Source organism: Vibrio rhodolitus (assembly GCF_003350325.1).
GTDB classification, from domain to species: domain Bacteria; phylum Pseudomonadota; class Gammaproteobacteria; order Enterobacterales; family Vibrionaceae; genus Vibrio; species Vibrio rhodolitus.
This window is the reverse complement of sequence record NZ_QLYZ01000005.1, coordinates 115,344-230,186: the sequence shown is the minus strand read 5'-3', so window position 1 is coordinate 230,186 and position 114,843 is coordinate 115,344. Positions and strand designations below refer to the sequence as shown.

Genomic DNA, 114,843 nt, shown 5'->3' with positions numbered 1-114,843 from the left:
TGCTGATTAAACTGAGAAATATCGAGACGATATTGGGCGATTTGGTCACTGCCAAGCCCCATATCAACCATGTTACCTTTGACGGTCTCAGCAATATTTGTGTCCGTACCATCGGTCAGGTTGGCTTCATTCACTGTCACGCTAGGGACTTGAGCGATATCGGGATCATCACCATCCACAATGGTTACAGTTGCTGCGATTGGAGAGCGAATCGCGTTACCACCGCTGTCAGTACCTGTAATGTCGAAAGAGACGACGATCTGATCATTAATCAGAGCAACGTTACCACCGCCAACACTTGGCACGTGGTCAATAGGCTGATTTAGTGTGGTGGTTAAGGAGAGTTCGACATTTTTACCCAGATTACTGGTATCTATATCGATTTTGAGCACTTCATCGGCACCGACAGTACCAACAATAGCATTTTGGCTAGCATCGTAAGTGAAAAGGACGTCTTGTCCTGAGGCAGTAATGTCTGTATTAAGTTCGTTGAGTAGTGCAGTTAGAGAGTTTGCTTCAGGGACAAAACTGTCCGCGTCGAGCGGTAAGTCACCCGCTTCAATCAAAACCTTGTTGGTTATCGAGGTTGGGTAGCCATCAATGGCATCTAGGTCTCCCTCGATCAGCAGTTCGGATATTGACTCACCACCAGCGGCAAACACTAAACCTCTACCATCGTCTTCGGGGTCGTCTATTTGGTCTCGCGCTATCCCTGAGGTTTCAAAAAATGTTTGAGCTAACACTTCCGGGTTGTTGAATTCTACTGTGATAAAACCTGCGTTTGCTGAGCCAAGCACACCACCGGCAGCAGTAGCTTCTAAAATTTCAGTCGGGTCTTCCCCTGCTAAAATTGCCGCTTGAATTGCTTCGATGTCATCAACGTTGAAGTCACCATTTTGCCCGAGGTCGAATGAGATTGAGCCATCAACAAGAGCCGTGTTAAGGGTACCTTGCTCATCACCACAAGCAACGCAGTTCTCTGGGATATCAACCACCTCAACCTGCTCGGTCAACTCAACACTAGAGTTTTTGGCGGTCACAATCAGTTCGTTAGCTTTGAGCACATCACCGACGGCCAGAACTCGTGCCTTTCCATGGCTGTCTATCGCGATCACTTCACCCACGACTTTGACGACTTTTGTTCCCTCGATAAGAACTTGCTCGTCCATACTATCCCCCGAAATCTTGAACTTAATAAGTTGTTATTTTATTGATGTTTTTATCAGCTCTAATGTAACAAATTTTTTCTGGTTTGGGTTACATTTCACAAATTAAAGTGACATGTTTTGCATTATGTTAAGTATAGTCTTGGAAACGAGATAAATGGGGAAGTTCGTCTGTATAAATACGACTTTAGAGCTTTAATATTACTAGGGTTTGGATTATCTTCTCCCCCGTTAACAAACGACTCTCGTTTTTTAAGTATTTAGAACGAAATATGAGGTCAAAAAGACACCAATCTTTTACTGTTAACTGCACACTGAATATTCATCTAGAGTAATAAAATCGGCTTTCAATGAGATCACCAAACACGACTGGGACGAACGCGACAAGCTTAGGAAAAAGCACATTTAGCCATTTGCCAAACTTAATGCCAGTGGTCGTTATTTTTTTGCTCGCGTTTGCCTTCTCGCTACTGGGTAACTACTACTACACACAAAAAGCCATCAAGCACGATGGGCAAGAGATCGTTAATTTACTCGATAACTACATTGATAAAGTGGCACATGAACTGGTCGCTTTAAATGGTACCGTCAGTGCAAACTGTTCTCCTCAAGACAAACTACGCTTACGCGAATACGCATTTAACTCACGATTTATCAAGGAAGTTGGCATCTACCGTGATGGTTATGTTGTCTGCACCAGCAATGAAGGTCCACGCAGCATTAAGTTATCAAACCTTATTTTAGATCGTATTAGTGACTCAAAAAACCAAGTCACTATTTCCATTGGCAACTCTAAAAGTGGCATATCCACTTTCTTCATTTACGCCTCCGTAGACAACTCCCTCGGTCTCAATGCACTGCTGCCACCCGAGCGCTTTTCCAATCTGATTGCGCAATACCTAAAAGCACGTGAGTACCAGTATCGCCTGACTATACTCAACTATGAACTTACTCAGGGCAGTAGCGCGCAATCTGACTATACAGAAAGCTTGACCTTTGACTCTCAGCATTACCCATTTAAGATTGAGCTAAAGCCAACCTTAGGCACTTATCAATACCACTATTTCGCCCATTTATGGCAAGCGATTCTGGTTGCATCCATCTGTTCGCTACTCTATTTAATTGTTGGTTATCAATTGCTTGCTAAACGCTCAATGGAATACACCTTGCTTAGTGCGATTCGCAACAATGAGATTGAACTGTATCTACAGCCGATTGTTGATATTGACAATAATCAGGTGGTGGGAAGTGAAGCGTTGGTGCGTTGGAATCATCCCACGCAGGGCAGAATTTCACCTGAGGTGTTTATTCCCTTGGCGGAAAATCTAGGGGTAATAGATTCACTCACAGAAAAAATGCTGTTTATGGTGGCAGATTTTCTCCATGCTAACCCAAGTTATCAAGAGTCTAAATACGTCAGCGTCAATGTTAGTCGTATCTCTCTGATCGATGGTCACTTCTTAGATAGCTTGACCCAATTCGCCGAGCAATACCCTCACTTTGTTGACAGTATTTTGCTGGAAGTGACGGAAAGTATCGATCTCGATAAGCAACAACTTAACAGTGCGTTAAACAACCTAACTTGTATACGTGCGCTTGGATTTAAGCTGGCAATTGATGATTTTGGTACCGGGTATTCTGGGCTTAATTTCATTCGCTTACACTCATTCCAAGTTATGAAGATCGACCAAGTGTTCATCAAGAGCTTGTACTCTGAGTCAAATATTACGCCAGTCCTTGTCTCTATGATCCAGCTAGCGAAAGAACTTAATATGAAAGTAATCGCCGAGGGTGTAGAAACTGAGCAGCAGATAGAAATCTTACGTGGGCTTGGTGTGAGTTATATCCAAGGCTATTACTACTCTTATCCAGTAAGACCAGAAGCACTGCTGAAAATAAGTGAGCAGGATAACTATACGCCAGCGGCAGAAACCGCGGCGTAAAAAAGCCAGCGCAAAGGCTGGCTCATATCAATAAAGAATACGCTTAGCTCGCTCTCTATGGCACACCGTGCCCTTTAGAGGCAACCCAAACTCGGTACCATTGCTCACGCGTCAACTCAATACTCAAGGCATTGATAGCTGTTTCAACACGCTCAATTTTGCCTGACCCAATGATTGGTAGCGGTTTTGATGGCAACTTACGCACCCACGCATAAATCACTTCATCAATTGAGTTAGCGCCAACCTCAACACGGATTAGTTCTAACTCTTCACGCACTCGTTTCGCTTGCGCTGTTTCACCACTAAAAATGGCACCGCCACCTAAACATGACCACGCCATAGGACGAATGCGCGCTTTTTGCAGTTGATCAAGCGTACCGTCATGGGCGACATCAAAGTTAAGTGGGTTAATCTCTACCTGGTTAGTAACTAATGGTTTGTGTACTCTGTCCTGTAGCAAGTCAAACTGAGCAGGAGAAAAGTTTGACACACCGAAGTGCTTCACCTTACCGACTTTGTGTAGCTCAGCAAAAGCCTCTGCCACTTCATCGGCATCCATCAAAACATCAGGACGATGAATGAGCAATAGATCAATTTGCTCGATATTTAAGCGGCTTAGTGAGTTGTTTACCGATTCGTAAATATGAGCGGCACTGGTATCGTAGTGATTAACCTTGCGCTCTGGGAACTTATCGCTACACAGTTTAATATCGCATTTGGTCACAATTTCAATCTGATTGCGAACCGAAGGATCGAGCTTTAGCGCTTCGCCAAACAGCTGCTCACACTCGTAATTACCGTAAATATCAGCATGGTCGACTGTAGTAATACCCAAATCGATGTGCTGCTTCAAAAATGTTAGGCGCTGCTGAGGTGTCATCCCCCATTCTGCTAGGCGCCAATAGCCTTGCACTAGTTCTGATAAATCTGGTCCTTGCGGACCAACCGTCACTTTAGACACCATGTCTTACCCTCCTAAAAAACTGAACTTAGGCTATGCCGGAATCTTCCCTTACTCAATATGCAAATCAGTACATTAAGTGATGAACTTCTCATTTTGCGCCGTCACGCACAATAACACAGGTTGCAATAGCGAACCTTAAGTGAACGTGCTAGCCCATCATTGCACTTTTTACTAAACCAGCATTAATAAGTTTAGAAGCTCTATTTTTGGATAACTGAAAACAAAAAAGGCTCCTATGATAAGGAGCCTTGCAAACGAAAAGAGAGAATTACTTCAGGGCGCGACGCGCTTTAACCGCTTCAGCAAGTTGCTTGAGCGTTTTCTCCGTATCTTCCCAGCCAATACAGGCATCAGTAATTGATTGACCGTAAGTCGACGCTTTACCGTCAATCAAGTCTTGGCGACCTTCAACTAAGTGAGACTCAATCATCACACCAAAAATAGCGTCTTCACCACCAGCAATTTGTTGGGATACATCTTCACAAACATTGATTTGACGCTGGTACTGCTTAGAGCTGTTGGCATGACTGAAGTCGATCATCACTTTTTGCGGCAAACCTGATGCTTCTAGCTCTTGCTTAATTGCCCCCACATGTTCGGCGCTGTAGTTTGGCTCTTTACCACCGCGCAAAATGATATGGCAGTCAGGGTTTCCGCTGGTTTCAATAATCGCAGAGTGTCCAAACTTAGTAACCGAAAGGAAGTGGTGAGAAGCGCTTGCTGAGCGGATAGCATCAGAGGCAATCTTGATGTTGCCATCGGTACCGTTTTTAAAACCAACCGGGCATGAAAGACCTGATGATAGCTCGCGGTGAACTTGAGATTCAGTTGTACGAGCACCAATTGCCCCCCAACTGATCAAATCAGCGACATATTGCGGCGTGATCATATCCAAGAATTCACTTGCCGTTGGCATTCCCATGTCTGTCAAATCTAGCAGCAGTTTACGACCGATACGTAAACCATCATTGATTTTGAAGGTGTCATTAAGGTACGGGTCGTTAATTAGACCTTTCCAACCAACGGTTGTGCGTGGTTTTTCGAAGTAAACTCGCATCACCACTTCAAGTTCTTCACCTAACTCATCGCGAAGCACCTTGAGCTTCTTACCATATTCCAATGCCGCTTGCGGATCATGAATTGAACACGGTCCAACAATCACGAGTACACGGTCATCTTTGCCCTGCAAAATATCAGAAATTGCCTTGCGAGAACGAAAAGTGGTTGAAGAAGCGGTTTCTGTCGCCGGAAACTTCTCTAAAACGGCAATCGGTGGGAGTAATTCTTTTACTTTATTAATACGTACATCATCGGTTTGAAACATCGCTACTTCTTCCTGTTTTTACGATAGACCCATATGCAACTGAAAGTTTGCTGTCATTTGTCTATCTTATTTATCCTGTCCCTTGTAACTTATCTGCCTAAAACAACACTTGCAACCACTTTTTAAATCAAAAGGCAATAATTTGGCATTTTTTACAAAAAGCAAAATATGTAAATTTAAACATACACACAATTAATGGACATTCGGACTAGAGCAAACAGAAACATTAACGTCTTAATATCATTACGTTAGCGATACATCGCACGCCATGCCATTTGTAGTTGAAGAGGGAAATAGCGCGACTGTTTTACTAGGACGTAAAACTTTTACTCATGAAGCGTAAAGAAAAGTGTGCGCTGGGCACGTATAGATATCACACAACCGCCTGTTATTTAGGCAATACAGGACGAAAATGTAACCCTGCATTGCCTGTAATCATCGGCTTATTCAAAGACGATTAGAATAATCAAACCGCACCCCAGTAGTGATCACCTAATAGCAATAAGAAGAGTAGCATCAAATGATAGATAGAAAATTTAAATGTCTCTATCGCGGTTTTTTCCTCCGGATTGAATTTAAGCTTCCATGCATAACCGATAAAGCCCGCACTTAAGAGAGTGGAGCCGATCCAATAAACTGCACCGGACATGCCAACTAATGCTGGCAATAAGCAGATGATGGCTAACAGCACGGTGTAGAGCAGGATCGAGGTTTTGGTATACTCCTCGCCATGGGTGACCGGCAACATCGGGATGTCCGCTTTGGCGTAATCGGCTTTGCGATGGATCGCTAGCGCCCAGAAATGAGGTGGTGTCCAGATAAAAATAATCATCACTAACAACCAAGCGTGACCATGCAACTCACCCGTTACAGCCGTCCAGCCAAGCAGCGGTGGCATTGCTCCCGCAATTCCTGCAATAACTATATTTTGCGGCGTTGCGCGCTTTAAATACATGGTATAAACCACTGCATAACCGAGCAAACTGGCAAAGGTTAGCCAAGCCGTTAGCTGGTTCACTCCTGCAAATAGAATTACAAACCCGAGTAAACCTATCGAAGTCGCAAACAACATCACGCGGCTTGGCGCAAGCTCACCACATGGCAGTGGTCGACGATGAGTGCGAAACATGATTGCGTCAATTCTTCGATCAATTAGGTGATTAAACGCAGCAGCGGAACCCGCCATCAAACCAATACCAACCATACCCAACAGGCTTTGTTGTAGAGGTAACGCCCCCGGTACGGCTAAACACATGCCAACCAAAGCAGTCAGTAGCATCAGTGCGACCACTTTGGGTTTAGTTAAGGTTAAGTAGCTGCGCCAAATTGAGCGTTCTTGGCGAATATCCGCAGTGATTGTTTTACTCATAGAAGGCCTCCTTGCCTAAGCTCTGCGAGTGAGAACAGGCGTTAAAACTTCCTGCGCGAAGAAACAAATAATTGATATACAAGGTATTGATCAGTAGCAGTGCCGCAACAAGGTTATGAGCAACGGCGATTGCTAGCGGTAAGCCAAAAGAGACATTGCTGATGCCTAAGCTAATCTGTACAAATAACAACATGCTGAGGCTAATGGCTTGCAGACGATATTGAGTGATGTTTTGACGCCAGAGACCAACAATTAGCGCCAGCAGCACAAGCGTTATGATCATCGCGCCGATGCGATGCGAGACATGAATCGTCATTCTCGCACCATAGTCTAACGTGCCAAACTCATAGCTCTCTTGCACCGGCTGAATCAAGCGAAACGCGTTCTCAAAGTCTAAATATCGCGACCACTCTCCCTGACAAATCGGCAATTCAGTACACATCAGTGCGGCGTAATTTGACGATGTCCAGCCACCAAGGGCAATTTGTGTAATTAAAACAACTACCGCCAACAAGGCTACAACGCGAAGACCCCGACCAATATTTTGACTCTGTAATAACTTGCGCTCAGTAACGCGCCAATAGGTTAAAGCAAGCAGACAAAATAACGTGAAACCGCCCAGTAAATGTCCCATCACCACCACTGGCATCAGTTTCATTGTGACTGTCCACATACCAAGCAGTGCTTGAAACAGTACTACCAGCGAAATTGATAGCGGTAATACAACCCCTAGTTGTTTTTGCTTTAAGGCAACCACCGTGATGGCAAATACCAGCAGACCTAAACTCCCCGCAAAATAGCGGTGGATCATCTCAAGCCATGCTTTGTCAGCCTCCACCACTAAATCAGGATAGAGAACCTGAGCTTGGTTTAGTTCACTCTCGGTGGTTGGCACATCAAGTTGACCATAACACCCTGGCCAATCTGGGCAGCCTAACCCGGCATCGGCAAGTCGCGTATACGCCCCTAGCAAGATCACACAAAACGTCATCACTAAGCTGATTTGAATCAATCGTTTAAGCATAATTGCTCTCCCTATCCAACACGCGATAATTTAAGCAATTTGCGTAAGTCAGCTAGTAAACCTTTGCTTTGCGGAATGAGTTCATCTTCTGACTTAACCTGCGGATAGCGCATCACCAATTGACCGAGCGGGTCAACAATTACATACTCAAATTGACTAACGATTTGGCTAAACGAGCCATTCACTGCCACCATATCAAGCTCAAGATCCGCCAGCGCTTGAATATCACTGTTTTTGTCCACCAATACCAATGGAACAACGCGCTGTTGATACTTACCCAATGCAATGTGGCTTTGTTGTAAGTAGTGTATTTGCTTAAGACAAAAAGCATCGCACTGCGCGGGGACAAGATAACCTAGCTGCCACTTTTCTCCTTGATAAGGGTTGTCTAAACCCAAACTCTTAAACGTTTGAGCAGGCTCAATCAGCTCCCCTTTATTGGTGACACCAGAGTTATACCACTGCTGAGTAAGAACTAATTTTGCCAGTATCGCCGGCAATGCGAATACCGTAATTAAGGCTAATAGCTTAAACCGACTGCGGGTAATTGATTGGCTCATAGACTCTCCTTAGTCGTACTCTTTAGGGCTTTCCTCAACCAGATTATGGCGATAATCGCTAAGGCGAATGCCATCGAAAACCATTGAAACGCATAACCTTGATGCTTATCAGCGCTCATTGGGAGCGGATTCCATGGTTGTGGATAATGCCATTGTGCTTGCCTTGGCTGAAAAATGTAGCTCTCAATCGGCAATTGCCAATACTCGCCAAGTTGGTCGGTGTTCAAATTTTGGATTCGCGCTGGCTCGGTTGGCTCTAACATCAAGTTACTGCTTAGCGGGTTAGTGGAGCGAGTATATAAACGCCCTTCCCGATTATAATTTTGGCTCAGCCATGCCACGTCGGGTAAATCAGAACGAGAGGATTTTGCAGCGACAAATCCAAGCTCAAGCAACACATTCCTTCCGTCTATTGCGCGAACCAGTTGTAAGGCAAGATAGCCAACCTCACCATTATAAGTTTGGTTATCAAGCAGCACGTAATAGCCTGCCAAAGGGGACAAATTTGCCGTAACTTTTACACCATAAAAATCTTGCTTGTCTTGAGGGTCAAAGTCGGTCAAGCGAATTGCAGTTTGTTGCTCATTACTGGTTAACATATTTTGCAACTCAAGCTTTTGCTCCGCGCGATTTAATTGCCACATTCCTAGGTTGACCAATATCGAAATAGCAACCAAGGTTAATACTAACGCAAGCCAAAAAAGTGGCTGTTTCAATAACCTAACAAAGGATGACGATATGGTTTTCATTTTCAAATCAGTGCTGGTTTTATTGCTACTTTTTATCATTGCTAACCTCGCCAAAGCCCTGATTGAGATGGTAAAAGGTCCTGATGAATCCGAAGATGAACAGGATGACCAACCACCAATGAGTCATTACCTCGGACGTCGAGTTGTCCTCTCTGCCCTTGCTGTTGTATTGATGCTTGTCGCTCTCCTTAGTGGATTTATTGAGCCTAATTCTCGACCTTTTTAATTGTGATTCGACTTGTTAAAGCACATAAACGAACACAAACAAGCACAACCACACCACATCGACAAAATGCCAGTACCAACTCCCTGCTTGGAAGGCAAAATGGTCTTTAGGGGTAAAGTGATCTTTGGCGATCCGACCCAATAAGACGATTAGAAAAATTGAGCCTAACAACACATGCAGACCGTGGAAGCCAGTCAACATAAAGAAAGTATTGCCATAAACGCCGGACTGTAAGGTAAGGTCGAGATCTTGATAAGCATGGATGTATTCAACACCTTGGTAATATAAAAAGAATGCCGCCAAGACGATGGTGATTTCAAGCCACACAATCAGCGCCATGCGTTTGTTTTGCTCAAGGCTAATGTGCGCCATATGCAAGGTAATTGAAGAAAGCAGCAGAATAATGGTGTTGTTAAGCGGAATGCCTTGCCAGCTCATAGCAGTAGTGGTTTGCCCATCTGGTGTTGTGGTTAATGGCCAGATTGCCTCAAAAGCTGGCCACAATACCTCGTGGGTCATCACATTGTTATCTGCGCCGCCCAGCCAAGGCACTGAAATCATTCTGGCGTAAAAAAGCGCACCAAAGAAAGCACCAAAAAACATCACCTCAGAGAAAATAAACCAACTCATCCCTTGGCGAAATGAGCGCGCGATTTGCTCCGAGTAAAGCCCACTCATCGACTCGCTGACCACGTTCGAAAGCCACCCTGCCAGCATATACAATAAGAATAAAAAACCTAACCCCAGCACAATTTTTGAAAACACACTGGCACTGCCGCCTTCCGCCATGGTTTGTACCGTCAGCCCTGCGCCTACCGCGACTAAAAATAGAGCGATAGCGCCAACAATGGGCCAACTGCTCTGTGCCGGTACGTAATAGGATTGATGCTTAGAACTCATGGTGTTACTCCTTTCTGCTGGGCGGATTTAGCAGGCGTCACTTTTGCTGTTGTAGTCGACTTCGCAACAGTATCGGTAATGTCATACAGGGTGTAAGAGAGTGTCAGTGTATGGATAGATTCAGGAACATCCTTTTCGATGTAGAAAATCAACGGCATTTCTGCGCGGCTTTGAGCATCCAAAGGCTGCTTATTGAAACAAAAACATTCGACTTTATTAAAGTAGCTCGCCCCTAGCCCGGGAGAAACAGAAGGGACTGCTTGACCTACAATGGTGTAATTAGCGCGATTAAAAGCGATGTAAGCCGTTTGGATCACCTCGCCAGGATGGACTTCCATCGAGGTGACTTCGGGTTTGAAATCCCACTGCATATTGGGATTGGGATGAGCGATAAACTCCACTTTAATCGTGCGCGATCTATCTGGCGAAAGCGCGGTAGGCTGCTCGACCGCTTCAGAGTTGGTCTTGCCATTGATTCCCAGCGCATCACACATAATGTCGTACAAAGGAACCAGCGCAAAACCAAAACCAAACATTGCGACCGTTGCACCAAGCAACTTAATCGTTAGCTTTCGGTTCGCAGCACGCTTATCGCTTGTGTTGGGCTCTTGCATACATCACCACCTTTAGTCCACTTTTGGCGGCGTCGAAAATGTGTGGTGCGGTGCGGGGCTTGGGACTGTCCACTCTAACCCTTCGGCACGATCCCAAGGTTTCGCCTCGGCTTTTTCGCCACCCTTGATACACTTAATCACTAACCATAGGAAAATCAATTGGGATAAACCAAAGGCAAAGCCGCCAATAGATACAATCTGATTGATATCTGCAAACTGAATGGCGTAGTCGGGAATACGTCTTGGCATTCCGGCTAAGCCGAGGAAATGCATTGGGAAGAACAGGACATTGACTGAGATAATTGAGCACCAGAAATGCCATAAGCTCAGTTTGTGGTCATACATATGCCCCGTCCATTTTGGCAACCAGTAATAGGCTGCCGCCATGATGGAGAAAACCGCTCCGGAAACAAGCACGTAGTGGAAATGCGCGACCACAAAATAGGTATCGTGATATTGGAAATCAGCGGGCACTATCGCTAACATCAGCCCCGAGAAACCACCAATCGTAAAGAGTACAATAAAGGCGATCGCAAACAACATCGGCGTCTCAAACGTCATCGCCCCTCGCCACATTGTCGCCACCCAGTTGAACACCTTCACCCCAGTTGGCACCGCAATAAGCATGGTGCAATACATAAAGAACAGCTCGGCAAAAACGGGCATCCCGGTGGTAAACATATGGTGGGCCCAAACTAAAAACGACAACAGCGCGATACTGCACGTTGCATACACCATGGAATGATAGCCAAAGAGTTTCTTGCCGCTAAATGCTGGAATAATCGCCGATATAATACCGAAAGAAGGCAATATCATGATGTACACTTCAGGGTGACCAAAGAACCAGAATATATGCTGGAACATTACCGGATCACCGCCCCCAGCCGCATCAAAGAACGAAGTGCCAAAATACTTATCGGTTAAGACCATTGTCACCGCTCCGGCGAGCACTGGCATCACCGCGATAAGTAGAAACGCCGTGATTAACCAAGTCCAAACAAACAACGGCATTTTGAACCATGTCATACCTGGCGCACGCATGTTCACAATCGTCACGATAACGTTGATCGCGCCCATGATTGAACTGATACCCATGATATGTACCGAGAAAACAAACAGTGCGGTACTGTCAGGTCCATAAGTTGTAGAAAGAGGCGCATAGAAGGTCCAGCCAAAGTCAGGTCCTCCCCCTTCGGTAAACAGAGAGGCAAGCAAAATCGCAAACGCGAATGGCAAGATCCAAAAACTCAAGTTGTTCATGCGCGGCAATGCCATATCCGGTGCACCAATCATCATAGGTATCATCCAATTGGCAAGCCCGGTGAAGGCTGGCATCACAGCACCAAACACCATAATTAAGCCATGGACTGTAGTCATTTGATTGAAAAACTGCGGATCAACCAGTTGCAACCCTGGCTGAAAAAGTTCCGCGCGGATGATCATTGCCATCGCGCCGCCAGTGAGGAACATAATGAAACTAAACCACAAATAGAGCGTGCCGATATCTTTATGATTTGTTGAATAAATCCAACGCGCTAAACCTCTGGGTGCATGATGCTCTTCATGTTCCAGTGCAATGGTAGAATTGGCTCGGCTTAACTCAGCATCAGCCACGGGTGATGACTTTTCATTGTGAGGAGTTGAAGGCTTCATAGTTCCTCCTTGTTACCTTGCTCTTGCATGGTAAAGGTATTAATGTCTGATGCTTGCACTACATCCCCTGTATCGTTACCAAAAGCGTTTCGCTGGTAGGTGATTACAGCGGCAATTTCTTGCTCAGTGAGTTGGTTAGCAAAAGCCTGCATGGCGGTACCCGCTCGCCCATTAACAATGATATCGATATGCTCACCAGTTTCACCGGTAGCAATACTACTGCCTTTGATCGCAGGGAAAGCACCTGGTATCCCTTCACCATTTGCCTGATGACAAACCGCACAGCGGTCAACGTAGACCTGCTCGCCGCTTTGCATTAATTCTTCCAAACTAAGCTCGGCAGTTAACGCCGCTGCAGCCGCTTGTTTGGCTTGCGCAATCTCAGCTTTTTTCTCGGCAAGCCATTTGTCGTAGTCTGCTTCGGTCATCGCGTGTACCACAATCGGCATAAAGCCATGAGCACGACCACACAACTCGGCGCATTGACCTCGATACACCCCGGGCTGGTCAATTTTAGTCCAAGCCTCATTAATAAAGCCGGGAATGGTGTCTTTCTTCACCGCAAAATCAGGCACCCACCAAGAGTGAATCACATCATCGGAAGTCATAAGAAACCTAACTTTTCGGTTGATTGGCAGCACTAGCGGGTTATCTACCTCTAGCAGGTAATTGGCACCTTTTTCTTCAATACCATCAATTTGATTTTGTGATGTCGCCAATAAGCTGAAAAATTCCACATCTTGCCCGAAGTAGCTGTAGTGCCACTTCCACTGTGAGCCGGTAATTTTGACTGTGAGATCAGATTGAGAGGTGTCTTCCATCGCAACCAGTGTTTTAGTAGCCGGAATTGCCATGGCGATAAGAATGATAATCGGGATAACGGTCCAAATGACTTCGACTTTGGTACTTTCATGGAAATGTGCGGCGACCGCACCCTTCGATTTTCGGTGCTTGTAAATCGAGTAAAACATCGCCCCAAACACAACAAAAGCAATTGCACAGCAGATATAGAATATCAGCATGTGGAGGTGATATACCTCAGAGCTGATCTGAGTCACCCCTTGCGTCATATTTAAAGCGCTTTCTTCTGCGAGCGTGTGAGTTGACCAAGTAACGGCGATAACTTCCAATGTCAGCCAAACCGTGAATGGTATTCTTTTCAAAAGACCTCTCCTCTTTGCCTCTGCACTGACAACCAGTGCGAAAAACCAAAGGTTCAATCACTTTTACGCAGAACACCCGATACCCAATCACATCCATACTGATATCGTGCCATCCATGCGCTTAGTATCCGGATTTATCAAGTCGATTAGGAAGAAACGACTTGTTTGGGCTAACCTAAAACCAACGCAAAATGTTATATTTATGTTAATTAAGGCTAGTTAGCGATTCAAAAATGTGCAAGCTGAGGTACAACAAATTAGTTTAGCGATTGCGCTCTCGTAAATGATAACTACTAACATTTAGTATTTTGATATACAGCCTCAAGGCTACGCCAGATATAAGGGAAAAAAGATGAATGAACACATTGCTCAATGGTTAGCTATCGACCCAGATCCGCGAACTCGTGAAGAGCTTCAGCGTCTGGTGGATGAGAAGCAAACTCAAGAATTAGACGATCGCTTTCGCTGCCGCCTAGAGTTTGGTACTGCCGGTCTACGAGGTAAAGTTGGTGCAGGTCCTAACCGTATGAATCGCCTAGTTATTCAACAAACCGCTACAGGGCTTGGTCAATACCTTCTGCACCAATTTGACGATGCGAAGCAGCGTGGTGTAGTGATTGGTTACGATGGTCGCCCTGATTCAAAGCAGTTTGCCCACGATACTGCTGCCGTTCTTACTGCGCTTGGCATTAAAGTCTACTTAACTCATGATGTTGCCGCGACACCGATTGTCGCTTTTGGTGTTAAGCATTTAAATACGGTTGCTGCCGTCGTGGTGACAGCAAGCCACAATCCACCAGAATACAATGGTTTTAAGGTTTACTGGGAGAATGGCGCGCAAATTATCCCTCCGCACGATTCCGGCATCGCTCATCATATTGATGTCGCTGCAGAGTCACCTCTAGAACTATTGTGTGTCGAAGAAGCTGTAGCGCTAGACCGATTAGTCTGGCTTGACGATTCGTACTATCAAGCATATCGCGATGCGATGAATGCCAACCCACTACTGGCTAATCATACTCAACCAGATAGCATTGGTGTCGCTTATACCGCGATGCATGGTGTCGGTGCTCGAATGGCGGAAACCTTACTTGCCGATGCAGGTTTCAATCAGGTTTACAGCGTTAAAGAGCAGCGCGAACCTGATGGAACGTTTCCTACCGTTAATTTCCCTAACCCAGAAGAAGCTGGGGCTATGGATATGGTAGTAGCATTAGCGAGCAAACATGGCGCTGATATTGCATGTGCCAACGACCCTGATGCAGACCGCTTTGCCGTTGCGGTGCGTAAACCTGATGGCGAGTATCAAATGCTTACGGGGGATCAAGTTGGTGCACTATTTGGTCACTACCTGCTCTCGCAAACGGAAGCGAGCAAACAGTTAGTCGGTAACACCATTGTGTCTTCGACCCTGCTCGATAAAATTGCCAAATCTCACGGAGCGACCTATTACCAAACCTTAACTGGTTTTAAATGGCTAACCAATGTCGCGATGCAAAAACAGACCGACGATAGTCAGTTCTTGTTTGCTTATGAAGAGGCGCTGGGTTACACCGTAGGTAATCAAGTTTGGGATAAAGATGGTCTATCGGCATTAGTGGCTTTTGCCCAACTGACTGCCGAGCTAAAAAGCCAAGGAAAAACCATTTGGGATCAGTTAGAGAGCCTCTATCGTCAGCATGGGATGTACGTGAATGCACAGCGTAGTATTGCACTTGCCCCTAACACGCCACCGGTTGGTGAGAAACTTAGAGCAAATCAACCGAAGGCGATTGCAGGGCGCGCAGTTGAAAGCATTGAAGATCTCAAAACACTGCGAAAAACCTACGCTGATGGTACGAGCGAGCTTATCGACTTACCGCCAAGTGATGTACTTATCTATCACTTAGCTGGTGGTGCACGCGTGATCGTACGTCCATCAGGTACAGAGCCTAAGCTAAAATGCTATTACGAAGTCGTTGAACCTTTTGCTACAGAAGAGGACTTCCAAGTCGCCCAAGATAAAGCGCAATTAGCCATGGATATGCTCATTGCTGAACATCAACATATGATTTAGACGCTCAAAAGAAAAAGCGGGCATGATGCCCGCTTTGTTATGCGATGCCATGTTTGCGAATCTTATTGACGTTGATGTTCATTAGATGTCGCAGTACATAACGGAACATAAACTTTTTAAAACCATTTAGGTTACTGCCTCTCACTTGATAGAAGGCGTCTGGGCGGTCGAATAAGCCATAATCATCCGCAAGCCCCTCTTTTTGGATATAGGTATCTTCACCCTTCCAGTCAATCTCTGGATCTTGCAGACAAGTCACTGCAACCCCATAACCTGAGAAATCTTTACAACCAAAACTAAAGCGCTTTTGAACCTGCGCTAAGTACGGTTTATCTATGATGTAGCCTTCTAAGTTGATCCATTTGCCATTGAAATAAACCTCAACCCAACTATGAATGATTTTCTCTGGAGCGATGGCGAAAATGTACTTCGGAATCGCCCCAAGTTGTAGATCGTTATAGATGGTAAACCCGTGAAAGCGAGTCGGAATGCTAACAGCACGTAGTAACGCCATCAGCAAAGTACCTTTGGTATTACATTGACCGTAACCATCACGCAATACTTTACTAGCAGGGATTGTGTCATCAAAGTTGTAGCCAAATTTGATTTCGTCACGCACAAAGCTATAAATTTCGCCAATTGCATCGTATTCGTCGAGAGTATGCCAACTACGTGATTTGACCAGTTTCTGAATTGATGAATGCTGAAAATCTAACATTGCGGTTTGTTGTAAATATCGTTTCATACTGCTCTCCTTAGTGGTTGAGTGCAGAATAAACCGTCTAGGCAACGAAAAATTGAATAAACTTGCTATGCTCTAATAAAGTTGTACTTCAAAAACAATTATATGGGATGAAAGATATGACAGGGATCAAGCCAATTTTCGCACTCTTCTCACTCACTCTAACCGCCAACGTTTATGCCTACGGTAAGGTCGAAAATATTGAAAATTGCGCCAAGCTGTTACCTGATGGGCATCAATATCGCGTCTCTATCCAACTAAACGTTGATAAAACCCAAGAACCCAATGTGTTTGATGGTGATTTCGCCGTAGGTGGTGATATCGAAGAAGAGCAACGCGGTGAGATCCAACCCTTTGTTGAGTGCGTTGGACCTTTAATTAAGGTTCAAGTTGAACCCGTTAGCGAAGAACAGAAGCTAGAAGATCTCAAACCTCTGTTCCAAGGCATTGTTTATTAAGCTGTCTAATCTTGTTTAAAAAACATAGCTTTCGATTCGCGAATTGAGACCCCAAATATTGATTTGAACGTGCGGCTTAAGTGGGCACTATCCGAAAATCCCGCTCTATGGGCAGCCTCAGTGGCTGACTCTCCCTCTCGGATCAACTTAACCGCGCAGATTAGCCGACGCCACAGCAAATAAGGTCGCCATGCGATGCCCATTTGTTGTTTAAAGAGATGCAAAAACCGGCTCTCTGACAAAGCTAGTTGTTCCGCTATCTGTTCGGCGCGCCAGTTATCTGGCTTTAAACACTCGCTGGCAAAGCATTGATTAAGCTGAGTTAGTAAACGTTCGATACGCGGATCATTTGACGTCACTTCGCCAAGCATCTGTTGCCAATCTACTGTCGCAGAAAGCTGCTGCAAGATAGCGATGACTTGTGGAAGAGGAAAGTGATTCTCGCTCGGTAAAAGCAATTCATGACTAAAGGCAAATTCTTGATATTGGTTATCAACTAGCAACTGCTGTAAACATCGCCCAACCTCAGACTGAGGCTCAACCAAGATCACCCATCCTTTTTTCATTTGCAGACGATGAGCAACATTGCTTGCCAATAACGAGCTAGAAAGTAACTGACCGTCAATCAACAGCGAACCACTGTCTTCAAACACCGTCAATTGTAACAGGGCGTGAGCATGTTGAGCGGTATCGACCATCTCACCATAGCTGACTAACATGCCGGGAATAACCCAAACTCTTGGCGCTGCGCTCATCATTTAGCCAACGTGTTTTTGCAAAAAGATTTTGTCCACGCCCGGCATTGGGAAGCCGGTAAAACGTCCCACTTCTTTAAAGCCCATTTTGAGGTAGAATTCGCGCGCTTGGAAAGTGAACGTATCAAGGCATATTGTGGCTACGCCAAGTTTCTTTACTTCAGACTCGACACGTTCAAATACTTGCCTGCCCAGCCCTGATTTACGTTGATTCTCATCAATCCAAAAATATTCGACAAATAGAGTGTTTGTATAGACTTCACCAAATAGTCCACCAACAAAGTGACCTTGTTGATCTTTCACAACACAGGCGACCGTTTGGCTATCATCATGGGGGAAAAACTGAACGTTATAACTACGTAGCCCAGCTAATATATCACTTTTTACCGACTCATCTGGGTTCAGTACAAACTCTATTTGCATCATACAACTCCCTTACATGCATATTCACATCGTCACTCACGAGCTAGCTCGTCTAACGAATACAAAAAAGCCAGCTCTACGCTGGCTTTCTCAATTATAACGCGAGTTACGCAGTAAAAAACGAACTCAGCATCCAAATTGCCAAAATTAGGAAGATAGCTCCCATAAATTTATGCTGGTAGTTTCTAAACTTAGCGTTTTCTAGCAGACCTTTGCCCAAGGTTCCAACCAATGCAACCAAAACTAGGTTAAACAGAAGACCAAGAACATTAAGCAGTAAACCCAGTGCTAGCATCTGTTCGCCAGAACTTGCCGTGATGTTACTCGAGACAAACTGCGGCAAAAACATAACGAAGAAAACCAGTGCTTTTGGATTAAGCAGATTACTGATCAAAGCACGTTGATAAAAGGTGGTCGCCATCTTATTTTGCTGATCAAGCTCAGGGGCATCAGCGGCTTGCGAGCGAACACAATCCCAGCCCATCTTTAGCAAGTATGCACCACCTAATAGGTGTAAGGCTTTCAGGGCTAAAGGACTCATTGCGATTAACGCTGATACACCCAGCGCCGCAAGAAGAGTAAGAATAATTCCAGAGGTTGCATTGCCAAGGCTAGCGAACACGCCAACACGTCGCCCATAGCTCATACTTGAGCTGGCGATCAGCAACATATCTGGACCTGGCAGCAACAAAAGCGCCACCACTGCCGTCAAATAAAGCGGCAGAATAGACATATCGATCATGATTATAAATTACTAAGAACAGGACGAGGCGCATTTTATATTGCACTGAATGACATATCCAGCCCATTAGGCTAATTTTCACCGTAATAACAGCCAATATGACACACGTAGCATTTTGTTCTTAGACTTTGCGGGTAGAGGTTCGCTACTTAATTTGTGTTATGTTGCAAAGAGCAATTTTGTACAAAAACTCTCAACAAGTTTGAATTACTCTATGCCAAGGGTGCTAGGAGTTGGATAAATGGGTAAAAAGGACATTACCGAAGGGGCAACATTTCAAACTGCCAAAGAATTAGGCGGTCTCGAATTTATTGAAGCCAAATATAAGAATCATAACTTTTCTCGTCATAGTCATGAAGGCTACACCATTGGCGTGATTGAAAAAGGTGCCCAACGTTTTTTCCGAACAGGCGGAAACCATATTGCTCCTCAAGACAGCATTATTCTGGTCAATGCTGATCAAGTGCATAATGGTCAAAGTGCCACGGAAGATGGTTGGGAATACAAAGCGATGTATCCACTTCCAGAGCAGTTTGCCATACTCACTGACGGTCTGAGTACAGAATCAGTTATTCCCTACTTTCCTGAACCAGTAGTGTATGATCCTGAGATGGCGCAACAGCTCAGGCTTGTTTTTGACACGTTAGAAAACTCAGACAACCGGCTACTGCGTGAAACTTTGGTTTACGGCACACTAGTCAAACTCATGAGTCGACATGGGAAAAAACGCCGTGAATATGAGCCCAGCACTCGTAGCCAAAAGCAGTTAATGATCGCCAAAGAGTTTCTTGATGATTTTCCTCAAGCTGATGTTTCACTGGAGGAGTTAGCAAAGCTCGCTAATCTCAGCCCCTATCATTTCGCGCGCTCGTTTCAAAAGGAGTTTGGCTTCCCGCCTCATGCCTATCAAGTGCAGTCACGCTTACGTTACGCAATCCGTTTGATGAAACAAGGTCACTCTCTTTCTGATATTGCCCAAGAGTCAGGATTTCATGATCAAAGCCACTTGCACCGCCATTTCAAACGGGCGATGGGAGTGACACCGAAACAATACATCCAATCTCTCACCTAGGCTAAAAAGAGCTAAATTCGCGCAAGTTTGTACAATTTCTTCGCCTCCTTACATGGCGAAATAGCGGCTGAAAATACTAATAACAGCAAACGCGTCCAAGTGAGGAGATTAAATGAATACAGAAGTTCACGTTATGCCAAATAGATACTCACTGTTTATGCAAGGGACAGTAGCGATGATACCGCTTAGTGTCGCCGTAATTCCTTGGGGATTACTCGCCGGCTCTTATGCGATTGAATCGGGGCTTAACCCAATCGAGAGCCAAGCGCTATCTGCCATTTTGTTTGCAGGCTCAGCACAACTGGTCGCCACGGGGATGCTTAAAGCCGGCGTAGGACTGACAACCATGCTGCTGACTACACTGTTTATTACCTCACGACACTTTTTATATAGCGTCTCCATGCGAGATAAAGTAGGCAAATTACCACTGCGCTGGCGTCTAGCCTTAGGCTACCTGCTCACTGATGAACTCTTTGCCATTTGCGGTAATCAATCGGAACAACGTTTTGAGCCTTGGTACGCGCTCGGTGCTGGCCTTAGTTTCTATATTTGCTGGAACCTCGCCACTTTGGTTGGCATCGTTGCTGGCAGTTATATACCGGCACTTAACGAACTCGGGCTTGAGTTCGCAGTTGCTGCCACCTTTATTGCTCTGGTGATCCCTAATATTAAAAACTCACCCACTTTGGTTGCGGTTTTGACGGCTCTGGTGCTATCGGTGGTACTTAACCTTCTCCAATTTGAAGGAGCTCTGATGGTAGCGAGCTTAGGTGGGATGTTAGCTGGTTATTTTGTTGAAACACTTACGAGGAAGCCGCAATGATTATGTTATCAATTTTAGCGATGGCGGCTTTGGTCTTCTTTAGTCGTTATGTGTTTTTAGAGCCAAGATTACCCCTAAGACTTGCACCACAAATTCAGAGTATGTTGAGTTATTCAGGTCCAGCAGTATTGACCGCCATCTTAGCGCCAATCGTATTTGCCCCTGAGGGCGAGCTGTGGCTAGCGGCGAATAATCCATATTTGCTCTGTGCCATTCTTGCTTGTTACCTCATCTATAAAACGGGCAACGTTCTACTGACCACGGTGTTGAGTATGGTAGTGTTTCTGGTGCTCAATAATATGGTTTTGCAATAACTTTGCTTTGAGTGGGTCAAACGAAAACGCCAGCATTATGCTGGCGCTTGAGTCTATTTTACTACTTTAATTTGCAAGCCACTCAATTTCAATCAAGGTCTTTCCGGCGTGAACTAAACGCCCTAAGAAAATATCCCCTGGCTGAACTTCTCCCACCCCTTGCGGTGTACCCGTCATGATCACGTCCCCATCACATAAGGTCGTGTAACTCTTGAGTTCGCTTAAAATGATGTGTGGTGGGTATATCATCTGTTTAACGCCGCCGCGCTGGACACGAACGCAGTTAATAAACAGTTCTATTTCAAGCTCTTCGATATTTAGCCCTTGAAGAGAAATAAAACGGCTAAAGACAGCGGAACCATCAAAGGCTTTGGCACGCTCCCACGGTAGACCTTTCTCTTTAAGTTTGGCTTGCAGCTCTCTCTTGGTGAGATCAAGCCCAATACCAACCGAAGCTAGCTGCCCGTTTTTCACTACAAAGCAAATCTCACCTTCGTAATGTAGGGTCTCTTGATGAAACGCGATAAGTTGATTGGTGATAGCAGTCGATGGTTTGTTGAATACCACCATTTGCTCGGGAACGGCATTGTTTAACTCTGCTATATGATCGAGATAATTGCGCCCAACACACAGCACCTTGCTTGGTTGGATCGGATTGTCTTCAACAATAATAGAGTGCATGCCATCGTCCCTGAGGTAAAATTAAGAAGGCACATTCTAGCCAAAGTTTGTTTCAGGCAAACAATATTCGCTATTTAAAGTAAAAAACTCAGAGCTTGCGCTCAAAAGCAAACTCTGAGAATAAAGGCAGAACTTAAAGGGGATTAGAAGAAGTAACGTGCACCTACAGTGTATTGATCTTCATCTGCGGCCGGAATTGTATTTGCGACGTCATCATACAAATCATTACCTAAATCAAACTGGTAACCAGCGAAAGCCACTAAACCTGATGTAATCGTGTACTCGACTTGCACTGCACTTTGGCTGAATACCGTTTTATTGTTTTTGTCATCTTCAACAGTTTCGTAGTTAACACTGATGTTGATACCATTATCTAGACCAAACGCAATCAAGCCTTCAAACTGTTCCGTTTCTTCCATAACATCATAAAAATAGTCATTCTGACCATAGACAATGGCAGCATAAAGCCCTTTACCGTACGTCCCGTACTTTAAAGACACCATTTGAGATTTTGCATCTTCAGAGCCACCTGCATCTGAAATATCACCACCGCTATACACGTAACCTAAACCAAAACCCATAAAGTCAGCGGTAACGGCTACCTGTACTCGATCATCCAAGTCAAAGTCTCCAGACGACGTCTTAGCAATGTTATCGTTACGAACTTTCAAAGAAGATCCCGCAGCTTCGCCTTGCCAACCAAGCCCAATGCCAAAACTTAGTTCATTGTTTATTTCAAATTTATTGCGGTAACTCACCATTTTTTCAGCACGAGCAGAACCCAATTGATTGTGGTTCTCGTAAATAAAATCACTCGCAAAAGCAATAGGTTGGTCTGTTACTTTCACCACATCGTAGTAAGGAGCCCACTGAGTACCAACAACTAGACGACCTGCTTGCTCATGCGTTACACCAATGTAACCCAAACGAGTTGTAAATGAGGTATCACCCGCGTCGAGGTATTTAATCGCCCATTCACCTTTGGCATCAACGGTAACACCGTTACCAATTTCTTTTTTACCCTCAACGTTTAAGCGAGGTGATATTTGGTGCACTTGAAAGTCCGCGTCCGAATAGATCGCACCATCTCTTTCACCAACACCCACGTCAACATAACCGCCAATAGCTAAAGAAGTACCATCACCACTATACACTTGCGCTGCAAATGCACTGGTTGAAGCTAGAAATGTGGTTGCCACTGCCATGGCTAGATTCGTCATTTTCATCGTTATATTTCCATATTGTATTTAATAGCAAGCCGAACTAACGGAACTACCTTCAGCCGTAGCTCTAATACAAAACTAGTAACATAACTGTAACTTTCAAATTCAAAATGAAATAAATTTCCGAGAATAATGACTAATTACATACCAATTTATATTTTTAATTATTTAAGCGACTAATAATTCGAACTTAATTATTCAAAAGAGATATCATGCGATATTTTGCGATCGACATCACGCCGTTGCAAAATTACCAAATTTGTGATCAATGCACTCACTTGCTCCTCATTTTTCCTAAATGTCTATTCAGTTTATCTTGACTGATGGGTTTATTTTTAGGCTAAAGAAACAAATGAACTGAATAGAACGAGCCAGAAAGCACACAACTGTGGCTAAAGACGAGCAAATGTGGGAGGCAAATTAGTGACCACCGGATTGATTCACACTGGTTAATATGCGTGCTAACTCATATTTTAATTGAAAGCTCATAGACGTCATTTGAGGCTTATTTGATAATTATAAATCATTGAACTACATAAATTTATGTCTCTATTTCGCTGTAAGAAGACTATGATAAATTACCCATTAAAGCGCGCAGCAACGCGCGGATTTACCTTAATTGAAATGGTATGCACCATTGTGGTGTTATCGATTCTTGCAGTTACGGCTGCAAGCGCTTATGTATCCTTCCGCAAAGATGCCAAAATCGCGGCGCTTATGGGAGCAAAAGATGCGTTTGCTACTATCTCTATTCAGGTTTATACCAAAGCGTTATTGCAAGGTGAAACTGAGGTAATTGCCTCACAGCGCGCCAATATCGACTTAGATAACGACGGGACAAACGATATACAAGGCTATTATGGTCTGATCCGAACTGTCGGCTCCGCTAACGAATGGGGCGGATTGGATGAAGGGTTTAACGTAAGGACATGGTATGGTGCATCAAGCCCAACCGAGCCTTACTTCTTAATTGGCTATGGTGATGAGACATTAAGCCAACATAACTTGTGTTACGTTGAAATATACTACCCTAATGACTCATCAGGCGAAATTAACTATAACTTAGTCAGTGAAGATTGCTAAATAGAAAAATAGTTACTCGGAATCCCAACGCCCCATATATGCCGATGAATAGTCCGGCTCATCAATGCCTATAGCCAAAGTCGCACTTGGCTTTAATGGACCAATTTTCGTTTTATAGGGGATAAAGCCCGCCCACACAGGAATATCTAAATCAGCTTGATCGTCATTCACCTCGCCACAACTCACCTTCACTGACGCTTCAGTTAAAGGAATGCTCAATAGCATCGTCGCATCGAGCTCTTTATCGCTACTTAAACGAATATCTTCACATCGTCCAGGCGCAATCTGCTCAATGAAATGATTGAGCAAGCGATCTTTCTCCCCACGATCGACCACCGAGGTAAAACTGCCGAAAACCACCGCTGAGCGATAGTGAGCACTGTGATGAAACGCAGAACGCGCCAGAACCCAACCATCAAACAAAGTGAAGGTTAAACAAGTTTGATGACCTTTAGCGAGATTACGCATTAGGCGACTGTTATTGGCGCCATGGATATAAACTTTGTCTTCAACCCGCCATGCCAACATTGGGATCACCACCGGGCCTGATGCTTCATTTATCGCAATGTGCGCAATCAAAGAGTGATCAATCACTTGGTACAAAATATCGACATTATCTTGTGCTTTATGCGCAGCTTTTTTGACTTTACTACGTGGTGTATTGGATAACATAAACTTCCCTAATAAACATTGCTTTAGAGTCAATATAAACGCAAACTGGCATTGTATAGAGAGCCACTTTAAATCAATCTATAGATCCAGTTTAAGAGAGTCACGATGCCGCATATTGATATTGGAGATCTAAAACTTCCTGCTCAGTACAACACGCTACAGCAAGGGTTGTTTGACGAAATTAGAGCAAAAATTGTTCATGGTTTATGGGCAACAGCAAGTAAACTACCTTCAACACGGAAACTCGCCGACGAGTTGCAGGTAAGCCGTAATACTGTCTCTGCGGTTTACGAGCAATTGGTATTTGAAGGCTATATTGAAAGCCGCAAAGGCAGTGGTTTTTATGTGTCGCTTGAACTACCTGATCACTATCTGCCAGACAATGACTGCAAAACATCAATCGCTGTCAGCCCGATTCAACAAATTAAAAATCACTCTTTTGCTCCGGGTGTACCCGATCTTAGTGAGCTACCGCTTAAGAAATGGCAGCGTTATTTACAGATCCATGCTTCACGCACTGCGATTTTAGGCAGCCACGATGTACAAGGCTGTTATGAGCTGCGCCAAGCCATTAGTGACTATCTATCTGCCAGTCGCTCAGTAATCTGCAATGCTAATCGAATTATTATTACCAGCGGTGCGCAGCAAGCACTTTCTATCAGCATCATGGCAACCATGAATGCCACTGACACTTTGCTGCTAGAGTATCCAGGGTATGTGCAAATGGATAAAGTGGCGAAGCTATTCAATATCGATAAACAACATGTCGATGTTAATCCATTTACTGGTCTGAACATCGAACAATTGTTAGCAAGTAAAGCTAAGGCTCTCTACGTCACCCCGAGTAATCAATACCCTATGGGTACCACGATAAATACCGAGCAGCGGCTTAAGATCATTGAGTGGGCGCAGCGTAATAACAGCTGGATCATCGAAGACGATTATGACAGTGAATTTCAGTTTGCCCATCGTCCATATACCAGCATGCAGGGTTTAGCAGGTCAGCTCAACTTAGACAAGCATGTCATCTATGTTGGCTCACTGAGTAAAGTGATGTTTAACGGCTTACGTCTTGGCTATATGGTGGTGCCTGAACATCTAGTTGCAAGATGTAATGAAATCAAAGATGCGCTCAGTGGTGACTCTCCGGCGCACATGCAATACGCCTTGGCAGACTTTATCGCCGATGGTGAGCTACTGCGCCACATCCGTAAAATGCGCCGTTTGTACAAACAAAAACATCAATTGATGACCCAAGCCATAGAGCAACATTTTGGATCTAATGTAGAGATCATTAGCCAAGCCGGCGGACTTCATATCACTCTACGTTGGCTCGGTGGACTGGATGAGGAAACGCTGCGCATCAAAGCCTTAAAGCACGGCATTACGGTGCGAAGTCTTAGTTACTACGAACCTGATGGCAATAAAGGACGCACATGGCGTGGTATCGTTCTGGGTTATGGCAATACCCCACTTGACTCGATTGATGTCAAAATCGCGCAGCTGGCTGATTGCTTTTTTAGCTAGACAATAGCGAGGATATAAACTCATCCTCGCAACATTACACTCTTTATAATGGAGACTAGAATGCATAACTGAATGCATTCTGATTAATGCCAAGTTAAGCCGTTATTAAAGCACGAACTCGTTCTAGCGTTTTATGGGGATCTTGATAGTCAATCGCCAGCTCAACCACTTGTCCTTCGCGCTCAAAAAACAGTGAAGGGAAACTGTTGCCACCTATCGAGCGAGCGAAGGCTATTTCACGCAGCATTGCTTGGTTAAGACTTTCACTGTGCAGATCTTGGCTAAACTTTTCACAATCGAGTTGAAGCTCTGCTGCCAGCTGTTCTAAAACAGGTGTATCGCTTGGATTTAGAGCACGCAAGTAATACGCTTTTTGAATCGCGTTCACCATCGCACGCTCTGCCCCTTGTTCTCTCGCGGCGAGCACAGCGCGACAAGCAGGATAAGTGGAACGACGCGGCGTGTTCTCTGTCCAAAATTGATGGTTAAACTCGGTGCCAAGATAATCCGATATTCTGTGCCAATAAGAAGCGATCTGACGCTGCATTTCTTCTGGCATTGGCTCATCACTGTCTGGAGCTAACCCGCCAACCAAATAATGAATATCCAAACTAGTGGCAAAATCATGAGCCAGAGCCTGTTCAATTTGCTTCCACGTTGGTTGATAACCCCAACACCATGAGCACATTGGATCATGCACATAATAGAGTTTCGCTTTACTCATCTCACCTTCCTTGCTCTCTCAATTCTTCTGTCTTTGCTATCGACTCTAAACTCTTTGGTCTAGACTCTAAATTCTCAGATCTAAACTCTCGCCTCTCAGCACTCAACTCTCGTCTTACAAACAAAAATGGCAGTTTTGATCATCGAGTCCATGGGTACCATTGCGACTAGCAATATGTTGCTGACCAGCATCTAAACCCATTTGATAACCTTGATCTAGCGTTGCTCTGTTCATCGTCAAGCGCTTCACGGCAAACTCATCTGGCGGCGCAATAACACGAATGGTCGCATCACTTGGCGGATTACGGATAAACTCTAATGATTGATTATAGTTATCCGCTCTGACCAACATTGATTCTGCCACACTTGGGTAACGCGCCAGCAAACGCTTCATTAACCAAGGTGCGCGTGCTGGTCGCATTTGGTAATTCAATGGTTGTGATAGCACCACGGTAATATCGCGTGCTCCACGACGATACGCCTCTTTCACCGGAATGGAATCGGCAACGCCACCATCGGTATAGCAACCACCCGAAAAACACGGTGTTGTACGATACGCGATCGGCAATGCTGTAGTAGCTTCCAAGACATTTTCTAGGTTACATGGTTTAAGTTGAAAATAGTCCGCATTGCCAGTTTCAATGTTAGTCACTGCTGCATACATAGGGATTTGATACAACGCATCTTCGTTGAGTGGAAAGCGCAGATTGGATTCTTCAATTAACCAACGAACATCGACCAAGTCACCACCTCGAGCAAATCGGGTACGGTTGAAAAAGCGTTTGTCAGTCGCCAGCTCAGTAATCACTTGATAGCTACGACGGGGAGCATCAGACAAATAGCCGAGCAGATTAGATGCCCCAGCAGAAACACCAATAACAAAGTTATACGGCTTAAAATTCTGCTCCATAAAAGCATCCAACACACCACTGGCAAAAATGCCACGCATGGCGCCACCTTCGACTACTAAGGCTCTACTTGTCATCACTAACTCTAAATAATCATTACTAAATTGAATGTAAGAAGATTAGCGAAACACGTGCCACAACTCTAATTGCTTAAAGTTATCGGATTAATCAGCAATTTCTATTAACGCGTCATTGCAGCGCTCTGTTAGCCCAGTAATTTGTAAAAGTAAATGGTGCCATCAAGCGTACCATTTGAACTAAGTGCGAACTGAGGGATCTCACCCGCTTGCTGATAACCGATGCTTTGATAAAGTGAAGAAGCGACATCCCCTTTGCGGGTATCGAGCACCAGCAGTGATACACCCTGCTCTTTCGCTGCATGCTCCATCATGCTCATTAATTGCTTACTGATCCCTTTACCGCGTTGCTGAGTTTTCACCATCAACTTTTCAACTTCACCACGGTGTTGTCCATTTGCCTTTGAACACAAACTTAATTGTACCGCTCCCACCACATGCTGTTGTTCGATGGCAACGTAAAGTCTTCGCTCACCTTCTCTTAAATCCGCTTCAACACTTAACCAATAGTCATCAACTTCAGCACTGTCAATCGGCAAAACAAATCCAATCGAAGCACCATCTTCAACGCTATCAATTAGCAGTTCACGCAAATCAATCTCATAACCAGCAATGCTTGATATTTCCTTATATTCCACGTTCTACTCCTTAAATAGTGGTTAATTTCCACCAGCAATATCAATAAACGATCCGGTGACAAACGAGGCTTCATCACTGAGTAGCCACGCTATCGCACTAGCGACTTCTTCGACTTTTCCTCCCCGTTGTAACGGTATCTTACTTGCTAAACGGTCAACTCTATTCGGCTCCCCACCATAAGCATGCATCTCCGTATAAATGCAGCCCGGTCGAACGCCATTGACCCGAATATTACGTGGTGCTAATTCCAGTGAAAGCCCTTTGGTTATTGAATCCATCGCACCTTTGGATGCGGCATAGTCGATATATTCAAACGGCGCACCAGTTCTCGATGCCGCCGAAGAAACATTGACGATGGAACCGTCGCTTGGGAGCTGTTTTATGAACTCTTTACTACAAAGAAAACAACTCATTACGTTGGTATCTAGAATAGTGCGAAAACGCTCTGAACTGATGTTTTCCAGGGTGGATTGTAAGGAGAGAATACCGGCATTATTAACCAAGTGAGTGACGCGACCATATCGACTGGTCACTGCTTTGAACATCGCTTTCACTTGCTTTTCATCTGCGACATCCGCTTGAAATGCAAAAGCTTCACCACCGTGCTGTTTTATTGCCGTGACCACGCTTTCTGAGGACTCAACATCATTAATGTAATTCACACATACCCAATAGCCTTGACTCGCCAGTAGTTTGCACGTTGCTGCACCAATTCCTCGACCACCACCAGTGACAATCACTACTTTTGCCATCCCGTCTCCTAACCATTTGGCTTCCTTACAACTCTCGAACTAGTGTTCAACATCAATGGTTAAGTTTCAACCAATTGGATACCTTCTTTTACAATTACTTGTTTTATATTGATAAGCTTCTCAAATACAAAAAAGCCCGCACAAGGCGGGCTCAAGACTGGTTCTGTCGAACTTAGCAGATTTGACCTGCGGTAATCGCAATATCTTGTTTGTTATCGATAGTTGCCTGAGCAACCAAACGTAAACCTTCAACAATCACATCCAAAGACATGGTTGCTTGGTTACCGGTGGTATCTTGCTCTGGTAGCAGTGGGATATGCACAAAACCATGAGCGATATTCTTACCACTTAAGTAATGCTGTACGCCATAGAATAAGTGGTTACACACAAAGGTACCCGCCGTGTTCGATACTTGGCATGGAATGCCGTTTTCTTGTAACGTGCGAGTAATTGCTTTGATTGGCAACGTCGTGAAGTAAGCATCAGGACCGTCAACGACTACTGGCTCATCAACAGGCTGATTGCCACCATTGTCAGGAATGCGGAAATCATCCACGTTAATCGCGACACGTTCAGGCGTAATACCAGCACGACCTGCCGCTTGACCAACCGTGATAACAAAATCTGGTTGATGTTGTTCAATTGCTGCGATAACCGTATCTACCGACTCATAACGAGTGACTGGCACTTCACATACGACAATCTCACCACCATCAAGCTTTGCTTGAGCCAGTTTATTCACCGCTTCTAGCGCAGGGTTAATTGACGCGCCACCAAATGGTTCAAAACCAGTAATTAGTACTTTTTTCATCATTATTCTCAAAACGCAAAGCTATACATAAGGAAGATATTAAACGTTAGGATCGCCAAACCTGGGATCACCTGCATCATAATAACGTGGTGCTTATTCTTAAGCTCTAACAGCGCCGCCGGCACAACGTTAAAGTTAGCCGCCATTGGCGTCATCAGTGTACCGCAGTAGCCAGACAACATACCCAGCACACCAATAATTGCCGCGTTACCGCTATGGTCTAGGATAAGTAGTGGAATACCGATACCGGTGGTGATAACAGCAAACGCCGCGAACGCGTTACCCATAACGATAGTAAATAGCGTCATGCCAACACAGTAAGCAATCACTTTTACCAGCAGCATATTTTCTGGGATCATTAGCTTCACAATTGAAGCTACGGTATCGCCCACTCCCGCTTGGTTAAACAAATAACCCAATGCGGCAAGGAATTGGGACAGAATCGCAGCCCAACCTATCGAGTCAATCAAACGACGACCTTCATTAAGACTGTGCATTGGCTGACTCTTAGTGATCACCAAAGCTACGATAATCGCCGCAATAGAGCTAATGCCTAGACCAACCAGTGCACCTAGAGAAGTTAGCTGGCTGATCAATACCGTACCAGCAGGAACGACAATCGCTGGAATAAATAGCTTATTCTTTAGAACGGAAGCACTTTGCTTACGCTCTTGATCATTGGTTGTGCCGTAGTTGCCTGTGCCCATAAAGCCACCAGCCGCTAAAGCCGTCAGCGCTAAAACCATCACGCCGGTTACCCAGTGATGGATCATCGCACCAAAAATAAAGGTAATGCCATAGATTAGCCAAAATAGACCACTACCAATACGTTTAGGGTTCTGTTTATCTAGGAAACTTTGCAGTGAAAAAGCCAGTAGCAGTAAGCCGGTAGCTTGGTATACATATTCAAGCATGGATTATTGCTCCTGTTGCGACGCGTTGGTCGTTACTGTAGTTGTCGCTTTATTTAAACGCGCACTGATGTACTTAGTGTAAATCCCGAAGACCACAAACGATGCGATCGCCGTTGGTAGCGCCCAAAGTGCCATTGTTTCCAATTTCACATCAAGTTGGTTATCGCCCATTACGCCTTTAATCAGTAGTAGACCACCAGTACCAATGAACAGCAATTGGCTAAAGAAGTTACCAAAGTTCTCACTTGCCGCAGACAACGCGCGAATCGTTTGACGTTTCTCATCAGCGAGATTTGGTGATGCTTTCTCAGCTGCCGCTTCTGACATAGGAGCAATCAGCGGACGAATCATAGACGGGTGACCACCGATGTTTAATCCCATACCATTGGTGATCTTACGCAGCAGTAAGTAAGTCATTAAAATCTTACCCACTGAGGCTTTTTTCATTGAACCAATCAGATCTTCTGCACGTTGACGCAAACCGTAACGCTCAAGAATACCAATCATTGGCAGTACTAAAATAAACAGCGACATGTAACGGTTCTGGGTAAAAGATTGACCAAGAGCAGATAGAATATCCATCACCGCAATGTCTGCCACCAAACCAGTAGCAACACCAGCAATTAAAATTACCAATAGAGTATTTTGCTTTAGAGCCAACCCTACAGTGATTATCACAATGCCAATTAATGGCCATAAATCGATCATAGGTTTTCCCTAAACTTCCCGTAATTATTATTTTCAATCAATACGTTAGAAATTCGTATTGATGCCTCGAGTATAAGGAACAAAAAACACGTGCTTCAATCGGGATTTTTTGTGATATCCAGCAGGTTATTTTGTCGAAATACACCATGAGATCGGATCTGTTTCACACAAAACGCTGGTATAGCAAACGTTTTTCTACGCGTATTAGCACGATAAAACCCTTACTCACGTTAAAAGAGCTGTGCTAAAGTGCGCGCCTGCTCAATAATGCCCTAACGCTGCACATTAAAAGGTAAACTCATTATGTCATTTTCATCTCTTTCACTTGATGCTGAAATCATCTCCGCACTACCAAATGACATAAAGTCGCCAACTGAGATTCAAACACGAACCATCCCTGAACTGATTGCAGGCAAAGATCTACTTGCTCTTGCCAACACTGGCAGTGGTAAAACTCTCGCGTATGCTTTACCGCTTATTCAGCAATTAATTAAGACGAAAAATGACAGTCTATCTTTAGTGCTTGTACCAACTCGCGAACTTGCAACTCAAGTCGGTAGTGCGATTGATACTGTTGCTAGCAAACTCAACCTTCACACTGTTTGCCTAACAGGTGGGAGCGATAAAGAAGCTCAAAAACAGGCGCTAGCAAATAACCCACACATTATCGTCGCCACAACCGGACGAATGCTCGACCTTTTGGCAGACAATGCACTTGATGCCAAACGTATTACCACCTTGATCTTGGATGAAGCTGACCGCCTACTTGATATGGGCTTTTGGCATGATGTGCAAAGTATCGCTGAGCAAATTTCTGCCAAGCGTCAAACCGCGATGTTTTCTGCAACCTTCTCAGCAGAGCTAAAACAAAAAGCCGCATTACTAATGCATAAGCCAAGCGAAATTTCTGCGCACCCAGAAAACAGCACCAACCAAGACATCGAAGAAACGCTCTATTTGGTCAACAAAGGCAGCAAGACCAAAGCACTGATCCACCTACTTGCACAAAACCCGTGGCAGCAAGTTTTGGTTTTCATTGGCGCCAAAGAGAATGCTGATAGCCTCAGCAAAAAGTTAACCAAAGCAGGCATTCAAACTACGTGCTTACATGGCAACAAAACGCAGCAAGAGCGTGAAGATGCTTTGGCGGAGTTCAAATCTGGCAAAGCACGCGTACTGATCGCCACCGATTTATTGGCGCGTGGTATTCATATTGATGATTTACCAGCGGTCATTAACTTTGAGCTACCAAGTTATGCCGAAGTCTATGTTCACCGTGTCGGTCGTACTGCTCGTGCCGGTAAACAAGGTGTGGCAATTTCTTTAGTGTGTCACGGTGAAACCGCGGCGCTCAATGCGATCAGAGAGTTAACCCAGCGCGCTTTGCCACTGGTGGAGATGGCAGAATTTCCGGTGACCGATAAACCGTCAAGTGGCGAAAGCAAACGCGCACCTCGCGATAAAAAAGCTAACCGTCGCACCAATAATAAAAAGAGTATTAAGCAGTTTCAGGCAAAGAAACCAAGAAAAGCATAAATGCATTAAACGCAAGCCCATATAAGTATCTTGCTTACATGGGCTTGTTTCTTAACTCGCTTTAACCTCGAAAAAGTGACAGACAACCATTCACAATCAGCTCTCCACCCTCGTTGATTTCTGATTTCGAATCAAACGAGCAATGGTAAACAAATTGACCGATATCGCACTTAATTCCAGTAAAGTGCCGCCTATCGAACCCAACAGAATATTGTTGACTAGCCAGCAACCAGCACCTGCCAAAAACGCTAAGCGCATCTTGATGCCGTGCAGCATAAACACCGCATAAGAACCAATCGCTGTGCCGAATATTGGCCATAAGTCTTGCAGAGAATCAGCCACAACCAGACCAAATGCAGTACTGGCAAAAATGAATGATATTGCCGCTCGTTTGGGTGATAAATAATGTGGAACAAAGTAAACCGCCGTGGCGGTTCTAAAGGCAGAAAGAAGTGAGCTAAGTGCTGAAACCAACGACCCCATCAACAAGTAATGAATCAGATGGTTTAGGTTTAAGGTGAGCATAACGATCTTCAAGCGACGATCGTCTTTTTGGTAAAAAGTGGATAGCCCCAAAGCAAAGCTGATCAAGCCAAATAATTGGGCTATTGAAATCGCCTCAGAGAACATATCCACTCAAAAATTCTTAACTACTGTGATTCGACTAACGAGATAACCAGCCGCCATCAACAGCGATAGTATAACCATTGATATAATCAGCAGCGTTAGATGCTAGGAATACACAAGGTCCCGCCAAATCAGAAGGCTCACCCCAACGACCTGCCGGAATGCGATCAAGAATTTCTTTGTTACGCGTTTCATCAGCGCGCAGTGCAGCGGTGTTATTGGTTGCCATATAACCCGGCGCAATCGCGTTAACATTGATGTTATGTTTTGCCCATTCATTCGCCATTAGACGAGTGACACCCATTACGCCGCTCTTCGATGTTGTGTATGAAGGAACGCGAATACCACCTTGGAAAGACAACATTGACGCGATATTAATGATCTTACCGCCTTGCCCCTGAGCAATAAACTGTTTCGCGACCGCTTGAGATAGGAAGAATACCGATTTCACGTTAATGTTCATTACGTCATCCCAGTCTTGCTCAGAGAAATCTATCGCGTCATTGCGGCGAATGATGCCCGCGTTGTTCACCAGAATATCGATACGACCCAACTCAGTTACTGCGCGATCAACAATTGCAGGAATATCATCTAGCTTCATCAAGTTAGCGCGCACATCAATAAACTTGCGCCCTGTTTGCTCGACCAAAGCAATCGTTTCTGTCGGCTCAACAATATTTACACCAACAATATCACAACCAGCGTTAGCCAAGCCTAGCGCCATACCTTGACCTAACCCAGTATCACAACCCGTTACGATAGCCACTTTACCTTGAAGATTGAACGAATTAAGAATCATCTCTATTCCTTAAAAACTGCATCAAATGCTGAAAAACGTTCAGCACACATTTCACTCTATTCCAGCAAAATATCAACAAGATGAAATGGCGTATAGTTATTTTTAAAACGACGTTTCAAAAATAACTATACGCTTCACAAAACAACCAAAAAAAATCAAACCGACGTTTCAATATTCTTAATGTCACTATGTAAATCGCTAGCCGACTCATGTACGAAATGTATAATGAAGCCCATTCAACATGTCCCAACATGCACAAGGTAAATCAATGGAAAAGGCAACGCAGCCGGAAGCCGTGTCGTCGGTACTGAAGGTATTTAGCATTCTTCAAGCTCTTGGCGAGCAAAAAGACATCGGGGTATCGGAGCTTTCTCAACGCTTAATGATGTCTAAAGCAACCACATACCGCTTTCTGCAAACAATGAAAATGCTCGGCTATGTGGCTCAAGAAGGTGAAGCGGACAAATATAGCCTGACACTGAAATTGTTCGAGCTTGGTGCGAAATCACTGGAATACGTTGATCTCATTGCTATTGCCGATAAACAGATGCGTATTATCGCTGAGCAAACCAATGAAGCACTTCACCTTGGTGCGTTGGATGAAGACGGTATTATCTATATCCATAAGATCGATTCCGGTTATAACCTCAGCATGCAATCTCGTATTGGACGTCGTAATCCGCTCTATAGTACCGCTATTGGTAAAGTCCTACTGGCAGAGCGCGAAGTCGAGTTTGTACAGCAAACACTGGCAGACGTCACTTTTGTTAAACACACCGATAAAACACTCGAGAATGTAGAGCAATTGCTTGAAGAGCTTAATCTGGTAAAACAGCAAGGATACGGGCAGGACAATGAAGAACAAGAGCCGGGCTTACGCTGCATTGCAGCCCCTGTTTATGACCGCTTTGGACAGGTGATCGCTGGTCTCTCGATCTCTTTTCCAACCATTCGCTTTGATGAAGCACGCCTCAGCTATTACGTAGAATTGTTGCAAACCGCCGCATCTCGCACCTCTGAACAACTCGGCTACCAAATCACAGCCAAATAGAGTGGCGGGTAAAGTTAGCAACTAGGTATCCAGACATATAAATAACCTAGTTGCTTTTAATGCCATCTTGCCTTGAATTAGAAAAAGTGAAATAGCTTAGAGCTGTAGCTTGTTACACCCTTACGCAATAAGTTGTTTTTCGGGCGTTCTGCTCGCCCAGTCAATCGCTCCTGCCATTTTTTAACCCTTGATTGTGATGCTAACTTTCTCGACAGAGGCGACTGTTGCTGGGTGTAGTCATGCTGAAAAATAACACTCACTTCTTGCGTTTCTTGAATGCCAACCACCAACATATTGGGTCCATTTAAAGAGAACATAAAACTCTCCTTTTCAATTTCCAAAGGCTGCTCCTCCGTTTCCCACAAGCCAACCCTATCACCACAGTACAAGGCAATATTTAATCCTCTTAAAGACCAAAAACTACTCGCAGGTCCGCTGTAGTTATCGGTCAAGCGTATATCATCAGCAAACAAGCCTTGCGTCGGACGTCCTTTTTCTAGTGCCCCATTGGAGATAAAGTAGCTGAGGTTGGTTTTGAATGCGCGTTTAAACTGCCCGAGATATTCGTTGGGTAAATTGGCGCCACACACATCAAGAGTGGCTATTAAAGGGGCGGTAGCAGATAAACGATAACACGCACTGCGCCCAAATAGAGGGAAGCCTTGTGAGGTAAAAAAGTAGCGATACTTGTCGCTAAAATCTTTCAGACCCTGGCGAATAAAATCGGGGTCAAACGCTGGGTCAATTTGATCTAACCAATAAAGCGAGTAGTGAAATCCCCAGGCATTATAGTAATCGTAGTTCCCCTTTGCCCCATCTCTAAACCAACCATCACCAACCAGAAACTCTTTCACGCGCGCATAGCGGGAGTGCTCTATATGGTCCTCGCCAGTTAAATCTTTTAGTACCAGTTGAACGGCTAAGGGAAAAAGATGCCAATTGTTATCGACAGTTTCAACATGATTAACTTGAGTAAACCAAGCAACAATCTGCTGCTTTTGCTTCAAAGACAGTATTTGCCATACCTGTTCTTTGCTTAGCCAGAGTGCCAATGCCAAATCTGCGCTTTCACATATCCGTTGGTCATAGTCTTCAATGTCGCCCCAGTAACCCTGGTGATTAGGATCCGTTCCTGCAAGAAACGCTTGTTTGATCCAATCGGCAACATCGAGTCGCTCATATTCCAATGAATAAAGTCCAGATCCGGTCGCTTGATTGGCATGCAACCATGCTGCCAGTGTCGGGAGCACTCGGCTACACCCTTCCATTGCATCAAGCCTTGCGGTTTGTTGGCTCGATACTCCAGGGTAGTAAGCATGGCTATAATCCCATACAGCATAGTGATTAAAGGCTTCTGCAACATAAGAAACGAGTGCCTCACATTGCGACTTGAGATCTGCTTTGTCTTGGAAAATAGCTCTTATCTGCTCATCTCGCTTTACAAAGTCACTTCGTTGCATTTTTCGACGAATCAGGTTTTGCTTAAATAGCGCTAAGTACGCCTTCAAATCAGGATGCTCACACGGGATATGAGGGCGCTCTGATGCTTGAATGAACTTTGTCATTTCGTCTCCTCGAGACTACGCGTTTAGGTCGTGCGTTCAGATCATGCTTACAAACCACGTGTTCAGATAAAAACGCACTGAATAAAAACACAAAGACCAATCAAACTGATTGGTCTTTTATATACAAATTACAGCAACTGATTAGTTAAGAAGTTCACGAACGAAATCCGAAATTTCATCGACTTGGCTGTTTTCAAACAGACATTTTTGGAAACGCTCACCGAGGCACGCTACACGTACGAGCTCAGCATCCATCGCTTTTAAACCTTCAAGATAATCTTTAGCAACAGCTCGCTTAACATCATTCAAAATAGCCGCGTTTTGCTGTTGCGGTAGCGCGCGCTCAACAGGGTAGCCTTGACCACGCTCACAACCAGACATCATCACTTTTTCAAAAATGCCACGCACATTTAGCTCAGCCGCCCAACCAAAGTTTTTCGCAAAAGCTAATGACAACGCGTTGCCGTTGTTAATCTGAGTAAACAAAAACGCATCAGAAGGCTCAAGAGCATAACCACATACAACGTTTGCATGTGCGTTACTGGCCATCAACGCGCCTTGACCGGTACCACAACCTGTAAAGACAAAATCAACCGCTTTAGCCGCTAAAAGAATCGAAGCTTGAATACCTAAATGAATGTAAGTGAGATGATGATCGTCTGCATCACACATACCCACGTTAAATACTTCGTCGCCACTTTGTGCCGCTACATATTGAAGCTCTTTTAAGATAATTTCGTTTTTAGCCGCTTGGCTATTTTCCATCGTCAATGCAATTTTCATTTTAGTTCTCGAATAATTAGTTTAATGATACTGAGCCGTTTAATATTTATTTAAGCCTTTCAAAAGCGGTATCAATTGACCATCTGCGTATTAGGTGAAACCATCACGAACCAATTTGTATGTCGTTCGTGTTTATCGTTATGTTATTCTGTGAGTTCTAACATCGCGGTTGCGGCAAGCAAAAACGCACCCGCGCCGTAATCGATATTATGGTCATACTTAACATCACGAGGATTAAATGCAGGCAGTTGAACCCAGCCAATCATGCCATTGTCGTGAATACATCCTTCAAGTGCTGCCCACGCTTTTTTGACTACCGGTAGATAAATCTCACGGTCTAGGTGACCTTGTTCAATACCCCATGCAAGACCGTAGCAAAATAGTGAAGTAGCACTACTTTCCGGAGCAGGGAAACTTTGCGGGTCAAGCAAACTGGTACGCCAAAACCCATCCGCTTGCTGATACTTAATCACTTCAGCAGCCAGTGCAGTGTACATTTCAATGTAACGCGAGCGTGTCGGGTAATCGGCTGGCATATGAGCCAGAATGCGGGGTACCGCTGCCAGCACCCAACCAATACCCCGACTCCAGAAGACTTTTTCTCCATTCGCTTCACGTAATTCAGTGCCTTGTGCATTGGGAATATAGCGTTTGTCGCGGTAATACAGATTAGTTTCATCATCAAATAGATTATCAACTGCATCCCACCATGCTTTGTCCATATAGTTGAGGTATTTGTCATCACCTGTGGCAACTGTTAGTCCGGCAAAAACGGGCGGGGCCATAAACAGAGAGTCGCACCACCACCAATCTTCACGTCCCGGCTTTGGCTCATTGACCATAATGTCCAGTGCTTTAGTCGCATATTCAACGGTCTCTGGCATGTCAAATAACGGGTAAAGAGGTAAATACGCTTGCATGCATACATGATCATCAGCGAAACGCGGTAGAGGTCCTGGACGAAACCCCGTGTTCAAGGTGAAGTCTAACAACCCTTCAAGATATTCATCATCTTGAGTTATTTGCCATGCCTGCGCAACAGATGCCCAAAATACACCTCGTTCCCAGTCAGTCGCTTTTAAAAAACGTTTTTTGCCTGTACTGCGAGTAACAAAGCGCGTGCGATGATCTCGCTGCCAACGATATACGCCCTTCATTTGCTCTAGAATTTGAACATTATTCATATTGAACCTTATTCAATCTAATCACATAAAGATAATTAGATATTAAAATAATTATGCAAAAATAGATTTTCAGATAAAAAAGGCACTACTAATCTGACTAAACAAATCCAATAAAGGGGGAGTTATATTGAATTAAATTTAGTAGTGCCGTTAATCTAAATTAAGAGTTGTGTATTGTTTATAATTCGTCTTCGAATGAATCAGAATTATTATTCTCTAACCTGGCTATTTCTTTCGCCATATCTTTCATCGATTGTAAACCAATCTCACAAACTACTTCTGCTAACTCTTCGAGCGAAATACCATCGCGTTCAAAACAAGCATTGGTAATCATAGGCAGATTACAACCTGCTAGAACTTTAACATCACTACGATTGAGCATAATAGATACACCACGATTACACGGAGAACCGCCAGGTACATCAGTAAGAATTAAAACGCCTGAACCATCATTCATCTTCTCAATTGAAGAAAGCATTTGCTCTTCCAACTGCTCAGTTGTCATTGAAGGTACAAAATCAATAAATTCTAACGACTCTTGCTCTCCTACTATCGCTTCTACCGCTGATTGCATACCAGTTGCAAAATTAATATGCCCGGAAACAATAATACCAATCATAATTAACCTTTATTAGAAAATACCGACTAAGTGACCACTAACACCCACAAACAGAGTACCGAAAATAAGCGCAGTTGGTGATTTACCTTTTTTCACTAGATAGTACATCAACCATACTAATGCCATTGGCAATAAGTTTGGCATTAGCTTATCTAACATACCGGTTTGCAAGCTAATATCAGCAGCGCCCGCCTCTAGCTCAATTACCGTTGATACTTTAACGTATTTAGCAACCATCGAACCGATAACGCCAAGACCGACAATGTTTGCTGCTCGGCCTAGTTTTTCAGCTTGATCGGATAACTTTTCAAGGGCAGACACACCTGCGTTATAGCCAAGGAACAGCAACCAAAAGTACATAGGGATACGGTACGATTGATAAAGGATAAAGAACACTAAAACGCCTAATGGGTTGCCCTGCAAAGCAATCGAACTACCAATAGCAAGCGTTAGTGGCAACATCACAGAGTGGTCTAGTGCATCACCCACCCCCGATACAGAGCCCATTGTCGCCGCTTTTACCGACGCAATTGTTGATGGTTTTTCTTTGCTCTCTTCCATCGCAATTGCCAAGCCAAGCGGCAAGGTGAACATCTTAGGGTTTGCATTGTAGAACTGTAAGTTGTTCTTTAACGCCTTCTTAAGGTCTTCTGGATTTTGGTGGATTTTCTTTAGTGCTGGGCTAATCGAATAACAGAAACCACCTGCCTGCATACGGTTGAAGTTAAAGTTACCTTCCATTAATAGCCCACGGAAGCCAATTTTCCACAAGTCTTGTTTGGTAATTACTTTCTTAACTGACTGATCACTATAGCTATCTGTATTACTGATTACTGCACTTACCGCATCTTCATGGTAATGATCAGGGTTCATTGTCATTTCTGCATTAGAGTTCATCGTCAAATACCTGCGTTTGAGTCGTTGCTTGAGGAGTGTCAGACTTTTTGTTGTTCATGTAATCCAAGATAGCCACACAAGTAAACACAAGTGCTGTACCTAGAATTGGCATATTAAAGTAAGTTGAGCATACGAAACCTAAAAAGAAGTAAGGTAGAATAGCCACGTTAAACATTGTACGAAGTAACATTGCAAAACCGACTGCTGGCATCATGCCGCCCGCGATTGCCATGCCTTTCACAATGCTTTGTGGTAGGTATTCTTGAATGAACTCAGCACCAGTGGCACCAAAGTAGATTGCGCAGAAGCCCACCACGCCGTAAAGCAAGGCACGAGCACTAAGACCAATGTAAATTAGCTTATCAATACCTTTTAGGTTGAGGCTCTCTGCATATTGATCCGCTTTTTGCATCATAGGTGCACAAGAAGTGAATAGGAAAAGAACACATGTTTGCATTGCTAACGCGAACGGAATCGCCATACCAATTGCAGCCTCAGGTGTCATGTCGAGTTTAATCGCGAACATAGTACCTACGATCGCACCAACTGTTGTATCCGGTGGCTGAACGCCAGCGTTTGCGACAAGACCAAGCCAAGCGAGTTCAAAAGTTGCACCCGCTATCAGACCCATTTGTAGATCACCGAGAATTAAACCCACAACCGTACCTGTTACCAGAGGTCGGTGGATACCTGTAAATACATCGAATTTATCGATGCCACATAGTGCCGCCCAAACAGCGACTAATATAGCTTCCATTAACATTTTGGTTCACCTTGGATATTAGAGTTGTAAATCTTTAGTCATTTCAAAAATACATTCTTTATCACTTTCAGGCATATGCTGAATTGTGCTTACACTTCCATGGTCACGTAAAACACCAAACGCAGCCATATCATGTTTGTCGACGTTAATATATTTATTAACCGCTACTCTTCCTTCATGGAAATGCATATTACCAATATTTATTTCTGGTAATTGGATTCCACCTTGAACAATTTTCGCAAAATCAGTTGGATTCTTACATAGCAATAATATCTTACGGTCCATACCGGCTTTAGGTAGATTCGCGATCGTTTGATCAATCGTACGGAAAAGAACCGCAAAATCACTACCAGCAGAGGCTTTAAAAGGCGCTTGAAGTGGCTCCATCTGTGCAATTTCATCATTTGCTACCAGAATTGTATTTGCACCGGAATGCTTGCCCCACTGTAGACGAATTTGACCGTGAATTAGACGTTCATCAATACGTGCTAAAACGATATTAGCCATGCATGTATCCTTTATTTATTTGTTAATATTTAGTTTTAATATTCTTACATTATTCAATTCCAATGATTTTTTAGTTTCATCATCCAAATTGTAATCTGTGATGACAGTATCTATTTTATTTGGCTCGCAGGTCCAAAATGAATCGTTATTATTAAAAGCTGATGATTCAACAACTATGGTCAATTTTTCAGATAAATCGCAAAGTAATCTAATCATATCGGCATCAAATTCACTTTTTGAAAACACACCTAACTTAGTGTTGAAACTTTCTACGTGAATAAATGCATTATTAAAACGATACTGCCTTAAACTATTAATCATGTGTGAACCTGTCATTTTCATAAACTCAGTATTCACACGCCCGCCTGTAACGAAAAACTTGCAATCCGTTATGTGAGGGACTTTTTGAATCAAATTGAGATCTCTCGTCACCACTGTGGCGCCCTTAAGATCTTTTAAACACTGCAACGATTTTCGGATTAGTGGACTGCTGTCGACAAAAACCGTGCTCTTTTCTTCAATTGCTTCATAAAAAGCATGCGCTACGTATTCATGAAACTCTGTACCACCGTTCTGGCTTTTTGACGTTGCAGACATCGCCAACTTAGCAAGAACATCGCGATTCACTAGCGCAAAACCATGCGAACGGACGATATAACCGTTTTCATCAAGAAAACGTAAATCTGCACGAATCGTCGCCCCGGTAACATTAAAGTACTCAGCCAACTCATCGACATGCATCTTGCCACGCACACCTACCATATTGGCTATTTCAAGTCTTCGTTCTATGGCTGTTTTCATTCGTGCGCCTCCACTTTCTTTTTCGACGCTTCGACAAAAACATTTTCATTTGTTTTCATTTGACTCAATTCTCTTTCAAGTTTTTTTATTGAGCAATCACTTTTTACTGCAAGCATGATTAAACTCACAAATTTCAGCGATTGAAGTATCCGCATTATAACGCATGCAAAAAACCATGCCATATCATGCGCCGAAACCATATATTGAAGCACTTGGAAATAACTCAATAATGCGAATAAAATCATAAGGTTATAGTTAATTCAATAATGTAATCATGCTTATAGATAGCGATAAAAATGTTATTCGGGTCACACATTAATGTGACTGTAACCGAAATAATTGTGACTCAACTTTCAATTTCACAGATAGAGAAAATCAAGCAGTTGCCAGCTAGATTGATGTTATAGATAATCGCTTTAAGAACAAAAATGAAAGCAAATGAAAATTGAAAAGTGAAAATTTAAAGCTATAGGAGGAAATGATGCGAAGTACCAAGTGGACCTAGGCTATCGAAAACACTGTGACACGATCAGTGCTAGATAGCAGATATGGCATCAGCGATTATCGATGATATATTTTATAGGTGGTATCTTTATAAGTGATAAGTAACGAAGGATGTTGACCAGCGCGCCCACCTAGGCTTATCCAATGCTTTATCGGAGTAACTAGCCTAGTGAGCGTTGAAAAGTAGCAGTGTCAATACGAAAGCACGCATGATAAATGTGATATTAACCTATCATACCTTTCATCACGGGAAGATAAGCCGCACCCAACACGCCGCTTGAATCGCCATGCAGTGCTTGTTTGACTGGAGTTGTGACATTTTTACTAAAGCTGTAGTGTTTCAGCTTTTGCTCAATCAATGGATAGATTGCAGATTGGTTAGAAACGCCGCCCCCTAATACGATCACTTCAGGATCAATTACGTTGACGATGCAACCTAAAACCCTTGCGAGACAATCTGCATAATATTCAACGTGTTCAACGGCATCTTTGTCGCCATCAGCGTATCGATTAAAGATTGCTTTTGCTGACAATTTGTCATGTTTTTGTGCCCAAGTACGCTCAAAGCCTGTACCAGAAACAAACAGCTCATTGCAGTTGTTAGAACCACAGTAACACTGAGTCGCCGGACCATCCTTGTCAGGATCATAACCCGGTAAAGGGTTATGCCCTATCTCACCGCCCAAGCCATGTTGACCATCCACAATGTTGCCATGAATAACGATTCCGCCACCACAACCAGTGCCAATGATCACTGCCAAACATGAATTTGAAGCATCTTTTGCGGCACCGGTTTCAAACTCAGAGATAGCTAAACAGTTAGCATCATTGGTTAAGGCGACCGGGAGGTAATAATGAACTTGCAGATCCCCAAGAAAATCTTCTCCGTTGAGATAAAGAATATTGGCACCTTGCATCTTACCTGTTGCACGATTGATTGAGCCACAACAACCAACACCGATAGACTGCACCTCGGTTGTCTCCATCAAGCTATCAATGACTGACTTTACCGCCACAAGGAAATCATCGTAACCCGATTGTGGCGTTGCCACGCGCAAGCGCTCAACCACATCTCCGCTAACACGCGAAACCACCACGCCTTCGATTTTAGTACCACCGATGTCGAGTCCAATTAGCATAACCTTAATTCCTTTCTTCTCAGAACTACTTTGCTTAGCTTAACTTGTTTGGAAAACTGGTTGTGAGCGCCAAGCTAAAAATCACTCAAGAGCCCTATATTTAATTGGCATCAGTTACACCTTTCTAGGCTCACTTCACCCTTGCCAACAGCGCAGCAACAATTAGTTTAATTGCTCTACAAAGCCACAAAAAATCTTGCGCATTTTTTTTATTAATTCGTCGCTTACATAATTTGAGCTCGATTGTAATATGTAAATTATTGTTGCACGAAAGCGTGAATTGTAAATTATATTAAGCTAGTATCATCGCATTACATTGCACATCATATAGCTAGTTATAAAGGAGTATTAAATGAACGACACTATCAAACAGGCTCGTCTACAAAATAAAATGAAGAACCCTGTTGTCGCGCTAGTCCTAGGTTTTGTAATCCCAGGCGCCGGTCAAATGTACGCAGGAAGCGTTATGTGGGGAGTAATTAACTTGCTGCTCATTATCGTGTGTGCAATCACTGTTATCGCTTCACCCGTTGCTTTCATCTTGTACCTAGTATCACTATTCTTTGGTTACAAAGGTTGTGTTAAGTACAACGAAAAACTGCTAGACGCAGAAGAAGCAAAAGAAGCAACTGCGTAATCATTTATAAGACCCGAGCACTCGCTCGGGTTTTCTCTTCATATTAAGCCCTTACCAAACTTGCTGGCTAGTTTCATAATCTTGGTGCCGACGAATAATCAGCCCGATTATGTTCTTATCAGTTCAGATATAATGCTTTTAGAAAAGTTGGTCATTTCTCCAAGTCAGTTAGCCGAAGAGTGATAAATATCAACAAACACCATCCTCCCACGTTCACTTAACTGCTGTTAATTGCTCAGCGCTATCAGATTAATAGCTAGGACAAATTAGCGCTCAACCCTGTGCAGGCGTACATTCCACTCATCAAAATGATTGGAACCTTTTATGAGCACTGTTACGCCAACTTCAAACACCATCACCTATGCCAGTTCTGCGCCGAGCAGTGCGCTTAAAGGTTCAAGCAAGCGTCTTATTGGACCCGCATTTATCGCCGCGATTGGCTATATCGACCCAGGTAACTTTGCCACCAATATCGAATCCGGTTCAGCATATGGCTACCAATTGCTTTGGGTTGTGCTTTGGGCAAACCTAATGGCGATGCTTATCCAATACCTTTCAGCAAAGCTTGGAATTGTCACCGGCAAAAACCTTGCTGAACACCTACGCGATACTTTGCCAAAATGGGCTGTTGTGCCCTACTGGATTCAAGCTGAGATAATCGCAATGGCAACCGATCTTGCCGAATTTATTGGTGCTGCGGTCGGGTTTCAACTATTGCTCGGAGTCAGCCTGTTCGAAGGCGCGGCAATCACTGCCGTACTCAGCCTCGCGATTTTAACCTTAGGACGCCGTAGCCAAAAACCACTCGAGTTTTTGATAGGAGCGCTACTAGTGTTTGTCGCCGCTATTTATGTAGTGGAACTAATATTTGCCAAGCCAGATGTTAAACCTATGGTGACAGGGCTATTGCTACCAACACTCACCGATCCTAAGCAAGTCTATTTAGCTGCGGCGATCTTAGGCGCGACAGTAATGCCCCATGTGGTTTACTTACACTCTGCACTGTTTAGCGGAAAAAGCACACACAGCACCAAGCAACGCTTAAAAATGACCCGCGTCGATGTATTGATTGCAATGACAATCGCAGGCTTTGTAAACATTGCCATTATCGCAATGGCAGCCGCTGTTTTTCACCATACCGGGCACAGTGATATCGCCAGTATCGAAACCGCTTATCAGACTCTCACACCCTTGTTGGGTAACGGGGCGGCGCTATTGTTTGGTTTATCCTTGATCGCTTCGGGGCTATCTTCCACTGTGGTTGGTACTCTTGCCGGACAAGTCGTAATGCAAGGCTTTGTCCATGTATCCATCCCGCTTTGGCTGCGTAGAAGCATCACCATGTTGCCTGCTTTTGGTTTTATTTCGATGGGGGTGAGCACAACCGATATTTTAGTCGCCAGTCAGGTGGTATTGAGCTTTGGTGTCGCACTAGCAATTATTCCGCTGCTGATACTGACCAGTCGTCGCAGCATCATGGGACATTTTAGCAATCATCGTCTTGTTTCCGCTGTTGGCGGTGTGATTGTTAGTCTCGTTCTTGCACTAAACGCTTACCTGCTTTGGAGCTTAGTTATTTAGTGGCTGATGCTAGCTTGTGTTAACTAACATCTAATCTATCGATTTCAATCAGGCATCCGAACCTTCTTCCGGATGCCAATCTTACATTACGAGATTTTTTACGACTCAGTGATCACCGTTAAATGCACATCTTCTGAGCTCACCTGCAACTCGCCTCCTGAGCCTCGAATTAAACTACCATCAGGGTAAGTTTTACCTTGATACTCAATCGAACCATTCACCACATAACAGAGAAATTCCTGTGGTAGCTGCCATGTTTGCTCTTTTACTAAACGGGCAACATAGATCTTGGTCGCTGAACTGGCTGTATTACCATCAGCAGAGTCACCATAGATTTGGGTGATTTTGCCAAGTTCAATATCATACACTTGATAATCTGCCGGTCCCTCACTGTGCTCAGGTAAAGTCCAAACTTGCAATAAACGGCAGCGGAACTCTTCTGGATTGACTTCATTGTGGCTAAAACCCTCTCCACCCGAGCGCTGCACCTGAACTTGATTTGCAGTTAAAGCTTGCCCATGCTCCAGCGACCCTTCGTGATGCAGGTTACCTTCAAGCATGACCGTAATGACATTAATATGATGATGGCTGTGCATTCTACTTTCACCAAATGGCAGGTAACGCGCATCCGCTAAATAGACAAACTTGCCGAGTCCATCCCATGTCTGTGCATTACCACCAATACGCTTATCGTGCACCATACGCGTTTCTTTAATGCCCGCAAAGCCACCGCGATGCAGTGTATCCCTGTGTAACTCTTGCATTTTTGCTTTCCTATTTTTACTACAAATACAATTGTTAGTTTTCACATCTAATTTACAAAATCACCTGTACGTTCGGACACTAGTATCCTTTTTGCAGCAATTTAGTATGAGTTCTACCCACAAGGCACGCTGCCAACTTGGGAAATTTCAGACTAGAAAATCATCAGGGAGAGTGAACCGTGAAAACCATTTTAACCATCTCAGCCAGTAACCGCGCCGAGTCAATCAATGCCGAGCTACTCAACTATGCCGTCAAGCATATCAGCGGTGTCGAGATCTCTGCCTTAAGCATGCAAGATGTGAAACTGCCATTCTATAATCAAGACCTTGAAGCAAGCGATGGTATTCCCGCACAATTTGAATCGATTAAACCGCTACTCGATTCTGCTGACGGATACCTAATTGCTTGTCCAGAACATAATGGTCTTATGCCGGCAGAATTTAAGAACTTCCTTGATTGGCTATCGCGAGTTTATAGCAGTGAAAAACCAGCGTTTGGTGGTAAACCAATGTTACTCATCAGCACGTCTCCAGGTGAGAATGGCGGTTCAACTAACCTCGCAACACTGGCGCGCTTACTCCCTTGGCAAGGGGCAAACATTGTCGCCAACTATAGCCTAGGTAGCTTTTATCAAACCTTTCAACAAGGTAAGCTCTCCGAGCAAGAGCACGCTGCACTTTCAAACGCAATCAACAATCTAACCACAGCGGTCAACGCAGGTTAACCTCAGATGCAGCAAATCAAACTGATTTCAGAAATTGTCAATCCAAGCTATCTATGCGAATACCAAACTTGGCTTAAGTCGATGAATCAAAGTGTTCGCGCTTATCCGGGCTTTATTTCTCTTGATATCATCGAGCCTCGCAACCAACAGCAACTTGAGTTTCTCATTCTGGTTCGCTTTGACAGTGAGCAAAGCCTAGTGAATTGGGAATCTGAACAATCAACCCGCTCAATGCTGAAACTGTCGCAAAAGTGGCTCAACCGCAGTGAAAATACGCAGGAAAAAATCGCCCCAGAGCTTTGGTTTGGCGTATCAAACTTGCCATCACGACCTGCGTTTTACAAACAAGTAATATTAGGTGTTCTCGCCGTATATCCTTTGGTCACAAGTCTTGGTTTCCTTGTCGGTCCTCATCTAGAAGGACTTGATAAGAATCTCAGCACTTTAATTCTTGTCTCGTTAGTTTCGGTATTTATGACTTACCCTGTGATGCCGATGTTAACGCGATTTTTGAGACCTTGGCTGAATCGTTAGGCAAAAAAAGCATATAAATTGACAAATGTGTTACTTTCACGTTTAAGTAACACATTCATTACATTTGGTAAGATGGCAACTGACACCCAAACCTTGCAACGTCTATTGGATTTAGCCAATCAATGCGTGCAAGCAACAAGTACTCAGACTGATGCACAAAATATTTTGACGCAGTTAAGAGAGCTTATTCCTTACTCATCCGCTTTATTAGCCCTTGACCACAACTCTGATTTTTCATTCCAAACCGAACGACAGATGGTCGTAAAAGATCAACCCCAAGGCTGGATTGATCACTATTTTAAGCAAGAGTACTGGAAAGTAGACCATATTTTGGCACGTATTCAGATCAATGACGGATCTATCTCTTGGCGAGAAAATGAATCCCATATTATCTGCCCCGACTTCGCGGCAGACTACCAGCAAAAACTCGGTCGTGAAGGTTTGTCGATACTGGTGAAAAACGACACCGGCAGTACCATCATCTCGCTCAGTACCGATAACCGCCCTATTAAGGCTGAATATCAATCCAATTTAGATTACATCGCTCCGCATATTCATGAAGTGTTTATGCGTAAAGGAGAATACAACCGATTTGCGCTCGGCTTCCCGCAATTGAAAGCGCGTGAGCTGGAAGTACTTAAGTGGGCAAAGGAAGGCAAAAGTAACTGGGAGATTGCTCAAATCCTCAACTTATCTGAACGCACGATTAAGTTTCACTTTACCAATATTTTCCAAAAGCTAAATGTGGTCAACCGTTCGCAAGCCGTCGCTCGTGCAGTCCATGCCAAGCTGATTGAGTTGTAGCATTCAGTTGTTAGACCGTCTATAGAATAAAAAATGCCGCTCATATCAGTGAGCGGCATTTAGATGAATAACTTAGTGTTATTGCCTGTTAAGTATTTGCTGTTTAGAGCAATACCAAGTTAAGCGATAAACTGAGCCAAGATGATAACTACACCACAAAGTGTTGCTGCTGCCATTGCGATTGGACCACCTTTAACACGGTATAGGTGCGCTTCTTTGTGCACTTTACGAGAAGCGATAGTCATAGCAACTGGTAGGAAGATAGCAATAACAACTAGCGCGATTGCTGCATAACCTAGAGCCATGATAAAGCCTTGTGGGTAGAACAAAGCAAACGCTAGTGGTGGAAGGAACGTAATCAGAGCAACAGAAACACGGTTACCTTTCAGCTTGTCTTTAGTTGTATCACGTAGGTAATCGAATAGACCTAAGGAAACACCCAAGAAAGACGTCACAAGTGCCAAGTCAGCAAATAGACCGATCATCACAGCAATATTCGAGCTACCTAAAGTTTCACCCAGAATTGCAATCATTGCACCTAGTTCACCGTTCTCCATAAGAACGTCTTGTTGAACAACGCCAAGCGTACATGCCAACCAGAATAGGTAAACCACTAGTGGGATACATGAACCGATAAGCATTGCGGTACGTAAGCTCTTCGTCTCACCATCGAAGTAAGTAACGATTGATGGAATAGAACCGTGGAAGCCGAATGAAGTAAAGATTACAGGTAGTGCTGCGAAGAACAGACCCCAGCCTTTTGGTGAAGCAGCAAGCAACGTGCCTGAAATGTTAGGGCTCAAGAAAACTAGAACAGCAGCCATTGCTACCATCATAGCACCGAACAAAACACGGTTTACTTTATCCACTACTGCAGTACCAGCTGCAACAAGCGCCGCTACGATAGTAACGAAGATCAGAGAGCTCATCCATGCAGGGATTTGGATACCCGTTAGCTGGTCTAAACGTGTAGCCATGTTGCTACCGCCACCAGCAACGTATGCCGCACATAGCGCATACAGAAGCATAAACGTCGCGATTGTCGCTGCAACTTTACCAGGGTTACCTAAAAATTTAGTAGAGAGAGTGTGTAGGGTCGCTGAACTGTCAGCATGTTGGTGAACTTCTAGCATCAACATAGAGGTGTATGTCATTAATGCCCAGAAACCAAAAAGTAGTAGAACAGACACGCCAAAACCTAAACCTGCTGACATCAGCGGGATAGAAAGCATACCAGCACCGATAGATGTGCCAGCGATGATTAAACCGCCGCCAATCACCTTCGAGGTGCTGTTTGTCGATGTTGTTGTGGTTATTTCCATATGTTGCCTTTTTATTATTAACAGTAGGTACTGGCACTTATTAAATAGAGCATTTCGATACTAGAAAAGAGTATGACGAATAAACGCAATTGGATTACTTGTATATAATAAACAACAGAAAAATTAATTAAAAAGTGAGAGATCACATCTCTTTTATTTAAAAAACTAAGAGGTCAATATCTAGCATTGAGTGACGAAATTTGCATCAACACTGATAAATGGGAGGTCACAAACACTTTTACCACGTACACTCTTTGTACGAACCATGTACATTTTAATGTACATGAGCATGTATTAGGCTGTTTATGTATATTTAATCAGACAAATTGATAATTGAGGGTATATTTTATTTATCAAAATATTAATTAGACAACATAGTACTTAATGCAAATTTTACATTTATTTAATCTTATCAGTTAACCAATTTAAAATAATAATCATCAAATCGATTAGTTTTCTTTCTAGCACTCTATTTTAAATCGATAATTCAACTCTTCATGCTTTATTTTATAAAACACCTGCTAACTTATATTTATCTGCAACAGAAAATATGCGCTTCTATCGCCTTGGATGCTTAAAGGTTAGGTGATCAAACTCACGCCACTAGCCAAATGAGTAAAAATCATTACAATACGCCGGTTTTGATTTTCTAAGTAGGTACGAAGTGAAACTGGGCAAGCGATTAGCGCAAATAGAACAAATGGTCACGGCTGGCTATACACATATTTGGGACTGCTGCTGCGATCATGGCTTGCTTGGCACTGCGCTACTCAACAAACACACCAATTCCAACGTGCACTTCGTTGATATTGTGCCCGAATTGATCACCGGCGTGACAGGTAAACTGCAGCATTTTTATCCTAGTGAGCAAAAGCGCTGGCATACGCACTGTATCGATGTTGCAACGCTGCCGCTTAAGCAATTTGCAGGCAGCCATCTAATCATCATTGCTGGCATAGGCGGCGACTTAATGATTGATTTCGTCTCGGCTATCGTCGAGCAGCATCGTGGCGAGCAGATCGACTTTCTACTCTGCCCTGTCCATCATCAATTTAAACTTAGACAAAGCTTACAGCTGCATCAGCTCAGTGTGATTGACGAATGCTTGATGAAAGAAAATCAACGTTTTTATGAAATCATGCTGGTGTCTACTACCGCAAGCAAAGGCAATGTAATCAATTTGGTTGGCGATAAAATGTGGCAAGCGGTGAGCCAAGAACAAGCTCATATCGGGCGAGAATATTTAGATAAGACATTGCGTCATTATCAACGCATACAACAAGGCAAGAAAAAAGATGTGGCTCAAATTGTAAAAAGCTATCAAGCAGTCACACTTTAAGCAAGGTGGTTCTCCCTCACCTTGCTAGCATTGGCTATTTTAGCCGTGGCGAAAGTCATATTTCAGCGGCTTAACTACGCTATCAAGCCCTTCAATTTTGAGTGCTAGGCACAACTTGAGCAAATCACCTAACTCACCCTGCGGCCATCCCTTCTTATCAAACCAAAGTAAGTACTCTTCCGGTAGGTCGATCAACACTCGACCTGCGTACTTACCAAATGGCATTTGCATACGCGCCAATTTCAGTAGATTCTCTTTCTCTAACATCACTATGCTCTGTCACTCGTCGTCGGCGCAGCATAGCACTGTTCACTGCGCTGACAAAGCCTCGTTTTGGCAACTCTTAAGTCAGCCTGAATACAAAGCTTGCTAAGGACGCTGCCAACCATCCAGTGTGATCGCCAAGCGATCAACCCAATAGTTGATGGCATCTTTAGCATCATCAAGAGAATCAATCATAGTGGAGAGATCTTTATTACCTGCTTGACGGTCAATCGCGGCAAAAAGCGCTTGACCACTCGACGCATCGCTAACCAAAAGCTCGATGCTCGCGCTGCCAACGTTGGTGTGCTCACCGGTTGTCACTTTAGATATGGTTGATAGCGCCAATCCGAACGGTAACACGCTACTTGTCACAGCTAAAATAGGATTTGGTGTTTCAACATTACTCAAGGCAATACTTAGCCTTAGGGTACGCGGACTAGCTACTTCAACGACGCTTTTGTACGGATCGATCGCTTGTTTAATTCTTGCAATCAGATGATTGGACAGCTCTTCAATCTCTGCAGACGATAGCGTTTCTTCCCCAGCAACCACGATCACCTGATCGATAATTACCGAATCATATTGCGCTAACTTGGCATGCAAGCGTTCCGGATCGCGCAGTCCAAGTTTTGCCCATACTAAGTCGACGCCCCCATCAGGACCGGGCTGAAAATCTTCGTAAGATGTAAATTTGGTCGCCTTAGCAATCGGACCCGATGAACAACCAACCACAACTATGGATAGCAATCCCAACGCAAACGCTCTCATTCTCATCGACTACTCACCTTAATCTAAAAAGCCACAATTAAGGAATGATATACCATATAAGAGTGGATATCAGTGCAAGCGATTAAAAATCAAGCAGTTCATGATTTTATACTGCCTGAGGGCGCCTTAGCGTCTCTTAGCGATATTTTTAGTGGGTTACGCGATGTAAGTACTCAACAACAACTTGGTTGCCATCGATATACGCACGCTTAATCTCACCATCAACCGTCATTCGACTTTCAAGATAAACTTCTTTTACTTCTGGTTGCGAACGCAATGAAGGAACAACACGGTCAGATTCTAGATTGAGTAGATGACAAAAACGCGAAATAAACGCCATAGAGAGCGGGCGCTCACCACGCAAGATGCTGGAAAACTCGAGCTGACTAATACCAAGCTTTTTGGCAAATTCCATTTGCGTCAGGCGCATTTTAGATTTTTGAGACATCCAAACGTGATACAAAGCTTCGCTGTCTTTAGCGGTAAATTCCATAGTGGGTTCCTATTTCTACACTGCGCAGTTAACACTAACCGCAATTTCCTAACTCGCCTTATAGTGGCGTAGGTGATTAATTATTTGCGCGCATTGTGGCGAAATAGCCAAATGAAATGTCAATGTTTGGTAAGCGCCAGATAAGAGTTATGGCAATTAAACCACTGACGTGAGGCTGATCGACAAAGGGCTAAATCGCTTAGCTCTAGGTACAAAAAAAGCGGGCTGTAACACCCGCTAAGTTATCTAACTGAAATCACTGAATATTAAAGCCAACTCGCAATAAGCATTTTAAACCAATCAATAATACGCTTGAAAATGCTTCCTTCGTCGACGCTTTCTAATGCCGTCAACTCAGCTTTGGCGACTTCGTCACCACCCACAGTGTAAACAACCTCACCGACCACTTGACCAGCTTGGATTGGAGCGACTAAATCACCGTTATAAACCAGTTCAGCTTCCACTTTATTGACGTCGGATTTTGGCAAAGTCAGGTAAATATTTTCTGCACTGCCTACTTTCAAGCTATCCGACTCACCCATCCATAGGCGCGCTTCACTAAGAGGTTTCCCCTCCGAACTGGCTAACACAGTGTCATAAAATCGGAAGCCATAACTAAGTAACTGCTTACTTTCTGACTCACGGCTTTTAGTGCTGCTTGAACCCATCACCACCGAAATCAAACGCATGTCGCCACTGGTTGCAGACGTCGCCAAACTGTAGCCTGCTCCACTGGTATAACCGGTTTTCATACCATCGACATTCAAGCTTCTATCACGTAGTAGCCCGTTACGGTTGTATTGCGTTATACCGTTATAGGCGTACGAGGTTTCACTATACAGTGGATAGATATCAGGCAAGTCGCGGATGATCGCCTGGCTTAACAAAGCGATATCGTAAGGCGTTGAGTATAAACCCTCGCTGTCTAAGCCATGCGGATTAGTATAAGCGGTATTATTGAGCCCCAGACGTTTAGCCCAGCTATTCATTAAGCCAACAAACGCACCTTCACTGCCAGCAACGTGCTCAGCAATCGCTACACTGGCATCATTGCCAGATTGAACAATCAGACCGCGATAAAGATCCATCAGCGATACCGACGTACCCACCTCGATAAACATCTTTGAAGAGTCAGGAAAATTCTTTGCCCACGCATTTTGGCTAATGGTCACGTTATCTTGCAAAGTCACATTGCCCGCGTTGACCTCTTGCCCAGCTACATAGGCAGTCATCAGCTTGGTTAAACTGGCTGGATTTAGAGGATCATGTGCATTTTTCTCTACAAGCACTTGTCCAGTATTGAAATCCATTAGAATGTAGCCTTTTGCACCAATCACCGGCGGATCGGGAGTAATAGAAGGCGCAGCTAACACAGCTGAAGAACTAAAGGCACTGACTAACAAAGCAGATTGTATTAAACGTTTTGTTTCCATGGCTCTCTACCAATTAAAAGACTTGTTTCAGTATATTGAAAGCGTAGGCGCTTTCAGCAGCTCTGTTACGCTTGGTTACTGTTATACAAGATTTGTGGCAAAGAAATGTGAACTCGCTTATGCAACTGTTTTAAAAGACACAAAAAAGCCAGCTCATTGAGCTGGCTCTAATGCAATAGATTATTTCTGCTTATGCAGCTTGTGGCACTTTCGTGATTGAGTCTCGGTAGCTAAACCACAAGTAAGTGACAACAATCGAGAAGAATAGGTAAGACAAGGCAAACACTAACGGTGAAGTGATCAACGCTTGTGAAATACCAAACGCTACGCCCGCAACCGTGATGGTTAGCTTAGCAAACAAACCGCAGATTAAGAGAAATAACGCAAACTGTGGAAAACGAGAGGTTCTAAATGCAAACCAGTAACAGCTACCTACTGCGAGTGCCGCTACGCACAAACCTAACATAAATGAATGGAAATGATCCGCTGATGCTGCGCCAGCTGATAGTGATGCCATTAGAATCAGAACTAGTTTCATAGTGCTTACCTTTAAAAATCGTTAAAGCATCCTTTCATAAATGAAAACTCATTTTTCGCACATTTTCTCACCAAATCCGTAAAGTTCAAGCGCTAATTTCTATGCTGTCGAAGCAAAAAAACTAATAACACCACCATTTCCACATTTTATTAACATGCTAAAAGCTCATTCTTCTTTTAAAACTGAAAGTTGCACTAAAACCTATAGAAAAAACCGCTATGTTAACATTTAATTAACATGCGAATTCCAGCGAAATGAACATAGAAAAATGTGACATAAATGGCATGACGTCATAGTAAGCTGCAAAAGAGCACGCTTATTTGACATTGATTGTTAGCAGAGCTCTAGTCGCAAGGATACGCTTGAAAACAGTTGGGCACACAACAGCACTTGATGAACATATTACTTATATTGCTTTGTCATAAAACAGGTACAGCGCAACGATATATGTTATGCACATCACGCTTAGAATGTAATATTGTTATGCAGTTCTTATTCCAAGAAACATAGAATTATGACAAATGTAAGTAAGTCAGTATTAAATTCCAGTCATAATTTACGCGGACGATATTTAGTTCAAATTATTAGTTTAATTTCACTGGAATTATATTGACTTAGATTGGTTAAACCTTAGACTGGTTGTTAGCTAGAAAACGGTTCTTGTCTAGAACGCCGTTTCGTTGGAACTCGAGTATTTCTGTCGTAACGTCGTGCGCAATAGCAATCTCCTTTTCCACGCTATCCGTGCCGCTTGAGGCGTAACAGAGAAATACATAGGAAAGACAGATGTCAGATACAGTGACTGGTACAGTAAAATGGTTCAACGAAACTAAAGGTTTTGGCTTCATCAAGCAAGAAAACGGTCCAGACGTTTTTGCACACTTCAGCGCAATTACTGGTGACGGTTTCCGCACTCTGGCTGAAGGCCAAGCTGTTGAATTCAGCATTACTCAAGGTCAAAAAGGTCCACAAGCTGAGAACATCAAAGTTCTTTAATTTGTCGACAAAATCGATTCTAATAGCCAGCTAATTTAGCTGGCTATTTTCATTTTTGTGGCAAATAAATATGGCACTCAAACCAACAATATATAAATTCCGTATCGCTTTATCAGATACCAACCGTGATTATTATGACTCGTTGTCATGCACTATTGCTTTGCATCCATCAGAGACCGTGACCCGCATGATGGCGCGAGTGATGGCATTTTGTTTAAATGCTTCACCAGAATTAGTCTTCACCAAAGGCTTATCAACCATTGAGGAGCCGGATCTTTGGCATAAAAACCTCGACGACACCATTGAAGAGTGGATTGAAGTTGGCGAACCTGCGGTTGATCGCGTTAAAAAAGCCACTCGCCTGGCGAAAAAAGTTCAAATCTATGCATTTAACAGCAAATCAGATGTTTGGTGGAATCAATCTAAGTCGAAGTTAGCGTCACTAAGTGCAACAATTCACCAATTTGATGCCAATAGCATTGAAACACTAGCTCAAACCGTTCAACGCGGCATGGATCTCTCAGTGATGATCACAGGTAACAGCTTATTTGTAGACAGCAGTGAAGGCTCTCACGAAGTGACTTGGGAAACCCTACAGCGCCATGATTGAATTAGAACAAGCCATTTGTGATATTCAGGCTGATAAACTTTCTGTGGTGGATTTTACCAGCCCACAATGGCAATCCTTTTCCACTGCTAACGCCATGCTATTTCGTAAGGTGCAGCTAGCCAAACCAGAGAATCACCTTACGCATCACCTATTGGGCTTGTTAACTAAGGCACATATCGAAACATTAAGCCGAGTCACCGCGCATAAAGACTCGGTGGATGCGATGCAGCAAGCATTCGATGAAAACCTCGGTGAGGATCATGCTGCCCGCTTCCAATACCAAGATGGTCTGCAACTCGTGCTTGTCACCCATTTGTGGCTCTACTTACAAGGCTATTTAGGAATGGATTTTAGTCTCGCCAACGATCATGCCGAGCAGACAGCCTCCACCCTTGTCACAACAACGGGTAAAGATGTTCACCAACTTCGTAGTGAGTTTATGGCAAGTTATTATCAAGCTCGGCAGTTGACTGAAAATAAAGCCGACAGTGGTGGTTTACTCAGTTGGTTAAAAGGCTTGTTTCAGCGTTAACTGACTATTACCAATTCATCTTTGCGCTTTAGCTATGATGGCTTCTAACATCAATGAAGCCATCTGTTCTCTCACTCAATCCCTCGCTTAGTATTGCTTTCTTATGCGATTATTAGTTGTTGGTCGCTCAAAAACACCTCTTCGCTCAACGCAAAATCAACACATAAATCTTGCGCCAAAAATACCTATCAGGTATTAAGCATTTATGCTTGTTGTGAATGTGTTAACTATGAAAATAAAAGAGCATTACAACCTAATCTTCTTCCTAATTTTGAGTTACTTACTAACAATTATTGGGGTAGAAACCAGAAAAGCCTTAATCGAAACTGACGTCGCGATGCTGTTTCTATTGATCAATCTTGTCAGTGGCTTATTTCTCAAGCCTCGTGATGCTTACCTAATTTTCGTTATTAACATTTGCGCCTTTCACTACTTCATCTTACCCGAGTTCAACTCGTTTAAATTTCAAAGCGCGCATTACCTAGTCACCTATGTTGCCCTCGCATTGAGTGGGATTTTTGTCGTCCAACTGTCACAATCACAACGCAAAGAGCTACACAAAAATCACCAACTCACCCACGAGCTTGAAACTCGTAACACCTTAGCCCAGCACTTTCTTGCGCAAACGACATCAGAGCAAATTGCCAATGCGGCAGTCACGTTTTTAGCCAAGCAATACCAAATACAATCAGCAATATTTACAATCCAACCTCATTGGCACTGCCTGGCGAAAACCGACCAATTTGATAACGCTTGGCTTAACGACTGTCAGCAAACACAGCCACCCGCATCGCTAAGCTATTTATGGTTTAGTCATGATAATAAAGCGCTTGGCGCACTGGTTATCGAACAGTATCAAGAGAAAAAAATCGATGCTTGGTTTTTATCCCTCGTATCTCTCTCACTTGCTAGAACCAATGCTATATTGGCTCAATCTCAAGCGGAAACCAATCATCAAGTCGAGCAAGTTCGTTCAACCTTGCTCGCTTCTGTGTCACACGATTTAAAAACACCCCTTGGCGCCATTATTGGTTCAGCTACCACCTTATGCGATGACAAGCTGCAACTGAAAGAAGAGCTCAAACAAGAGTTACTCCACTCTATCGCCGCTCAAAGTGAGCGCTTAAATCAAAGCCTAACTAAATTATTAGACATCACCCGTTATACAGCGACAGATCTGGTTCTCAACCGAGAATGGCTAGAGCCAGAAGAGTTGCTGGGAAGCGCAAGACAAGAGTTACATACTCTACTCAGCTCGCATCAGGTACACATCTCAGGTCCGCCAATGCTGGTAGAACTTGATGCGCTTTTGATGGAGCAAGTGTTGTGTAATCTGTTGGAAAACGCAGCGAAATACAGCCCAGCCAAGAGTGATATTCATATTACCTATCAACACAACGATGGTCACTTTGTCTTAACCATAGCGAACCCTTGCACTGCCCTCGCCGAGGAGGAGCTTGAGAAAATCTTCAGCCGTTTTTATCGCATCGACAACAAGCATGTCGAAGGAACCGGGCTTGGTTTGGCGATCTGTAAAGTGATTGTCGAAGCTCATGATGGCAGCATCCACGCCGACAACCTTACTGACTATGGCATTCAATTTACCCTTAGCATTCCTTGCGGGCTATTTGACCTACAGAAGTACAATAACGATGAACAGTGAAACAAAAATACTCATTATTGAAGATGAGCAACCAATTAGCCGCTTTTTGAGTATCCTGATCGGTGGTCACGATTACTCAGTTAAAACAGCAGACTCGGCCAAACTCGGTCTTCAGATAGCGGCGAACTGGTCTCCTCACCTTATCTTGCTTGATCTTGGATTGCCTGACTTAGATGGTTTGAAACTTATAGATCAAATAAGAGCGTGGTCCAACACCCCAATCATAGTGATATCGGCAAGAAACCAAGAGCAAGACAAAGTCGCCACGCTGGATGCCGGAGCGAACGACTATCTAACCAAACCCTTTGGCAGTGAAGAGCTACTTGCCAGAGTTCGCGTCGCATTAAGGTTTGCCCATCAAGAAAACATCGCCACTCCAACTCGTTTTCAAATGTCGGATATCAGCATCGATTTGGGATTACAAAAAGTGATGCAGGATGGGCAAACCATAAAACTGACCAAGACCGAATACAACATCTTAAAGTACTTATGTAAAAATGCGGGCAAGGTGCTCACTCACCGACAAATATTGAAAGAAGTCTGGGGAAACAACTACATCGAGCATTCGCATTATGTGCGCATTCACATCGCACAATTGCGCCGCAAACTGGAGCTAGACCCTGCTCAGCCGTTACACATCATTACCGAAACTGGCGTTGGTTATCGCTTAATCAATACAGTCGCCTGTGAATAACCGACTATTTTTATAAAAAATTTATATCGCTGAGCAAAACCATACAACAAGTTTACTTAATAGTATTTAGTATTACTCGTACCTGATAAGGCATAGCAATGCCTCCGGTTAGTTTGTTCTAACTATGGAAGGTGTCACTATTATTTACTTATGTATTTATTCCCGATGCACTGCATCACGTTCCACCAGTAGTTGTAGCCAGCTACTGGTTTTTTTTCGCTTCTGTTTCTATTGGCATAAACCCATCACATGTTGAATGACGCAATTAATTGTCATGATTAATAATTCTATTAAATGCTGAATCTTTATATTTTCTTTATACCCTAAGCCAATTCTTTATATAAACCTTAGCCCTCTCATTTTTAATTTATTGTTAAATACAAACCAATCCACAACATATTGTTAACCATTGCCGTTGTCGGATGCTCTGTCCTGCTCTTTGGGCAAGACACGTGAAGTAACCCTATAAAAATAAAGCAATATCGTCAGCTCAATTAGAAGCCTAAAAAGGAAACAATAATGAATAAGAACGATAGCGTACCTCTACCCACCAATACCCGGGAATGGCTAATCAATCGCAACAGCTTGATCATCATTGCCGACATCCTGATCTTCGCCTTGATGTATCTCACTCTACCGTTTGAACCAAACGTAGTGCTTGGATTAAGTATTCTGGTTTTCATCGCCATTTTGTGGCTAACCGAAGCGCTGCACGTCACCGTTACGGCGATTCTCGTTCCGGTACTTGCAATTATTTTTGGCGTATTCAGCACTCAAGCAGCCTTAAATAGTTTCGCTAACTCCATCATCTTCCTTTTCCTTGGCGGCTTTGCTCTTGCTGCAGCGATGCACCGACAAGGTCTTGATCAGGTTATCGCCGACAAAGTGCTCATCATCGCCAAAGGACAACTTAGCGTTGCGGTATTTATGCTGTTTGGCGTAACCGCCATCTTATCAATGTGGATCAGTAATACCGCCACCACGGCAATGATGCTGCCTTTGGCATTAGGGATCTTAAATAAGGTCAATGAAAAGAGCGGTCACAGCACACATGTATTCGTACTGCTGGGGATTGCCTACAGTGCCAGTATTGGTGGGATGGGAACGATCGTTGGTAGTCCACCCAATGCCATCGCTGCAGCTGAAGTTGGGCTGACGTTTACGCAATGGATGAGCTTTGGTTTACCGATTGCCGCCGTGTTATTGCCTGTGTCGATTGTCGTACTGTATTTCTTACTTAAACCGGATCTTAAAGGTGACTTTGAATTAAATACAGCAGCGATCGATTGGGATAAAGGCAAAGTGGTTACCCTTGGTATCTTTTTGACCACAGTTACTTTTTGGATTTTCAGTACCCCTATCAATGCCATGATTGGCGGAATCAAGAGCTTCGATACCGTCATCGCTTTAGGTGCAATTTTAGCAGTGAGTTTTTGTCGCGTGGTGCATTGGAAAGACATTGAGAAAACCACTGACTGGGGCGTGTTGTTGCTGTTTGGCGGCGGTATCTGCTTAAGTAATATTTTAAAAGCAACCGAAACCAGTGCATTTTTAGCCACCGCGCTCAGTCAAATTGTTGCCGATTTAGGTATTGTGCTTGTTGTCGCCATGATTGCTACCTTTGTGGTGTTTTTAACCGAGTTTGTTAGTAATACAGCCCTGTCTGCATTGTTTATTCCGTTGTTTGCTAGCGTGGCTGAAGCATTTGGCATGTCACCAATTATGCTGTCAGTACTAATTGCGGTTGCGGCTTCTTGCGCCTTTATGATGCCGGTCGCAACACCGCCAAATGCCATCGTGTTTGGTACTGGCAAAATTGCGCAAAGTGAAATGATGCGTGTTGGCTTTATTCTCAACGTCGTGTGTATTGCCATCCTGACCATTATCGCCGTTACTTTCTGGTAACATCTCTCTTTCAAAAGGAAAAAACAAAGCTCCCGTTTGGGAGCTTTGCTTCATAAGTAACAAGCTTTACAAGTAAGCGTGAGGACCAAACACTTCATAGTGAATACGCTCCCGTGCAACGCCCATCGCATCAAGTTGTTTAACGGCAAATTCCATAAAGGCAACTGGACCACATAAATAAAACTCACCATCATCGATTGGTAATGATGCCAGTTGAGTCAGATCCATCATGCCATCTTGATCGCGATACCATACTTGGTGTTGCCAACCATTTTCTCCGATCAATGCTTCTGTCTCATGTGCGAAAGTATGTTGTTGCTGAGATTCACAGGCATAGTAATAGCTGACATTGTTTTTACCTTCTGCCGCCAATGTTTGCGCCATTGCTTGAATCGGTGTTGCCCCTACTCCAGCCGCGATTAGCACCACTGGCTTATCAGTCACTTGGTAGAAAAACTCACCCGCAGGTGGATAAACCATCACCGAGTCACCCGCTTGCAGTTCATTATGCAGGTAATGCGACACTAACCCTTGGTAGGAGTCTTCACTGTCATGTATTCCTTCGCGCTTAACCGAAATACGGTAGCTGCTGCCATTCGCCGCTTGAGACAGAGAATATTGACGAATTTCGACATGCTCACTTTGAGTTGGTTTAACTTCAATACCTAGATACTGCCCTGGTTGAAAATCGGCAATTGCCTCACCATCAGCAGGACGAAGCTCAAAGCTGGTAACCAACGCCGACTCTGGCGTTTTCTTGTAAATCACGAACTCACGTGCACCGCGCCAACCGCCATGAGTCGCAGCATTACTTTGATAGATTTCTTCTTCACGATTAATAAATACTTGGGCTAAAAATAGGTACGCAGCCGTCCATGCTTCTTCTACTTCTTGGGTAAAGGCTTGTGGCGCAAGCTCACGTAGCGTCTCAATCAAGTGGTGACCGACGATTTGGTAGTGCTCGGCTTGAATGTTAAAACTGGTATGTTTGTGCGCAATACGTTCAACCGCTTGAGTTAAGGCAGACAAATTCTCAATGTTCTTCGCATACGCCGCAATCGCTTCAAACAGGGCAACGCTCTGACGTCCCGTTTTTTGATGCGTCATGTTAAAAATATCTTTTAGCTCCGGATTGTGGCTAAACATGCGTTGGTAAAAGTGCTGGGTTAACGCAGGACCCGCGCCCTCTAGTAAAGGAATGGTGCTTTTCACTACAGTGATATGGTTTTCGTTGAGCATAAGAGTGTTTCTCCTGATTTTTTATACCCCAGCGACGACAATTTGCTCGGGCATAGTTCTCTATTATTGAGAACTTACACTGTAAGAGCAGGAATGATGCCAAGTTTATAAACCCTTAATTTGCTATCTTTTCAGCGATTTAGTCTTTGCATTTGAGTCATTTTGACAGCTTTATTTTGAGTCAAAATGACACTAAAATAGTAAATGCACTCATTAAAGGTTAGCTCATGCAAGATATTTCGATTTCAACCTTGCTGGATATGACAGCAGGATTAGCCAGTGGTCATAACGATCAAGACCGATTCAACAAATTACTCGATGCCATTCGCAAGGCTGTGCAATGTGATTGCGTCGCCTTACTTGGCTTACAAGGTGATACGCTGGTACCTCTTGCGATACAGGGGGTCACGCGCGATACACTAGGTCGCCGTTTCAAAGTCAGCGACCACCCGCGCTTTGAGCAAATCTGCCAAGCTGAAGGTGTGGTGCGTTTTGATGCCGACTGCCAATTGCCTGACCCATTTGATGGTCTACTACTCGATTACGACGGTGAGCTGCCAATGCACGCATGTATGGGCTTGCCACTGATTTACGCTGAACAACTGCTGGGCGTCTTAACCTTTGATAGTCTCACTCCTAACGTGTTTGATCGTATTCCAGAGCGCAGTTTAGATGCGCTATCGGCGATCGTCGCTTCACACCTTAAGGTGGCGTTAACTGTTTCTCAGCTTGAGCAAAAAGCCAAACAAACCCAGCAAAAGTTGGAAGAGTTAAATCAAGAAGTGTGGGAGCGTGACGGCGGGGAAATCATTGGTAATAGCGCCGCAATGCAAAATCTTAAAGATGATATTGCCGTTGTCGCCTCTTCAGATTTCACCATTTTGATCCACGGTGAAACTGGTGTCGGTAAAGAACTGGTCGCTCGTAGCTTGCACCACCAGTCAACTCGTAGCCACCAGCCACTCATCTACGTTAACTGCGCGGCAATTGCGGAATCATTAATAGAGAGTGAACTGTTTGGTCACGTCAAAGGCGCGTTTACCGGTGCCGATAAATCACGTTTGGGTAAGTTCGCACTAGCAGATGGCGGCACACTGTTTCTTGATGAGATTGGCGAGTTAAGCTTAACTGCGCAGAGTAAACTATTGCGCGCATTGCAAAACAACGAGATTCAGCCCGTGGGGCAAGACTCAGTGCAAAGCATTAATGTACGTGTCTTGGCGGCTACTAACCGCGATTTAAAACAAGAAGTCGAGCAAGGACACTTTCGCGCCGACCTTTATCATCGTCTTAGTGTCTATCCTTTAGCTGTGCCGCCACTGCGTGAGCGAGAGGAAGATGCGGTATTACTCGCTGGTTACTTCCTCGAACAGGCACGTAAAAAGCTTGGTATCGTCCAATTGAAGTTCAGCCGCGACGCACTGCTGCAACTCCCTCGTTATGATTGGCCCGGGAACGTGCGCGAATTAGAACATGTGATAAACCGCGCGGCACTGCGAGCCCGAGCAAAGAGCAACCATGTAGCGACTATTTCTGTTAGCGCCGTCGATCTTGCGTTAACCAACAATGAAGTGACGCCAGCTCAGCCCGAGCCGCTATCAAACAAATCAGCGGCACACCTTACGCAGGTGAAAGATCTGCGCCAAGCCACCGACGAGTACCAAGCTAAATTGATTATCACCGCTTTAGAACAAGCCAAGTTTAACTGGGCGCAAGCGGCAAGGCAGCTTAACCTAGATCGAGCGAACTTAGTCCGCTTAGCCAAACGACTCGGCATACAGGTCACCAAGCAGCACAAGGTTGATTATCGCTAATTCAAAAACCAGCGTTACTTGTATAAACAATATTGTTGTTTATGCAATGTAGCTTAGTTGTTACAATGCAGCGCATAATTATATGAACGAAAAAGGAATGTTATGAAAGTCATCCGTTGGATCTTAGGTCGTATTATTTTGGTCTTGGACTTTGTTTTCTCTCCCCGCGGTGTCAAACGTTCACCTGAAGCTCAGCAAGTAGTCGATCAAAAGGCGGCGCAACTCGCTCTGTATCAATTTGAAGCTTGCCCGTTTTGCGTCAAAGTGCGCCGAGCGATGAAACGCCAATCGGTAAAATTCGACTTAAGAGACGCAAAAAATAATCCGCAGCACCGCTCTGAACTTGAAGCGGGTGGTGGTCGAGTGAAAGTTCCTTGTCTGAGAATTGAAACGGAACAAGGCGTAGAATGGATGTATGAATCTTCGGATATCGTCGCTTATTTAGAAAAAGAATTTGCCTAAACACATCCACGGCAACTATCTTAAAATCATAGAGATATCCCCTTTCTTATCAATTTTTGGATTGGGGAATCTAATCCCAGACACCGCTCTGTCATTGGTTACGAGTAAGACAATTAGTAACTAGGCAGTAAAAGGACACTGTTTAAGGAGTGCGACTGGGTTAATTGAGCCAACCTACCGACAAACTATGCGGGCATAGGCTCTATGTGAGAGATAAGGAGCGTGATTTTATGGATAAATTCACCGTGGTACCGTTTGAGCCTCAACGCATCAAAGCGATTGTTTTCGACCTTGATAACACGCTGGTCAGTTCTGACATGGACTTTTTTTGGTTACGCGATGAACTTGGTTGCCCGGCCGACAGAGACTTACTCACCTTTACCGAAGAGATTCGCTGTCCTGAGCAACGTGCAAATGCTGAGCAGAGGATCCTTGACCATGAGCTTGAAGACGCACGCAGCTCCTACCCGATGCCGGGTTGTGTCACCATCTTAAGATACATTGAGCGCAAAGCACTACACACAGCGATCATCACCCGCAACTGTCTGCAAGCGGCTACCACCAAGGTAAAGCACAACAACCTCAGCATAGAACGCATCATCAGCCGTGAACATTTTGCACCCAAACCCTCTCCCGATGCGCTAAATTCCCTTGCTGATGAATGGCAACTCGCGCCACCAGAAGTGCTGTATGTCGGCGACTACCTGTATGATTTACAAGCGGCGAACAACGCAAACATGCCTTCTTGTCTGGTTGATCACGGTATTAAAAAACCATTTGAGCACCAAGCTTCGGTTGTAGTAAATCATTTAAATGACTTAACTCAGTTGCTAACCTTAACCAATACAGGTAACAATAGGTAACAATTTCAATAATATCAGTCTCAATTGCTCTGGAGGCTCTTACCATCGATGCCTCTGGGGATTCGTTGTGACTGCTATACACTGGTAGGAAGCCAACAATGTCTAAAAACAAAGTGCTGGTTTTATATGCTCACCCGTCGCAGCATCGCTCAGAAGTAAACCAGCCGCTCTTTGATGCGGCGAAAACTATTGAAGGTGTCACCACTGTCGACCTTTACTTCGAATATCCAAGCTACAACATCAATATTGATCGCGAGCAAAAACGCTTGGTCGAGCACGACATCATCATTTTCCAGTTCCCACTATACTGGTATTCCACCCCTGCCATGCTTAAAGAGTGGCAAGATCTGGTATTGGAATATGGCTTTGCCTACGGCAGTCAAGGTACTGCGCTAAAAGGTAAGCGCTTTATGTGTGCTTTATCGGCAGGTGGTCGAGCAGACGCCTATCAAACCGAAGGCTACAACCATTTCACCATTCGTGAGCTGCTTTACCCAATGGAACAAATGGCTGCGCTAACAGGCATGAAATATATGGCTCCACTGGCGCTTTTCGGGGCGCGAACAGCCAAAGAAGAAGGCCGTATTACCCAACATGTTGAGCGCTGGAAAAAGCTACTTACCGCCCTTGTGAGCGATCAATTCGACTATAAACGCGCTTACGAGGTTGAAAAGCTCAACCCATACCTTAAGCAACTGATCTTAGGAGATAAGTAATGACTGGTTATTTTCTGCAGGCATTTATCTATTTGGTTGCTGCGGTTATTGCCGTACCGATTGCTAAACGCCTTGGCTTAGGCTCGGTACTTGGCTATTTGATTGCCGGGGTGATCATTGGTCCGATTATCGGCTTGGTCGGTGAAGAAACCACAACTATTCAACACTTTGCCGAGTTTGGTGTGGTGATGATGCTGTTCCTAGTCGGCTTAGAACTTGAGCCAAAAATGCTGTGGAACATGCGTAATCGGCTACTCGGTCTTGGCGGTCTGCAAGTGGGCGCAACAACCGCAGCGGTGATGGGCATTGCAATGGTATTTAATCAGCCTTGGACCATCGCTTTAGCGATTGGTCTGATTTTTGCGCTCTCTTCAACCGCTATCGTTTTGCAGACCTTCAATGAGAAAGGTCTCACTCGTACCGAAGGCGGACAAAATGCCTTCTCTGTGCTGTTGTTCCAAGATATTGCCGTTATCCCGATGCTGGCATTTATTCCTTTGCTAGCACTGCCTGAGTTAGTCGAAAAAGCCCAAGCAGCGGCTTCTTCAGCGGCAGAGCATCATGAAGAGCTAAGCTTAGTTGCAGGCTTACCGGGTTGGGGCTATGCGTTAGTGATTATTGTCTCTATCGCAGGGTTAGTGGTTGGAGGACACTACTTAAGCCGTCCACTATTTCGCTTTGTCGCAAGCTCAGGTTTGCGCGAGATTTTCACCGCAACTGCATTGATGTTGGTGGTCGGTATTGCTGCCCTGATGAGCCTCGTTGGTCTCTCTCCTGCACTTGGTACTTTCCTTGCTGGCGTTGTGTTGGCAAACAGTGAGTTCCGCCATGAACTTGAGTCAAACATCGACCCATTTAAAGGGCTGCTACTTGGGCTATTCTTTATCACTGTGGGCGCAGGGATCAACTTCGGTATCCTCTTCGATGACTTCTTCCTTATCATTGGCTTAACCCTTGGTGTAATGCTGCTAAAAGCGCTGATCCTGTATGTTCTCGCCTTTTGCTTCCGTATCCGCAAAAGTAACCGCTGGTTATTTACCCTAAGCTTGGCGCAAGCAGGGGAATTTGGTTTTGTGCTACTAAGCTTTACCACGCAAAATCACGTCATCCCACTTGATGTGGCTCAAACGCTCTCTTTGGTCGTGGCGCTTTCTATGTTCCTCACTCCGGGGCTATTTATCTTGTTTGATAAAGTAATTTTGCCTCGCTACCAACAAGCATCAAACGAAGGGGAAGCAGACCAAATCGATGAAAAAGGCACAGTGATCATCGCGGGTATTGGACGTTTTGGTCAAATCATCAACCGCTTGTTGGTTGCGAACGGTATCAAAACTGTAGTGCTTGATCATCAAGCCGACCAAGTTGATATGGTACGACAAATCAATACCAAAGCTTATTTTGGCGATGCGACTCGACCGGATTTATTGCACACCGCAGGAATTGAAGAAGCTGCCATGGTGGTGGTTGCCATGGATAACCGCGACGCTTCACTTGAGCTAGTCAAATACATCAAGCATACCTACCCGAAGGTTAAGATCCTTGCCCGTGCTTTTGACCGTGGTGACAGCTATTTACTGCGTCAGGCCGGTGCCGACATCATCGAATCTGAAACTTATCATTCAGCGCTAGAACTAGGCGCTCATGCGCTAAGAGAGCTTGGTCAACATCCATTCCATGTCGAGCAGCAAAAAGCCAGCTACAAACGCGTGGAAGATAAAAAGTCAGATATGCTTTACCAAGCGTGGCTGGACGATGCCTCTGGCGAGCGATTTGATAACAACTACCGTCAGTTGTTCATTCACCTCGAAGAGCAAATCAAGCTTGCGCTGGCAACCGACAGAGCGGATAAGCATAACAACGATGAGCGCGGTTGGACACCGCCACCGAAAGGGTATGCGGAGGATTTTAAAGATAATCTTTAAAGTGTTTTAACCACTCGCTACTCGATTTGCTCTAGTAATCAAGTAGACTAATATAATATCCCTAAGCCGAGGTTTCCTCGGCTTATCTATAACTAGCGCGCAATCATAATATGACCAACACTCAAGAACTCTCTCTCGCTCGCCAACTTTTCAAGATGACATGGCCAATGCTGTTTGGCGTACTGTCTTTAATGAGCTTTCAGTTGGTAGACAGTGCCTTTATTGGTCAGCTCGGCATTTTACCACTTGCCGCACAAGGCTTTACTCTACCAATCCAGATGATCATTATTGGCATTCAGGTGGGTCTTGGTATCGCTACCACCGCAGTTATCGCCAAAGCGATTGGCGCCAATCAAGCTCGCTATGCGCAGCAGTTAGGCGGGCTCGTCATCGTGATGGGCTCGGTCGGTGTCGCGCTATTTGGCGTACTGATTTATCTGTTGCGTGAACCGCTGCTGTTGATGCTGAGCGCACCAGAAAGTGTCTTTCCCATCATAGATAGTTACTGGATTTATTGGCTAATCAGCTCTTGGACTGGTGCTCTGCTCTATTTTTTCTACAGCGTATGCCGAGCGAATGGCAATACCATGCTCCCGGGAACGCTGATGATGGTGACCAGTCTGATTAACCTTGCGCTTGACCCGCTGTTTATCTTTACCTTTGGCTTGGGCATCAATGGTGCAGCGCTGGCGACCGTGGTCGCATTTGGTATTGGCATTCTTGTTATTGCGCCGAAAGTTACGCGTAAGCAGTGGGTCTGCTTTGACTGGCATGATCTTGACTTACCGGGTAGCTTAAAATCGATTGGTAACATCATGGGACCGGCGATGATAAGTCAATTGCTGCCGCCGCTCTCTTCGATGCTAGCGACTAAGCTGCTGGCGGGTTATGGCACGGCAGCCGTTGCCGCATGGGCTCTGGGTTCACGCTATGAGTTTTTTGCAATTGTTTCAGTGCTCGCTCTGACCATGTCGATGCCACCAATGGTGGGACGCTTATTAGGCGCTAATAAAATCGCAGAAATTCGCCAACTGGTAATCATCGCTTGCAAGTATGTACTTACTTCTCAGCTATTTATTGCTTTACTGACATTGGTCAGCAGTGGCTTCTTGGCTCGCCTGATGACCAGTGATATCAAAGTGGAACAAATTCTAGATTGGCACCTAATGATCGTCCCGTTTAGTTTGGGACCTTTGGGGATTTGTATGCTGATGGTTTCTATCAATAACGCGTTGGGGAAATCCTACACCGCATTAACCATCTCCGCGCTGCGCCTGTTTGCCTTTTTCCTACCTTGCTTATGGTTGGGTTCTTATCTCGGTTGTATTGAGGGTATTTTTTGGGGTGCGTTTATCGGCAACATCGCAGCAGGATTATGTGCTTGGTTTATGTATCAAAATGCGGTGTCTAAAGTTGAGCAACTGGTTGAAGGAAAATAAGTTGCATTAATTTTAACCAACCGTTAACCTGATGAAACATAACAAAGGAATTATTCAATGAAATTTATGTTTACTTACCTGTGGCTCCTTCTCCTTAATGCCTGTAGCCGGTAGGTAAACCTGTGCCTGGCTACGAGTTTGTAGCCAGCTTGCATTGACTCGTAGCCTTTTTTCAAACATCAAGGAACGAGTCAATGACAACACAACCGCAACGCTTATCGTCCTCACTATTTTCCTCCCAACATCAAATTGGATTGCTATGCGCATTCATTGGTTGCCTGCTGTTCTCGCTTAAACCGATTTTAGTCAAACTCGCCTATCAAGCTGGAGGTGACGCTGCGTCAATTATGGCGTTACGTGCCATGAGCTCACTGCCGCTGTATCTGTTCACGTTAATGTATATCTGTAGAAAAGCGAGTGCTCGCAGTAAAGTTCGACAATCAGGGTTAGCCGCAGCAGGTGTTGGAATTTTGGGCTACTACCTTGCCAGCTATTTAGATATCACCGCACTGGAGTTTATCTCGGCTCAACTTGAACGATTATTGATTTTCTTGTTTCCATCCTTCGTGGTGTTGATCAGTTGGGTGGTTTACAAACAAGTACCAAGTAAAACCGTTATTGGTGCAACCATTTTAGGTTATGCCGGTACCGCGCTAATCCTGGCTCATGATTTCCAAACACTTGGTTCATCCGTGACGCTTGGCGCAGCATTGGCCGTCGCCTCTGCATTCGTGTTTGCAATTTACTTAGTCGCCAGCAAACCACTAATCGGCAAGCTAGGTAGTTCGCTATTTACCAGCATTGGGATGGGCAGCGCGGGGGTAACCATTCTTATCCATTTATTGATGAGCGACACCATCATTGCTAATTGGTCTATTGAGTTAATTGTGATTGGGGTTGTGCTTGGTATAGTTTGCACTGTATTGCCATCTTACTTTGTGGCTGCCGGTATGGCGAGGCTGTCACCGACACAACTTAGCTTAACCAACAATGCCGGCCCTGCCATCACTGCCACTTTTGCTGTGCTTATTTTAGGTGAGCTATTCACCGTGTGGCACGCAGTCGGCATGATCTTGGTTATATTCTCAGTTGTTTTGATAAATCGTTCAAAAAACTGAGGTAACCGGAGCAATTAAGTCGTATGATCCGCCAACCTTTTTCGAGTTTCAGTTTATATGAGCAGTAATCATCACCCTATTAAAGGCGCAAGCTGGATGCTGACCGCAGGTCTAGCATTCGCTATTGTTAACAGTTTGGCGCAAGTTGCCAGTATCAACTTCGGGCTATCTTCAACCACGGTCGCTTTGGTTCAATATGCTATCGCGCTTGTGGTGATTTTGCCTTACCTGAAAACGCTGGGCATTCGTCAATCGCTTAGAACCGAGAAGTTAGGCTGGCACATTTTCCGAGTCTTTCTATCGGTTATTGGCATCCAGCTTTGGCTGTGGGCATTGGCTTACCCCGTTCCTATTTGGCAAGGTATTGCGCTGCTAATGACTTCACCTCTGTTTGCCACAATCGGCTCAGGGCTATTTCTTAAAGAAAAAGTGGGCGCTGCACGTTGGGGCGCAACACTGACCGGTTTTATTGGTGCGATGATCATCTTAGAGCCTTGGTCTGATGACTTTAGCTGGGCAACACTGCTTCCGGTTGGCGCCGCTTTTTTCTGGGCATGCTACTCATTGATGGTGAAAAAGCTCTCTTCCGACGACTCGCCATCGACTATGGTGGTTTATCTACTGATCCTTATTACACCATTTAATATCTTGCTCGCGCTGCCTGAATGGCAGACACCATCGGGCTTGAATGTTTGGTTAATCTTACTGGCAGCTGGCGCTGCAACAGCGTTAGCCCAGTGGGCGATCGTTAAAGCTTATTCAGTGGCGGACGCATCATTTGTTCAGCCATTTGATCACGCCAAGTTGCCACTTAATGTGCTGGCTGGCTGGGTTGTCTTTGGCTGGGTACCACCTGGTAGGCTTTGGCTAGGCGCCGCGATTATCATTGCTTCGGTAGCCTTTATTACCCAATGGGAAAGCAGAAAAACACGAATAACCAAAGCTTGATGAAAGAAAAGCTCTCGTCAGTCGTTCTACTTAAATAACTGCTGTTTAGACAAGTTACTGTTTTGATAATTCTGAACTAAATTTTGTTTAAACAGTAAAAAGAAGAACGACAATTTGGCTAAGGCGAGTGTTCTTAAAGCGCCTTGCAAAAGACCTTTAGGGAGATCAGCATGACAACACCAATTAAGATTACACTCTATCGCTGGGCAGGCAGTTGGGGACCATTTAAGGTCAATATTCCTTGTGGCGAATGCACGCTGACCAAAGATATTCTGCAAGATACTTTTGACAATGAGTTGGCGGGGATCCCAATTGAGCTTGAGGTGAAAGATTGGTTATCTCATTGGTGGGAGCCACTGAAGCTCGGCGCTTGGCATGCACCTATCTTGGTCGTTGAAGGTAAAGTGATTAGCCAAGGTGAAGCGTTAAACCGTGGCGTGCTGGTTCAGTCCGTGATTCAAAACTGGACCAAACAAGATACGCTTAAAGGCAATATCGTTTACGGCAAAGCCACCTGCCCTTTCTGCGTAAAAGCGAAGAAGATGCTCGACGATGCGGGAATCGAGTATCAATACCACGACGTAGTTAAAGATAGCGCCGCACTGTATCGTATGATCCCGGAAGTTAAAGCCATCATCGGTATGAAAACACCTGTGACCGTGCCGCAAATCTGGCTCGATGGTCAGTACATTGGCGGGGCTGATAACCTTGAGGCATGGATTGAAAAAAAGGGACTAAATAAAATGCCTGATAATGTCGTCAACCTAGAAGCCAGCCAAGGCTAAGAAGTTAAAACAAATAACCCCAGCAATAGGCTGGGGTTATTTTTAAGCTCTAAGGCAAAGTCAGCAATGCTTAGCTGCGCTTTGGCTGCTGGTAAGTCTTACCTGCCGCTTGGTAAGTCTCTTTGCGCTTTACTTCAAACATCGCATCGAAGAACCACGCAACGAAACGTATAACATCATCACCTTCGTTCATTACGTGCTCAACGTACTCTTGCTCTTCGCCCTGCTCATTTTCATGAGTGGTGACATGGTAAATGCGTTTTTCACCATCAACTTCGGCTAAAGCAAATTGACCTGCTAGCGATTCCGCTGCCTCAGCAACTTCTTGGTCTTCACTCGCTTTTAATAGCGCTAATGCTTGCGGTAGGCTTTCTTGTTGGCTCGCTTCTTTTACTAAAGCTTCAAATTGTTTGTGTTCCATAACGTCACCTAAAGGCAATAAATATTCAGATCGGCGGCATTGTATACCTAAGCAATGGCGAGATGCTAGCATCAGCGTAATTCCCTGCTTTTTCTGTTGCTTGTCAAATCCGAGCAAAACTCCCCAATCCACTCTCGACTTTTACTTGAATTTCATTACTGTGTGCGTAAATTCAAAAGTGGTGCCAAAGCGGTTTAACAAGGAAATAAAATGGATTGGTTGCAAAGTGCTAAAAGCTATATTTTAGTCGTGGATGAAGGCAGTTTTAATGGTGCCGCAAGGAGAATGAACACCACCAGCTCCGCTATCAGCAAGCGTATCCATTGGTTAGAAGAGCGTATTGGCGTGCAATTGCTTAAGCGCACCACGCGCACCGTCACTCAAACAGAAGCCGGCGCTCTGTTCTATCAACGAGCCAAAGTGCAACTCGATGGCTGGCAATCCATTGTCGATGAGACTCGCTCTATTGACCAATCACCTGCGGGGCTTTTAAAAATTGGCGCCACTTTAGCGGTCGGCTCAAAGTTTCTGGTGCAATACCTCGATGACTTTCTCGCCCTGTATCCCGATATTTCTATTCAGCTAACCACCACCACACCAGGGCAACTTCCCGCACTGAGTTTAGATCTGTTTATCAGTCGTGAAATTGAGCAGCTCAATTCACTCAGCTTTAAAGCCACTCGCCTATTTGAGCACAAGGCGGGCTTTTACGCCTCGCCACGATATTTAGAGCAATATGGTGAGCCAGTCGATGTCGAAGATCTTGAGCAACATAACATGCTCAATTGGGGTGAAAGCCCACAGCGAGAAGTGAAATTATCTAAAGGGCAGCGTATTTTACTTACCGGAAATTTCGCCACGACTAATCCAGAAGCACTGTTTTACGCGGCAAAAGCTGGTATGGGTATTTTGCTAACCAATGACGTGATGATTAAAGAAGAGCTTAAAATTGGCACGCTCAAACGCATCTTACCAAATATCAGTGCGGATGAAGCAACTGTCTATGCTTACTACCCAAAGCTGGATTATCAGAACACACGTACTCAACTGTTTTTGGATTACTTAAAAGCTCGATTAGGATAAAAAACTCGACTCAGTTTGAAAAAATATGCCACTTGTACCATATTTAGTGCAACAGACATGCACAGCAAGGTGACAAAGATCACTTTTAATAAGGAGATGTCAGGTGGCCCAAAAGACTACATCCACGCTCTCAATTGATGTTGATACCATAGATAAGATCGTTGCTCTTGATGGTCAGGAGCTTCTGCATCAAGTCACCATGGTCCTGCATCAAAAGTTTGGCAGCCAATGCACCTGTATAGTTGAACTCGACAAACTGAACTTCTTCGCTCAGACCTTATCCTTTGCTTGTCAAAAACAGATCCAGACGCCATTTTGCTACTCTTTAGCCGGCACGCCTTGTCATGAAGTGAGTAAATCAGCGCAATTATTTTGCTTATACAGCGACAACGTCGCGCAAAACTTCCCAGAGGATGTATTCTTAGCTGAGAATGGCATCCAAGCCTATCTTGGTGTGCCGCTGCGCGCCAGTAACGGCGAGAACTTAGGGATATTGCTTTCTACTTTCACCACGCCGCTAAATGATATGGATGAAGAGAGTAAGAGCCGGCTTATCTATCATCACACTTTTTTTGCCAATATCATCGTGCACAGTCTGCGAGCAAAATGGTTTTCTTCCCGTTCAGAAAGCTTGGTCAATCAACTCAGCCATGAAATCTCCCACGATGCACTAACCGGGCTACTCAATCGTAGTCGACTGTCTGATATGCTCGAAGGATATGCCGAAAGCTACCACCAGCCTATTACGCTGGTCTATATCGATATTGATAACTTCAAATCAATCAACAACCTATATGGTAACTATATCGGCGATCAGGTATTAAAATATGTCGCGATGACCATTGAAGAGCAGCAACCAGAGCAAAACCACGCCTTTCGTATTTCTGGTGACGAATTTGCCTTTATCACCTTTTCCAACGACCCGATTACGATTTGCCAGAACATCATGCTCAAGCTGCGCAGTGGTTATCGAGACGCCTCACACAACATCAAAATTGGCGCCAGCATTGGGCTTGCCTGTAAATCAGACAGCTCCGTCTCAGCGGATCAATTAATGCTCAACACTTCGTTAGCGCTGAAAGACTGTAAGCAGTCTCCTAACCACCGTATTCAAAGCTACGATACCCATTTAAGCACCCAATATTATCGTCGTACTTTGATTATTGATGCGCTGCGCAAAGAGCTGGATAACACCAACTATGACGAAAGTGAAATCTACGTTGTACTGCAGCCTATCGTAACCGTCGGACAAGATGCTTGGGACTATTTTGAAACGCTTGCTCGTTGGGAAAGCGATACGTTAGGCAACATCTCACCGATGGAGTTTATCGAGGCAGCTGAACAATCTGGGTTAATCGTAGAGTTGGGCGAGAGAATCGTTGAGTTGGCTTGCAAAGCGAAATACGATCTCGAGCAGGGTCTGGGCTATAAAGTACGCTTGAGCTTAAACTGCTCTGCGCATGAACTGGCAGACTCAGCGCGCTATCTACATCAGCTCAGCCATTCATTGAAAAAGTATGATTTTCAACCCAATGAGTTCACCATCGAGTTGACCGAAACCGTGCTGCTTTCGCAAACCAATGAAGTGCGTTTTATCTTGGATAAACTCCGCTCGCAGGGCTTTACCGTCGCACTGGATGATTTTGGTACCGGATACTCAAGCCTTAACTATATTCATAGCTATCCGATTGATGCGATTAAAATTGACGCCACGTTTGTGCGCAACATTCTGTTTAATGAAACCGCAGAACGGGTAGTAAACTTGATCATTCAGCTCGCCAAGCAACTCAAAGTGAACTTAATTGCTGAAGGGGTAGAAAATGAAAGTGAGCTGCAAAAACTCGCTCAGATGGGCTGCAACCAAATTCAAGGTTACTACTTCTCACGACCAGAAAAACCCGGCAGTTTGATTCAGCGTTATCGCGAGTCAAGCTTAGAAGTAAAACGCGAGTAAGCAGAGGGTATCAGGCTTACCACAGTCAAGGTGAAGGCGCCGTTAAAACGGCACCTCAACTTGCATCATTAGGTTGTCTTGCTGGTCTTCATGCCACATATAGTCGAGCCTTAATCTAGGCTCACCCGCTTCCTTCTCACCAAAACCCACGCTAAATTGTAAACCGTGATTCATTAACCACTCTTGCGTGGTCATTTCCTCTTCATCTTCTTCTGGAGACCAAACACCAATACCAAAGTAACTGCTGGAAAAATGCTGACTCAAAAAAGGATTAGTTTGCGCTTTGAGTACCCAATCTGACCAATAATCAGAGTAATCTTTGCCAGCAGGGCGCTGCAACGCATCGTAATCAAGCTCACCAAGCGCTGGATAATCCGCAGACAATTTAACGGGTACACAATCACGAAATTTATCGTAAGTGTCAGGAATCGCTATCTGCTCAGCAACCCCATAATAGGTTTTTTCGCAAGCAACGGCACTAACCGAAAGCAGACCAAAAACAAGCGCAAGGCTCATCTTCGTCATATCTACCTCAAACAAAAGTTAAGACTATTTTTATTGTTCTTTATATCAATTACTAAGGCGTAACTATAGCTCAGTATATTTAGTAATAGTGATTTTCAGTCAAAATTTTGCAAACTTTCGTTGTAGTCAGGTGGTCTATCGGCAGGTTCTGCTGCAGTGCTTGGCGAATATCCGTACTTCTAACCGCAATCTTTTCCGGGCAAGCCATCAAACTCCAACGTTTAGCAATCTCTTCTGCTTTGAAAAACTTACTAAAGTTGAACAGATTGTCCGGTCCCATAACAAAGGTAATGCCTGCTTGAGGGTGTTGTTCTTGCAGCGCACACAACACCGCAAAGGTGGTTACCGCTTCTTGGTTGGCTTCAAATAGCTGCTGTTCAATCGTGCAACACTCGACATTGTGTGCGCTAAGATCGCTAATGAAAGCTTCAACCAGCTCAACCCTTAGCGAATAATCCAACATTTCTTTGCCCCAAGCGTGCGCGATGCTTGGCAACAGCAATACGCGGTCAAAATGCCCCAATGACTCAATCACACTGCGGTGACCCAAACTCGGTGGGTTAAATGCGCTTCCAAATACAGCGATCTTTGTCATTTTTTGCCCTTATGTGCGACGAAATCCGTGATCTCGGTTTTCTATTTATTGGTTTTCGGTATGATACTGACTATACCCAAGCAACTTCAAGATGCTGCATGATAAGTATCCTACTGAAGCAAGTATATCGAGGTTACTTTGGTATAAACCTAATTATTTATATAACTATGCTGCAGGAAGAAAACTAATGGAACAGTTGATTCGCGATGAAATGCGCGTTCTACCATCGATTGACCCTCATTTTGAAATCACTCGCCGTGTTGATTTCATCAAACGCAAATTGACCGAAGCGGGTTGTAAAGCTCTTGTGCTTGGTATCAGCGGGGGTGTTGACTCTACCACTTGCGGACGTTTAGCGCAGCTTGCGGTAGACCAACTCAACGAAGAGCATGGCGGTGGTTACCAGTTTATTGCTGTTCGCCTACCTTACGGCGAACAACAAGATGAAGACGAAGCACAACTTGCTCTGAAGTTTATTCAACCAAGTCACTCGGTTTCCGTTAATATCAAACAAGGTGTGGATGGATTGCATGCAGCGTCTCATGTAGCACTTGAAGGCACAGGTTTAACTCCGCAGGACAAAGCAAAAGTCGACTTTGTTAAAGGCAACGTTAAAGCCCGTGCACGCATGGTCGCTCAATACGAAATCGCAGGTTATGTAGGCGGTCTAGTACTTGGCACTGATCACTCAGCTGAGAACATCACTGGTTTTTACACTAAGTTTGGCGATGGTGCTTGTGATATGGCACCACTGTTTGGTTTGAGTAAGCGTCAAGTGCGTGAAGTTGCGGCGACGCTGGGCGCGCCAGAGCAGCTAGTGAAAAAAGTACCGACCGCAGATCTAGAAGAATTGGCGCCACAAAAAGCCGATGAAGATGCACTTAACCTCACTTACGAGCAGATTGATGACTTCCTTGAAGGCAAGCCTGTAAGTAGCGAAGTTTCTGAGAGATTGGTTAAGATTTACCAAATGACACAACATAAACGTCAACCAATTCCGACGATTTACGACTAGGTCTTCAATACCAACAAGGGAGCTTAACGGCTCCCTTGTTCATTCTAGCTCAAGTGATTAGCATGGCTGCATGCAGGTTAACTGTCTGGTAACCCTTAAGCGCGCTCTTCCAGACTAATATTGTTATTTGCCCACAGCAGCGCTTGTAAGCGATTCTTGGCATTTATCTTCTTAAAGATATTGTGCAGGTGGGTCTTGACGGTATTCTCGCTGACAAATAGCTCGTCAGCGATTTGCTGATTTGATGCGCCTTGACCGAGTAAACGCATGATCTCTTTTTCACGCTTAGTTAGGTTGGCATAGACTTGCGACGTGGTCACCACATTCGCACTGCGAAAATGTTCAATATAATCTTGGGCGACACGGCGCGATAACCACATCTCATCAGACATGATTTTCTTCATCCCTTTCAGCAATAGATTCATTTCATCTTCGACGTAAAACACGCCAACAAGGTTGCGCCATTTGAACAGTTGCGCAGAAGAAACATCCTTAGGGCAGTTAATTACGATCTCTTTGCCGTTAACGTTACTCTCATTACGCAGGTTATTGTAGATCTCGAAATTGCTCGCATCGAAATAGTTATAATCGATCAAGATATAATCACCCAAAGATGGGACACCTTGCGCAGCTTTGGTATGAAAATCTTCTAGTGAGATCAAATCCACCTCTTGTTCAATTCCCCGCTCAAGCGAGTCTTTAAACAATCGAGATTGCATGCTGACATCTGAAAGCAATGTAATTTGGGGGCTAAGGCTCATGATCAATTCTCCAACTAGACGTTACTGCTTATTTAAAACTATCGTTTAGTCACAATTAGTCAACATCACCTATACGCATATACTTGTACAACATTGATTAAAAGACATCCATTACAATCACTTAAAGCAACTTTCTTAATTATGAGAAAGAGACCAATTGTTAATTTAGCCTGTAAATAGTCAGCAAATTATTTATTTGAGTAAGTTATAACTAAACAAAAGTCGTACCTCTAATTTACTGAAATTAGTGCTTAGTTCTTCAACTCCTTACCTCCTTCCCACCATTAAACGTAAAAAAGCCCCTGCAAGCAGAGGCTATTTAGAACACTCACAAATTCTATGCTCCGCGATAATAGCGCTGTGGCACAAATGGCATTTTCGCCACTGTCATTGCCAGCATTTTCCCGCGCACCTCGGCAAACACTTGCGTGTCTACTGCAGAGAACTCGGATGCAAGATAACCCATAGATACTGGCTTACCGGCATTCGGTCCCGCCGTACCACTGGTCACCACGCCAATCTTGTTCCCATCAGCGTCAAACAGCTCAGCACCTTCACGCACTGGCGCTTTTGTCTCACCGATAAGCCCAACACGCTTACGTGATACTTGCTTAGTTTCAATTTGCTCAAGGATGATATTAGCGCCAGGAAAGCCACCCGCACGCTCACCACCTGTGCGGCGGATTTTTTGAATGCCCCATAGAAGGCTTGCTTCAACTGGCGTAGTAGTTTCGTCAAGATCATGACCGTATAAGCACAAGCCACACTCTAAACGTAGTGAGTCACGTGCGCCTAAACCAATCCATTCAACTTCTTCTTCCGCGATAAGACGCTTGGCTAACTCTTCCGCTTGTGCATTTGGTACAGAGATCTCGTAACCATCTTCACCGGTATAGCCACTGCGTGAAATGAGGCACTCAACACCGAGCAACTCAAGCTTAGCAACATCCATAAACACCATGTCAGCTACCGCAGGTTGCAAGCGCTTAAGTACTTCAACCGCTTTCGGTCCCTGCAGCGCCAGCAGCGCGCGATCGTTTATCACCTCTAACTCAACGCCTTGTGGCAAGTTCGCCTCTAAATGTGCAATATCCTGCTTCTTACAAGCGGCATTAACCACCACAAACAAATGATCGCCCAAGTTAGCCACCATCAAGTCATCCATGATGCCGCCTTGTGGGTTGGTGAAAAACGCGTAGCGTTGATTACCTGATGGCAAATCGACAATATCCACAGGCACAAGTGTTTCGAGAAACGCCGCTGCGCCATCACCTTTTAGTCGTAACTGCCCCATGTGCGAAACATCAAACAAACCGGCTTGCTCACGCGTGTGTAAATGCTCTTTCTTCACACCAAGTTTGTATTGCACCGGCATATCATAGCCAGCAAACGGCACCATTTTTGCGCCTGCTTCAATATGCAGTGCGTGTAAAGGTGTTGTCAGTAGCGCTTCGTTCATGTGATGTCTCCAAATATCCGTTTCGAGTTCTACTTAAGAAAACTTGTTTCCGATAATAAACACGATAGCGCATTATTTGCACGATCAAACTATCATCGTCACGCCAAAGTGTGACATTTAACATTTTTAGAACATGCATTAGTTCGGCGATTGACCGGGGAATAAACTCGCAGTTGCCAATCAGAACAAGGGCGCAGCGCATAAAAAAGAGCCAGCGAATGCTGACTCTGTTTCTGATTCATCGTTACCCTATTTCCTATCGGAAACAAGCCACTATTTGGCGGTCACCCAGAGGATCAGGGCATCCTCTTCACTCACTGAGACCAGCATATGCCCCATATTGGCATCGTAATAAGCACTGTCCCCTTCCACCATTTCAACTGGCTCGTAAAATTCTGAGTAGAAGGTCACCGCACCAGAGATGATCAGCAGGAACTCTTCGCCGTCATGTCTGACCCAATCACTGTATTCTTCAAAGCTGCGCGCACGAACGCGGCTTTTAAATGGCATCATTTTCTTGTTGAGTAGTTGAGTGGCAAGAAGCTCATGCTCATAGGTTTGGGTGGGGTGCGGCTTACCTTCACCAGCACGGGTGAGATCTCTTCGCCCTGTCGCGACCTTTTTCTCTGGTGGCTCAAACAGCTGCGGCATATCGATTTGCAAGCCGTGAGCAAGTTTCTGCATGGCTTGGAAGGTTGGAGAAATTTGCTCATTTTCAATCTTGCTCAAGGTAGAACGAGCAAGCCCTGTGCGCTGGCTTGCCTCCTCAAGCGTAATACCTAAGCGACCGCGAATATCTTTAATGCGCTCGCCTAACTTAAGCGGCGCGATGGATTGCTCTTGGCTCTCTTTTGCCAAGGTCAGCGATGGATATTCATCGTAGATCTCTTCTGACATGTATCCCCCATGCAGTTACAACTTCCTGTCTTTGGTTTCATTGTGCAATAACCACTGGTAATAAAAAAGGATAAAAGTTGACCAATACGTGTTGTCGTTAACAAAATTTGAAACTATGTTTCCTATAGGAAATTTTTGGTTGATTGTTTTTACGCCAACCGTTATGTTACCAACTTGTTAGTTAGCGAGATGCTTTTGCCATTGATTCTAGAGCCACACAACGGACCAGTTGATATGGATTTACCCAGTTTGGGATGAAATTGATCGTGCTGCCAGATTCGCTTGAACCCGCAGCTTAGCCGACACACTTGAATGGGTCGACGGTGACCAAAGAGTCCATCGTAGCGTAGAACAACGATGCGATAAGATACTCAATAGCACCGCAGCCACGCCAAGTAGTAAGGAAATAAAGTCATTTACAGAAGCAAGGTTTTACCTTGTCGACCATTAAGGAAGGTCACTGATTATGAACCATCGATATCAAAATCATCATCTAGAGAACTTCTTCTCCACGCAACTCTCCGCCACTGATGACGCCGTTTTTGCCGGTATTCAAGCAGAGTACACTCGCCAAAATGAACAAATTGAGCTGATCGCTTCTGAAAACATTGTTTCTAAAGCAGTGATGCAAGCACAAGGCACTTGCCTAACCAACAAATACGCCGAAGGTTATCCGGGTCGTCGCTACTACGGTGGCTGTGAACACGTCGATACCGTTGAAGCTATCGCAATTGAGCGTGCAAAAAAGCTTTTCAACTGCGAGTTTGCCAACGTGCAGCCTCACTCAGGCGCACAAGCCAACGGCGCAGTCAAACTGGCACTACTACAACCGGGCGATACTATTTTAGGTATGTCGCTTGATGCGGGCGGTCACCTAACCCACGGCGCAAAACCAGCCCTCTCTGGCAAATGGTTTAACGCGGTTCAGTATGGCGTTGATAAGCAAACGCTAGAGATAGATTACGAAGCGGTTCGCCAACTGGCTCTCGAACATCAACCAAAAATGATCATCGCTGGCGGCAGTGCCATCCCACGTACTATCGATTTCGCCAAGTTCCGCGCCATCGCCGATGAAGTAGATGCGCTACTGATGGTCGACATGGCGCACATCGCAGGGCTTATCGCCACTGGCGCGCACCCTAGCCCACTGCCTCATGCACATGTGGTGACCACAACGACACACAAAACCCTGCGCGGTCCGCGCGGCGGGATGATCCTCACTAACGATGAAGCGATCATCAAAAAAATTAATTCAGCGGTTTTCCCAGGTCTGCAAGGCGGTCCACTAATGCACGTCATCGCCGCCAAGGCCGTCGCTTTTGGTGAAGCATTGGGACCTGAATTTAACACTTATATTGATTCGGTGATCAGTAACGCAAAAGTTCTCGCTGAAGTATTGCAAACTCGCGGGTGCGACATTGTAACTGGCGGTACTGATACTCACTTAATGCTGGTTGATTTAAGACCAAAAGGACTTAAAGGCAATCAAGCAGAACACGCTCTAGAGCGTGCTGGTATCACATGTAATAAAAATGGCATCCCATTTGATACAGAGAAGCCTATGATTACATCGGGGATCCGCTTAGGTACCCCAGCTGGTACAAGCCGCGGCTTTGGCGTAGAAGAATTTAAACTGATCGGTAATTGGATTGGCGATGTGCTTGATGGGTTGGTTGAGAACCCAGAAGGCAATGCAGAAGTGGAACAACGTGTCCGCAAGCAAGTTAAAGAGCTCTGTGCTCGCTACCCACTTTACCAATAAAAATTAAATTTGGAGATTTAGCAATGGACAAAACCCTCAAGTTTACTGATAGCCACGAATGGGTACGTGACAATGGTGACGGTACAGTCACTATCGGTATTTCTGAACATGCACAAGAGATGTTAGGCGACGTGGTATTTGTTGACCTACCAGAAGTTGAAGATTCAATCGATGCAGGCGAAAGCTTCTCACTGGTTGAGTCTGTAAAAGCCGCTTCAGATATCTACGCACCAGTAACAGGTGAGATCGTAGAGATAAACGAAGAGTTGGAAGACAGTCCAGAGCTTATCAACGAAGAGCCTTATGATGGTGGTTGGATCGCGAAAGTGAAACTTTCAGACCCAGCAGAGCTCGACGATCTAAAAGACGCCGACGAATATCTAAGCTCTATTGAAGAAGAGTAATTAAGGAAACAGCAAAAAGCTGCCCGTGAAAGTGGGCAGCTTTTTTTAAAGGTTCGTATAAGTCGTCGCGAGAGTCACTCAACTCTTTCGCAGAATATGAGCCTTTCGAAAAGGTAAAGGACAATGACAACACTACTTCAAAGCCTCAGCACTCAACATGAATTCGTTGCTCGCCACAACGGACCAAATCAAGCCGACCAGCAAAGCATGCTGGCAGCAATCAATGTAACCAGCTTGGACGAGTTAATCGCCCAAACAGTCCCTGCACAGATTCGCCTTGAGCAGCCACTCAAACTGGCTCCTGCGCAAAGTGAAGCGGATATGCTGACCGCGATGAAACAGTTCGCGGAACAAAACGAACTAAAGCGCACTTTCATCGGCCAGGGTTACTACAACACCTTTACGCCGAATGTCATTTTGCGCAATGTGATGGAAAACCCGGGGTGGTACACGGCTTACACGCCTTACCAACCAGAAATTTCGCAAGGTCGTCTAGAAGCGCTACTGAACTTCCAACAAATGGTGATGGACCTCACCGGCATGGAAATCGCCAACGCATCACTGCTAGATGAAGCGACTGCAGCCGCAGAAGCGATGACCTTATGTAAGCGCGCAGGTAAGAGTAAGAGCAACACCTTCTTCGTTGCCGCTGACGTGCACCCACAAACTATTGAAGTAGTGAAAACACGCGCTAAATTTATCGGCTTTGAAGTTTTGGTTGATGAGCTTGACTCTCTACCAACTCACGATGTGTTTGGTGCGTTAGTACAATACCCGTCAACCACCGGTGAAGTACGTGACATCACTGACCTCATTGCCAAAGCGCAAGCCAACAAAACACTCGTTGCGGTTGCGACCGATCTTCTCGCCAGTGCACTCATCAAACCTGCCGGTGAAATGGGCGCAGATGTAGTGATTGGCTCAGCGCAACGCTTCGGTGTGCCTATGGGTTACGGCGGTCCGCACGCAGCCTTTATGGCAACCAAAGACAAGCACAAGCGTACGATGCCAGGTCGCGTGATTGGTGTTTCTATTGATGCCAACGGCAACCAAGCACTGCGCATGGCAATGCAAACGCGCGAACAACACATTCGCCGCGAAAAAGCGACCTCTAACATCTGTACCGCTCAAGCGCTGCTTGCCAATATGGCGTCATTTTTCGCCGTTTACCACGGCGCAGAAGGCTTGCGTACTATCGCACGTCGCACACACCACATGACAGCAATTCTAGCGGCAGGCTTAACCAAAGCCGGTTATGAGCTAGCGCACAACAGCTTCTTCGATACCATCACTATTAACACAGCAAGTAATACCGAAGCGCTGTATCAAAAAGCACAATCTGCTGGCATCAACCTACGTTTGTTGAAAGCGAGCCAACAGCTTGGCGTGAGCTTTGACGAAACCACGACCATCAGCGATGTGGCAGCTCTATTTGCGATCTTCGATGTGCAAGAGAACGTTGCCAACCTATCAGCAGATATCGAGAACAACGAGTTCGCAGCGATTCCTGAATCTTGCCGTCGCACTTCAGATTACTTAACGCACCCTGTGTTTAACACGCACCACAGCGAAACTCAGATGATGCGTTACCTAAAACAGCTAGAGAACAAAGACTTCTCGCTGACTCACGGCATGATCCCACTGGGTAGCTGTACTATGAAGCTTAATGCCGCAGCAGAGATGATCCCGGTCACTTGGCCTGAATTTGGTGCGCTACACCCATTCGCCCCAATCGAGCAAGCCGCAGGTTACAGCGCTCTAGCGAAAGATCTTAAAGAGAAGCTGTGTGAGATAACTGGCTATGATGATTTCTCATTGCAACCTAACTCAGGTGCCTCTGGCGAGTACGCCGGGCTAATCGCGATTCAGCGTTACCACGAAAGCCGTGGTGATGCACACCGCAACGTATGTTTAATCCCAAGCTCTGCGCACGGTACTAACCCAGCAACCGCATCGATGGTTTCAATGAAAGTGGTGGTGGTTAAGTGTGACAACGACGGCAACATCGACCTTGTCGACCTCGCTGAGAAGATTGAAAAGCACCGTGAAAACCTATCGAGCATTATGATCACTTACCCTTCAACGCACGGCGTGTACGAAGAGCAAGTGAAACAAGTGTGTGAAATGGTGCACGAGGCAGGCGGTCAAGTTTACCTAGATGGCGCGAACATGAACGCGCAAGTAGGTTTGACCACGCCGGGGCTAATTGGCTCTGACGTTTCGCACCTTAACCTGCACAAAACCTTCTGTATTCCACACGGCGGTGGCGGCCCAGGTATGGGACCTATCGGTGTGAAATCGCACCTTGCACCTTTCCTACCAGGTCACATTGAAAATGGCGTAGAAGGCGAAGACTTTGCGGTATCAGCCGCCGATTTAGGCAGCGCTTCTATCCTACCTATCTCGTGGGCATACATCGCGATGATGGGTGAAGTTGGCTTAACCGAAGCAACCAAAGTAGCGATTCTTAACGCTAACTATGTGATGGAACGCCTGCGTCCACACTACCCTGTGCTATACCGTGGCACCAATGGCCGCATCGCGCATGAGTGCATCATTGATATTCGTCCACTCAAAGAAGAGATTGGCATCAGCGAAGAAGACATTGCTAAGCGCCTAATGGACTACGGTTTCCACGCGCCAACCATGTCTTTCCCTGTCGCGGGCACGCTAATGGTAGAGCCAACTGAATCGGAAGATTTGGAAGAGCTAGACCGCTTCTGTGACGCGATGATCGCGATTCGCCACGAGATGGACAAAGTGAAAAACGGTGAATGGCCACTAGATAACAACCCACTAGTAAAAGCGCCGCACACGCAAGTGGACTTATCTGCTGATGAATGGACTCGCCCATACTCACGTGAAATTGGTTGTTTCCCTTCTAAAGCGACTAAGCAATGGAAGTACTGGCCGACAGTTAACCGCGTGGATAACGTCTATGGGGATCGCAATTTGATCTGCTCGTGTCCTAGCATTGATAACTATGAAGAGTGATTTTTGATTTAAAATTCAGAGTGTTAGTTATCTTTTAGTATAGTTGAAAAGCGAACCTTCGGGTTCGCTTTTTTGCTTTATGGAGTTTCAGATCTTTGGGGTTGGTATGTCCCGCTTATACCTGAGGCGCATTTCTCTATCCAATTAGATAGCGGTCCAATTACTCTTTGTCTTGCCAAAGAGTAATCAGAAAGGCGCTTTTGTATAATTGGTGCTGTCCGGCCGGTTTGAGGCGTTCCCGACGCCGCAAACCTAAAAATTCGTCCTGAATTTTTGCCTAGTTAGGGAAGTTTGATAGCCCGAACTTGGATATTAATTGACGAGGAAATGAATAAGACCTGACCTCATTTGTTACAGAAGCGATTGTTAGCTGTATTTTCGCGTAAAACTTTAATCAAGAATTTCGCGCAAAAATATTAGCTTTGGAACCTTAATACCTTGACTATCAGCCCCCCAAACAACTGTAATGTGACCGTTAATAGATAACTTATTTTTAAGATCCATAGGCTTAATTGTTGGATCGAGCTGCAACTTAACTCTTCTTTTATGCAGAGAAGGGGCGACGACAGCCCAACCTCTTTTAGTTGAGTCTAAATCAATAGCTCGTATTTCAAGCCGAACATCATGAAAATCCTCTATAACATCTTCTGCAACTTCCGGCTTAGACTTGTACTCAGGCATTGCTCGAACCGATGCATTAGAAATTTGGATACTTGAATCTTCATTGAATGTAATCGTTGCATTAGGGTCAAGTTTCGCTGGTTTAACTACATTCAACGAGTTTTCAGCCAACTTCTCTTTATCTTTAATCGCAGAAATAACAATATTAGTGAACTCCTCGGCTGACATGTCTACCATACCAGCCCCAATTTGAATGATAGTGTTATTATTTGCCTCTACAGTAGCTTTAGCTTCTTTGTCTGACGAGGTTGACGACCTCCCTAAATAATATGCACCTCCAGAGAGAATCATTGCCACAAGCACTGCTGACAAGAAATTAGGATTTTTATTCATGATTTGTTCTATACCTAGTTTTTGCCTCGTATTCTCAATGCACTCATCAAACCTTTGCTGATTTCCAAATATCAACTTTACAACTAGGTCTTCCCATATACTGTCTGAGCGAAGCTCTTTAATGAAGACTTCAACATCGATAATTTTCGCATCAGGGAAAAGAGCTTCAAGCACTTCCGGTGCTTGTTTTACTAGGCTTTCGAATGCAATCAGTGAACGCGCAATTTCACCAACAGGAACGTATTCCTTATTGGAATAATAAATGCGCTGACTTACTTCTTGATACTGCATGCAACTTCTTAAAAGTGAGAATTATTGTGCGCATAGTATATTGTTTCATATAGGTAATCATCGACTTACTTCACTATACAGCTAAAAGCCAAATTAAGTGAGTAACACTCGCAACAACCTAAACTACTGTGCCTTAAAAACATCTAAGCTGGTTCAAACAGAAATGCCAATCGCGGCTGTTAGAACAATACTCTTGAAATATGTATCCACTGCCCCAATTAAACCATTCCTTTTAGTTGAGGTAACAATATGACAAAAAACGAAAAACTTACGCTGATCGCATCTCTCGGAGCTGCACTACTATCACTTTACACATGGTCGGAAGATGGAAAAGGCGATGACACCCAACACGCTTACGGTATTTATAGTGATTACTTAAAATCAAGAAACCAATGCTTGAATGAACAAAAGTGTGCCGGGCTTGACGACCTTGCAATTCTCACTGCTGAGAGAATTTTCACTTTAGCAAATGATGATGCAGCTTGGCTTAATACGATTACATACATCCATGCTAATGATCCAAGTTTCTTTACAGAAATACACTGCAATACCCTCAATTCAGATTTTCAAGACTTTCTAACAGAACAAGACTTAACTTACAGCTGTAAATAGAAAAGCCCCAAGTAAGGCGACAAACCTTACTTGGCATAACTCCAACGGGAACACACCTTGCCTCTACCTAGTCAGCCAATATCCAACAAATAGTCACCCAATACAGACACACCACTAGGTAAAAATTCAGGACAGAATTTTTAGGTTTTCGGCGTCGGGAACGCCTAAAACCGACCGGACAGCGACAAAGAAACCAAAGCGCCTTTCTGGTTACTCTTTGGCAAGACAAAGAGTGACTGGACCGCTTACAGAAAACCCAAAGAAATCAGTGGACTTAAAAGCGGGACATACCAACAACTAAACCACTAAACGCAAAAACGAGATCCCCGCATTCGCGAGGATGACAAAGCTTCAGGAATCAAAAGCGTCAGGTCTTGCCTTTTGCCCAGTCAATTCCCCAATACAAACACCCCACTAGGTAAAAATTCAGGACAGAATTTTTAGGTTTTCGGCGTCGGGAACGCCTAAAACCGACCGGACAGCGACAAAGAAACCAAAGCGCCTTTCTGGTTACTCTTTGGCAAGACAAAGAGTGACTGGACCGCTTACAGAAACCCCAAAGAAATCAGCAGACTGATAAGCGGTACATACCTACAACTAGGCAAGAATCCCCACCCATAACCAAATCCAAGATCAAAAAAGGCGAACCCATCCGGTTCGCCTTCCATACACTAAAACTAACAACCCGCTTACAAGCACCACCTAACCTTAATTAGACTTTGCTGCCGCCTGCTGCTCAACCATAAAGGTAATCACTGCTTCATTTAAGCACGACTTACTGACATATTGGCGTTGCTTACCCAGATGAAGAATCAAACCAAGATCGCTTTGTTCTAGTTGGTCGATTTCACCCCAAGCGATTTGGCGATCAATTTTGCCGCTTTTATAACGCACACCATCGGTGTTGATTTGCAGCATCACTTTATTGCCACGGCTTGAACTGATGGTTTGTCGCCATAGCCACCACGTTCGTTTGCAATACACACTGAAAGCTTCAACCACACTCAACACGATAAAGAACCAACCAACATAACCGTTAGGCAATAGCTCAAATTCTAATAACACTACACCAAAAATAAGAAACAGGATGGCTTTCAAATAGGCGTGCGGGAATTTAACAGGCTGGCTGGTTTGATCATAACACTCAGCAAAGAAAGGCTTATCGAGTGTGTATTCAGTGGTGAAATCGAAATCTTTAGACATGTACGGTTACTTTAAGGTTTCTGTGAATGAGTATTTCATGCTGCGCTCTGGCAACGCTTGCATTGTAGCGCTTCTCTAAGCGAATCATTAACCATTTCGACGCTGTTTTGTAAATCAATACTACCGATAACTTATGAGCTTAATAATGCGATATAGACCAGCAACTGGAAAGCTTACAGCAAAGCCAAAGAAAGCAGCAGGATAAAAGCGGAACATACCAACTCAGTTAGCTGCAACCCAAAACAAAAAGGCGAACCATTCGATTCACCTTGCATCAATTGAGCAAAATGTTTACTTCAACGGATCGTTATCCGGCAGTGCGCTATGAATCCAAACGGCTAGCCTATGTTTGATACTTGCGCCATCAAGCTTGCTTTCAGGTAATGGCGTGATCTGTTTGGCATCGACCAAGAACAAATAAATTGCTTTCACTCTTAATGGCTGTGGGGACTGAGGCAAGTCGAAACCTTGCATCTTTGCCATCTTCCCGCCAATCTCTAGTGCCTTTTTAACCAGTTTATCTTCGTTATGAAGCTTGCTGCTTTTTGACATGGTTAGAATCCTCTTCTTCACTTGGAATAAGAATACCTTAACTGTCGCAAGCCGCGTGTTAGTAAGCTCTCATATTGATAAGTTTGGGCTATATTCCATCACCCAGCGTGTTTGATTGGGTCCAAAGTAATCCGCCTCTTCAGTAATTTTACTAAAGCCAAGCGATTGATATAAACGCAGCGCTGCAGGGTTCTCTGGATCAACCGTTAAACGCACCCGTGCATAACCTTGCTGCTCTAGTAGGTGAGTCAATAACTTGCGCCCAATACCTTGGCCTTGCAGCTCAGGTGACACTGCCACGGAGAGAATCCAACCAATATCTGGCGTTTCACTCTGCGCGAGGATCAAAAATGCCAGCATCTCTTGCTCTCGAAACGCGGCAAAGCATCCTTTTGGCCAGCAATCGTAAGACTGGCGGAAAAAGAAGTCCGGCAGAGCGTGAGCGCCGAAGCATTGCTGTTCTAGCTGCGCCATCATGGCAAATTCATGTTGCTCAATTGAGCGATAAGTGACTGTCATATCAAGAGTAATCGATGTGAGGAGGAGTGCTAAAGACCGCTATATTAGCAGCACTGATTACTTTTAGGCTAGACAAGGAGGGGTGGCTAAAGGTCATTTCGCGAAATATCCGTTTTTCAGATTTTTATTGCTCTTGATCTTAATAATCAGCCAAACGTGGGAGATCACCGTACCTTTTTCGTACAATGGGTCGAATCAAAGGATTGATAACTTGGATTGCAATAATGCCCTCATATGGAACGGTTACCGTGAGAACTTTCTCACCGATCAGAACACCTCTAAATACCAATAGTGAATTGAGAGCGTCAATGCCAGCAAATGAGCATCAAGCACTCAAAATAGATCTAAGCGAAATTCTATCGCACTATTTCGAACAATATGAAAGCACTGTCACCAATGGTTATACCAACATCAACAGCGATAACCACCCTTATTTCTTTCAGCCAATATATTCGGGGCATGTTGACCTTATCAACTTTGATGCTTTAGTCACTAAACAACAGAAATATGCTTGGTGGAGCGAGTCTTTACTCAAGCAATGTGTAATCCATTTCTTTGACGATTCAATCGCTATTCTCGAACTACAAATTGACATAGCGATTAACCATGATCTAGATGCCGAACATCTCAGCAGTGGTGAGCTAGATAGCGATCTGACTCAGTTAATTAAGCTGCTCTACGAAACCTCAATTTATCCCAAGCTTGGTTTCATTGCCGATGCCCTCAACAAGAAAAAATTAGTTAACGTCATTCAACCTAAAGACTTTAGGATATTTGATGACATCAATTTTCACGCCGAAAAGCCAAGCACTGACGCCGTACTTTGGACTGGTAGAGTGATATTTCAACCACCCAACAGCACGCCACCGCAACAAACCATGCTCAAGCGTTGGATCAAAGCCGAAGATGAAATAGAAATCGAGCGACACTATATAGGCTCCGGTAACTCGCTGGTTGTCGAGTATAAGGACTTAGAGTCATGGTCTCGGGTACAGCGTATCTGCCAAGCCTATAATGCCATTTTGTACCTACTTAACACCAAGCTTAAGCAAAAATATTCCCAGTTAGCTAAGTATGATGAAAAATGTAACACTCGTAAAAGAAAGTTGAATGCCTTATTGGGACAGTCAATTCGCTCTTTGGAACATATCGAGTTTTGTCGACTGGAGTTTAAAGATGCTCATATCGGCACACAAGCCTATAGAGGGATTCTATTGACTGAAATAATTGATGCATGGCAACTTAATCAATTCGAAGAGCTAACTGTCAAACGCGCTAACCTAATTAAATCTAGAATCGATGCAATGTTAGAAGAGCAGCAAGCGGCAATAAACAGAACCGTGGAATATTTACTCTCTGGTATTGGCTGTTTGGCAATCATTGATTTAATGATCAGCTTAGTTTCAACGTCAAAATCTCTAGAAGAGGACCATGTTCCCGGGTTATTTGATCTTTTCAGAACAATGCCACAAGATGGTTCGTCATGGCTATCTGTCCTTCTAGTGATTGCCATTTTCATCTATCTCTACCGTATAAGGACTTAACGCAAATGGCACTGACAACTCAGCGAACTCGCTACATCGCCATATTCACAATTGAAGATGATATTCTCGATAAAGCATGTGAAATGTTAGGACAACATTTATCAGAGTCCTTTGGTGGTGTAACCATCTATTCTGGCGAGGGCTGCCACGGCTACTGGTCGGAGAACGCGCATCAATATCTCAATCAATACAGTGCAAATGTTCACCAAGAACAGGTCATCATAGTACAGCTTTCTGTTTTGCCTGAATTAGCCCAGCAGGCATTAGACGTACTCCAGGTTACAATTGCCGCTATCTGCAAAGATCTCAATAGCTCGACGCGATATGTGCACGTAGAAAGTGAACCCGTAACAGCACACCACTTTAAATTAGATCACAAAAAATCAAAAGCAGGCGATTAACTCCGATGTCATAGTCTTCCGTTTTGTCAGCTTTAAAACACCATCAAAACCATTAATGACTTCCATACATTTTTCAACTATTACCGACATATCAAGCGCTAGCTACGTTTGATATGTCAAGTTAACCGCCTAACTAATGTTCAATTTCATAAGTCGTTACATAACTCGAAACTTTGACGCTTTACATCTAGTGCGAGACAATGAACACTTCTCCACGAAATTGATAAACATCCGACACATTAGAGTCATTAGTAAATTATGAATAATACGACCGCGAAAAAGTCGAACCCTCTATTTGAGATCCTTTTTAACGTCTTCATCCCTTCTTTCATCTTGATGAAGTTTAGTGGCGAAGAGCATCTAGGTACGGCAATGGCACTGGTTGTTGCACTGGCTTTCCCAATTGCTTATGGCGGTATGGACCTTATCCGCAATAAGAAGTTTAACTTTATCTCTGCACTTGGCTTTGTCAGTGTGCTGCTTACTGGCGGGATCGGTTTACTAGAGCTGGATACGCGTTGGTTAGCGCTTAAAGAGGCATTAATCCCTGGTTTGATTGGTTTAGCGGTACTTGGCTCTACCTTTACACGCTTCCCATTTATGCAAAAGATGATTTTAAACGATACGGTTTTGAACCTGTCTTTAATTCAAGAACGCTTAAATGCGAATGGCAAATCAGAAGCCTTTGAACGTTGCCTTATGTCATCAAACTATTTGTTCGCGAGTACATTTGCGTTCTCATCTGCGATGAACTATTTCCTTGCCACGTGGATTGTCACCAGCCCGGCAGGCACAGCGGCGTTTAACGAAGAGCTGGGTAAACTTACTTTATACAGCTACCCAATCATTGCGATTCCAAGCATGTTGATGATGTTTGGTATCTTCTACTACGTTTGGCGTCAGATCCGCGCGATGACCTCGCTTGAAACAGAGCAGATCTTCCATACCAAGTAATCGACAAAATTTTAGGCTTTCTTTACGCCAGCCTTTTCGAAATGGCACATCTTTAACCGGATGTGCCATTTTTCTTATCATGCCAGTCTTTGACTTTTGTCTTGCAACTGGTCACTACCCGCCAGCTTGAGCCAAATTACACCGACAATGATCACTCCAAGCCAAAATGCTTGAGTGAGCGATAGCATCTGATCAAAGACAATGCCGCCAAAAACTGACGCGCCAATCGCACCGATCCCCGCCCAAACCGCATAGCCAATTCCAACATCAATCACGTTCAACGCGACACTCAAGGTATAAAGCGTTAGCAAGAAGAAGATCACTGCAGATATAGACCAGCTCAGCACGGTAAACGCCTCGCTACCACCCACACTCAGGGCGTAACCTATTTCAAATAACCCAGCGAGCAGTAGCATTATCCAAGCCTTTGTTACACTGGTTTTGTTGGTTTCTGAAGTCATATTTGTTCCCTTTCTTTAAGTCCTAACTACGTCCATTTACTTAGGCTGCACCGCTTAAGCGCAAACCGATCACACCACCAATCACCAGTGCTATCCCCAACAACTTTTTCAAACTTAAACGCTCGTTAAGAAACAACGCGCCAAGAATTACAATCCCTACCCCTGCAGTTGAAGTCCAGATGGAATAGCCCACACCAACATCAAAATCAAGCAGTGCGAGGCTTAAAAAGAAGGTCGCTATCGCGCCACTTATCAGCGTCGCGGCTGTCCAACCTGGTCGGGTAAAGCCTTTGGCATTTCCAGCTGAAATCGCAACGGCAATTTCAAACACGACTGCCGTTCCTAAATAGATCCAACTCAACATGTTTTTTTCTCCTATTTTCCCTTTTATCTCGATTAACGAGCCTAAGTCCGGCTCCACTCCATAATGAGAAACAGCGATAAATATTCGCCACTCATATACTTGCATGTGCAAGCATATTATTAATTGCGCATTTATTCGTCAATATGCTTGCGCATGCAAATAAAAATATGGGAATTTTAAGCAAGAGAAAAAAATGCTGAAAAATAGATAATAAATATAAATTTAATTCAATAAATACAATTAGTTAACAACTAGCCCCTTAAAATTCTCTAAAGAATAAATTAGGTTTGAAGCGCAATAACCGACACGCAAGCACTTTGGTTAATGCGAGGGATATCTCTTTATTCTCTTGGTAATTACATCGAAAACAGCAAAGTACATGTGTGTACAAGTTTACAAACAAGCGATATATTGATTTACGTTAAATGGTTGGGTACTAGATAGCATTAAGGATTTTGAACATGGCAGCGCAAGATGATCTTTGGCAACGAGTAAAGATCGTGGTCGACAGTGTTGAACAACAGTTAGCTAAAGAGCTACAAAGAGAGCATGGACTTGGCATCACAGAGTTTCGCGCTTTAAAGCTACTCTCTCAAGCACCTGATTCTGAACTACGTATGCAAGAACTCGCTAAACTACTAGGGCTAAGCCAAAGCTCAGTAACACGCCTTGTTGAGCGCCTAGAGCGCGGCGGGCATACTATTCGTGACTTATGCCCCAAAGATAAACGCGGCGTGTATTCAGTGATCACGGGACGTGGTCGTGAAGTAGTAAGCAAAGCGCAGCAAGATTACAACGGCTACCTCAACAACGCGTTTGAAAATGCCGCAGCGCAGCCGGAAAATCAGCACGTGATCCAATCTTTACGTACGCTTATTCAAACCGAATCAGCCATTGAGTCATAACCACTTTTCTAAGTTGAGTGACAAATCCTTGATAAAACAAAGGCGAGCTTTACTGCTCGCCTTTGCTATTTAGAATAGATACTGATTACTCGTCATCACTCTTTGGTGCAACTTTCTTCTTAGGAATAAAGACGCTGTCACCTACTGCCACGTTTTGGTAGAAACCTTTATCGCGCTTAACTGGTTTCTTCGGCGCTTTCTTCGCAGTTTGCTTGTTCTTATTGCGGTAATCCACTTTACCGTTACGAGAAACAGGCTTCTTCGGTCTTAAACCTTTGAACTTACCTTCCAAACCTTCAAGCGTTGAGAACGCTAAATCTTGATGTAGGTAAGCTTCGACGCGTTTAAAGCTATCCCAGTCTTTCGGACCTACTAATGAAACCGCATCACCTTTGTTACCAGCACGACCAGTACGACCAACACGGTGCACATATTCTTCGGTGTGTTTCGGCATATCAAAGTTGATTACGTGTGTTACGTTAGCGATATCAAGACCACGAGAAGCGACATCAGTCGTTACTAAGATCTTAAATACAGCACGCTCAAACTGACTCATGATGGTATTACGTTGAGTTTGGTTTAAGTTGCCGCTTAGTGCGATCGCTTTAAGCTTTTTCTCGTTTAGCTTAGCGGTTAGACGCTCGGTATCATCACGCGTTGCGGTAAAGATAATTACCTGACGGTACTCAGACTCTTCCAGAACACGCTCAAGGATTGCTTCTTTGTGATCTAAGTGATCACATAGGTAGAATTTTTGCGTGATGTCTTGGTGCTCTTGGTTTGAGATACCCACTGCGATGCGTTTTGGCGAATCTTGCATCTCAGCCGCAATATCGTTGACTTCCGCGTGATCCAGCGTTGCTGAGAACATTAGCGTTTGACGGCGACGGTGCTTAGCTGCGTTATTAATGCGGCGAAGCTCAGGGGCAAAACCAAGGTCTAGCATGCGGTCTGCTTCATCTAGCACTAGCGTTTCTAAGCCATCTAGAAATAGCGATTTGTGCTCAAGATGGTCAGCCAAGCGTCCTGGTGTCGCAACGATGAATTTCGGGTAACGGCGTAGCGCTTTCACTTGGTCGTTAAAGTTCTCACCACCTACGATTAGTGTTGCATCGTAAGTAAGACCGCCAAGCATCGCGCGTAGCTCACCGTAAACTTGTTTTGCTAGTTCACGCGTTGGCGCCAAAATCAAACCACGAGGATCTTTTGCTGAAAACGCTTTTGACTTAAGCGATTTGTGAAGCATAGGCAATACAAACGCCAAGGTTTTACCTGAACCGGTTTTTGATGAAGCAAGCAAATCTTTACCAGCAATCGCTACAGGGATTGCTTGTTTTTGGATATCTGTTGGCTTCTTAAACGCATAGTGGTTCAAGTTTTTTAATAAGCGATTATCTAAGCCTAAATCTTTAAACTGCAAAGTATTCTCCAAGGTCAGCTTTGGCGTGGAGCCATCAATTAAAATTAAACGCGGTATGATACCCCGAAAGTGAGCAAAAGGGATAGAGATCACAGAAAATAATCGCGACCGTCCTTGACGAAATCGTGAACAGTAACTCGTAATTTTAGTATGTTTTTGCTTCGGTCATGCAAAAAACAGCTAAATTCTTGGATTATTTTGACTTTTTGATACTGTGTAAAATGTATAAATAGAGCTACACTATGTTTGTTGCTATACATTTATGGGTATAGGACATTAATGATACTTACAAATGCAAGGAGTTCATCCATGAACAAAATGTTTATCGCAGCTGCAGCGACTTCAGTTCTTCTACTAGCTGGTTGTGCATCAGGTCCAGACGAAGCAACAACTGCAAAACTAGACGAACTAAGCAATCAAGTAAGTCAGCTAAGCCAAGACGTTAACTCTCTAAAATCTGACGTGAACAAAGCTGGCGGCGCAGCTATGGCAGCACAAGAAGAAGCAGCACGCGCTAACGAGCGTATCGACAACATCGCACAATCTTACACTAAGTAAGATCTTGCTTGTTGTTCACTACGTCTGAGTTGCGATAGCAACTGGAAAAGCAGTGAACTCACTTAAGAGCTCATAATTAAATCCGATATCATTGATATCGGATTTTTTTTATGAAATTTTGATTACTCTGACGAGAGCTTAGCCTTTGAGTGACTTAATCAATACTGAAGTGTCCATGCGCCCCAGCCCTTGTTCCTGAAGGCTGGCGTAGCGGTTATCCACTTCTTGGGTTAAAGGCAGCTCCACGCCAAGGCGCTGTGCTTCTTCTAGGCAAAAGCCTAAATCTTTACGCATCCAATCAATCGCAAAGCCGAAATCAAACTTATCTTGAGCCATGGTGTTCGCGCGATTTTCCATTTGCCATGAACCGGCAGCGCCAAACTTAAGCGTATCGACAACCTGCGCGATATCTAGCCCAGATTTTTCTGCCAAAATAAGTGCTTCACTCAAACCTTGTAAAACACCAGCAATACAGATTTGGTTAACCATCTTACAGCGTTGGCCTTGACCATTTTCACCTAGCAAGGTGCTTTGCTTTGCGTAAACATCCATAATTGGTGCCACGCGCTCAAACACCGCTTGCTCGCCACCGCACATAATAGTTAGTACGCCGTTTTCAGCCCCCGCTTGACCACCAGAAACTGGCGCATCAATAAATGCGACGCCCTGCTCTTGCGTAGCTTGTGCTAACTCAACAGCCAAGTTAGCTGAAGTGGTGGTATGGTCCACCAGCACTGCTCCCGGTTTTAAACCAGCCAACACGCCATCTTCGCCATAAATAACGCTGCGTACATCATTGTCGTTGCCCACACACACAAACACCACATCACAGCCTTGCGCCGCTTCTCTTGGTGTTTGGCAAGCGATGCCTTGGTACTCGGTTTGCCACTTTTCAGCTTTAGCAAAAGTGCGGTTATACACACGTGTCGTGTGTCCAGCTTTGCTTAGGTAACCCGCCATCGGATAGCCCATAACCCCAAGACCGATAAAAGCAACGGTTTTGCTCTCCATGTTTTACTCCCATATTATTTTTATAGTGGCTCTATCGATTCTGCACTGGAAAATTCGATAGAGTTAGAATGCTAATCACAATGACGTAAATCGTTTTTTTTGGCTAATGCTTTTTTGCAAATATTCACTCGGTTCATCACCCTTTTTGTGTAAAAATGCTCCTCCACTCCATTCTTTATTTGCTACAAAATGAATTTTAAAGCCGCTATTTTTGATATGGATGGCTTGCTACTAGATACCGAGCGCCTGTGTATGCGTGTATTTAAGCAAGCTTGTGAAACGTTAGGCTTCCCATTCCATAAAGATGCTTACCTCAACATCATCGGGCGTAATGCCGCAGGGGTAGAAAAGATCCTTATCCAAGCTTATGGCGATGACCTAGCTGCCATTCATCAAGAATGGAAGCGCAACTATGATGCAATCACCCACCATCAAGCGATTGATGTTAAAGAAGGCGTGGTTGAACTGCTTGAGTGGCTAAATACCAATAACATCCCAACGGTAGTTGCGACTTCAACGCGCAGAGAGCTCGCAGAAATCAAACTCAGATTGGCAGGCTTAGATCGTTACTTCGACGGGTTAACGTGTGGCTGTGAAGTGAGTCATGGTAAGCCAGATCCAGAAATCTATATACTTGCCGCAAAGCGTATTGGCGTAGAGCCAAGCCAATGTCTTGCCTTTGAAGACTCAGCCAATGGCGTGCGTGCAGCTGTGTCAGCAGGTATGCAAACTTACCAGATCCCTGATTTAGTCGAACCAAATGACGAGCTCATAGCGCTTGGTCATAAGATCAGACCTTCGTTAAGTGCAGTATTGCAAGAGTTGAAAGTAAGTTGATAACAAGAGGAGCCATGAAAGGCTCCTTTTTTATTAATAATATCCGGTCGATTTTAGGTGTTCCCGACACCTAAAAATTCTTTTCTTTATTCCTCCTAGTGTAAAGCTTATCACTTTCCAATTAAGAGCCAATTTTAAGATGGGGAAATAATTAAAATAAAGCCAAGAAATTAGCCAAATAGGATTACAAAAAATACAGGCTATAAATTTAAAAACAACTCCAACTAATTTAGTTATTTAACTGGTTATTATTTATCGTTTTAACTCTAAACATTATAGTTAATTTGAAAATATTTATGTCAGCGCCTAAAAAAGAGTTTAGACCTCCAACCAATGACTATCGCCGAGATTCCCTCCAGTGCTAGGTGCTATCACTTTCGACGTGAAGGCTCGCAGAGGGACAGGCATTGTTGTTTTAGCGATTTATTTGTACCTCTCTTGCTACCCTACGACTAATGTCTAACTATTAGTAACGTCCCTTTTAGCTTAAAGTGTCAATCACTTAATCTCTATGTTCAACTTTAGTGACGTATTGATTTCTTCTTTTATACAATGGTTATTTATAAGGATTCTTATTAATAAAAAACAACCGTAATTAAATTATTAAAAACTCTATTTCAACCACACGGCGTCAACAAAAAAACAATTTCAAATCACATAACCTCACATTCTTAAAGTGGATAATATAAATAACTAATCCACAGAGGTTTCGAGCCGTGAGTAAATAATGTTTATTAGAATTGCACAGCAAAGATGTGTGAGAGAAAGGAATCACAATGAGCAGTACTTTAGAGCCCCTACACGTACAAACAGATAAGCCTCAAGTCAATGAGGATGAACTCTCTTATGAAAAGCAACATAAACCAAGCTCGGAATTTGCTTCCCGAGAACAATATTTAGAGCACGAACTGCAAATCATGGCGCCTAAGCGCTGGCGCCCAAATTTACCATTTAAAGATTATCGATTTGAGTTAGAAGATACCATCCCCGCGATGGCAGGGACGATTGGTAAGATTGTTATGGTCGGCGCCATTGCGGCCACCTTTGCAGGCGCTCTTGGGCTCAATGAAGGCTTTATTTTAGAAAATGTTCGTTATGAGTTACTGATAGCCTCTATTTTCATCATTCTTTTCTCCGGTTTTTTATTACCGACCGCTAACCTCGCAGGTACACACGGACCACTCATCCCGTTAATTCCTATTGTGGTTGCCGCAGGCGGACACCCTATGGCATTTGGGTTGCTGATTGGGGCTTTTGGCTTAATCTTAGCCATCAGTAAAGGTGGCAGCATGTTAGCCAACCTCACCAGTAAAGGGGTATGTGGTGGTCTATTACTCTACCTCGGCTTTGTTGGAACCGTTTCTCAAGTTAAAAAGCTATTCGCTTGGGCTGAGGGAATCGGTATGAGTCACATTGCTTTTGTGGTGATCTTATGCACGATTGTTTTGTATGCATTATTAGAACATTTTCGTAAACGTTGGCTAGCAGTGCCGCTTAGTTGCTTGCTAGGTGGTAGTTTAGCTTTTGCCATGGGCGCGCCGTTCTCTTTTCAAACCGAGCCAGGTTTACCCAATATGAACCCTATGTATTGGTGGGGAGAGAATACTGGCTGGATGTTAGGCTTACCTACCGTTGAACATTTCATGGTGGTATTACCTTTTGCGATTTTAGCCGTGGCTATGTGGTCACCTGACTTTTTAGGGCATCAAGTGTTTCAAAAAATCAGTTACCCTGAACGTACAGAAAAAGTACACATGAACATTGACGATACCATGACCACAGCTTCAATTCGTCAAACGTTCGGTTCTCTGCTCGGCGGTGCTAATTTTACTTCTTCATGGGGTACTTATATCGTGCCAGCGGCGATTGCTAAACGTCCTATTCCTGCTGGCGCTTTGCTGACCGCACTGTTCTGTATCATAGCCGCGATTTGGGGCTACCCAATGGATTTAGCAATCTGGCAACCTGTACTTTGCGTTGCGCTCATTGTTGGAGTATTCGTGCCATTGCTAGAAGCGGGAATGGAAATGACGCGTGAAGGTAAAACCACGCAATCAGCAGCAATTGTTGTATTTTCTTCAGCCCTAGTTAACCCAGCATTTGGCTGGTCTCTAACCATGCTTTTGGATAATCTCGGCTTAGTCGGTTGTAAAGAGCGTAGCGGTGAACTAAGTAAAATGAGCCGCTGGGTGTTGCCTGGCATCATGTTTATTGTCCTAAGTGGTGTGATGGCACTAGTTGGTCTTCTGCCGGGTCTTCCTGCGATTCTTCCAAGTTTTCGTTAACCTCTCGGGAAGTTACAAATTCTAAATTTAAATCAAAGCCTACACTCATAAAAAAGCGCATTTCCAGTTCCTCTTTGGTAAGACAAAGGGGAACTGGCGTCATTAAATTAGTCGCTCCAGCAGATAAATTTAGCGCAATCACCACCCACCATTCTAAATAGAACATACTGCCTCTTTAGACGGTACGTACCTGCAACCGATCGTCCACCAGAGCGCTTCTACTGTCCAAAACCTGCTGAACAACAACCCAAAGCAATATCAACCTAAAACAAGATCGCTTTCTTCACCATAGCTTAAAGAGCGGTCACCCTGTCGTTGCTCAAACACAAATATTTTCCTGACATCAGCTTTCTTAACCCAGCGTTAACTCGACACAGCATATATTCGCCAGAAATTACCGATGTACGCAGTGAAATTGGCATACATCCTCATCTAGTTATTACTGAATATTGGGAAAATACATGAACGCAAAAGGCTTTACTTTAATTGAGTTGGTCATCGTTATCGTCATTCTGGGTATCTTGTCTGTGACCGCTGCCCCGCGTTTTCTAAATTTACAAGACGATGCAAAAAACGCCGCGATAGACGGTTTAAAGGGAGCATTTCTTGGCTCTATGGGGATTGTATATAGCAAGGCAGTTATCTTGGGGATTGAACAAAAAAGCGAAACAAGCTTAGACACCGATGCCAATGGTAGTGCCGATTTAGATATCGCTTATGGTTACCCTAAGGCTACATTCAAAGATCTCTCAATTGTAATTCAAGGATTACAACAAGATTGGGGACACCGAACTGACCCGAACCGCAACATTATCTACTTTGGTTTGCCCGATTATGACCAGTATTGCCTTAAATACTCACAGGCTAATGCGACGACCTCTGCGACTACCGAAGTTGTTGATAACAGAACTGAATGCCACGGTCTAATCGAACCAAGCCTCCAGCAATAGCGCTCAGCAGGTAATGCCTCTTATATGCGCCTAGTTAATATAAATACCATTTATTGAAACGATAAAAATAAACAATCAAAACAAGGGTTAGCGTTAACTTAACGTTAACCATCAAAAACTTAAAATATGAACCATATCACACACTGTGCCTCTTAAAGCAAAGGCTTTGAGATGGAATTTAGCTTGTTAAATGGATGACAAGAAACAAGAGGCTAGTGAGCTCATGGTTTGGAGCGACAAAGTTCGTGTTCCAACAGTTACTACAGCATGAAGGTTTCTAATGTCTGACTTTTACTTGTTATACCAGCCAAAGATGAACGACAACGTTATTGTTGGTCTTGAAGCATTACTAAGACCCGTTAACGTAATGCAATCCATACCTGACTACCTAACCGGTGTGACCGACACGGTGGCGTTGGATCTAATGGTAATGAAACTGTGTCTACAAGATGTCGAGCAATATGACATCAAGATTCCAGTTTCGATCAATATTCACCCTACATCTCTGTTGAATGATGACTTTGTTACCAGTGCAATTAAGCAACTAAAAGATAGACACATCATTCTCGAGTTGGTCGAACACCAAGATGTAGATCTGAATGGTACGTTTTTAAACAGCGTATCGTTGCTTAAACAAAACAATATTCAGATATCTATTGATGACTTCGGTAAAGATTTCGCAAGGACCGATCTCGCTTTAACGATTGGTGCAGATGAAGTGAAATTCGATCGCTCTTTGGTACATGACATCGAGGTGAATTACAGCAAGTTTCGACATCTCTCTTTCCTGTACTCAAAAATAACTACTTTATGCACACGCAAAGTAGTTTTTGAAGGCGTAGAAAACGTGCGTCAGAAAGAGTTAATCGAGTTGTTTGCAGAAAGCCCTGTGATTCAAGGTTTTTACTTCTTTAGACCGATGCTATTGGAAGAGATCGTTAAGCTCGATGGCTTCGTCAATCATGCGCCAGAAACCTATTTGGAAGATTCGCAGCGCGTGGGGTTGGACTTGGATTATAAGCTTTATAACTTCCTAGTCGAGAATGGAACCTGTTCACTCACAGATGAAGCGGTAAACCGTTTTATCGAACAAAACGACGTGTTGGGTTTAGTTCATAACCAAGACATCAAGGTGACGTTGAAGAACTTGCGAGACATCTACTTTAATAGCTCAACCATTATTGGTAACGGCGTAATGTCCTTGATTGATTCAACTGAAAAACTGGTGATTATTCGCAATGAGCACGGGGTTGTTACCTACGATAACGCCGCGCACCGCGAATTAGTTGGCACCAGTATTGTGGGAATCGATCCGCAAGACATTATCAGTGAAAACGAAAGTTATCGTCTGTGTCTCGAGAAAGATAAATACATTCTTATTGATGACGATCTGATGTTTCACAAGGATAAAGAGTTTTTTGATGGCGTCGAGTACGACACTATTCGCGAGAAGATGATTTACAACGACAAGAAATTCATCATTACCACAGTGTGTCCGTCGAACGTTGGACTGATGGATGTGAGCAAGGATGAGTTGACCAAGTGTTATACCCGCTCATTTTTGAAATATCAGTTGAATTCATATGAGGATCGTATCGTCGCGTTTTTGGATATGAATGGTTTCAAAGCGGTTAATGATACCTTCGGTCATCGGGTTGGAGATGCTTGTTTGGTCGATTTTGCCTGCTTACTCAAAACATCATTGCGTGAGAAGGACTTGGTGATTCGTTATGGTGGGGATGAATTTGTGATCGTTTTTGACTCATCTTCTTACGACGATATCGAAAACAGATTGAACTCATTAAATGCCAAAATGACCTCTTACTTTGACAAAAAAGGCTACGACTTATCGTTCGCTTATGGTCTAGCCAAAGTAAGCAATCACGATATCCATGCCGCAATCGAAGTCGCAGACACAAATATGTACGCCGCTAAACGTCAAATCAAACGCCAGCGCAGTGTGGATTTTGTAATTTAATCGCTTAGACAGGGACGTCTCAAATTTCTAGAGGTTTTATGAACAGTAAAGGTTTTACACTGTTTGAGATGGTTCTAGTGATTGTAATTTTGGGCGTTTTAGCGGTGGTTGCCGTGCCTAAATTTATGGGATTACAATCAGACGCCAGAATCGCGACTCTCAAAGCTACTCAAGGTGTCATCGACTCAGCATTTGCTGCGGTGGCAGTTAAGTCACAACTACCGTCAGCTGACATCCAGCCATGTGACTATCACAAGCAAATGCGTTGTTTGGTATTAAACGGTCAACAAATTCGCCTAACCAATGAAGACAATTACCCATGGTTTGTGTTCTTCCCTGATGAAGCATTTGCACAATTCAATCAACTCGTTGATGCCGATATCGCCCAACTAAACGAAGATTATCATGGTGTTGAAGCCCTTAACTTTGAAACAGACTACGACGGCGGATTTTGGATTTTTCCACCATTTGAAGGCGATTGGGACGAGCTCACGGAGTTTCGTTGCCGCATTCACTACACCCCAGCGACAGCAACTAAAACAGGCAAAAGTACAACAACCCTAGAGACAGAAGATTGTTAGTGATGGAATAAAGTAAATGGATGTAATACACAAACATATATTATTGGTCGATGATAATATTGAACTCGCTAAGACCATCATGGAATATTTCGAGATCCAAGGCATCAACTGTGACCATGTATCTAACGGAATGCTGGCATTAAAGTTAGCACGCTCAGATGAATATGACTTGGTTATTCTCGATGTAAATTTACCTCAACTATCCGGTCTTAAGGTGTGCGAAGAGATGCGTTTAGATGGTATTGATCTACCGGTGTTGATTTTAACCGCGCGTAGTGGTCTCAATGATAAACTCGCGGGTTTTCAAGTCGGTGCTGATGACTACATGATTAAGCCATTTGCGCTTGAAGAGCTAATAGCTCGTGTTCAGGTGCTGCTGAAACGCAGGAATGGGGCTCAAGCACAGTTTGTTGTCGATGATTTGATTTTAGATCTTGAGAGCCGGACGGTTTTTCGTGGTGGGCAAGAATTAAGCCTATCCCCTACTTGCTACAGCATTTTAAAAGTTATGATGAGAGCAAGCCCCTCTCCGGTCAGTAAGAGTAAGATAATACGCTTGGTGTGGGGAGACGCATCACCGGAGAGCAACAGTTTGAAAGTGCACATGTTCAAACTTCGTCAGGCCGTTGATAAAGGTCGCGAGACAAAATTGATTCATACACTCCCAAATTTTGGTTATGTACTGCGCGCAGAGCATTAAAATAGGATTTACCTGTGAAGATTAAAGAGAGCCTCAGAGTTTACGTTATTACTGTTTCTGTTGCGCTGGGGATCATACTCGCCACAGTCGCAGGCTCTTACAGTACTTATAACCTTTATATTGGTGTCGATTTGGTTGTTAAGGGCGTTATGCTCGTTAAGGCTGAAACCGAACATCCCTCTGACGGTAAGCCGATAATAAACTCCCCCTTTGTGATCGCGTCCAGCTGGAATGACCTGCCACTGATTTTCCAGTTAAAATTCAACAAGGATCAAATTACGACGGGCGAATTGTGTAAATCCACCGAAGTGTCATACAGCGAGGATAAGGCACCGAAACGGTTTATCTATTTACTTATCAAAACTGAAGTATCAGGAACAACCAAATATGTTGCGGTGAAGATAAGAAAAGATGCATTTGATGAACTAACCGATACGCTCAACATAAACTTATTACCACAACTCGACTATATATTGCTGTTTGTCGCGATACTTCTAGCGTTTTTCTTGATTGGTTTGTTCATTATCTTGCATAAAGTGACCAAGCCAGTAGAGGAGTTAAAAGCGTGGACGATGAGTATTCGAGAAAGTGGTGATTTAGCCTCTATTCCAGATTTTAAATTTTCTGAGCTAAATATGATGGCTCGGGTGATTAGTAATTCGTTGTTTGCGGTACAAAAAAGCGTTAATAAAGAAAAGGAATTTATTCGCTATGCTAGTCATGAACTAAGAACACCGATTGCTGTTATTCGCTCCAATGCTGAGTTAATGAATAAGATGATCGCTAACGATATGCCAAAAGAGCGGTTGTTTAAAAATCTGCAAAGAATCGAAAATAACAGCATCGCGATGTCAAATTTGTGCGAAAGCTTATTGTGGCTCAACAATGAAAAATCCACTGAACTGAAAGAGATTATGACTAGCCTGGGCGTGTTGGTAGAAGAAGTGGTGAATGAGCAGCGTTACATGTTAGAAGGAAAGTCCGTAGAGGTCGAAATCCACGTCGATAACTATGAGTGCTTGCACCTCTCCGACATGTGTAAAATCGTTATCACTAACCTAATACGCAATGCGTTCCAGCATACTATTGAGGGTACGGTTGTCATCAAGCAAAGCGGTATGGAGGTCGAGGTGACAAATCTGGACGTTAGCAACAATCTAACTCATGAAACCACAGGTTTTGGGCTTGGACTACTGCTGATCAAAAAGATCTGCGATAAATACTTCTGGCAGTATCAAGAACATGTCCTACCTAATGGTCGCGTAGTTAAAGTGATCTTTGCGTAACGAGAGTCGCTCATTGGAAGAAAATGGTTTTATATTTTTCCTACTAGGTAGTTATCATACCAGTGATTCTGTTGGTGAGTGAAACCAGCCAAAATACATGTTAAAGACTACAACTACCTGAGGACAAAACCAAAACTTTTCACCGTGTGAAGCAGCTTTTCCTCATAGTTATCGTCTAGCGCATGCCTTAGCTTAAACATATGAACTTTTAGGCTATTAGTATCGGGCTGCTCGTCACCCCAAACCTTTTGAATTAAATCTTCTCGACTGATTGGGTTTGGGGTTGAACGCAGTAACACCTCGAGAATACGGTAACCCGTTGGTGATAGTTTGATTTCATCTGCACCACGTTTTACGTTACGCTCTTTAACGTTCATTTGTAGATCTTTGAGTGTTATAACGTTGACTTCACCACTACGACGACGTGATAGAACCTTAATGCGCATTAATAGTTCTTCAAAAGCGAATGGTTTGGTCAAATAGTCATCAGCACCCGCTTCAAACCCTGCAATTTTATCGTCCAACGAATCACGAGCAGTCAGCATAATGATTGGCACGTCTTTGCCTTGCTCTCGTATTTTTTTACACACTTCTATACCAGAAAAGCGCGGTAAATTGACATCGAGAATCACAACGTCATGATTGGCTTTCATCATCACATCAAGGGCGGCAGAGCCGTTTGAAACGTGATCACAGCCGATACCCTCCAATTCGAAGTGTTCGATGGTAGTTTCTGCCAGTTCAAGATTGTCTTCGACAAGCAACAATTGAAGTGTATTCACCTGGACCATGATCATTTTCCTAAACAAAGAGGGAATGTATCAACGAGCAAGAGATGCATTCGCTTTCTAGTAAAGTAAATACACTAACGAAAGACCTATAGTTTGACAACTTAATCCAATGCTTTATAGGTGCCGCATACCTACACGCGAATACAAAATGAAAACGAGACCCCATAAATTCATCACTTGATGAATATGTGGGGAATTATGTTACTTTTCTTCACCTTACTAAAAACACTACTCTATAGCTAAGTTAAAGATTTGATCACATTGCAGCCAGAGAATTTCAACTAAGCTGCATATATCACCAAGTGAACTAGAGACTAAGTGCATGAAAAAACTCCTGTTAAGCGCCCTATTGCTCATCACACTCAATGCTTGTACACCTATCGAAAAAGAGAAAGCACTTGGCACTCTTGAGCGTGACCGAGTCACCTTCTCTGCCACAGCAAATGAAATTATCCGTGAGTTACCGGTCAAAGAAGGCAGCATGGTCAATGAAGGCGATGTACTGGTAAAATTGGACACTAAAAACCAACAAGCCCTACTCGCTCACGCGATTGCCGAACAAGCCAAAGCGGATGCCTACTTACTGAAACTCACCAATGGTGAACGCCCTGAAGATATTGCAGCTGCGCAAGCGCGTGTTGTGCGCAGCCAAGCACAACTCACCGAAGCGCAAAAAAACTACCAACGTAAAGCAGAACTGGTAGCGAAAAAGCTGATCAGCCAATCCGAAAAAGATGCAGCGCTTGCTGCGCGTGATTCGGCTCGAGCTGAGTTAGACTCTGCCAATGAAGAATTCGCCAAACTAACCGCAGGCTCTCGCCTTGAAGACATCGAACAAGCAAAAGCAGCGCTTGCGGCAGCCGAGGCTGATGTCGCATTAGAAGAGCAAAAACTGGCGGAGCTCACCATTGTCGCCACCCGCTCTGGCGTGCTGGATAACCTACCGTACAACTTAGGTGAACGCGTGCCTGTTAACGGTATTGTCGCGGTAGTGCAAGCCAGCCAGATCCCTTATGCACGCGTTTATGTTCCTGCCAGTCACCGTGTCGATTTTATTGCCGGTAAAGCGGTGAAAGTGCATGTTGATGGTGTCGAGCAAGCCTTTAACGGTACTGTACGCTGGGTATCAACCGAACCATCATTTACCCCTTACTATGCACTCACTGAAGAGGAGCGCTCTCGCCTGATGTACTTGGCAGAAGTGGACCTAACCCAAGCGGCAATCAAATTACCTTCAGGTTTAGCCGCGCAAGTGGATCTTAGTGAGGAGTAACCATGTCAGATTATGCAATTCAAGCCAGTGACGTGGTGAAAAAATTCGGTGATTTTACCGCGATTGAAGGCATCAACCTCAATGTACCTAAAGGCAGTATCTATGGTTTCCTGGGTCCTAATGGTTGTGGCAAATCAACCACCATTCGCGTGTTGACTGGCTTGCTCAGCCCAACCTCTGGCAACGTCGATGTGTTAGGGCTAGAGATCCCCAAACAGTCGGAGCTACTACGTTTAAAAATCGGTTATATGACACAAAAATTCTCTCTCTATGATGATCTTACGGTAGAAGAAAACTTGCAGTTTATTGGGCAGATATTCGGTATGCCAAATAGCGAACTGCGCAATCGCATCAACCAACAACTTGCCATTTATGGACTCGATCAACGCAGAAAGCAGCGCGTTAGCGGCATGAGTGGCGGACAGAAACAGCGTCTTTCTCTTGCGGCTGCAACGATGCACAAACCTGAATTACTGTTCCTTGATGAGCCCACTTCGGCGGTAGACCCTGAGAATCGCCGTGAGTTTTGGGAGCAGTTGTTTGATCTCAGCGATCAAGGTACCACCATCTTAGTCACGACCCACTACATGGATGAAGCTGAACGTTGCCATCGCCTCGCCATTATGGAGTCAGGACTGATTCGCGCCGATGGTGAGCCGGAACGTCTCATGGCTGAAATGGGCGTGAATATTGTTGAAGTCAAAGCCCCTGCGCTACGAGCACTGAAAGACAAGCTCCTGCAACGCCCACAAGTGCGCTCAGCGGCGCAACTGGGTATTCGCCTACGCGTTTTGATTTATGATCAAGTAACCAACCCGATGGAGTGGCTTGCCAATGAGTTCCCTGAACTAAAAGGCGCTGAAATGAATATCGCCCGTCCAAGTTTAGAAGATGTGTTTGTTACCGTTACCGGGGAGGGACGCCAATGATCAAGAGTCTCGCCCGAATGAAAGCGGTGATGATCAAAGAGATCCGCCAGCTTTCTCGTGATCGCATTACCTTTGGTATGGTGGTGATGATCCCGCTTATTCAACTGCTACTGTTTGGTTTTGCAATTAATACCGATGTGCGCAATATCCCTGTTGCTGTGGTTGATCAAAGCCAAAGTGCCGCTGGTCGCGTGCTAACTGAATCTGTTCGTGTCACGCAAGTGGTCGATATCACCCAGCGTTTTGCCACTCCACAAGAGGCAGAGCAAGCGATACAAGAGGGTCTAGTGCGAGCTGCGTTGATTTTGCCGCCTGACCTCACTCAGCGTATGGTGCAAGGGCGTGAACTCGGACAATGGATCGTCGATGGCTCCGATACCATGATCAGTGCTGCAATACTGGGCTTACAAAGTATGCCACTGACGGATTTCGATTTTGAGATCAAACCTCAAGTGCATAAAACCTTCGAAGTTGCGCTGTTTTATAACCCGAGCCAGCGCTCAGCGGTTAACATCGTTCCTGGCTTACTCGGCGTGATTCTTACAATGACGATGATTTTGTTTACCAGTGCTGCCATCGTACGTGAACGTGAAAGAGGCAACCTAGAGCTACTCATCACAACACCGATCCACTCGATGGAACTGATGGTCGCGAAGATCGTACCTTATATCTTCGTGGGTTTAATTCAGGTCGGGATCATTCTGGGATTAGGTCATTCTATTTTTGGTGTCCCAATCAATGGCGCGCTCAGCCAAATTTTACTGGGAACGCTGCTGTTTATCGCCGCCAGTTTAACCTTAGGCTTAGTCATTTCGACGATTGCGAGTACCCAACTACAAGCGATGCAGATGACGGTATTTATCCTGCTGCCATCAATTTTACTCTCGGGTTTTATGTTCCCTTACGAAGCCATGCCAGTGGCTGCGCAGTGGATATCCGAGGTATTACCGGCGACTCACTTTATGCGCTTAATACGCGGGATAGTATTACGTGGAGCAGATTTAGCTGATTTGTGGCGTGATAGCCTCTGGCTTGCTGCCTTTACGGTTATCGGCTTAATGGTTGCGTCGAAACGCTTTAAAAAGTCCCTCGACTAAGTCCAATCAACATCTCTTCCCTACTGCGCGATCGGTTTACGAGTAAACGGATCGCGCTTTTCCTTTACACCAAGTACACTTATCACTTGTTACTTAGGGCTCGGTTATCGCTATAATCTCAGCCGTAACCAGTACCAATCTCAAGAAGATCAAAAATTAATAGAATGAAGAGATCATAATGACAAACTATTTTGAAAGCCCTTTTGTCGGCAAACCGATTGAAGACCAAATCACCAACCCAAACATCATTGTGGGCAAACACAGTTACTACTCGGGTTATTACCACAAGCACAGCTTTGATGACTGTGCGCGCTACTTGATGCCTAACCGCAATGATGTCGATAAGTTGATCATCGGCAGCTACTGTTCAATTGGCTCAGGTGCGGCTTTTATCATGGCGGGTAATCAAGGTCACCGTCACGATTGGGCGAGCACTTTTCCGTTTTTCTACCAAGAGAGCCCTTTGTTTGCCGGTGCTAATGATGCTTTTGAACGTGCGGGTGATACCGTAATTGGTAACGATGTTTGGATTGGCTCTGAAGCGATGATTATGGCTGGGGTAAAAATCGGTGATGGCGCAGTCATTGCTTCACGCGCAGTCGTCACCAAAGATGTAGAGCCCTATTCTATCGTTGGTGCTAACCCTGCCAAACATATTCGCTACCGTTTTGCCGCCGAAGAAATTGCGATGTTATTAGAAATGCAGTGGTGGAACTGGAGTGATGACGCGTTGCAAGGTGCAATGCCATTACTAAGCTCGCAGGATATCGCCGCGCTTTATCGCTACTGGCGTGAAAACGTACAAAAATAATCTTCAATGGCGCTCCTCTGGACGCCATTTGTCCATTTATGTGTGCCAGATGCGCATATTGTTAGCTTGCTCTCACTATTTACCGACCTAGATCATTGAGTTAAGGGGGCGATATTCTATATATTTCGCTCTGGTTAAATTGATTCAGAGCAGTGGAAATGGGGAACAATTTAGATATCCAAAGTATTTTTGTCTTAGTTAAAATGCATGAACTAAGAAACGTAAAGCTAGTCGCGGACGCGGTAGGGAAAACCTCTAGTGCCGTCAGTAAAATCTTATCTAAACTTAAACTTCATTTCGAAGACCCGCTATTTATTCAGACCCGCAAAGGTTTCGAACCCACTACGTTTATCGAAACCAACATCAGTCACTTTGAAGCTATTTTGGCTACCTTTGACTCTATTCAGCCGACAGACTTTGATCCACAAACGCTTAAGCAAGAAATTATCCTATATGGACACGCGTTATTTTGGGATAACTTTGGCGACAAGCTCTATTTAGCCCTGCGTAAAGAAGCGCCCCATGCCAAATTTTCCATGCGTCAATGGAACCTGGAAGCACGCACTCGTCTTATTGAAGGCGAAAATTCCGTGCTATTTGGTATTTACGATGAAACTCTGCCGCAAGTTATTCAGCAAAAAGCGCTATGTAATATCTCCCCTGCTTTTTATGTTCGCGACGATCATCCCGCGCAAACTTTTGAAGAACTGAAGCAATATCCCTTTGTGATCACAAGAAACCCTGGCTGGAATGACGTGCGCTACCCGTTATTTGAGCGTCTGGCGAGCCTTGGGCATCGTATTACCGCAGATGTCGAAGTCGAGAATACCTTGACCATCGAAAATATCGTCACCAATTCCGATCACTTCTCTTTTACCATGTCGCGAGTGATCCCTAAAAACTGCCGAGCAATTGGGCTTCCGCTCACAAATCTCAATCTTCATTGCGTGATGAGTTTTCACCGTGCAAAGCAAAACGATCCGCAAAAAACGTGGCTTTACAACGTTGGTGAACGCGTACTGTCCAACCTAAGCTATTGATAAATAATAGATTATCAAATCAAGAACTTTAAGCCTCACTTTTCTAGCCTCACTTTATGTGAGGCTTTTTTATTGCTTAATAAAAAGTCAAATTGCATACCATTCGAGCTAAACGCTCATTATGTGAACTCAGACACGGTAATTTCCAAAATGGAAATTCCGCATTTCCTGTAAACGTGAGCCAAGTCTCATTAATATTCACCACATCGAGAGGGGCACCGCCCAAAACCTAAATAAATAAGAAGAAGATCAAATTATGAAAAAAGCACTAGTTATCGCATTGTCAGTACTTTCAGTTTCAGCTTTCGCAGCGCACGCAGCATTTTCAAGCCACGCTGTTAATGGTCAAGCTCAACAAACTGAACAAGTAATTAAAGCTATCGGCAACGGCGCAATCAGCTTCGGTATGTCTGCTAGCCAAATTGAAAACGCAGTGAAATAAGAAATAAAGTCAGCTCAACACAATTAACAAATAAAAATCAGTCATAAAGGAAAACATCATGAAAAAAGCACTAGTTATCGCACTATCAATCTTCTCTGTTTCAGCATTCGCAGCACACTCATTCACTGCAAATGTATCAACAGAGAAAGCTATTAAAGGCTTCGCAACTGGCGCAATCAGCGTTGGTATGTCAGCAAAACAAATTGAAAAAGCAATTAACTAATTTAAACCAACCAGCTCAACACTTAACGACAACACTGAAAAGGAAAAGGTAAACACTATGAAAAAAGTACTAGTTATCGCGCTATCTATCTTCTCTATTTCTGCTTACGCTGCCCATACCAATGCTCATGTAACGGCAGAACAAGCGATTAAGGGTGTTGCGTCAGGCGCGATTATTATTGGTATGACACCAAAACAAATTCAAAACGTACTGAAATAACCCGAACTAAAATAACCATTGTTAATTTGATTAGTCATTCAAAAAATAAAATTTAGAAGGTAATAACTATGAAAAAAGCTCTGATTATCGCGTTATCTATTTTCTCGGTTTCTGCTTTTGCTACCCAAGCTAACACAGCGACGGTATCAGCAGAGCGAGTTGCTCAAGGTCTTGCTAGTGGTGCGATTAGCGTTGGCATGTCGCATGCACAAATTCAGCAAGCCATTTAATAAAAAATCGGTCATTAGTCGACGATGACCAACAAAACATTGAAGAGGTTT

119 protein-coding genes (1 of these 119 cut by a window edge) are annotated in these 114,843 nt (G+C 44.2%); 60 read left to right on the top strand and 59 right to left on the bottom strand.

Going from position 1 to position 114,843, the window contains the following annotated elements; all coding sequences use genetic code 11:
- Window positions 1-1,169, bottom strand: partial view of a retention module-containing protein gene (locus tag DPF93_RS07740; RefSeq protein WP_114765635.1) — the 5' end (the start) only. 12,250 nt of this gene lie to the left of the window's left edge; the window shows 1,169 of its 13,419 coding nt (coding positions 1-1,169); the start codon lies at window positions 1,167-1,169; its stop codon lies off the left edge, out of view.
- 347 nt (window positions 1,170-1,516) lie between these two features.
- On the opposite strand from DPF93_RS07740, the gene DPF93_RS07735 reads away from it, so the two are divergent.
- A complete protein-coding gene (locus DPF93_RS07735) occupies window positions 1,517-3,109 on the top strand; it encodes an EAL domain-containing protein (RefSeq protein WP_114765634.1) in 1,593 nt (530 codons plus the stop codon).
- A gap of 55 nt (window positions 3,110-3,164) precedes the next feature.
- On the opposite strand, the gene DPF93_RS07730 is transcribed toward DPF93_RS07735, so the two are convergent.
- The 6 genes from DPF93_RS07730 to DPF93_RS07705 all read right to left on the bottom strand — a co-directional run bounded on the left by DPF93_RS07730 (window position 3,165) and on the right by DPF93_RS07705 (window position 9,099).
- The gene (locus tag DPF93_RS07730; protein ID WP_114765633.1) at window positions 3,165-4,073 is read right to left on the bottom strand and encodes an aldo/keto reductase; all 909 of its coding nucleotides are present in this window, start codon (window positions 4,071-4,073) and stop codon (window positions 3,165-3,167) included.
- 268 nt (window positions 4,074-4,341) lie between these two features.
- Window positions 4,342-5,397 carry a 3-deoxy-7-phosphoheptulonate synthase AroG gene (aroG, locus tag DPF93_RS07725; protein WP_114765632.1) on the bottom strand — a complete coding sequence of 352 codons (1,056 nt, stop codon included), beginning with the start codon at window positions 5,395-5,397 and terminating at the stop codon, window positions 4,342-4,344.
- Window positions 5,398-5,863: 466 nt separating this feature from the next.
- Window positions 5,864-6,766: a heme o synthase gene (cyoE, locus tag DPF93_RS07720; RefSeq protein ID WP_114765631.1), complete on the bottom strand. Its 903-nt coding sequence runs from the start codon at window positions 6,764-6,766 to the stop codon at window positions 5,864-5,866.
- A complete protein-coding gene (locus tag DPF93_RS07715) occupies window positions 6,759-7,793 on the bottom strand; it encodes a COX15/CtaA family protein (RefSeq protein WP_114765630.1) in 1,035 nt (344 codons plus the stop codon). The genes cyoE and DPF93_RS07715 overlap by 8 nt, the downstream gene beginning before the upstream one ends.
- 8 nt (window positions 7,794-7,801) lie before the next feature.
- Window positions 7,802-8,350, bottom strand: coding sequence for a hypothetical protein (locus tag DPF93_RS07710; RefSeq protein ID WP_114765629.1), 549 nt, complete (start codon window positions 8,348-8,350; stop codon window positions 7,802-7,804).
- Window positions 8,347-9,099 (bottom strand): SURF1 family protein, encoded by a 753-nt coding sequence (locus tag DPF93_RS07705; protein WP_114765628.1) that lies wholly within the window; start codon window positions 9,097-9,099, stop codon window positions 8,347-8,349. The genes DPF93_RS07710 and DPF93_RS07705 overlap by 4 nt, the downstream gene beginning before the upstream one ends.
- Between DPF93_RS07705 and DPF93_RS07700 the strand changes: the two genes are divergently transcribed.
- A complete protein-coding gene (locus DPF93_RS07700; protein ID WP_114765627.1) occupies window positions 9,089-9,325 on the top strand; it encodes a DUF2909 domain-containing protein in 237 nt (78 codons plus the stop codon). The two genes, DPF93_RS07705 and DPF93_RS07700, sit on opposite strands and share 11 nt — an antisense overlap.
- Before the next feature lie 15 nt (window positions 9,326-9,340).
- On the opposite strand, the gene DPF93_RS07695 is transcribed toward DPF93_RS07700, so the two are convergent.
- From DPF93_RS07695 to coxB, 4 genes are read right to left on the bottom strand one after another with little or no spacing between them, the layout of a single operon-like run.
- Window positions 9,341-10,225 carry a cytochrome c oxidase subunit 3 gene (locus DPF93_RS07695; RefSeq protein ID WP_114765626.1) on the bottom strand — a complete coding sequence of 295 codons (885 nt, stop codon included), beginning with the start codon at window positions 10,223-10,225 and terminating at the stop codon, window positions 9,341-9,343.
- Window positions 10,222-10,839: a cytochrome c oxidase assembly protein gene (locus DPF93_RS07690; protein WP_114765625.1), complete on the bottom strand. Its 618-nt coding sequence runs from the start codon at window positions 10,837-10,839 to the stop codon at window positions 10,222-10,224. The genes DPF93_RS07695 and DPF93_RS07690 overlap by 4 nt, the downstream gene beginning before the upstream one ends.
- Before the next feature lie 12 nt (window positions 10,840-10,851).
- Window positions 10,852-12,492, bottom strand: a complete 1,641-nt coding sequence (gene ctaD / locus DPF93_RS07685) for a cytochrome c oxidase subunit I (protein WP_114765624.1) — start codon at window positions 12,490-12,492, stop codon at window positions 10,852-10,854.
- Window positions 12,489-13,628 carry a cytochrome c oxidase subunit II gene (gene coxB, locus DPF93_RS07680; protein ID WP_483050729.1) on the bottom strand — a complete coding sequence of 380 codons (1,140 nt, stop codon included), beginning with the start codon at window positions 13,626-13,628 and terminating at the stop codon, window positions 12,489-12,491. Before coxB ends, ctaD begins: the two co-directional genes overlap by 4 nt.
- Before the next feature lie 379 nt (window positions 13,629-14,007).
- Here coxB and DPF93_RS07675 point away from each other — a divergent pair, with 379 nt between their 5' ends.
- Complete coding sequence (locus tag DPF93_RS07675) at window positions 14,008-15,711, top strand: phospho-sugar mutase (protein WP_114765622.1); 1,704 nt, start codon at window positions 14,008-14,010, stop codon at window positions 15,709-15,711.
- 37 nt (window positions 15,712-15,748) lie between these two features.
- Here DPF93_RS07675 and DPF93_RS07670 read toward each other — a convergent pair whose 3' ends face one another.
- Window positions 15,749-16,456, bottom strand: coding sequence for a transglutaminase-like domain-containing protein (locus DPF93_RS07670; RefSeq protein WP_114765621.1), 708 nt, complete (start codon window positions 16,454-16,456; stop codon window positions 15,749-15,751).
- A 116-nt stretch (window positions 16,457-16,572) separates the two neighbouring features.
- Between DPF93_RS07670 and DPF93_RS07665 the strand changes: the two genes are divergently transcribed.
- A complete protein-coding gene (locus DPF93_RS07665; protein ID WP_114765620.1) occupies window positions 16,573-16,911 on the top strand; it encodes a hypothetical protein in 339 nt (112 codons plus the stop codon).
- Window positions 16,912-16,916: 5 nt separating this feature from the next.
- Here the strand turns inward: DPF93_RS07665 and DPF93_RS07660 are convergent, their stop codons facing one another.
- The 3 genes from DPF93_RS07660 to DPF93_RS07650 form a co-directional block, all read right to left on the bottom strand.
- Window positions 16,917-17,669: a helix-turn-helix transcriptional regulator gene (locus DPF93_RS07660; protein ID WP_114765619.1), complete on the bottom strand. Its 753-nt coding sequence runs from the start codon at window positions 17,667-17,669 to the stop codon at window positions 16,917-16,919.
- Entirely contained in the window at window positions 17,670-18,092 is a 423-nt protein-coding gene (locus DPF93_RS07655; protein ID WP_341866790.1) for a GNAT family N-acetyltransferase, read from the bottom strand.
- 103 nt (window positions 18,093-18,195) lie between these two features.
- Entirely contained in the window at window positions 18,196-18,831 is a 636-nt protein-coding gene (locus tag DPF93_RS07650; RefSeq protein ID WP_114765617.1) for a LysE family translocator, read from the bottom strand.
- Between the two features lie 241 nt (window positions 18,832-19,072).
- Here DPF93_RS07650 and DPF93_RS07645 point away from each other — a divergent pair, with 241 nt between their 5' ends.
- The 3 genes from DPF93_RS07645 to DPF93_RS07635 all read left to right on the top strand — a co-directional run bounded on the left by DPF93_RS07645 (window position 19,073) and on the right by DPF93_RS07635 (window position 21,040).
- On the top strand, window positions 19,073-19,903 hold the full coding sequence (locus DPF93_RS07645) for an AraC family transcriptional regulator (RefSeq protein ID WP_114765616.1): 831 nt from the start codon (window positions 19,073-19,075) through the stop codon (window positions 19,901-19,903).
- A gap of 112 nt (window positions 19,904-20,015) precedes the next feature.
- Window positions 20,016-20,726: an AzlC family ABC transporter permease gene (locus tag DPF93_RS07640; protein WP_114765615.1), complete on the top strand. Its 711-nt coding sequence runs from the start codon at window positions 20,016-20,018 to the stop codon at window positions 20,724-20,726.
- Window positions 20,723-21,040: an AzlD domain-containing protein gene (locus DPF93_RS07635; RefSeq protein WP_114765614.1), complete on the top strand. Its 318-nt coding sequence runs from the start codon at window positions 20,723-20,725 to the stop codon at window positions 21,038-21,040. The genes DPF93_RS07640 and DPF93_RS07635 overlap by 4 nt, the downstream gene beginning before the upstream one ends.
- 66 nt (window positions 21,041-21,106) lie before the next feature.
- Here the strand turns inward: DPF93_RS07635 and DPF93_RS07630 are convergent, their stop codons facing one another.
- Window positions 21,107-21,721, bottom strand: a complete 615-nt coding sequence (locus DPF93_RS07630; RefSeq protein ID WP_114765613.1) for a fumarylacetoacetate hydrolase family protein — start codon at window positions 21,719-21,721, stop codon at window positions 21,107-21,109.
- A gap of 143 nt (window positions 21,722-21,864) precedes the next feature.
- Window positions 21,865-22,947 carry a porin gene (locus tag DPF93_RS07625; protein ID WP_114765612.1) on the bottom strand — a complete coding sequence of 361 codons (1,083 nt, stop codon included), beginning with the start codon at window positions 22,945-22,947 and terminating at the stop codon, window positions 21,865-21,867.
- 567 nt (window positions 22,948-23,514) lie between these two features.
- Here DPF93_RS07625 and DPF93_RS07620 point away from each other — a divergent pair.
- Window positions 23,515-24,027, top strand: coding sequence for a type II secretion system protein (locus tag DPF93_RS07620; RefSeq protein ID WP_164675336.1), 513 nt, complete (start codon window positions 23,515-23,517; stop codon window positions 24,025-24,027).
- 12 nt (window positions 24,028-24,039) lie between these two features.
- On the opposite strand, the gene DPF93_RS07615 is transcribed toward DPF93_RS07620, so the two are convergent.
- Window positions 24,040-24,699, bottom strand: coding sequence for a pyridoxamine 5'-phosphate oxidase family protein (locus DPF93_RS07615; protein ID WP_114765610.1), 660 nt, complete (start codon window positions 24,697-24,699; stop codon window positions 24,040-24,042).
- A gap of 105 nt (window positions 24,700-24,804) precedes the next feature.
- Between DPF93_RS07615 and pdxR the strand changes: the two genes are divergently transcribed.
- A complete protein-coding gene (pdxR, locus tag DPF93_RS07610; protein WP_114765609.1) occupies window positions 24,805-26,226 on the top strand; it encodes a MocR-like pyridoxine biosynthesis transcription factor PdxR in 1,422 nt (473 codons plus the stop codon).
- A 94-nt stretch (window positions 26,227-26,320) separates the two neighbouring features.
- Here pdxR and DPF93_RS07605 read toward each other — a convergent pair whose 3' ends face one another.
- The 7 genes from DPF93_RS07605 to DPF93_RS07575 form a co-directional block, all read right to left on the bottom strand.
- A complete protein-coding gene (locus DPF93_RS07605) occupies window positions 26,321-26,950 on the bottom strand; it encodes a DsbA family protein (RefSeq protein ID WP_114765608.1) in 630 nt (209 codons plus the stop codon).
- 114 nt (window positions 26,951-27,064) lie between these two features.
- Window positions 27,065-27,934 carry a patatin-like phospholipase family protein gene (locus DPF93_RS07600; protein WP_114765607.1) on the bottom strand — a complete coding sequence of 290 codons (870 nt, stop codon included), beginning with the start codon at window positions 27,932-27,934 and terminating at the stop codon, window positions 27,065-27,067.
- A 128-nt stretch (window positions 27,935-28,062) separates the two neighbouring features.
- Window positions 28,063-28,572, bottom strand: coding sequence for a GNAT family N-acetyltransferase (locus DPF93_RS07595; protein WP_114765606.1), 510 nt, complete (start codon window positions 28,570-28,572; stop codon window positions 28,063-28,065).
- 21 nt (window positions 28,573-28,593) lie between these two features.
- Window positions 28,594-29,325, bottom strand: coding sequence for an SDR family oxidoreductase (locus tag DPF93_RS07590; RefSeq protein WP_114765605.1), 732 nt, complete (start codon window positions 29,323-29,325; stop codon window positions 28,594-28,596).
- A 172-nt stretch (window positions 29,326-29,497) separates the two neighbouring features.
- Window positions 29,498-30,136, bottom strand: a complete 639-nt coding sequence (pcp, locus tag DPF93_RS07585) for a pyroglutamyl-peptidase I (RefSeq protein ID WP_114765604.1) — start codon at window positions 30,134-30,136, stop codon at window positions 29,498-29,500.
- 8 nt (window positions 30,137-30,144) lie between these two features.
- Entirely contained in the window at window positions 30,145-31,050 is a 906-nt protein-coding gene (locus DPF93_RS07580) for a DUF979 domain-containing protein (RefSeq protein WP_114765603.1), read from the bottom strand.
- A gap of 3 nt (window positions 31,051-31,053) precedes the next feature.
- Complete coding sequence (locus tag DPF93_RS07575; protein ID WP_114765602.1) at window positions 31,054-31,758, bottom strand: DUF969 domain-containing protein; 705 nt, start codon at window positions 31,756-31,758, stop codon at window positions 31,054-31,056.
- 303 nt (window positions 31,759-32,061) lie between these two features.
- On the opposite strand from DPF93_RS07575, the gene DPF93_RS07570 reads away from it, so the two are divergent.
- Window positions 32,062-33,294 (top strand): DEAD/DEAH box helicase, encoded by a 1,233-nt coding sequence (locus DPF93_RS07570; protein ID WP_114765601.1) that lies wholly within the window; start codon window positions 32,062-32,064, stop codon window positions 33,292-33,294.
- A 96-nt stretch (window positions 33,295-33,390) separates the two neighbouring features.
- Here the strand turns inward: DPF93_RS07570 and DPF93_RS07565 are convergent, their stop codons facing one another.
- Together DPF93_RS07565 and kduD are read right to left on the bottom strand one after the other, a co-directional pair.
- Entirely contained in the window at window positions 33,391-33,924 is a 534-nt protein-coding gene (locus DPF93_RS07565; protein WP_114765600.1) for a YgjV family protein, read from the bottom strand.
- 34 nt (window positions 33,925-33,958) lie between these two features.
- A complete protein-coding gene (gene kduD, locus DPF93_RS07560) occupies window positions 33,959-34,720 on the bottom strand; it encodes a 2-dehydro-3-deoxy-D-gluconate 5-dehydrogenase KduD (protein WP_114765599.1) in 762 nt (253 codons plus the stop codon).
- Between the two features lie 268 nt (window positions 34,721-34,988).
- Between kduD and kdgR the strand changes: the two genes are divergently transcribed.
- Window positions 34,989-35,771, top strand: coding sequence for a DNA-binding transcriptional regulator KdgR (gene kdgR / locus DPF93_RS07555; protein WP_114765598.1), 783 nt, complete (start codon window positions 34,989-34,991; stop codon window positions 35,769-35,771).
- A gap of 77 nt (window positions 35,772-35,848) precedes the next feature.
- On the opposite strand, the gene DPF93_RS07550 is transcribed toward kdgR, so the two are convergent.
- The 9 genes from DPF93_RS07550 to DPF93_RS07505 all read right to left on the bottom strand — a co-directional run bounded on the left by DPF93_RS07550 (window position 35,849) and on the right by DPF93_RS07505 (window position 44,533).
- The gene (locus tag DPF93_RS07550) at window positions 35,849-37,336 is read right to left on the bottom strand and encodes a DUF2264 domain-containing protein (RefSeq protein WP_114765597.1); all 1,488 of its coding nucleotides are present in this window, start codon (window positions 37,334-37,336) and stop codon (window positions 35,849-35,851) included.
- A gap of 141 nt (window positions 37,337-37,477) precedes the next feature.
- Window positions 37,478-38,119 (bottom strand): RpiB/LacA/LacB family sugar-phosphate isomerase, encoded by a 642-nt coding sequence (locus DPF93_RS07545; RefSeq protein ID WP_114765596.1) that lies wholly within the window; start codon window positions 38,117-38,119, stop codon window positions 37,478-37,480.
- A 143-nt stretch (window positions 38,120-38,262) separates the two neighbouring features.
- Window positions 38,263-39,303 (bottom strand): glycoside hydrolase family 88/105 protein, encoded by a 1,041-nt coding sequence (locus DPF93_RS07540; protein ID WP_114765595.1) that lies wholly within the window; start codon window positions 39,301-39,303, stop codon window positions 38,263-38,265.
- 178 nt (window positions 39,304-39,481) lie between these two features.
- Window positions 39,482-39,922, bottom strand: a complete 441-nt coding sequence (agaF, locus tag DPF93_RS07535) for a PTS galactosamine/N-acetylgalactosamine transporter subunit IIA (RefSeq protein ID WP_114765594.1) — start codon at window positions 39,920-39,922, stop codon at window positions 39,482-39,484.
- Window positions 39,923-39,934: 12 nt separating this feature from the next.
- On the bottom strand, window positions 39,935-40,819 hold the full coding sequence (locus DPF93_RS07530; RefSeq protein WP_114765593.1) for a PTS system mannose/fructose/sorbose family transporter subunit IID: 885 nt from the start codon (window positions 40,817-40,819) through the stop codon (window positions 39,935-39,937).
- Window positions 40,809-41,582, bottom strand: a complete 774-nt coding sequence (gene agaW / locus DPF93_RS07525; RefSeq protein ID WP_114765592.1) for a PTS N-acetylgalactosamine transporter subunit IIC — start codon at window positions 41,580-41,582, stop codon at window positions 40,809-40,811. Before agaW ends, DPF93_RS07530 begins: the two co-directional genes overlap by 11 nt.
- An 18-nt stretch (window positions 41,583-41,600) precedes the next feature.
- Window positions 41,601-42,089: a PTS sugar transporter subunit IIB gene (locus tag DPF93_RS07520; RefSeq protein WP_114765591.1), complete on the bottom strand. Its 489-nt coding sequence runs from the start codon at window positions 42,087-42,089 to the stop codon at window positions 41,601-41,603.
- Window positions 42,090-42,104: 15 nt separating this feature from the next.
- Window positions 42,105-42,890 carry a DeoR/GlpR family DNA-binding transcription regulator gene (locus tag DPF93_RS07515; RefSeq protein ID WP_114765590.1) on the bottom strand — a complete coding sequence of 262 codons (786 nt, stop codon included), beginning with the start codon at window positions 42,888-42,890 and terminating at the stop codon, window positions 42,105-42,107.
- 728 nt (window positions 42,891-43,618) lie between these two features.
- Window positions 43,619-44,533 carry an ROK family protein gene (locus DPF93_RS07505; protein ID WP_114765588.1) on the bottom strand — a complete coding sequence of 305 codons (915 nt, stop codon included), beginning with the start codon at window positions 44,531-44,533 and terminating at the stop codon, window positions 43,619-43,621.
- Window positions 44,534-44,885: 352 nt separating this feature from the next.
- Here DPF93_RS07505 and DPF93_RS07500 point away from each other — a divergent pair, with 352 nt between their 5' ends.
- Both DPF93_RS07500 and DPF93_RS07495 read left to right on the top strand, forming a co-directional pair.
- Window positions 44,886-45,170, top strand: coding sequence for a hypothetical protein (locus DPF93_RS07500; protein ID WP_114765587.1), 285 nt, complete (start codon window positions 44,886-44,888; stop codon window positions 45,168-45,170).
- Between the two features lie 324 nt (window positions 45,171-45,494).
- The gene (locus DPF93_RS07495) at window positions 45,495-46,751 is read left to right on the top strand and encodes an Nramp family divalent metal transporter (RefSeq protein WP_114765586.1); all 1,257 of its coding nucleotides are present in this window, start codon (window positions 45,495-45,497) and stop codon (window positions 46,749-46,751) included.
- A 98-nt stretch (window positions 46,752-46,849) separates the two neighbouring features.
- Here DPF93_RS07495 and DPF93_RS07490 read toward each other — a convergent pair whose 3' ends face one another.
- Window positions 46,850-47,515, bottom strand: coding sequence for a pirin family protein (locus tag DPF93_RS07490; protein WP_114765585.1), 666 nt, complete (start codon window positions 47,513-47,515; stop codon window positions 46,850-46,852).
- A gap of 179 nt (window positions 47,516-47,694) precedes the next feature.
- Between DPF93_RS07490 and DPF93_RS07485 the strand changes: the two genes are divergently transcribed.
- The 3 genes from DPF93_RS07485 to DPF93_RS07475 are packed head-to-tail and all read left to right on the top strand — an operon-like array spanning window position 47,695 to window position 49,578.
- Window positions 47,695-48,240: an NADPH-dependent FMN reductase gene (locus DPF93_RS07485; protein ID WP_114765584.1), complete on the top strand. Its 546-nt coding sequence runs from the start codon at window positions 47,695-47,697 to the stop codon at window positions 48,238-48,240.
- Between the two features lie 6 nt (window positions 48,241-48,246).
- The gene (locus DPF93_RS07480; RefSeq protein WP_114765583.1) at window positions 48,247-48,774 is read left to right on the top strand and encodes a putative antibiotic biosynthesis monooxygenase; all 528 of its coding nucleotides are present in this window, start codon (window positions 48,247-48,249) and stop codon (window positions 48,772-48,774) included.
- Between the two features lie 27 nt (window positions 48,775-48,801).
- Window positions 48,802-49,578 carry a helix-turn-helix transcriptional regulator gene (locus DPF93_RS07475; RefSeq protein WP_244204699.1) on the top strand — a complete coding sequence of 259 codons (777 nt, stop codon included), beginning with the start codon at window positions 48,802-48,804 and terminating at the stop codon, window positions 49,576-49,578.
- A 119-nt stretch (window positions 49,579-49,697) separates the two neighbouring features.
- Here DPF93_RS07475 and DPF93_RS07470 read toward each other — a convergent pair whose 3' ends face one another.
- Window positions 49,698-50,900, bottom strand: coding sequence for an aromatic amino acid transport family protein (locus DPF93_RS07470; RefSeq protein ID WP_114765581.1), 1,203 nt, complete (start codon window positions 50,898-50,900; stop codon window positions 49,698-49,700).
- 664 nt (window positions 50,901-51,564) lie between these two features.
- Between DPF93_RS07470 and DPF93_RS07465 the strand changes: the two genes are divergently transcribed.
- Window positions 51,565-52,239, top strand: a complete 675-nt coding sequence (locus DPF93_RS07465) for a tRNA (adenine(22)-N(1))-methyltransferase (protein ID WP_114765580.1) — start codon at window positions 51,565-51,567, stop codon at window positions 52,237-52,239.
- A gap of 39 nt (window positions 52,240-52,278) precedes the next feature.
- Here DPF93_RS07465 and DPF93_RS07460 read toward each other — a convergent pair whose 3' ends face one another.
- From DPF93_RS07460 to DPF93_RS07440, 5 genes are all read right to left on the bottom strand, one after another.
- Window positions 52,279-52,506, bottom strand: coding sequence for a DUF3820 family protein (locus DPF93_RS07460; RefSeq protein ID WP_114765579.1), 228 nt, complete (start codon window positions 52,504-52,506; stop codon window positions 52,279-52,281).
- Window positions 52,507-52,608: 102 nt separating this feature from the next.
- Complete coding sequence (locus DPF93_RS07455) at window positions 52,609-53,277, bottom strand: DUF3313 domain-containing protein (protein WP_425275296.1); 669 nt, start codon at window positions 53,275-53,277, stop codon at window positions 52,609-52,611.
- A gap of 142 nt (window positions 53,278-53,419) precedes the next feature.
- Window positions 53,420-53,764, bottom strand: a complete 345-nt coding sequence (locus DPF93_RS07450; RefSeq protein ID WP_114765577.1) for a helix-turn-helix domain-containing protein — start codon at window positions 53,762-53,764, stop codon at window positions 53,420-53,422.
- Window positions 53,765-54,030: 266 nt separating this feature from the next.
- Window positions 54,031-55,197, bottom strand: coding sequence for a D-alanyl-D-alanine carboxypeptidase family protein (locus DPF93_RS07445; RefSeq protein ID WP_114765576.1), 1,167 nt, complete (start codon window positions 55,195-55,197; stop codon window positions 54,031-54,033).
- Window positions 55,198-55,387: 190 nt separating this feature from the next.
- Window positions 55,388-55,735: an NADH:ubiquinone oxidoreductase gene (locus DPF93_RS07440; protein ID WP_114765575.1), complete on the bottom strand. Its 348-nt coding sequence runs from the start codon at window positions 55,733-55,735 to the stop codon at window positions 55,388-55,390.
- Window positions 55,736-56,521: 786 nt separating this feature from the next.
- Here DPF93_RS07440 and DPF93_RS07435 point away from each other — a divergent pair.
- The 6 genes from DPF93_RS07435 (at window position 56,522) to DPF93_RS07405 (ending at window position 62,135) form a co-directional block, all read left to right on the top strand.
- A complete protein-coding gene (locus DPF93_RS07435; RefSeq protein ID WP_114765574.1) occupies window positions 56,522-56,731 on the top strand; it encodes a cold-shock protein in 210 nt (69 codons plus the stop codon).
- A gap of 70 nt (window positions 56,732-56,801) precedes the next feature.
- Entirely contained in the window at window positions 56,802-57,341 is a 540-nt protein-coding gene (locus DPF93_RS07430) for a YaeQ family protein (protein WP_114765573.1), read from the top strand.
- Window positions 57,334-57,873: a hypothetical protein gene (locus DPF93_RS21310; protein WP_164675335.1), complete on the top strand. Its 540-nt coding sequence runs from the start codon at window positions 57,334-57,336 to the stop codon at window positions 57,871-57,873. The genes DPF93_RS07430 and DPF93_RS21310 overlap by 8 nt, the downstream gene beginning before the upstream one ends.
- Before the next feature lie 229 nt (window positions 57,874-58,102).
- Window positions 58,103-59,536: a sensor histidine kinase gene (locus tag DPF93_RS07415; protein WP_114765570.1), complete on the top strand. Its 1,434-nt coding sequence runs from the start codon at window positions 58,103-58,105 to the stop codon at window positions 59,534-59,536.
- Window positions 59,526-60,230, top strand: coding sequence for a response regulator (locus tag DPF93_RS07410; RefSeq protein WP_114765569.1), 705 nt, complete (start codon window positions 59,526-59,528; stop codon window positions 60,228-60,230). Before DPF93_RS07415 ends, DPF93_RS07410 begins: the two co-directional genes overlap by 11 nt.
- Before the next feature lie 519 nt (window positions 60,231-60,749).
- Window positions 60,750-62,135: an SLC13 family permease gene (locus DPF93_RS07405; protein ID WP_114765568.1), complete on the top strand. Its 1,386-nt coding sequence runs from the start codon at window positions 60,750-60,752 to the stop codon at window positions 62,133-62,135.
- A gap of 66 nt (window positions 62,136-62,201) precedes the next feature.
- On the opposite strand, the gene hmpA is transcribed toward DPF93_RS07405, so the two are convergent.
- Window positions 62,202-63,392: an NO-inducible flavohemoprotein gene (gene hmpA, locus DPF93_RS07400; protein ID WP_341866791.1), complete on the bottom strand. Its 1,191-nt coding sequence runs from the start codon at window positions 63,390-63,392 to the stop codon at window positions 62,202-62,204.
- Window positions 63,393-63,601: 209 nt separating this feature from the next.
- Here hmpA and norR point away from each other — a divergent pair, with 209 nt between their 5' ends.
- The 9 genes from norR to DPF93_RS07355 all read left to right on the top strand — a co-directional run bounded on the left by norR (window position 63,602) and on the right by DPF93_RS07355 (window position 73,441).
- The gene (gene norR / locus DPF93_RS07395; RefSeq protein WP_114765566.1) at window positions 63,602-65,188 is read left to right on the top strand and encodes a nitric oxide reductase transcriptional regulator NorR; all 1,587 of its coding nucleotides are present in this window, start codon (window positions 63,602-63,604) and stop codon (window positions 65,186-65,188) included.
- 102 nt (window positions 65,189-65,290) lie between these two features.
- The gene (locus DPF93_RS07390) at window positions 65,291-65,650 is read left to right on the top strand and encodes a glutaredoxin family protein (protein WP_114765565.1); all 360 of its coding nucleotides are present in this window, start codon (window positions 65,291-65,293) and stop codon (window positions 65,648-65,650) included.
- A 230-nt stretch (window positions 65,651-65,880) separates the two neighbouring features.
- Window positions 65,881-66,513 carry an HAD family hydrolase gene (locus DPF93_RS07385; RefSeq protein WP_114765564.1) on the top strand — a complete coding sequence of 211 codons (633 nt, stop codon included), beginning with the start codon at window positions 65,881-65,883 and terminating at the stop codon, window positions 66,511-66,513.
- 98 nt (window positions 66,514-66,611) lie between these two features.
- The gene (locus DPF93_RS07380) at window positions 66,612-67,229 is read left to right on the top strand and encodes an NAD(P)H-dependent oxidoreductase (protein WP_114765563.1); all 618 of its coding nucleotides are present in this window, start codon (window positions 66,612-66,614) and stop codon (window positions 67,227-67,229) included.
- Window positions 67,229-69,151 (top strand): monovalent cation:proton antiporter-2 (CPA2) family protein, encoded by a 1,923-nt coding sequence (locus DPF93_RS07375; RefSeq protein WP_114765562.1) that lies wholly within the window; start codon window positions 67,229-67,231, stop codon window positions 69,149-69,151. Before DPF93_RS07380 ends, DPF93_RS07375 begins: the two co-directional genes overlap by 1 nt.
- Window positions 69,152-69,261: 110 nt before the next feature.
- The gene (locus DPF93_RS07370) at window positions 69,262-70,590 is read left to right on the top strand and encodes an MATE family efflux transporter (RefSeq protein ID WP_114765561.1); all 1,329 of its coding nucleotides are present in this window, start codon (window positions 69,262-69,264) and stop codon (window positions 70,588-70,590) included.
- A 194-nt stretch (window positions 70,591-70,784) separates the two neighbouring features.
- On the top strand, window positions 70,785-71,708 hold the full coding sequence (locus DPF93_RS07365) for a DMT family transporter (RefSeq protein ID WP_114765560.1): 924 nt from the start codon (window positions 70,785-70,787) through the stop codon (window positions 71,706-71,708).
- A 57-nt stretch (window positions 71,709-71,765) separates the two neighbouring features.
- Entirely contained in the window at window positions 71,766-72,656 is an 891-nt protein-coding gene (locus DPF93_RS07360; protein WP_114765559.1) for a DMT family transporter, read from the top strand.
- A 170-nt stretch (window positions 72,657-72,826) separates the two neighbouring features.
- Window positions 72,827-73,441, top strand: a complete 615-nt coding sequence (locus DPF93_RS07355; protein ID WP_114765558.1) for a glutaredoxin domain-containing protein — start codon at window positions 72,827-72,829, stop codon at window positions 73,439-73,441.
- A gap of 70 nt (window positions 73,442-73,511) precedes the next feature.
- Here DPF93_RS07355 and DPF93_RS07350 read toward each other — a convergent pair whose 3' ends face one another.
- Window positions 73,512-73,862: a hypothetical protein gene (locus DPF93_RS07350; protein ID WP_114765557.1), complete on the bottom strand. Its 351-nt coding sequence runs from the start codon at window positions 73,860-73,862 to the stop codon at window positions 73,512-73,514.
- 210 nt (window positions 73,863-74,072) lie between these two features.
- Here DPF93_RS07350 and DPF93_RS07345 point away from each other — a divergent pair, with 210 nt between their 5' ends.
- Together DPF93_RS07345 and DPF93_RS07340 are read left to right on the top strand one after the other, a co-directional pair.
- Complete coding sequence (locus DPF93_RS07345) at window positions 74,073-74,945, top strand: LysR family transcriptional regulator (protein WP_114765556.1); 873 nt, start codon at window positions 74,073-74,075, stop codon at window positions 74,943-74,945.
- A gap of 103 nt (window positions 74,946-75,048) precedes the next feature.
- Window positions 75,049-76,899 (top strand): putative bifunctional diguanylate cyclase/phosphodiesterase, encoded by a 1,851-nt coding sequence (locus DPF93_RS07340; protein WP_244204697.1) that lies wholly within the window; start codon window positions 75,049-75,051, stop codon window positions 76,897-76,899.
- Window positions 76,900-76,941: 42 nt separating this feature from the next.
- Here DPF93_RS07340 and DPF93_RS07335 read toward each other — a convergent pair whose 3' ends face one another.
- Window positions 76,942-77,424, bottom strand: coding sequence for a hypothetical protein (locus tag DPF93_RS07335; protein ID WP_114765555.1), 483 nt, complete (start codon window positions 77,422-77,424; stop codon window positions 76,942-76,944).
- 79 nt (window positions 77,425-77,503) lie between these two features.
- Window positions 77,504-78,019: a nicotinate-nicotinamide nucleotide adenylyltransferase gene (locus DPF93_RS07330; protein WP_114765554.1), complete on the bottom strand. Its 516-nt coding sequence runs from the start codon at window positions 78,017-78,019 to the stop codon at window positions 77,504-77,506.
- Window positions 78,020-78,206: 187 nt separating this feature from the next.
- Between DPF93_RS07330 and nadE the strand changes: the two genes are divergently transcribed.
- Window positions 78,207-79,034 (top strand): ammonia-dependent NAD(+) synthetase, encoded by an 828-nt coding sequence (gene nadE, locus DPF93_RS07325; protein WP_114765553.1) that lies wholly within the window; start codon window positions 78,207-78,209, stop codon window positions 79,032-79,034.
- A gap of 95 nt (window positions 79,035-79,129) precedes the next feature.
- Here the strand turns inward: nadE and DPF93_RS07320 are convergent, their stop codons facing one another.
- The 3 genes from DPF93_RS07320 to DPF93_RS07310 form a co-directional block, all read right to left on the bottom strand.
- The gene (locus tag DPF93_RS07320) at window positions 79,130-79,795 is read right to left on the bottom strand and encodes a LuxR C-terminal-related transcriptional regulator (protein WP_208638774.1); all 666 of its coding nucleotides are present in this window, start codon (window positions 79,793-79,795) and stop codon (window positions 79,130-79,132) included.
- Between the two features lie 337 nt (window positions 79,796-80,132).
- Window positions 80,133-81,254 carry a glycine cleavage system aminomethyltransferase GcvT gene (gcvT, locus tag DPF93_RS07315; RefSeq protein WP_114765552.1) on the bottom strand — a complete coding sequence of 374 codons (1,122 nt, stop codon included), beginning with the start codon at window positions 81,252-81,254 and terminating at the stop codon, window positions 80,133-80,135.
- Window positions 81,255-81,527: 273 nt separating this feature from the next.
- Window positions 81,528-82,151 carry a helix-turn-helix domain-containing protein gene (locus tag DPF93_RS07310; RefSeq protein ID WP_114765551.1) on the bottom strand — a complete coding sequence of 208 codons (624 nt, stop codon included), beginning with the start codon at window positions 82,149-82,151 and terminating at the stop codon, window positions 81,528-81,530.
- Between the two features lie 466 nt (window positions 82,152-82,617).
- Here DPF93_RS07310 and DPF93_RS07305 point away from each other — a divergent pair, with 466 nt between their 5' ends.
- The 3 genes from DPF93_RS07305 (at window position 82,618) to gcvP (ending at window position 87,311) form a co-directional block, all read left to right on the top strand.
- Window positions 82,618-83,913 (top strand): serine hydroxymethyltransferase, encoded by a 1,296-nt coding sequence (locus tag DPF93_RS07305; RefSeq protein WP_114765550.1) that lies wholly within the window; start codon window positions 82,618-82,620, stop codon window positions 83,911-83,913.
- Between the two features lie 23 nt (window positions 83,914-83,936).
- Window positions 83,937-84,317 (top strand): glycine cleavage system protein GcvH, encoded by a 381-nt coding sequence (gcvH, locus tag DPF93_RS07300; protein WP_114765549.1) that lies wholly within the window; start codon window positions 83,937-83,939, stop codon window positions 84,315-84,317.
- A 123-nt stretch (window positions 84,318-84,440) separates the two neighbouring features.
- Window positions 84,441-87,311 (top strand): aminomethyl-transferring glycine dehydrogenase, encoded by a 2,871-nt coding sequence (gene gcvP / locus DPF93_RS07295; RefSeq protein WP_114765548.1) that lies wholly within the window; start codon window positions 84,441-84,443, stop codon window positions 87,309-87,311.
- A 390-nt stretch (window positions 87,312-87,701) separates the two neighbouring features.
- Here gcvP and DPF93_RS07290 read toward each other — a convergent pair whose 3' ends face one another.
- Window positions 87,702-88,616 (bottom strand): hypothetical protein, encoded by a 915-nt coding sequence (locus tag DPF93_RS07290; protein WP_114765547.1) that lies wholly within the window; start codon window positions 88,614-88,616, stop codon window positions 87,702-87,704.
- 249 nt (window positions 88,617-88,865) lie between these two features.
- Here DPF93_RS07290 and DPF93_RS07285 point away from each other — a divergent pair, with 249 nt between their 5' ends.
- A complete protein-coding gene (locus DPF93_RS07285) occupies window positions 88,866-89,228 on the top strand; it encodes a hypothetical protein (protein ID WP_114765546.1) in 363 nt (120 codons plus the stop codon).
- 708 nt (window positions 89,229-89,936) lie between these two features.
- Here DPF93_RS07285 and DPF93_RS07280 read toward each other — a convergent pair.
- The 3 genes from DPF93_RS07280 to DPF93_RS07270 form a co-directional block, all read right to left on the bottom strand.
- Window positions 89,937-90,431 (bottom strand): YcxB family protein, encoded by a 495-nt coding sequence (locus tag DPF93_RS07280; RefSeq protein WP_114765545.1) that lies wholly within the window; start codon window positions 90,429-90,431, stop codon window positions 89,937-89,939.
- Window positions 90,432-90,722: 291 nt separating this feature from the next.
- The gene (locus DPF93_RS07275) at window positions 90,723-90,983 is read right to left on the bottom strand and encodes a DUF5062 family protein (RefSeq protein WP_114765544.1); all 261 of its coding nucleotides are present in this window, start codon (window positions 90,981-90,983) and stop codon (window positions 90,723-90,725) included.
- Window positions 90,984-91,052: 69 nt separating this feature from the next.
- Window positions 91,053-91,502, bottom strand: coding sequence for a GNAT family N-acetyltransferase (locus DPF93_RS07270; RefSeq protein WP_114765543.1), 450 nt, complete (start codon window positions 91,500-91,502; stop codon window positions 91,053-91,055).
- A gap of 308 nt (window positions 91,503-91,810) precedes the next feature.
- On the opposite strand from DPF93_RS07270, the gene DPF93_RS07260 reads away from it, so the two are divergent.
- From DPF93_RS07260 to DPF93_RS07250, 3 genes are all read left to right on the top strand, one after another.
- Window positions 91,811-93,046: a hypothetical protein gene (locus tag DPF93_RS07260; RefSeq protein ID WP_114765541.1), complete on the top strand. Its 1,236-nt coding sequence runs from the start codon at window positions 91,811-91,813 to the stop codon at window positions 93,044-93,046.
- Between the two features lie 5 nt (window positions 93,047-93,051).
- The gene (locus DPF93_RS07255; protein ID WP_114765540.1) at window positions 93,052-93,447 is read left to right on the top strand and encodes a hypothetical protein; all 396 of its coding nucleotides are present in this window, start codon (window positions 93,052-93,054) and stop codon (window positions 93,445-93,447) included.
- 258 nt (window positions 93,448-93,705) lie between these two features.
- Entirely contained in the window at window positions 93,706-94,401 is a 696-nt protein-coding gene (locus tag DPF93_RS07250; RefSeq protein WP_114765539.1) for a VC0807 family protein, read from the top strand.
- A 77-nt stretch (window positions 94,402-94,478) separates the two neighbouring features.
- Here the strand turns inward: DPF93_RS07250 and DPF93_RS07245 are convergent, their stop codons facing one another.
- Together DPF93_RS07245 and DPF93_RS07240 are read right to left on the bottom strand one after the other, a co-directional pair.
- Entirely contained in the window at window positions 94,479-94,862 is a 384-nt protein-coding gene (locus tag DPF93_RS07245) for a DMT family transporter (protein WP_114765538.1), read from the bottom strand.
- A gap of 40 nt (window positions 94,863-94,902) precedes the next feature.
- The gene (locus DPF93_RS07240) at window positions 94,903-95,226 is read right to left on the bottom strand and encodes a DMT family transporter (protein ID WP_208638773.1); all 324 of its coding nucleotides are present in this window, start codon (window positions 95,224-95,226) and stop codon (window positions 94,903-94,905) included.
- Window positions 95,227-95,687: 461 nt separating this feature from the next.
- Here DPF93_RS07240 and DPF93_RS07235 point away from each other — a divergent pair, with 461 nt between their 5' ends.
- Window positions 95,688-96,131 carry a MarR family winged helix-turn-helix transcriptional regulator gene (locus tag DPF93_RS07235; RefSeq protein WP_114765537.1) on the top strand — a complete coding sequence of 148 codons (444 nt, stop codon included), beginning with the start codon at window positions 95,688-95,690 and terminating at the stop codon, window positions 96,129-96,131.
- A gap of 85 nt (window positions 96,132-96,216) precedes the next feature.
- Here the strand turns inward: DPF93_RS07235 and DPF93_RS07230 are convergent, their stop codons facing one another.
- Window positions 96,217-97,563, bottom strand: a complete 1,347-nt coding sequence (locus DPF93_RS07230) for a DEAD/DEAH box helicase (RefSeq protein WP_114765667.1) — start codon at window positions 97,561-97,563, stop codon at window positions 96,217-96,219.
- Window positions 97,564-97,860: 297 nt separating this feature from the next.
- On the opposite strand from DPF93_RS07230, the gene DPF93_RS07225 reads away from it, so the two are divergent.
- Window positions 97,861-98,109, top strand: coding sequence for an Lpp/OprI family alanine-zipper lipoprotein (locus DPF93_RS07225; protein ID WP_075648526.1), 249 nt, complete (start codon window positions 97,861-97,863; stop codon window positions 98,107-98,109).
- Between the two features lie 138 nt (window positions 98,110-98,247).
- On the opposite strand, the gene DPF93_RS07220 is transcribed toward DPF93_RS07225, so the two are convergent.
- A complete protein-coding gene (locus DPF93_RS07220) occupies window positions 98,248-99,120 on the bottom strand; it encodes an NAD(P)-dependent oxidoreductase (protein WP_114765536.1) in 873 nt (290 codons plus the stop codon).
- Between the two features lie 189 nt (window positions 99,121-99,309).
- On the opposite strand from DPF93_RS07220, the gene DPF93_RS07215 reads away from it, so the two are divergent.
- The 7 genes from DPF93_RS07215 to DPF93_RS07185 all read left to right on the top strand — a co-directional run bounded on the left by DPF93_RS07215 (window position 99,310) and on the right by DPF93_RS07185 (window position 107,737).
- Window positions 99,310-99,957 carry an HAD family hydrolase gene (locus tag DPF93_RS07215; protein WP_114765535.1) on the top strand — a complete coding sequence of 216 codons (648 nt, stop codon included), beginning with the start codon at window positions 99,310-99,312 and terminating at the stop codon, window positions 99,955-99,957.
- Window positions 99,958-100,733: 776 nt separating this feature from the next.
- Entirely contained in the window at window positions 100,734-102,242 is a 1,509-nt protein-coding gene (locus tag DPF93_RS07210) for a DUF3360 domain-containing protein (RefSeq protein ID WP_114765534.1), read from the top strand.
- Between the two features lie 461 nt (window positions 102,243-102,703).
- A complete protein-coding gene (locus tag DPF93_RS07205) occupies window positions 102,704-103,192 on the top strand; it encodes a type II secretion system protein (protein ID WP_114765533.1) in 489 nt (162 codons plus the stop codon).
- A gap of 280 nt (window positions 103,193-103,472) precedes the next feature.
- Window positions 103,473-105,170, top strand: coding sequence for a GGDEF domain-containing protein (locus tag DPF93_RS07200; protein WP_114765532.1), 1,698 nt, complete (start codon window positions 103,473-103,475; stop codon window positions 105,168-105,170).
- Window positions 105,171-105,208: 38 nt separating this feature from the next.
- Window positions 105,209-105,751 carry a type II secretion system protein gene (locus DPF93_RS07195; RefSeq protein ID WP_114765531.1) on the top strand — a complete coding sequence of 181 codons (543 nt, stop codon included), beginning with the start codon at window positions 105,209-105,211 and terminating at the stop codon, window positions 105,749-105,751.
- A 16-nt stretch (window positions 105,752-105,767) separates the two neighbouring features.
- Window positions 105,768-106,451 (top strand): response regulator transcription factor, encoded by a 684-nt coding sequence (locus tag DPF93_RS07190; protein ID WP_114765530.1) that lies wholly within the window; start codon window positions 105,768-105,770, stop codon window positions 106,449-106,451.
- Window positions 106,452-106,465: 14 nt separating this feature from the next.
- Complete coding sequence (locus DPF93_RS07185) at window positions 106,466-107,737, top strand: sensor histidine kinase (RefSeq protein ID WP_114765529.1); 1,272 nt, start codon at window positions 106,466-106,468, stop codon at window positions 107,735-107,737.
- 113 nt (window positions 107,738-107,850) lie between these two features.
- Here the strand turns inward: DPF93_RS07185 and DPF93_RS07180 are convergent, their stop codons facing one another.
- Entirely contained in the window at window positions 107,851-108,528 is a 678-nt protein-coding gene (locus tag DPF93_RS07180) for a response regulator transcription factor (RefSeq protein ID WP_114765528.1), read from the bottom strand.
- Between the two features lie 322 nt (window positions 108,529-108,850).
- On the opposite strand from DPF93_RS07180, the gene DPF93_RS07175 reads away from it, so the two are divergent.
- The 9 genes from DPF93_RS07175 (at window position 108,851) to DPF93_RS21295 (ending at window position 114,792) form a co-directional block, all read left to right on the top strand.
- Entirely contained in the window at window positions 108,851-109,801 is a 951-nt protein-coding gene (locus tag DPF93_RS07175; protein ID WP_114765527.1) for an HlyD family secretion protein, read from the top strand.
- Between the two features lie 2 nt (window positions 109,802-109,803).
- Complete coding sequence (locus DPF93_RS07170) at window positions 109,804-110,730, top strand: ABC transporter ATP-binding protein (protein ID WP_114765526.1); 927 nt, start codon at window positions 109,804-109,806, stop codon at window positions 110,728-110,730.
- Window positions 110,727-111,827, top strand: a complete 1,101-nt coding sequence (locus DPF93_RS07165; protein ID WP_114765525.1) for an ABC transporter permease — start codon at window positions 110,727-110,729, stop codon at window positions 111,825-111,827. The genes DPF93_RS07170 and DPF93_RS07165 overlap by 4 nt, the downstream gene beginning before the upstream one ends.
- A gap of 178 nt (window positions 111,828-112,005) precedes the next feature.
- Window positions 112,006-112,638, top strand: a complete 633-nt coding sequence (gene catB, locus DPF93_RS07160) for a type B chloramphenicol O-acetyltransferase (RefSeq protein WP_114765524.1) — start codon at window positions 112,006-112,008, stop codon at window positions 112,636-112,638.
- Between the two features lie 158 nt (window positions 112,639-112,796).
- Window positions 112,797-113,678 (top strand): LysR family transcriptional regulator, encoded by an 882-nt coding sequence (locus DPF93_RS07155; protein WP_114765523.1) that lies wholly within the window; start codon window positions 112,797-112,799, stop codon window positions 113,676-113,678.
- Window positions 113,679-113,934: 256 nt separating this feature from the next.
- Window positions 113,935-114,120: a hypothetical protein gene (locus DPF93_RS07150; protein WP_075647855.1), complete on the top strand. Its 186-nt coding sequence runs from the start codon at window positions 113,935-113,937 to the stop codon at window positions 114,118-114,120.
- A gap of 58 nt (window positions 114,121-114,178) precedes the next feature.
- On the top strand, window positions 114,179-114,343 hold the full coding sequence (locus DPF93_RS21305) for a hypothetical protein (protein WP_164675334.1): 165 nt from the start codon (window positions 114,179-114,181) through the stop codon (window positions 114,341-114,343).
- Window positions 114,344-114,400: 57 nt separating this feature from the next.
- Entirely contained in the window at window positions 114,401-114,562 is a 162-nt protein-coding gene (locus DPF93_RS21300; RefSeq protein ID WP_164675333.1) for a hypothetical protein, read from the top strand.
- A 68-nt stretch (window positions 114,563-114,630) separates the two neighbouring features.
- The gene (locus DPF93_RS21295; protein ID WP_164675332.1) at window positions 114,631-114,792 is read left to right on the top strand and encodes a hypothetical protein; all 162 of its coding nucleotides are present in this window, start codon (window positions 114,631-114,633) and stop codon (window positions 114,790-114,792) included.
- The last annotated feature ends 51 nt before the right edge of the window (window positions 114,793-114,843 follow it).

Coding starts and splice junctions, on each gene's coding strand:
- DPF93_RS07735 (WP_114765634.1), top strand. CDS start 1,517: ATGAGATCACCAAACACGACTGGGACGAACGCGACAAGCTTAGGAAAA.
- DPF93_RS07730 (WP_114765633.1), bottom strand. CDS start 4,073: ATGGTGTCTAAAGTGACGGTTGGTCCGCAAGGACCAGATTTATCAGAA.
- aroG (WP_114765632.1), bottom strand. CDS start 5,397: ATGTTTCAAACCGATGATGTACGTATTAATAAAGTAAAAGAATTACTC.
- cyoE (WP_114765631.1), bottom strand. CDS start 6,766: ATGAGTAAAACAATCACTGCGGATATTCGCCAAGAACGCTCAATTTGG.
- DPF93_RS07710 (WP_114765629.1), bottom strand. CDS start 8,350: ATGAGCCAATCAATTACCCGCAGTCGGTTTAAGCTATTAGCCTTAATT.
- DPF93_RS07700 (WP_114765627.1), top strand. CDS start 9,089: ATGGTTTTCATTTTCAAATCAGTGCTGGTTTTATTGCTACTTTTTATC.
- DPF93_RS07705 (WP_114765628.1), bottom strand. CDS start 9,099: ATGAAAACCATATCGTCATCCTTTGTTAGGTTATTGAAACAGCCACTT.
- DPF93_RS07695 (WP_114765626.1), bottom strand. CDS start 10,225: ATGAGTTCTAAGCATCAATCCTATTACGTACCGGCACAGAGCAGTTGG.
- DPF93_RS07690 (WP_114765625.1), bottom strand. CDS start 10,839: ATGCAAGAGCCCAACACAAGCGATAAGCGTGCTGCGAACCGAAAGCTA.
- ctaD (WP_114765624.1), bottom strand. CDS start 12,492: ATGAAGCCTTCAACTCCTCACAATGAAAAGTCATCACCCGTGGCTGAT.
- DPF93_RS07675 (WP_114765622.1), top strand. CDS start 14,008: ATGAATGAACACATTGCTCAATGGTTAGCTATCGACCCAGATCCGCGA.
- DPF93_RS07670 (WP_114765621.1), bottom strand. CDS start 16,456: ATGAAACGATATTTACAACAAACCGCAATGTTAGATTTTCAGCATTCA.
- DPF93_RS07665 (WP_114765620.1), top strand. CDS start 16,573: ATGACAGGGATCAAGCCAATTTTCGCACTCTTCTCACTCACTCTAACC.
- DPF93_RS07660 (WP_114765619.1), bottom strand. CDS start 17,669: ATGATGAGCGCAGCGCCAAGAGTTTGGGTTATTCCCGGCATGTTAGTC.
- DPF93_RS07655 (WP_341866790.1), bottom strand. CDS start 18,092: ATGATGCAAATAGAGTTTGTACTGAACCCAGATGAGTCGGTAAAAAGT.
- DPF93_RS07650 (WP_114765617.1), bottom strand. CDS start 18,831: ATGATCGATATGTCTATTCTGCCGCTTTATTTGACGGCAGTGGTGGCG.
- DPF93_RS07645 (WP_114765616.1), top strand. CDS start 19,073: ATGGGTAAAAAGGACATTACCGAAGGGGCAACATTTCAAACTGCCAAA.
- DPF93_RS07640 (WP_114765615.1), top strand. CDS start 20,016: ATGAATACAGAAGTTCACGTTATGCCAAATAGATACTCACTGTTTATG.
- DPF93_RS07635 (WP_114765614.1), top strand. CDS start 20,723: ATGATTATGTTATCAATTTTAGCGATGGCGGCTTTGGTCTTCTTTAGT.
- DPF93_RS07630 (WP_114765613.1), bottom strand. CDS start 21,721: ATGCACTCTATTATTGTTGAAGACAATCCGATCCAACCAAGCAAGGTG.
- DPF93_RS07625 (WP_114765612.1), bottom strand. CDS start 22,947: ATGAAAATGACGAATCTAGCCATGGCAGTGGCAACCACATTTCTAGCT.
- DPF93_RS07620 (WP_164675336.1), top strand. CDS start 23,515: ATGATAAATTACCCATTAAAGCGCGCAGCAACGCGCGGATTTACCTTA.
- DPF93_RS07615 (WP_114765610.1), bottom strand. CDS start 24,699: ATGTTATCCAATACACCACGTAGTAAAGTCAAAAAAGCTGCGCATAAA.
- pdxR (WP_114765609.1), top strand. CDS start 24,805: ATGCCGCATATTGATATTGGAGATCTAAAACTTCCTGCTCAGTACAAC.
- DPF93_RS07605 (WP_114765608.1), bottom strand. CDS start 26,950: ATGAGTAAAGCGAAACTCTATTATGTGCATGATCCAATGTGCTCATGG.
- DPF93_RS07600 (WP_114765607.1), bottom strand. CDS start 27,934: ATGACAAGTAGAGCCTTAGTAGTCGAAGGTGGCGCCATGCGTGGCATT.
- DPF93_RS07590 (WP_114765605.1), bottom strand. CDS start 29,325: ATGGCAAAAGTAGTGATTGTCACTGGTGGTGGTCGAGGAATTGGTGCA.
- pcp (WP_114765604.1), bottom strand. CDS start 30,136: ATGAAAAAAGTACTAATTACTGGTTTTGAACCATTTGGTGGCGCGTCA.
- DPF93_RS07580 (WP_114765603.1), bottom strand. CDS start 31,050: ATGCTTGAATATGTATACCAAGCTACCGGCTTACTGCTACTGGCTTTT.
- DPF93_RS07575 (WP_114765602.1), bottom strand. CDS start 31,758: ATGATCGATTTATGGCCATTAATTGGCATTGTGATAATCACTGTAGGG.
- DPF93_RS07570 (WP_114765601.1), top strand. CDS start 32,062: ATGTCATTTTCATCTCTTTCACTTGATGCTGAAATCATCTCCGCACTA.
- DPF93_RS07565 (WP_114765600.1), bottom strand. CDS start 33,924: ATGTTCTCTGAGGCGATTTCAATAGCCCAATTATTTGGCTTGATCAGC.
- kduD (WP_114765599.1), bottom strand. CDS start 34,720: ATGATTCTTAATTCGTTCAATCTTCAAGGTAAAGTGGCTATCGTAACG.
- kdgR (WP_114765598.1), top strand. CDS start 34,989: ATGGAAAAGGCAACGCAGCCGGAAGCCGTGTCGTCGGTACTGAAGGTA.
- DPF93_RS07550 (WP_114765597.1), bottom strand. CDS start 37,336: ATGACAAAGTTCATTCAAGCATCAGAGCGCCCTCATATCCCGTGTGAG.
- DPF93_RS07545 (WP_114765596.1), bottom strand. CDS start 38,119: ATGAAAATTGCATTGACGATGGAAAATAGCCAAGCGGCTAAAAACGAA.
- DPF93_RS07540 (WP_114765595.1), bottom strand. CDS start 39,303: ATGAATAATGTTCAAATTCTAGAGCAAATGAAGGGCGTATATCGTTGG.
- agaF (WP_114765594.1), bottom strand. CDS start 39,922: ATGATTGGTATTATTGTTTCCGGGCATATTAATTTTGCAACTGGTATG.
- DPF93_RS07530 (WP_114765593.1), bottom strand. CDS start 40,819: ATGAACTCTAATGCAGAAATGACAATGAACCCTGATCATTACCATGAA.
- agaW (WP_114765592.1), bottom strand. CDS start 41,582: ATGTTAATGGAAGCTATATTAGTCGCTGTTTGGGCGGCACTATGTGGC.
- DPF93_RS07520 (WP_114765591.1), bottom strand. CDS start 42,089: ATGGCTAATATCGTTTTAGCACGTATTGATGAACGTCTAATTCACGGT.
- DPF93_RS07515 (WP_114765590.1), bottom strand. CDS start 42,890: ATGAAAACAGCCATAGAACGAAGACTTGAAATAGCCAATATGGTAGGT.
- DPF93_RS07505 (WP_114765588.1), bottom strand. CDS start 44,533: ATGCTAATTGGACTCGACATCGGTGGTACTAAAATCGAAGGCGTGGTG.
- DPF93_RS07500 (WP_114765587.1), top strand. CDS start 44,886: ATGAACGACACTATCAAACAGGCTCGTCTACAAAATAAAATGAAGAAC.
- DPF93_RS07495 (WP_114765586.1), top strand. CDS start 45,495: ATGAGCACTGTTACGCCAACTTCAAACACCATCACCTATGCCAGTTCT.
- DPF93_RS07490 (WP_114765585.1), bottom strand. CDS start 47,515: ATGCAAGAGTTACACAGGGATACACTGCATCGCGGTGGCTTTGCGGGC.
- DPF93_RS07480 (WP_114765583.1), top strand. CDS start 48,247: ATGCAGCAAATCAAACTGATTTCAGAAATTGTCAATCCAAGCTATCTA.
- DPF93_RS07470 (WP_114765581.1), bottom strand. CDS start 50,900: ATGGAAATAACCACAACAACATCGACAAACAGCACCTCGAAGGTGATT.
- DPF93_RS07460 (WP_114765579.1), bottom strand. CDS start 52,506: ATGTTAGAGAAAGAGAATCTACTGAAATTGGCGCGTATGCAAATGCCA.
- DPF93_RS07455 (WP_425275296.1), bottom strand. CDS start 53,277: ATGAGAATGAGAGCGTTTGCGTTGGGATTGCTATCCATAGTTGTGGTT.
- DPF93_RS07450 (WP_114765577.1), bottom strand. CDS start 53,764: ATGGAATTTACCGCTAAAGACAGCGAAGCTTTGTATCACGTTTGGATG.
- DPF93_RS07445 (WP_114765576.1), bottom strand. CDS start 55,197: ATGGAAACAAAACGTTTAATACAATCTGCTTTGTTAGTCAGTGCCTTT.
- DPF93_RS07440 (WP_114765575.1), bottom strand. CDS start 55,735: ATGAAACTAGTTCTGATTCTAATGGCATCACTATCAGCTGGCGCAGCA.
- DPF93_RS07435 (WP_114765574.1), top strand. CDS start 56,522: ATGTCAGATACAGTGACTGGTACAGTAAAATGGTTCAACGAAACTAAA.
- DPF93_RS07430 (WP_114765573.1), top strand. CDS start 56,802: ATGGCACTCAAACCAACAATATATAAATTCCGTATCGCTTTATCAGAT.
- DPF93_RS21310 (WP_164675335.1), top strand. CDS start 57,334: ATGATTGAATTAGAACAAGCCATTTGTGATATTCAGGCTGATAAACTT.
- DPF93_RS07415 (WP_114765570.1), top strand. CDS start 58,103: ATGAAAATAAAAGAGCATTACAACCTAATCTTCTTCCTAATTTTGAGT.
- DPF93_RS07410 (WP_114765569.1), top strand. CDS start 59,526: ATGAACAGTGAAACAAAAATACTCATTATTGAAGATGAGCAACCAATT.
- DPF93_RS07405 (WP_114765568.1), top strand. CDS start 60,750: ATGAATAAGAACGATAGCGTACCTCTACCCACCAATACCCGGGAATGG.
- norR (WP_114765566.1), top strand. CDS start 63,602: ATGCAAGATATTTCGATTTCAACCTTGCTGGATATGACAGCAGGATTA.
- DPF93_RS07390 (WP_114765565.1), top strand. CDS start 65,291: ATGAAAGTCATCCGTTGGATCTTAGGTCGTATTATTTTGGTCTTGGAC.
- DPF93_RS07385 (WP_114765564.1), top strand. CDS start 65,881: ATGGATAAATTCACCGTGGTACCGTTTGAGCCTCAACGCATCAAAGCG.
- DPF93_RS07380 (WP_114765563.1), top strand. CDS start 66,612: ATGTCTAAAAACAAAGTGCTGGTTTTATATGCTCACCCGTCGCAGCAT.
- DPF93_RS07375 (WP_114765562.1), top strand. CDS start 67,229: ATGACTGGTTATTTTCTGCAGGCATTTATCTATTTGGTTGCTGCGGTT.
- DPF93_RS07370 (WP_114765561.1), top strand. CDS start 69,262: ATGACCAACACTCAAGAACTCTCTCTCGCTCGCCAACTTTTCAAGATG.
- DPF93_RS07365 (WP_114765560.1), top strand. CDS start 70,785: ATGACAACACAACCGCAACGCTTATCGTCCTCACTATTTTCCTCCCAA.
- DPF93_RS07360 (WP_114765559.1), top strand. CDS start 71,766: ATGAGCAGTAATCATCACCCTATTAAAGGCGCAAGCTGGATGCTGACC.
- DPF93_RS07355 (WP_114765558.1), top strand. CDS start 72,827: ATGACAACACCAATTAAGATTACACTCTATCGCTGGGCAGGCAGTTGG.
- DPF93_RS07350 (WP_114765557.1), bottom strand. CDS start 73,862: ATGGAACACAAACAATTTGAAGCTTTAGTAAAAGAAGCGAGCCAACAA.
- DPF93_RS07345 (WP_114765556.1), top strand. CDS start 74,073: ATGGATTGGTTGCAAAGTGCTAAAAGCTATATTTTAGTCGTGGATGAA.
- DPF93_RS07335 (WP_114765555.1), bottom strand. CDS start 77,424: ATGACGAAGATGAGCCTTGCGCTTGTTTTTGGTCTGCTTTCGGTTAGT.
- DPF93_RS07330 (WP_114765554.1), bottom strand. CDS start 78,019: ATGACAAAGATCGCTGTATTTGGAAGCGCATTTAACCCACCGAGTTTG.
- nadE (WP_114765553.1), top strand. CDS start 78,207: ATGGAACAGTTGATTCGCGATGAAATGCGCGTTCTACCATCGATTGAC.
- DPF93_RS07320 (WP_208638774.1), bottom strand. CDS start 79,795: ATGAGCCTTAGCCCCCAAATTACATTGCTTTCAGATGTCAGCATGCAA.
- gcvT (WP_114765552.1), bottom strand. CDS start 81,254: ATGAACGAAGCGCTACTGACAACACCTTTACACGCACTGCATATTGAA.
- DPF93_RS07310 (WP_114765551.1), bottom strand. CDS start 82,151: ATGTCAGAAGAGATCTACGATGAATATCCATCGCTGACCTTGGCAAAA.
- DPF93_RS07305 (WP_114765550.1), top strand. CDS start 82,618: ATGAACCATCGATATCAAAATCATCATCTAGAGAACTTCTTCTCCACG.
- gcvH (WP_114765549.1), top strand. CDS start 83,937: ATGGACAAAACCCTCAAGTTTACTGATAGCCACGAATGGGTACGTGAC.
- gcvP (WP_114765548.1), top strand. CDS start 84,441: ATGACAACACTACTTCAAAGCCTCAGCACTCAACATGAATTCGTTGCT.
- DPF93_RS07290 (WP_114765547.1), bottom strand. CDS start 88,616: ATGCAGTATCAAGAAGTAAGTCAGCGCATTTATTATTCCAATAAGGAA.
- DPF93_RS07285 (WP_114765546.1), top strand. CDS start 88,866: ATGACAAAAAACGAAAAACTTACGCTGATCGCATCTCTCGGAGCTGCA.
- DPF93_RS07280 (WP_114765545.1), bottom strand. CDS start 90,431: ATGTCTAAAGATTTCGATTTCACCACTGAATACACACTCGATAAGCCT.
- DPF93_RS07275 (WP_114765544.1), bottom strand. CDS start 90,983: ATGTCAAAAAGCAGCAAGCTTCATAACGAAGATAAACTGGTTAAAAAG.
- DPF93_RS07270 (WP_114765543.1), bottom strand. CDS start 91,502: ATGACAGTCACTTATCGCTCAATTGAGCAACATGAATTTGCCATGATG.
- DPF93_RS07260 (WP_114765541.1), top strand. CDS start 91,811: ATGCCAGCAAATGAGCATCAAGCACTCAAAATAGATCTAAGCGAAATT.
- DPF93_RS07255 (WP_114765540.1), top strand. CDS start 93,052: ATGGCACTGACAACTCAGCGAACTCGCTACATCGCCATATTCACAATT.
- DPF93_RS07250 (WP_114765539.1), top strand. CDS start 93,706: ATGAATAATACGACCGCGAAAAAGTCGAACCCTCTATTTGAGATCCTT.
- DPF93_RS07245 (WP_114765538.1), bottom strand. CDS start 94,862: ATGACTTCAGAAACCAACAAAACCAGTGTAACAAAGGCTTGGATAATG.
- DPF93_RS07240 (WP_208638773.1), bottom strand. CDS start 95,226: ATGTTGAGTTGGATCTATTTAGGAACGGCAGTCGTGTTTGAAATTGCC.
- DPF93_RS07235 (WP_114765537.1), top strand. CDS start 95,688: ATGGCAGCGCAAGATGATCTTTGGCAACGAGTAAAGATCGTGGTCGAC.
- DPF93_RS07225 (WP_075648526.1), top strand. CDS start 97,861: ATGAACAAAATGTTTATCGCAGCTGCAGCGACTTCAGTTCTTCTACTA.
- DPF93_RS07220 (WP_114765536.1), bottom strand. CDS start 99,120: ATGGAGAGCAAAACCGTTGCTTTTATCGGTCTTGGGGTTATGGGCTAT.
- DPF93_RS07215 (WP_114765535.1), top strand. CDS start 99,310: ATGAATTTTAAAGCCGCTATTTTTGATATGGATGGCTTGCTACTAGAT.
- DPF93_RS07210 (WP_114765534.1), top strand. CDS start 100,734: ATGAGCAGTACTTTAGAGCCCCTACACGTACAAACAGATAAGCCTCAA.
- DPF93_RS07205 (WP_114765533.1), top strand. CDS start 102,704: ATGAACGCAAAAGGCTTTACTTTAATTGAGTTGGTCATCGTTATCGTC.
- DPF93_RS07200 (WP_114765532.1), top strand. CDS start 103,473: ATGTCTGACTTTTACTTGTTATACCAGCCAAAGATGAACGACAACGTT.
- DPF93_RS07195 (WP_114765531.1), top strand. CDS start 105,209: ATGAACAGTAAAGGTTTTACACTGTTTGAGATGGTTCTAGTGATTGTA.
- DPF93_RS07190 (WP_114765530.1), top strand. CDS start 105,768: ATGGATGTAATACACAAACATATATTATTGGTCGATGATAATATTGAA.
- DPF93_RS07180 (WP_114765528.1), bottom strand. CDS start 108,528: ATGGTCCAGGTGAATACACTTCAATTGTTGCTTGTCGAAGACAATCTT.
- DPF93_RS07175 (WP_114765527.1), top strand. CDS start 108,851: ATGAAAAAACTCCTGTTAAGCGCCCTATTGCTCATCACACTCAATGCT.
- DPF93_RS07170 (WP_114765526.1), top strand. CDS start 109,804: ATGTCAGATTATGCAATTCAAGCCAGTGACGTGGTGAAAAAATTCGGT.
- DPF93_RS07165 (WP_114765525.1), top strand. CDS start 110,727: ATGATCAAGAGTCTCGCCCGAATGAAAGCGGTGATGATCAAAGAGATC.
- catB (WP_114765524.1), top strand. CDS start 112,006: ATGACAAACTATTTTGAAAGCCCTTTTGTCGGCAAACCGATTGAAGAC.
- DPF93_RS07155 (WP_114765523.1), top strand. CDS start 112,797: ATGGGGAACAATTTAGATATCCAAAGTATTTTTGTCTTAGTTAAAATG.
- DPF93_RS07150 (WP_075647855.1), top strand. CDS start 113,935: ATGAAAAAAGCACTAGTTATCGCATTGTCAGTACTTTCAGTTTCAGCT.
- DPF93_RS21305 (WP_164675334.1), top strand. CDS start 114,179: ATGAAAAAAGCACTAGTTATCGCACTATCAATCTTCTCTGTTTCAGCA.
- DPF93_RS21300 (WP_164675333.1), top strand. CDS start 114,401: ATGAAAAAAGTACTAGTTATCGCGCTATCTATCTTCTCTATTTCTGCT.
- DPF93_RS21295 (WP_164675332.1), top strand. CDS start 114,631: ATGAAAAAAGCTCTGATTATCGCGTTATCTATTTTCTCGGTTTCTGCT.